The sequence below is a fragment of the Burkholderia sp. AU16482 genome, assembly GCF_002223285.1.
GTDB lineage: Bacteria > Pseudomonadota > Gammaproteobacteria > Burkholderiales > Burkholderiaceae > Burkholderia > Burkholderia semiarida.
The window spans coordinates 1,891,216-2,006,558 of sequence record NZ_NKEY01000006.1 but is presented as its reverse complement, the minus strand read 5'-3'; the positions used below and the strand labels follow the sequence as shown (position 1 = coordinate 2,006,558).

The 115,343-nt window shown below is 67.6% G+C and carries 93 protein-coding genes (2 of these 93 only partly in view); 59 read left to right on the top strand and 34 right to left on the bottom strand.

All coding sequences use genetic code 11. The features are described from left to right. Both CFB35_RS26255 and CFB35_RS26250 read right to left on the bottom strand, forming a co-directional pair. Positions 1-921 carry the 5' portion of an ABC transporter permease gene (locus CFB35_RS26255; protein ID WP_059575369.1) on the bottom strand. The gene continues 258 nt to the left of window position 1, outside the view, so only the first 921 of its 1,179 coding nucleotides appear in the window; the start codon lies at positions 919-921; its stop codon lies beyond the left edge, outside the window. Further along, a complete protein-coding gene (locus tag CFB35_RS26250) occupies positions 918-1,841 on the bottom strand; it encodes an ABC transporter substrate-binding protein (protein ID WP_059575367.1) in 924 nt (307 codons plus the stop codon). Before CFB35_RS26250 ends, CFB35_RS26255 begins: the two co-directional genes overlap by 4 nt. Before the next feature lie 166 nt (positions 1,842-2,007). Between CFB35_RS26250 and CFB35_RS26245 the strand changes: the two genes are divergently transcribed. Continuing rightward, a complete protein-coding gene (locus CFB35_RS26245) occupies positions 2,008-2,937 on the top strand; it encodes a 2-hydroxyacid dehydrogenase (RefSeq protein ID WP_059575365.1) in 930 nt (309 codons plus the stop codon). 120 nt (positions 2,938-3,057) lie between these two features. Here the strand turns inward: CFB35_RS26245 and CFB35_RS26240 are convergent, their stop codons facing one another. The 3 genes from CFB35_RS26240 to CFB35_RS26230 form a co-directional block, all read right to left on the bottom strand. Further along, complete coding sequence (locus CFB35_RS26240) at positions 3,058-4,161, bottom strand: hypothetical protein (RefSeq protein WP_059608907.1); 1,104 nt, start codon at positions 4,159-4,161, stop codon at positions 3,058-3,060. Between the two features lie 43 nt (positions 4,162-4,204). Beyond that, positions 4,205-5,167 carry a cyclopropane-fatty-acyl-phospholipid synthase family protein gene (locus tag CFB35_RS26235; protein WP_059575362.1) on the bottom strand — a complete coding sequence of 321 codons (963 nt, stop codon included), beginning with the start codon at positions 5,165-5,167 and terminating at the stop codon, positions 4,205-4,207. A 492-nt stretch (positions 5,168-5,659) separates the two neighbouring features. Beyond that, a complete protein-coding gene (locus tag CFB35_RS26230) occupies positions 5,660-7,618 on the bottom strand; it encodes a Xaa-Pro dipeptidyl-peptidase (protein WP_059575360.1) in 1,959 nt (652 codons plus the stop codon). A gap of 553 nt (positions 7,619-8,171) precedes the next feature. Here CFB35_RS26230 and CFB35_RS26225 point away from each other — a divergent pair. Next, entirely contained in the window at positions 8,172-8,984 is an 813-nt protein-coding gene (locus tag CFB35_RS26225) for a hypothetical protein (RefSeq protein WP_059575358.1), read from the top strand. A gap of 26 nt (positions 8,985-9,010) precedes the next feature. On the opposite strand, the gene CFB35_RS26220 is transcribed toward CFB35_RS26225, so the two are convergent. Further along, a complete protein-coding gene (locus CFB35_RS26220; RefSeq protein WP_081066565.1) occupies positions 9,011-10,279 on the bottom strand; it encodes a lipoprotein-releasing ABC transporter permease subunit in 1,269 nt (422 codons plus the stop codon). A gap of 251 nt (positions 10,280-10,530) precedes the next feature. On the opposite strand from CFB35_RS26220, the gene CFB35_RS26215 reads away from it, so the two are divergent. Together CFB35_RS26215 and pbpC are read left to right on the top strand one after the other, a co-directional pair. Further along, complete coding sequence (locus tag CFB35_RS26215) at positions 10,531-16,527, top strand: alpha-2-macroglobulin (RefSeq protein ID WP_059575357.1); 5,997 nt, start codon at positions 10,531-10,533, stop codon at positions 16,525-16,527. A 54-nt stretch (positions 16,528-16,581) separates the two neighbouring features. After that, positions 16,582-19,008, top strand: a complete 2,427-nt coding sequence (pbpC, locus tag CFB35_RS26210) for a penicillin-binding protein 1C (RefSeq protein ID WP_059575355.1) — start codon at positions 16,582-16,584, stop codon at positions 19,006-19,008. A 21-nt stretch (positions 19,009-19,029) separates the two neighbouring features. On the opposite strand, the gene CFB35_RS26205 is transcribed toward pbpC, so the two are convergent. From CFB35_RS26205 to CFB35_RS26175, 7 genes are all read right to left on the bottom strand, one after another. Next, positions 19,030-20,436: a methyl-accepting chemotaxis protein gene (locus CFB35_RS26205; RefSeq protein ID WP_059575353.1), complete on the bottom strand. Its 1,407-nt coding sequence runs from the start codon at positions 20,434-20,436 to the stop codon at positions 19,030-19,032. A 228-nt stretch (positions 20,437-20,664) separates the two neighbouring features. Then, positions 20,665-21,735, bottom strand: a complete 1,071-nt coding sequence (locus tag CFB35_RS26200; RefSeq protein WP_059575351.1) for a porin — start codon at positions 21,733-21,735, stop codon at positions 20,665-20,667. 212 nt (positions 21,736-21,947) lie between these two features. Then, a complete protein-coding gene (gene acs / locus CFB35_RS26195; protein ID WP_089465809.1) occupies positions 21,948-23,930 on the bottom strand; it encodes an acetate--CoA ligase in 1,983 nt (660 codons plus the stop codon). 250 nt (positions 23,931-24,180) lie between these two features. Continuing rightward, entirely contained in the window at positions 24,181-26,061 is a 1,881-nt protein-coding gene (locus CFB35_RS26190; protein ID WP_089465744.1) for a sigma-70 family RNA polymerase sigma factor, read from the bottom strand. Further along, a complete protein-coding gene (locus CFB35_RS26185; protein ID WP_059583268.1) occupies positions 26,045-26,359 on the bottom strand; it encodes a high-potential iron-sulfur protein in 315 nt (104 codons plus the stop codon). Before CFB35_RS26185 ends, CFB35_RS26190 begins: the two co-directional genes overlap by 17 nt. 98 nt (positions 26,360-26,457) lie before the next feature. After that, positions 26,458-27,660, bottom strand: a complete 1,203-nt coding sequence (locus CFB35_RS26180; RefSeq protein ID WP_060968396.1) for a c-type cytochrome — start codon at positions 27,658-27,660, stop codon at positions 26,458-26,460. A gap of 80 nt (positions 27,661-27,740) precedes the next feature. Beyond that, positions 27,741-29,462, bottom strand: a complete 1,722-nt coding sequence (locus CFB35_RS26175) for a methanol/ethanol family PQQ-dependent dehydrogenase (protein WP_059583265.1) — start codon at positions 29,460-29,462, stop codon at positions 27,741-27,743. 431 nt (positions 29,463-29,893) lie between these two features. Here CFB35_RS26175 and CFB35_RS26170 point away from each other — a divergent pair, with 431 nt between their 5' ends. Then, positions 29,894-32,215: a TonB-dependent receptor gene (locus CFB35_RS26170; protein WP_089465743.1), complete on the top strand. Its 2,322-nt coding sequence runs from the start codon at positions 29,894-29,896 to the stop codon at positions 32,213-32,215. Between the two features lie 38 nt (positions 32,216-32,253). Here CFB35_RS26170 and CFB35_RS26165 read toward each other — a convergent pair whose 3' ends face one another. Continuing rightward, positions 32,254-33,270: an alpha/beta fold hydrolase gene (locus tag CFB35_RS26165; protein WP_089465742.1), complete on the bottom strand. Its 1,017-nt coding sequence runs from the start codon at positions 33,268-33,270 to the stop codon at positions 32,254-32,256. 308 nt (positions 33,271-33,578) lie between these two features. On the opposite strand from CFB35_RS26165, the gene CFB35_RS26160 reads away from it, so the two are divergent. The 6 genes from CFB35_RS26160 to pqqE all read left to right on the top strand — a co-directional run bounded on the left by CFB35_RS26160 (position 33,579) and on the right by pqqE (position 39,177). After that, positions 33,579-35,636, top strand: coding sequence for a sigma-54-dependent Fis family transcriptional regulator (locus CFB35_RS26160; RefSeq protein ID WP_059583260.1), 2,058 nt, complete (start codon positions 33,579-33,581; stop codon positions 35,634-35,636). 340 nt (positions 35,637-35,976) lie between these two features. After that, on the top strand, positions 35,977-36,051 hold the full coding sequence (pqqA, locus tag CFB35_RS26150; RefSeq protein ID WP_006485436.1) for a pyrroloquinoline quinone precursor peptide PqqA: 75 nt from the start codon (positions 35,977-35,979) through the stop codon (positions 36,049-36,051). A gap of 61 nt (positions 36,052-36,112) precedes the next feature. Further along, on the top strand, positions 36,113-37,036 hold the full coding sequence (pqqB, locus tag CFB35_RS26145) for a pyrroloquinoline quinone biosynthesis protein PqqB (RefSeq protein ID WP_059583258.1): 924 nt from the start codon (positions 36,113-36,115) through the stop codon (positions 37,034-37,036). Between the two features lie 2 nt (positions 37,037-37,038). Continuing rightward, the gene (gene pqqC, locus CFB35_RS26140) at positions 37,039-37,758 is read left to right on the top strand and encodes a pyrroloquinoline-quinone synthase PqqC (protein ID WP_059583257.1); all 720 of its coding nucleotides are present in this window, start codon (positions 37,039-37,041) and stop codon (positions 37,756-37,758) included. Next, complete coding sequence (gene pqqD, locus CFB35_RS26135) at positions 37,755-38,036, top strand: pyrroloquinoline quinone biosynthesis peptide chaperone PqqD (RefSeq protein ID WP_006480620.1); 282 nt, start codon at positions 37,755-37,757, stop codon at positions 38,034-38,036. The genes pqqC and pqqD overlap by 4 nt, the downstream gene beginning before the upstream one ends. Position 38,037: 1 nt before the next feature. Next, positions 38,038-39,177: a pyrroloquinoline quinone biosynthesis protein PqqE gene (gene pqqE / locus CFB35_RS26130; RefSeq protein ID WP_089465741.1), complete on the top strand. Its 1,140-nt coding sequence runs from the start codon at positions 38,038-38,040 to the stop codon at positions 39,175-39,177. A gap of 150 nt (positions 39,178-39,327) precedes the next feature. Here pqqE and CFB35_RS26125 read toward each other — a convergent pair whose 3' ends face one another. Next, entirely contained in the window at positions 39,328-39,666 is a 339-nt protein-coding gene (locus CFB35_RS26125) for a helix-turn-helix transcriptional regulator (RefSeq protein ID WP_012339501.1), read from the bottom strand. A gap of 78 nt (positions 39,667-39,744) precedes the next feature. Between CFB35_RS26125 and CFB35_RS26120 the strand changes: the two genes are divergently transcribed. Further along, entirely contained in the window at positions 39,745-40,644 is a 900-nt protein-coding gene (locus tag CFB35_RS26120) for a hypothetical protein (protein ID WP_089465740.1), read from the top strand. Positions 40,645-40,851: 207 nt separating this feature from the next. Continuing rightward, positions 40,852-41,082: a hypothetical protein gene (locus tag CFB35_RS26115; RefSeq protein WP_059583251.1), complete on the top strand. Its 231-nt coding sequence runs from the start codon at positions 40,852-40,854 to the stop codon at positions 41,080-41,082. Positions 41,083-41,188: 106 nt separating this feature from the next. Here CFB35_RS26115 and CFB35_RS26110 read toward each other — a convergent pair whose 3' ends face one another. Continuing rightward, positions 41,189-42,124 carry an alpha/beta hydrolase family protein gene (locus tag CFB35_RS26110; protein ID WP_226094016.1) on the bottom strand — a complete coding sequence of 312 codons (936 nt, stop codon included), beginning with the start codon at positions 42,122-42,124 and terminating at the stop codon, positions 41,189-41,191. Between the two features lie 147 nt (positions 42,125-42,271). Then, on the bottom strand, positions 42,272-42,661 hold the full coding sequence (locus CFB35_RS26105) for a YciI family protein (RefSeq protein ID WP_059583248.1): 390 nt from the start codon (positions 42,659-42,661) through the stop codon (positions 42,272-42,274). Between the two features lie 313 nt (positions 42,662-42,974). On the opposite strand from CFB35_RS26105, the gene CFB35_RS26100 reads away from it, so the two are divergent. From CFB35_RS26100 to CFB35_RS26090, 3 genes are all read left to right on the top strand, one after another. Beyond that, a complete protein-coding gene (locus tag CFB35_RS26100; RefSeq protein WP_179231791.1) occupies positions 42,975-43,202 on the top strand; it encodes a CopG family transcriptional regulator in 228 nt (75 codons plus the stop codon). Beyond that, positions 43,199-43,630 carry a TA system VapC family ribonuclease toxin gene (locus CFB35_RS26095; protein WP_059583245.1) on the top strand — a complete coding sequence of 144 codons (432 nt, stop codon included), beginning with the start codon at positions 43,199-43,201 and terminating at the stop codon, positions 43,628-43,630. The genes CFB35_RS26100 and CFB35_RS26095 overlap by 4 nt, the downstream gene beginning before the upstream one ends. Before the next feature lie 272 nt (positions 43,631-43,902). Further along, entirely contained in the window at positions 43,903-44,133 is a 231-nt protein-coding gene (locus CFB35_RS26090) for a hypothetical protein (RefSeq protein WP_059583243.1), read from the top strand. Between the two features lie 67 nt (positions 44,134-44,200). On the opposite strand, the gene CFB35_RS26085 is transcribed toward CFB35_RS26090, so the two are convergent. From CFB35_RS26085 to CFB35_RS26075, 3 genes are all read right to left on the bottom strand, one after another. Further along, positions 44,201-45,625, bottom strand: coding sequence for an MFS transporter (locus CFB35_RS26085; RefSeq protein WP_059583242.1), 1,425 nt, complete (start codon positions 45,623-45,625; stop codon positions 44,201-44,203). A 160-nt stretch (positions 45,626-45,785) separates the two neighbouring features. Further along, entirely contained in the window at positions 45,786-46,547 is a 762-nt protein-coding gene (locus CFB35_RS26080) for an ABC transporter permease (protein WP_059583240.1), read from the bottom strand. A gap of 3 nt (positions 46,548-46,550) precedes the next feature. Continuing rightward, a complete protein-coding gene (locus CFB35_RS26075) occupies positions 46,551-47,495 on the bottom strand; it encodes an ABC transporter ATP-binding protein (protein ID WP_059583239.1) in 945 nt (314 codons plus the stop codon). A 425-nt stretch (positions 47,496-47,920) separates the two neighbouring features. On the opposite strand from CFB35_RS26075, the gene CFB35_RS26065 reads away from it, so the two are divergent. From CFB35_RS26065 to CFB35_RS26040, 6 genes are all read left to right on the top strand, one after another. Beyond that, on the top strand, positions 47,921-48,217 hold the full coding sequence (locus CFB35_RS26065) for a cupin domain-containing protein (RefSeq protein ID WP_059583237.1): 297 nt from the start codon (positions 47,921-47,923) through the stop codon (positions 48,215-48,217). Positions 48,218-48,849: 632 nt separating this feature from the next. Then, positions 48,850-50,460 (top strand): DUF2957 domain-containing protein, encoded by a 1,611-nt coding sequence (locus CFB35_RS26060; RefSeq protein ID WP_059583235.1) that lies wholly within the window; start codon positions 48,850-48,852, stop codon positions 50,458-50,460. A gap of 71 nt (positions 50,461-50,531) precedes the next feature. After that, positions 50,532-51,785: a DUF2957 domain-containing protein gene (locus CFB35_RS26055; protein WP_059583234.1), complete on the top strand. Its 1,254-nt coding sequence runs from the start codon at positions 50,532-50,534 to the stop codon at positions 51,783-51,785. 73 nt (positions 51,786-51,858) lie between these two features. Continuing rightward, positions 51,859-52,683, top strand: a complete 825-nt coding sequence (locus CFB35_RS26050) for an OmpW family protein (protein ID WP_059583231.1) — start codon at positions 51,859-51,861, stop codon at positions 52,681-52,683. A 121-nt stretch (positions 52,684-52,804) separates the two neighbouring features. Further along, a complete protein-coding gene (locus tag CFB35_RS26045) occupies positions 52,805-53,308 on the top strand; it encodes a hypothetical protein (RefSeq protein WP_059583230.1) in 504 nt (167 codons plus the stop codon). Positions 53,309-53,546: 238 nt separating this feature from the next. Next, a complete protein-coding gene (locus CFB35_RS26040; RefSeq protein ID WP_059583228.1) occupies positions 53,547-54,662 on the top strand; it encodes a hypothetical protein in 1,116 nt (371 codons plus the stop codon). Positions 54,663-54,736: 74 nt separating this feature from the next. On the opposite strand, the gene betA is transcribed toward CFB35_RS26040, so the two are convergent. Genes betA through betI form a run of 3 tightly spaced genes read right to left on the bottom strand, consistent with a single transcriptional unit; the run spans position 54,737 to position 58,540 of the window. After that, complete coding sequence (betA, locus tag CFB35_RS26035; protein ID WP_059583226.1) at positions 54,737-56,437, bottom strand: choline dehydrogenase; 1,701 nt, start codon at positions 56,435-56,437, stop codon at positions 54,737-54,739. Between the two features lie 16 nt (positions 56,438-56,453). Beyond that, the gene (gene betB, locus CFB35_RS26030) at positions 56,454-57,923 is read right to left on the bottom strand and encodes a betaine-aldehyde dehydrogenase (protein WP_059583225.1); all 1,470 of its coding nucleotides are present in this window, start codon (positions 57,921-57,923) and stop codon (positions 56,454-56,456) included. Between the two features lie 32 nt (positions 57,924-57,955). Continuing rightward, a complete protein-coding gene (gene betI, locus CFB35_RS26025; protein WP_059583223.1) occupies positions 57,956-58,540 on the bottom strand; it encodes a transcriptional regulator BetI in 585 nt (194 codons plus the stop codon). A gap of 721 nt (positions 58,541-59,261) precedes the next feature. Between betI and CFB35_RS26015 the strand changes: the two genes are divergently transcribed. The 8 genes from CFB35_RS26015 (at position 59,262) to fdhA (ending at position 69,140) form a co-directional block, all read left to right on the top strand. Further along, a complete protein-coding gene (locus CFB35_RS26015; RefSeq protein ID WP_059583275.1) occupies positions 59,262-60,164 on the top strand; it encodes an alpha/beta fold hydrolase in 903 nt (300 codons plus the stop codon). Positions 60,165-60,231: 67 nt separating this feature from the next. Continuing rightward, the gene (locus tag CFB35_RS26010) at positions 60,232-60,801 is read left to right on the top strand and encodes an isoprenylcysteine carboxylmethyltransferase family protein (protein WP_059583221.1); all 570 of its coding nucleotides are present in this window, start codon (positions 60,232-60,234) and stop codon (positions 60,799-60,801) included. Between the two features lie 16 nt (positions 60,802-60,817). Then, positions 60,818-62,101: a glycosyltransferase gene (locus tag CFB35_RS26005; protein ID WP_059583220.1), complete on the top strand. Its 1,284-nt coding sequence runs from the start codon at positions 60,818-60,820 to the stop codon at positions 62,099-62,101. Next, entirely contained in the window at positions 62,098-63,690 is a 1,593-nt protein-coding gene (locus CFB35_RS26000) for a DHA2 family efflux MFS transporter permease subunit (protein ID WP_059583218.1), read from the top strand. Before CFB35_RS26005 ends, CFB35_RS26000 begins: the two co-directional genes overlap by 4 nt. Before the next feature lie 9 nt (positions 63,691-63,699). Continuing rightward, the gene (locus CFB35_RS25995; RefSeq protein WP_059583216.1) at positions 63,700-64,638 is read left to right on the top strand and encodes a glycosyltransferase family 2 protein; all 939 of its coding nucleotides are present in this window, start codon (positions 63,700-63,702) and stop codon (positions 64,636-64,638) included. 2 nt (positions 64,639-64,640) lie between these two features. After that, positions 64,641-66,494 carry an efflux transporter outer membrane subunit gene (locus CFB35_RS25990; RefSeq protein ID WP_179231790.1) on the top strand — a complete coding sequence of 618 codons (1,854 nt, stop codon included), beginning with the start codon at positions 64,641-64,643 and terminating at the stop codon, positions 66,492-66,494. 7 nt (positions 66,495-66,501) lie between these two features. Continuing rightward, positions 66,502-67,692, top strand: coding sequence for an HlyD family efflux transporter periplasmic adaptor subunit (locus CFB35_RS25985; RefSeq protein WP_089465739.1), 1,191 nt, complete (start codon positions 66,502-66,504; stop codon positions 67,690-67,692). Between the two features lie 251 nt (positions 67,693-67,943). Then, positions 67,944-69,140 (top strand): formaldehyde dehydrogenase, glutathione-independent, encoded by a 1,197-nt coding sequence (fdhA, locus tag CFB35_RS25975; RefSeq protein ID WP_044844368.1) that lies wholly within the window; start codon positions 67,944-67,946, stop codon positions 69,138-69,140. Positions 69,141-69,305: 165 nt separating this feature from the next. Here fdhA and CFB35_RS25970 read toward each other — a convergent pair whose 3' ends face one another. After that, entirely contained in the window at positions 69,306-70,064 is a 759-nt protein-coding gene (locus tag CFB35_RS25970; RefSeq protein ID WP_089465807.1) for a hypothetical protein, read from the bottom strand. 188 nt (positions 70,065-70,252) lie between these two features. Continuing rightward, positions 70,253-71,674 (bottom strand): PLP-dependent aminotransferase family protein, encoded by a 1,422-nt coding sequence (locus tag CFB35_RS25965; RefSeq protein ID WP_089465738.1) that lies wholly within the window; start codon positions 71,672-71,674, stop codon positions 70,253-70,255. Between the two features lie 266 nt (positions 71,675-71,940). On the opposite strand from CFB35_RS25965, the gene CFB35_RS25960 reads away from it, so the two are divergent. Next, positions 71,941-73,350, top strand: coding sequence for a discoidin domain-containing protein (locus CFB35_RS25960; RefSeq protein ID WP_089465737.1), 1,410 nt, complete (start codon positions 71,941-71,943; stop codon positions 73,348-73,350). A gap of 54 nt (positions 73,351-73,404) precedes the next feature. On the opposite strand, the gene CFB35_RS25955 is transcribed toward CFB35_RS25960, so the two are convergent. Beyond that, positions 73,405-74,520 carry a GlxA family transcriptional regulator gene (locus CFB35_RS25955; RefSeq protein WP_081066474.1) on the bottom strand — a complete coding sequence of 372 codons (1,116 nt, stop codon included), beginning with the start codon at positions 74,518-74,520 and terminating at the stop codon, positions 73,405-73,407. A 355-nt stretch (positions 74,521-74,875) separates the two neighbouring features. On the opposite strand from CFB35_RS25955, the gene CFB35_RS25945 reads away from it, so the two are divergent. The 11 genes from CFB35_RS25945 (at position 74,876) to CFB35_RS25890 (ending at position 89,284) form a co-directional block, all read left to right on the top strand. Beyond that, positions 74,876-76,150 (top strand): serine hydroxymethyltransferase, encoded by a 1,275-nt coding sequence (locus CFB35_RS25945; RefSeq protein WP_089465735.1) that lies wholly within the window; start codon positions 74,876-74,878, stop codon positions 76,148-76,150. A gap of 38 nt (positions 76,151-76,188) precedes the next feature. Beyond that, positions 76,189-77,160, top strand: coding sequence for a dipeptidase (locus CFB35_RS25940; RefSeq protein ID WP_034186088.1), 972 nt, complete (start codon positions 76,189-76,191; stop codon positions 77,158-77,160). Between the two features lie 138 nt (positions 77,161-77,298). Then, a complete protein-coding gene (locus CFB35_RS25935; protein WP_089465734.1) occupies positions 77,299-77,832 on the top strand; it encodes a DUF5943 domain-containing protein in 534 nt (177 codons plus the stop codon). 68 nt (positions 77,833-77,900) lie between these two features. Then, positions 77,901-79,964, top strand: coding sequence for an NADH:flavin oxidoreductase (locus CFB35_RS25930; protein ID WP_089465733.1), 2,064 nt, complete (start codon positions 77,901-77,903; stop codon positions 79,962-79,964). A gap of 3 nt (positions 79,965-79,967) precedes the next feature. After that, on the top strand, positions 79,968-81,893 hold the full coding sequence (locus CFB35_RS25925; protein ID WP_059583201.1) for a (Fe-S)-binding protein: 1,926 nt from the start codon (positions 79,968-79,970) through the stop codon (positions 81,891-81,893). A 4-nt stretch (positions 81,894-81,897) separates the two neighbouring features. After that, on the top strand, positions 81,898-83,067 hold the full coding sequence (locus CFB35_RS25920; RefSeq protein WP_059583198.1) for an electron transfer flavoprotein subunit alpha/FixB family protein: 1,170 nt from the start codon (positions 81,898-81,900) through the stop codon (positions 83,065-83,067). Then, positions 83,064-83,849 carry an electron transfer flavoprotein subunit beta/FixA family protein gene (locus CFB35_RS25915; RefSeq protein WP_059583197.1) on the top strand — a complete coding sequence of 262 codons (786 nt, stop codon included), beginning with the start codon at positions 83,064-83,066 and terminating at the stop codon, positions 83,847-83,849. The genes CFB35_RS25920 and CFB35_RS25915 overlap by 4 nt, the downstream gene beginning before the upstream one ends. A gap of 52 nt (positions 83,850-83,901) precedes the next feature. Next, positions 83,902-85,143: an SRPBCC family protein gene (locus CFB35_RS25910; protein ID WP_059583196.1), complete on the top strand. Its 1,242-nt coding sequence runs from the start codon at positions 83,902-83,904 to the stop codon at positions 85,141-85,143. A 113-nt stretch (positions 85,144-85,256) separates the two neighbouring features. Next, complete coding sequence (locus tag CFB35_RS25905; protein WP_059583194.1) at positions 85,257-86,405, top strand: hybrid-cluster NAD(P)-dependent oxidoreductase; 1,149 nt, start codon at positions 85,257-85,259, stop codon at positions 86,403-86,405. A 133-nt stretch (positions 86,406-86,538) separates the two neighbouring features. Further along, complete coding sequence (locus CFB35_RS25895) at positions 86,539-87,402, top strand: glycine betaine ABC transporter substrate-binding protein (RefSeq protein ID WP_059583193.1); 864 nt, start codon at positions 86,539-86,541, stop codon at positions 87,400-87,402. 226 nt (positions 87,403-87,628) lie between these two features. Next, complete coding sequence (locus CFB35_RS25890; RefSeq protein WP_059608929.1) at positions 87,629-89,284, top strand: APC family permease; 1,656 nt, start codon at positions 87,629-87,631, stop codon at positions 89,282-89,284. A gap of 136 nt (positions 89,285-89,420) precedes the next feature. Here CFB35_RS25890 and CFB35_RS25885 read toward each other — a convergent pair whose 3' ends face one another. After that, positions 89,421-90,494 (bottom strand): LacI family DNA-binding transcriptional regulator, encoded by a 1,074-nt coding sequence (locus CFB35_RS25885; RefSeq protein WP_059584365.1) that lies wholly within the window; start codon positions 90,492-90,494, stop codon positions 89,421-89,423. 212 nt (positions 90,495-90,706) lie between these two features. Here CFB35_RS25885 and CFB35_RS25880 point away from each other — a divergent pair, with 212 nt between their 5' ends. The 6 genes from CFB35_RS25880 (at position 90,707) to CFB35_RS35115 (ending at position 96,444) form a co-directional block, all read left to right on the top strand. Further along, positions 90,707-91,699: a substrate-binding domain-containing protein gene (locus tag CFB35_RS25880; protein ID WP_059584368.1), complete on the top strand. Its 993-nt coding sequence runs from the start codon at positions 90,707-90,709 to the stop codon at positions 91,697-91,699. Positions 91,700-91,784: 85 nt separating this feature from the next. After that, positions 91,785-93,344 (top strand): sugar ABC transporter ATP-binding protein, encoded by a 1,560-nt coding sequence (locus tag CFB35_RS25875; protein WP_059584370.1) that lies wholly within the window; start codon positions 91,785-91,787, stop codon positions 93,342-93,344. Next, entirely contained in the window at positions 93,337-94,344 is a 1,008-nt protein-coding gene (locus CFB35_RS25870) for an ABC transporter permease (RefSeq protein WP_059584371.1), read from the top strand. Before CFB35_RS25875 ends, CFB35_RS25870 begins: the two co-directional genes overlap by 8 nt. A gap of 2 nt (positions 94,345-94,346) precedes the next feature. Continuing rightward, positions 94,347-95,405, top strand: coding sequence for an ABC transporter permease (locus CFB35_RS25865; RefSeq protein WP_179231789.1), 1,059 nt, complete (start codon positions 94,347-94,349; stop codon positions 95,403-95,405). Next, positions 95,402-96,295: a sugar phosphate isomerase/epimerase gene (locus CFB35_RS25860; RefSeq protein WP_059585084.1), complete on the top strand. Its 894-nt coding sequence runs from the start codon at positions 95,402-95,404 to the stop codon at positions 96,293-96,295. Before CFB35_RS25865 ends, CFB35_RS25860 begins: the two co-directional genes overlap by 4 nt. Next, positions 96,292-96,444, top strand: a complete 153-nt coding sequence (locus CFB35_RS35115) for a hypothetical protein (RefSeq protein WP_179231788.1) — start codon at positions 96,292-96,294, stop codon at positions 96,442-96,444. Before CFB35_RS25860 ends, CFB35_RS35115 begins: the two co-directional genes overlap by 4 nt. Positions 96,445-96,467: 23 nt before the next feature. Here the strand turns inward: CFB35_RS35115 and purU are convergent, their stop codons facing one another. Next, a complete protein-coding gene (gene purU, locus CFB35_RS25855; RefSeq protein ID WP_059584373.1) occupies positions 96,468-97,352 on the bottom strand; it encodes a formyltetrahydrofolate deformylase in 885 nt (294 codons plus the stop codon). A gap of 180 nt (positions 97,353-97,532) precedes the next feature. Then, positions 97,533-98,438, bottom strand: a complete 906-nt coding sequence (locus tag CFB35_RS25850; RefSeq protein ID WP_059584374.1) for a LysR family transcriptional regulator — start codon at positions 98,436-98,438, stop codon at positions 97,533-97,535. Positions 98,439-98,678: 240 nt separating this feature from the next. On the opposite strand from CFB35_RS25850, the gene betC reads away from it, so the two are divergent. The 4 genes from betC (at position 98,679) to CFB35_RS25830 (ending at position 104,129) form a co-directional block, all read left to right on the top strand. Next, a complete protein-coding gene (gene betC, locus CFB35_RS25845; RefSeq protein ID WP_059584376.1) occupies positions 98,679-100,214 on the top strand; it encodes a choline-sulfatase in 1,536 nt (511 codons plus the stop codon). 45 nt (positions 100,215-100,259) lie between these two features. Beyond that, positions 100,260-101,228 carry a choline ABC transporter substrate-binding protein gene (choX, locus tag CFB35_RS25840; RefSeq protein ID WP_059584378.1) on the top strand — a complete coding sequence of 323 codons (969 nt, stop codon included), beginning with the start codon at positions 100,260-100,262 and terminating at the stop codon, positions 101,226-101,228. 260 nt (positions 101,229-101,488) lie between these two features. After that, positions 101,489-102,628, top strand: a complete 1,140-nt coding sequence (locus tag CFB35_RS25835; protein WP_059584379.1) for a porin — start codon at positions 101,489-101,491, stop codon at positions 102,626-102,628. 250 nt (positions 102,629-102,878) lie between these two features. Beyond that, positions 102,879-104,129, top strand: a complete 1,251-nt coding sequence (locus CFB35_RS25830; RefSeq protein ID WP_059584380.1) for an MFS transporter — start codon at positions 102,879-102,881, stop codon at positions 104,127-104,129. A gap of 19 nt (positions 104,130-104,148) precedes the next feature. On the opposite strand, the gene CFB35_RS25825 is transcribed toward CFB35_RS25830, so the two are convergent. The 5 genes from CFB35_RS25825 to CFB35_RS25805 all read right to left on the bottom strand — a co-directional run bounded on the left by CFB35_RS25825 (position 104,149) and on the right by CFB35_RS25805 (position 110,190). Further along, the gene (locus CFB35_RS25825; RefSeq protein WP_059584382.1) at positions 104,149-104,511 is read right to left on the bottom strand and encodes a YbjQ family protein; all 363 of its coding nucleotides are present in this window, start codon (positions 104,509-104,511) and stop codon (positions 104,149-104,151) included. 132 nt (positions 104,512-104,643) lie between these two features. Further along, a complete protein-coding gene (locus CFB35_RS25820) occupies positions 104,644-105,897 on the bottom strand; it encodes a M20/M25/M40 family metallo-hydrolase (RefSeq protein ID WP_059584384.1) in 1,254 nt (417 codons plus the stop codon). A gap of 79 nt (positions 105,898-105,976) precedes the next feature. Next, positions 105,977-107,689 carry a M36 family metallopeptidase gene (locus CFB35_RS25815; protein WP_059584385.1) on the bottom strand — a complete coding sequence of 571 codons (1,713 nt, stop codon included), beginning with the start codon at positions 107,687-107,689 and terminating at the stop codon, positions 105,977-105,979. Between the two features lie 480 nt (positions 107,690-108,169). Continuing rightward, a complete protein-coding gene (locus CFB35_RS25810; RefSeq protein WP_059584387.1) occupies positions 108,170-109,114 on the bottom strand; it encodes a GlxA family transcriptional regulator in 945 nt (314 codons plus the stop codon). Between the two features lie 113 nt (positions 109,115-109,227). Beyond that, the gene (locus CFB35_RS25805) at positions 109,228-110,190 is read right to left on the bottom strand and encodes a helix-turn-helix domain-containing protein (RefSeq protein ID WP_059584388.1); all 963 of its coding nucleotides are present in this window, start codon (positions 110,188-110,190) and stop codon (positions 109,228-109,230) included. A gap of 241 nt (positions 110,191-110,431) precedes the next feature. Here CFB35_RS25805 and CFB35_RS25800 point away from each other — a divergent pair, with 241 nt between their 5' ends. The 7 genes in view from CFB35_RS25800 to CFB35_RS25770 are tightly spaced (at most 59 nt apart) and all read left to right on the top strand, a layout consistent with a single transcriptional unit that may run on beyond the window. Then, entirely contained in the window at positions 110,432-111,589 is a 1,158-nt protein-coding gene (locus CFB35_RS25800) for an amine dehydrogenase large subunit (protein ID WP_059584390.1), read from the top strand. Between the two features lie 7 nt (positions 111,590-111,596). Further along, on the top strand, positions 111,597-112,151 hold the full coding sequence (locus tag CFB35_RS25795; protein WP_059584391.1) for a MauE/DoxX family redox-associated membrane protein: 555 nt from the start codon (positions 111,597-111,599) through the stop codon (positions 112,149-112,151). Next, a complete protein-coding gene (gene mauD, locus CFB35_RS25790; RefSeq protein WP_059584393.1) occupies positions 112,148-112,783 on the top strand; it encodes a methylamine dehydrogenase accessory protein MauD in 636 nt (211 codons plus the stop codon). Before CFB35_RS25795 ends, mauD begins: the two co-directional genes overlap by 4 nt. A 39-nt stretch (positions 112,784-112,822) precedes the next feature. Beyond that, complete coding sequence (locus tag CFB35_RS25785; RefSeq protein WP_059584394.1) at positions 112,823-113,368, top strand: methylamine dehydrogenase light chain; 546 nt, start codon at positions 112,823-112,825, stop codon at positions 113,366-113,368. Next, on the top strand, positions 113,365-113,865 hold the full coding sequence (locus CFB35_RS25780) for a cytochrome c (protein ID WP_059584396.1): 501 nt from the start codon (positions 113,365-113,367) through the stop codon (positions 113,863-113,865). Before CFB35_RS25785 ends, CFB35_RS25780 begins: the two co-directional genes overlap by 4 nt. A 59-nt stretch (positions 113,866-113,924) precedes the next feature. Then, positions 113,925-114,392, top strand: coding sequence for a cytochrome c (locus CFB35_RS25775; protein ID WP_226094018.1), 468 nt, complete (start codon positions 113,925-113,927; stop codon positions 114,390-114,392). Positions 114,393-114,425: 33 nt separating this feature from the next. Then, a protein-coding gene (locus CFB35_RS25770) for an aldehyde dehydrogenase family protein (protein ID WP_089465732.1) crosses the window boundary here: on the top strand, positions 114,426-115,343 show its 5' portion. The gene runs 588 nt beyond the window's last position; the window shows 918 of its 1,506 coding nt (coding positions 1-918); the start codon lies at positions 114,426-114,428; the stop codon falls past the right edge of the window.

Below are 115,343 nucleotides of genomic sequence, written 5' to 3'. Positions count from 1 at the left end.
CCGCTGCATACGTGTCATGCCCATTGCGCGTGCCGCTTCGGTCACGTGCGGCGGCACCTGTCCGAGCCCGACCACGACGCTCGATGCGATCGGCAGCAGCGAGTAGAGGAACAGCGCGAATACGGCCGGCGCGACGCCAATGCCGCGGATGCCGAGCGCGGCCGCGAGCGGCACGTGCGCGGCGAGCAGGCCGAGCGGCGCCATCATCAGCCCGTACATCGCGATGCTGGGGATCGTCTGGACGATATTGAGCACGGGCATCGCGACGGTGCGCACCGTCGCGATGCGCGCGCAGGCGATGCCGAGCGGCACGCCCGCGACGAGCGCGGCGGCGACCGAGCCGCCGGCGAGCGACACGTGACGGATCGCTTCGCGCCAGAAATCGTCGCTGCGCACCGCGTATTCGCGCATCACCGAGAGGCCGTCCCACCAGCCGCTCGCGAGCGGCACCGAAACCGCCGCGATCGCGACGGCGAGCGCGGCGAGCCGCCGCCACGGGCCGAACGCGAGGCGCGCGAGCGCATCGGCGATGAGCACCGCCCACGCGAACAGCAGCAGCCAGACGCCGGCGTCGGGCGACACGCGGGCCAGCATGTCGTCGGGCGCGACGACGTGCGCCGCGGCCGCGCCGATCGCGTACGCGAGCGTCGCGAGCCCCGCGCAGCCGGCCGCGAGCCGCCACGCGGGACGGCTCGCCGTCATCACCCACAGCGCGCCGACGGTCCACAGCGCGGCGAGCGCGGCGCCCTGCATGGCGGGCAGCGCGGCGAACACCGACAGCCCGGTGCCGGCCGCGATCCGGTTCGGCCGCAGCACCGCGAACGACAGGCCGAACACCGCGACGAGCGTGAGTACACCGATCAGGACACCGACCTTGTCGAGCGTGATGCGCCGCGCGGACGCCGCCGCGCGGCCCGTCATTTCACGAAACCCTTCGCTTTCAGATAGCTTTTCGCGACGCCGGCGGCCGGCTCGCCGTTGAGCTGGATGCGGGCGTTCAGCGATTGCAGCGTCTTCAGGTCGAGGCTCGCGAACACGGGCTTCAGCAAGTCGGCGATCTGCGGATGCGCTTTCAGCGCGGCTTCCCGGATCACCGGCGCCGGCGCGTAGACGGGCTGCACGTGCTTGTCGTCGTCGAGCACCGCGAGGCCGCTCGACGCGATGCCGCCGTCGGTGCCGTAGACCATCGCGGCGTTCACGCCATCGGTCTGGTTCGCGGCGGCCTTGATCGTCGCGGCCGTGTCGCCGCCGGACAGCACGACGAGCTGCTCCGGCTTCAGCTTGAAGCCGTACGCCTTCTCGAACGACGGCAGCGCCGACGCGCTGTTCACGAACTCGGCCGAGGCCGCGAGCTTCACCTTGCCGCCGCCTGCCACCCACTTGCCGAAGTCGGAGAAGGTCTTCAGGTGCTGCGACTGCGCGACGGGCGCGAGCAGCGCGACGCCCCACGTGTTGTTCGCGGGCGCCGGTGCGAGCCACACGAGATGGTTCGCCGCGTAGTCGAGCTTCCTGGCGGTGTCGTAGCCTTGGCTCGCGTTCTTCCATACCGGGTCGTCGGCCTTGTTGAAGAAGAACGCGGCGTTGCCCGTGTATTCGGGGTAGATGTCGATCTCGCCGCTCGTGAGCGCCTTGCGCACGATCGGCGTCGTGCCGAGCGCGATCTTTTCGGTGACGGGAACGCCGTGGGCCTTCAGCACCTGTGAAATGAGGTTGCCGAGCAGGTTGCCTTCGGTGTCGATCTTCGACGACACCACGACGGGCGTGTCGGCATGCGCGCCGGGCGCGACGATCGCGGCGGCGAACGCGAGGCCCAGGATCCGGGCGGGCAGGGCGAGCTTCATCGGGGCCAATCTCCAGGACGGGGGCGTACGCCGAAAGTTACTTGACTGAGCCGGCTTTGGCAAACCGCGTGCGGCCGCGTGTCCACAGACGGCGTGGGGATAACCCGCATCCATCGTGCGGGCTTGTTACACTGAAATTCACTCCCGCCTGCGGACATTTGCTGACATGAAGCCCGAGCTGCTGGTCCTCATCGCGCTGCGCGGCGACGCGCATCGCGAGATCGCCGCGTCGTTCGACGTGCGTTACGCGCCGACTCCCGATGCGCGCGAACGCGCGATCGCCGAGCACGGCAGCACGATCCGAGCGGTGCTGACCAACGGCAGCACGGGGTTGAGCGCCGCCGAGATCGACCGGCTGCCGCGCGTGACGTTCGTCAGCGCGCTCGGCGCGGGCTACGAACACATCGACGTCGTGCATGCGAAGACGCGCGGCATCACGGTGGTGACGGGCGCCGGCACCAACGACGATTGCGTCGCCGATCACGCGTTCGCGCTGCTGCTGGCGGCGGTGCGCAACGTCGTGCAGCTCGATGCGAAAACCCGCGCGGGCGTGTGGCGCGACGAGCTGTCGATGCCGCCGAACGTGTCGGGCAAGAAGCTCGGCATCGTCGGGCTAGGCAAGATCGGCGAGAAGTGCGCGCGTCGCGCGGCCGGCTTCGACATCGAGATCGGTTATCACAACCGCTCGGAGAAGCCGGTGCCGTACCGCTATTTCGACCGGGTCGACGCACTCGCGCAGTGGGCCGATTTCCTGATCGTCGCGACGCCGGGCGGTGCAGGCACGCGGCATCTGATCGATCGCGCGGTGCTCGACGCGCTCGGCCCGGGCGGTTTCCTCGTGAACGTGTCGCGCGGCAGCGTTGTCGATACCGCTGCTTTGGCGGACGCGCTGCGCGAACGGCGCATCGCGGGCGCGGGGCTCGACGTGTATGAAGGCGAACCGGCGCCGCCGCGTGCGTTGACCGATCTCGACAGCGTCGTGCTCACGCCGCACATGGGCGGCTGGTCGCCCGAGGCGCTCGATCGTTCGGTGCGGCAGTTTCTCGACAACGCGGCGCGGCATTTCGCGGGGCAGCCGGTATTGACGCCGGTGTAGGCGGCGATCGGTGTTGCCGGTGCGAAACGCGGTCGCGCCGGTCGCGAGACGGCGTGGTTCGGACCGCGTGCACGCCTTGCAGGCCCTCGTGAACCGAACCCGGCACCGTCATCGATCGAATCAGCTTGCGGGGCGGCCGCCCGCGAGATCCGCGGCCGCCACTTCATCGGTGGACGGTAGCGGCCGAATGGTCACCTCGCCCGAAATGAACCGTTTTCCTTTGAAATCCCTGCCGTGGTAACGCGTGCTGATCGCGTGAAATTCGGCATTGCCGGACGCCAGATGCTCGAGTTCGGTCACGTAGGCGCGCACATCCGCGTCGTCTCCGAGCGGGCCGGCGAGGACGCGATCGCGCGCGGCGATCAGGTTGCGTTCGTTCTCGGCAACCAGCGTGGCCAGCTTGTTCAGCGCGTCCTGGAGCGTCAGGCCGTCGCGGTACATCAGCAGCCAGACGGAATTGACCGAATCGGCGATATGAATCTCTTTCCGGAATGAATACGGGTCGTTGACCAGCGTGATCGAATCGATGGCGGCCGTTCTCATTTCCGCCAGCGACCGGTCGGCGGCCAGGTGGTCGGTCATGTCCACGTCGATCGCGTATTCCGTCATGATGGCTGCCCATTCCCCGTAATTGTCGATGCGCCGCATCTCCAGATAGGCGTCGAACGTGAGCTCGTCCATCTTCAAGGCCAACGGATCCGTCTGCCTGACGATCAAGGTACGCAGCGATTCCTCCAGCCGTTGCCAGACGCGGGGCTTCGACGCCAACTGTGCCTTGACGGGCAGCAGCCCCTCGTACAGCAACTGCGCGATCGGGGCGCTGTCCGGCGGGCGCACGCCGGCGATCGCGTCGAAGTAATGCTGCCGCAACGTCGCGCGCGTGTGCGCCTGGTCCAGCATGTCGGGGTTGGTGATGGTGTCGTCGATCAGCGTGGTGATGCTCATCATCCGTTCGAGATCGTAGATCCGGTCGTCTCGCGTGTGCGGGTAGCACAGGCCGCCGAATGACGGCATGCTTTGCGCCAGATAATGTTCGACCGCCTTCTGGCTACCGTAGTACGCGAGGATGTACGGGCTGTCGGTGAGCGCGATTCGGCGCTCCGCCTCGTCGTGGCGCGGATGCCACATGGGCTTCAACTGCAGATGGAAGTCCGGGTGGAAGATTTTTTCCCCCGGTTTCGGCAGGCCGGGGAGATCGCGAACGAAGTTGGGAATCTCTTTCATGGCGGATTCTCGGCTCGAGGTCGGGGGCCGGAAACGGCGGCCTTCAGCGATCGCGCCTGAGCACGAAGCTGTAGATGGAAACTTGGCGCTTCACGATGGCGACGGCCAGGCTCTCGCACATCACGCGGAGTTCTTCCAGCGCGCCGACCGCACCGCGCGGAAAATGACGCTCGATGTTCTCCTGCACGCTCAGCAGCCAGCGCGTCGCGTCCATCCGGTCCGGCAGGATTCTCATGTCGTGGACGACAAAGCCGCTCTGCTCGAACACCTGGCGCAGGTACGCGGGCGTCTTGCGATACTTGCATGCCAGCCTGTCGACGAGATCGGGCGTATCGGACCGGTATTCCTGCAGGTCGACGTTATACAGGTTGTCCGAAACGATGACCGTTCCGTTCGCGGACAGCCGTTGCCGCAATTTGGCCATCACGATTTCGAAAAGGTCGTAGGGGAAGTGGGAAATCACCCCGCGCATGATCGCAAGGTCGTAGGGTTGCCCGAAATCCGGCAGCAAATCGATATCGAGCGCATTGCACCGGAACAGGTTGATGCGGTCCGACAAGGCTCGCGCGGCATTGACTTCGGCGCAGTATTCGAGCTGGCGTTCGCTGATGTTGATGCCGTCCAGGCGATGACAGTCGGGAAACCGCTCGGACAGATCCCGCAGCACCGTTCCCCAGCCGCACCCGATATCGAGTATCCGGTCGACGGGCTGGCGGCCGGGCCTATCCAGGCCGGCGAGCTCGAGTTGCCGCTCGAAATACCGGAGGCCGGATTCGTCGAGGCCGATCGGCTCCGGCGATCGGGCCGGGTCATAGATACCGAACTGGAACCAGAGGCGATCGCCGATCGCGCTGCTCCAGCTTTCCGGGTCGTCCTGGTAAGCCAGTGCGACCCGCGACTCGTAATCGTTTCGTTCCCGGCCCCGTATCGAAGCGAACGGCTTGACGGTCCGGCCATTCAATGGCGATCCCGATCCGACGGCGGTGTCCGTGCCGATATTGCTCATAGCCATTCTCCGAGGCGGGGGTACGACGCCATGCACGGGATAGCCGGACTTCCGTGTCCGGCGAGCGCGGTTGCTGCCGAATCACGGTTGCATGATCGAAGCGGGCGACATCCCCTTTCCTCGACCAGGACAGAAAATCAGCGGCACCCGATTCAAAAAAGACGAGCGATTACCGTGGGCCGCGACTCGGCGGCCGCCGGTCGGGCTGGAAACGGCATACAGGCAAAGGGAATCCCCGAGGGCAACCGGTTACGAATTTCCGGATTATTGATTTCCCAATCTAGTCGATCGGGTTTCGATGTCAAGCGACAGAATGCTGTTTCATTTTCCGATTCAAAGAATCGCTTGATTCACGAAATGCGGAATGATCATTCCGACGGGGCGGCCTTTTTAAAGAAACAGAAAATCGAGCCGGACGATGGGAAACGATCCGGGATGCGGAGGTACCGGCATCCCGGATCGTGTCGAGGGGGTACCGCGGGCTGCCGCGGCTCAGGAAGCCGCGAGCGGCACCGTCACCGACGTGCCGGCCGGATCGAGCGTCAGCCCCGTGCCCGGCGTCGGCCGCAGCGTCGCCTCATAGTCGCTGGAGAGGACCACGAGCCCCAGCCGGTGGCCGGCTTCCAGCTTGTAGTCGCGCGGCATGAACGTCAGCTTCAGGTCGTACGGCATGCCGGGCAGCACGGGCTGCGACACCCACTCGGACAGCCGGTTGCGCGGGTCGGTCCATGCGCGCGTGACGATCGTCGCCGTGCCGTCCGGCGCGCGGTCGACCAGCAGCGCCGTCACGTTCGCCACGCCCGTGAAGGTCAGCCTGACGCGCGCGGTCGCCGTGCCGGACAGGCGTGCCGCGGCCGTCAGCGGGGCCGTCTCGAAGCGGCTGCGGTTTTCGCCGGTCGCCGTGTTCGCCAGCGTCAGCGCGGGAATGCGCGCATCGTCGGTGAAGCGCGCGAGCGGGCCGCCGGTCGGCTGCCGCAGCAGCGTGCCGGTGGTTGCGCCGTCGCCGCCGGCGAAGTACGTGACCGGCGTGGCGCGACGCGCGGCCCAGTCGGCTTCCTTCAGCAGCGAGCCGTCGGCCTGCGCGATCACCGCGCGCGGATCGTGCTCGACGCCGTTGTCGTAGCCGATCAGGTAGCGCGTGAACCAGCGGTTCACCTCGGCGGTCCACGCGTCGGCCATCGCCGGCACGCGGGTCGGATCGGTGTGCTTCAGTCGATGCAGCCACAGCTGGGTCGGCACGCCCTGGCGCCGCATCGCCAGATACCACGACGTCGACTGGTCGACGCGCACGTTGTCGTCGGTCAGCCCTTGCGCGACGAGCGCCGGCGCGACCGCGAACGCGGTCGGAATGTCGCGCGCGGCCCAGAACGGCGAATAGTCGCCGGTCTTGCGGTCTTCCTGCTGCAGCGCTTCGTCGATCAGGTGCGTGCAGCGCTCCGGATGCGCGTTCGTCAGCAGCGCCTTGATGTACACGTCGACATCCTCGCCCTGATAGCCTTCCGGCGCGCGCACGAGGCCGCCCGAGCGGTAGTAGCCGTACATGTTCGACAGCCCGGCGATCGGCACGATCGCGTCGAGCCCGCGCGTGCGCAGGCTCGCGACCATCTTCGGCAGCGTGCCGTCGTACGACACGCCGTACATGCCGACGTGGCCGGTCGACCAGTTCGCGACGACCGTCTTGCCGTTCGCGTCCTTCGCGGTCGCGTCGCGGCCGAGCCAGCGGATCACCGACGCCATCGCGACCGATTCGTCGCGCGTGAGGATCGTCGGGCAGCCGTCCGAGCCGGCGGTGCCGAGCGAATCCGCATAGACGATCGTGAAGCCGCGCGGCACGAAGTAGCTCTCGATCCACGAGCGGCCGGCGGCCGCCGCCTCGACTTGCTGCAGCATCCGGGTTTGCGGTGCGGCGGCCAGGATGCGCGTGGACGCCGATGCCGCGGCGCCGGCGGTCGCGGCCGGATGCGGGGTGCCGTCGAGTTCGACGTCGACGTCGTGGTTGGGGCTGTCGGCGAGCCCCGCGTAATACGGGCTCGCGAGCACGATGACCGGCGTGCGCGCGCCGTTCGCGGTCTCGGCCGGCCGCACGATGCGCACGTGGATGCGGTCGCGCGTGCCGTCGCCGTCGGAATCGACCGGCGTGTCGACCCACGCGTTCTCCTCGATCGTGCCGCCCGACAGCGACGGCTGCACCTGGCCGTTGCTGATCACCGGCTTGTAGCGTCCGCCGCTCGCCGGATTCGCGTACGGGACGCCGGACGGTGAAAAGCGCGACGCGAGCGATTGCGTATTGGACTGATCGGCCGCGGCGGCGGCCCCCTCCTGTTGGCCCTGTGCGAGCGCTGACACGCCCGCCACGCTACCGCCGTCGTCACCGCCGCACGCGGCGAGCGTCGCGGCCGCCACGAGCGCGGGCAGCCACGCGCGCCGGAATCCGGTTCGATGAATGTTCATTGCAGCGACCTCGTCTCTTGTGATTGTGTGGAACCGGTCGGCTCGCGATACGCCCCCTGCGGCCTGGCCGGGTACTGCATCGGATGAAGCGGAACTGCACCATCAAAAACGGCGGGCGAGACGGAAGGGGATCTCGCCCGATGCCGACGTGCGTCAGGTGGCGCGCATCCGGCTGGCGTCGAGGCGAGCGCATCGCCCCGAGCGGAATGCGTCAGTGCGGCGGTTCGATACGAAAGCAGGAGTGCGAATCAAACAGAAGCATGCCCGAGCTCCCTTCAGGTTTTGGATGAAACGGAACGGCACGATGCGAAGAGGCGGAAATGTTGCGAACGGCGGTGCTGCAACGGCAGGAAAGCGCGACGCGAGCCGGCACGCTGTTGGCCGGGATTGCTTTCCGGAAGCTTGCGCAAAAGTTATCTCAGTGAAATGCGCGTGTCAAACTTTTTTAGCTTAAGTCAAACAAAGTTTCTGTATGCGTGTGGCCGGCGACCTCAACTTCCATGGAATCCGTCCGTAAACAGCAAAAAACAGGCTGAAAACGAGAGAGAGGGCAATGACGATTCCAGTCACGGCGGCGGGCGACCTGTCGCTCGCGCAAATGGCGCAGGCGGTGCTCGACGGGCGCCAGGCATCGGACACGACCGCGTCCGGCGCGTCGCCAGACGAGCCGATCGGCGTTCGGGCAGTCGATCCGCAGGCGATGCAGGCGGCGCTGGCGAAACAGTTGTCGATGGTGGGCGACCTGACGATGAAGCTGCGCGGCGTCACCGACGCGCTCGCGACGAGCCTGCAGGACATCGTCGCGAAGCGCCCCGATCTGGCCGACGCGCCATTCGACTTCGTGACCGACGACGGCCGGATCAAGGTCGTATCGAAGACGCTGACCGACAGCGATCGCGCGTGGGTCGAATCGACGCTGAACGCGAACGCCGGCCTCGTGCTCGCGACGCGCGATTTTCACGAGCAGGCGGTCGATATCGCCGCGCAAGGCGTGGCCGTGCGCGGCGACACGTTCGCGGACAGCGAGCGCGCGGCGGCCAGTCAGGGCGCCGATGCGCGCTTTCATTTCATGAGCCTGCTCAACCGGTCGGTCGCGGACAATCCGCCACCCGTGCCGCCGGGCGGGCACTTCACCACGCAGGACGGCACGACGCTGCAGATCGAGCCGTCGGCCGGCACCGCGCGCGGCACGCTCGCGCTGCTGAATACCGCGCGCCAGTTGTCGTCGGGCGCGGCGATCTTCGTCGACTCATCCGGCAAGAAGTCCTACGGGATGCGCGCGGAACTCGTCAACGTCGGCTTCGACGTGCTCGCCGCCTACGCGCCGGACGGCGGCAACAGCGTCGGTTTCCACGAGATCGCGTAACGCCGCGCCAATCGAGCCGCTCGCGGCTACTCGTCGCGCAGCGCGTCGGCCGGCCGCACCCGCGCGGCGCGCCAGCTCGGGTACAGCGTCGCGACGCACGACATCAGGAACGCGGCCGACGCGATCTCGATCACGTCGAGCGCCGACAGCTTCGACGGCAGCGCGCTGAGGAAATAGACGGACGGTGTCAGGAAGCGGATGCCGAGCAACTGCTCGATCGCCGGCAGCACCACCGGGATGCTTACCGCGATCGCGCAGCCGAGCGCGACGCCCGCCAGCGTGCCGGCGAGGCCGATCGTCATCCCCTGGGTCGCGAAGATCTTCATGATCGAGCGGGGCGGCGCGCCGAGCGTGCGCAGGATCGCGATGTCGCCCTGCTTCTGCGTGACCGTCATCACGAGCGACGACACGAGGTTGAACGCGGCGACCGCGACGATCAGCATCAGGATCAGCGACAGCATCCGCTTCTGCAGCCGCTCGGCTTCGAACCACGTGCGGTTCTGCCGCGTCCAGTCGCGGATGTACAGGTTGCCCGACAGCGTGCGCGACAGCGCGAGCGCGATCTCCGGCGCGCGCTGCAGATCGTCGATGCGCAACCGGATGCCGGTCGGCGCGCTCACGTTGGACAGTTGCTGCGCGTCGCGGATGTGGATGTACGCGAGCGCGCTGTCGTACTGGTAGTGGCCCGACTCGAACGTGCCGACCACGTTGAACTGGCGGAACCGCGGCAGCGCGTCGCCGAGGCGCGCGGTGTTGCCGGGCGCGAAGAACGTGATGCGGTCGCCGATCTTCACCTGCAGCGCGTCGGCGAGCGCGGCGCCGAGCACGATGCCCATCTCGCCCGGCACGAGCGCGTCGAGGCGCCCGGTCTTCAGCTTGCGCGCGATTTCGGACACGCGCGGCTCGAGCACCGGATCGATCCCGCGCAGCGCGACGCCCGTCACGTTGCCTGCGTTCGTCAGCAGCGCCTGTGCGTCGACATAGGGTGCGACGGCGCGCACCGAAGCATTCTGTAACGATTCGTGCGCGGTCAGCCGCCAGTCGGGCATCGCGCCGGCCGGCGAAAAGATTTCCACGTGCGCGAGCACCGACAGCATCCGGTCGCGCACCTCGGTGCGAAAGCCGTTCATCACCGACAGCACGACGATCAGCGCGGCCACGCCGAGCGCGATGCCGGCCATCGCGGCGCCGGCGATGAACGACACGAAGCCGTCGCCGGCCGAGCGCCGGCCGCCGCGCGCGTAGCGCAGCCCGATCTGCCATTCGAACGGGAGTTTCAAGCGGTTTCCTTTCATTTCGGTTCGATCCTGCCGAGCCGCGCATTCTAGCGAACGCGGCGCGACCGCGCGCAGAGGTCGGGTATCGGCCGGCGTTGCGCGCCGGCACACCGCTGTTTCCATCGTTTCGGGTCTGATCGATAATGGCGCCCAGCATCCGGTCGATACCAAGTACTCACGGCGCAACCGGGCCGCGCCGTCACAAGACCCATAACGATTCGGGGAAGGTTGCCGCTTGGGCAGCATGTCCTTGACAAGGAAATAACAAAATGGATTTGCTGCGTTTCCTGCTGCTCCTGCCGATTCGCGTGGCGGGCTTCGTCTGTTGGCTGCTCGGCTGCGCGCTGCGGCCGCTGGTCGGCGACGTGTCGTGGACGGCGCCTGCGTGGATGGGCGTCACCGCCGCGGCCGTGCGCCGCCGCCCGTGGCATGCCGGCGGCATCGTGCTGCTCGCGGCCGCGCTCGGTTATGGCGGCTACTGGTTCAAGCATCGCCCGAAGCCGCCCGAGCCCGAAACCGTCGGCTTCACCGTGAAGGCGCCGGCGATCACGACCTACGAGGTCGACGACTCCGACAAGCCGAAGATCACCGTGCATCCGCTCGAGGTGGCGTTCTCGCGATCGGCCGCGCCGATCGAACAGGTCGGCAAGCCGGCCGGCGACGGCATCGAGATGACGCCCGCGCTGAAGGGCGCGTGGGAGTGGGTCGACGACAAGACGTTGCGCTTCACGCCGGCGGCCGACTGGCCGGTCGGCGCGCACGTCGAGGTGCGCTTCGCCGTGCATCGCGTGTTCGCGCCGCAGGTAACGATGCACGACGACCGTTTCGCGTTCGACGTGCCGGCGTTCGCAGCGACGCTCGGCGACAACCAGTTCTACCAGAACCCCGACAATCCGGCGGAGAAGCAGGCGCTGTTGCAGTTGCGTTTCAACTACCCGGTCGATCCGGCCGAGTTCGAGAAGCGCATCGGCCTGGTGCTGGTCGGCCGCGACGGCAAGACCGTGTCGCCGCTGCGTTACACCGTCAACTACGACAAGATGAAGACGAGCGCGTGGGTCTACTCGCAGCCGCTCGAGATTCCGCGCGATCCGCTGACGGCACGGCTCGACGTCGACAAGGGCGTGAAGAGCGCGCGCGGCGGCAACGGCACGCCCGACGTGCTGCACGCATCGGTCGGCGTGCCGGGGCTGTACAGCCTGACGATCGACAACATCGCGCCGACGCTCGTCGACAACGAGCGCTACGAGCCCGAGCAGGTGCTCGTCGCCGAAACCTCCGACGGCGTGCGCGGCGCCGAGCTGGCCGCGCGCGCGAAGGCATGGGTGCTGCCCAAGCGCAAGCCGGGCGTCGAGCAGGCGGACGACGATCCGCCGTACGAATGGAACGTGGCCGACATCAGCGACGCGGTGTTGAAGCAGTCGAAGCCGCTGCCGCTCGAAGCGGTGCCGACCGAGAACGACTACGCGACGCTGCAGAGCTTCAAGTACCGCGCGACGCCGGGCGAGCGCGTCGTCGTGCGGTTCGAGGGCGACCTGAAATCGGCGGGCGGCTACCGGCTCGGCGCGCCGGTGACGAACGCGTTCACGGTGCCCGATTATCCGAAGCTGCTGCGCTTCATGGCCGACGGCTCGCTGCTGTCGATGAGCGGCAGCAAGCGGCTGTCGGTCGTGTCGCGCAACCTGCCGGGCATGAAGGTCGAGATCGGCCGCGTGCTGCCCGACCAGATCCAGCATCTCGTGAGCTTCAACAACGGCACGTACGCGCGGCCCGAGCTGTCGTATTCGTTCAGCGAGGATCACATCGTCGAGCGCTTCGTGCAGACCCGTGCGTTTCCGGCCGGCGACCCCGGCCGTGCCCATTACGAAGGCATCGACCTCGGCCAGTACCTGAAGGGCGACAAGCGCGGCGTGTTCCTGCTGCATCTGTCGAAGTACGATCCGGCGGCCGAGAAGAAGAAAGCCGACGATGCGAAGGACGGCGATTCGGCGTCCGGCGACGGCGGCCAGGATTCATCCGACAACGTCGATTCGGGCGACAGCGGCGGCAACGGCGACGACAGCGACAACGCACTCGGCGACACGCGCCTGATCGTCGTGACCGATCTCGGGATGCTGGTCAAGAAGGCGCTGGACGGCAGCCAGGACGTGTTCATCCAGTCGATTCGCTCCGGCAAACCGGTTGCTGGCGCAACCGTGTCGGTGCTCGCGGTGAACGGCCAGGCGCTGTTTTCGCAGACGACCGGCGCCGACGGCGTCGTGCATTTCCCCGCGTTCAAGGGGCTCGACCGCGAGAAGCGTCCGCAACTGTATGTCGTGAAGAAGGACACCGATCTGTCGTTCCTGCCGGTGGCCGGCCGTGACCGTCAGCTCGACTTCTCGCGCTTCGACGTCGACGGCGAGCGCAACGCGACGGGCCAGGGGCAACTGTCCGCGTACCTGTTCTCGGATCGCGGGCTGTACCGGCCCGGCGATCCGTTCCATATCGGCCTGATCGTGCGCGCGGCGAGCTGGGCGCGCAGCCCGGCCGGCGTGCCGCTGCAGGCGGAGATCGTCGACCCGCGCGGGATGACCGTCGAGCGCAAGCCCGTGACGGTCGACGCGACGGGCTTCACCGAGCTCGGCTACACGACCGCCGAAACGGCGCCGACCGGTACGTGGACCGTCAACCTGTATATCGTCAAGGACGGCCAGCCGGGCGCCGAGCCGATCGGCAGCACAACGGTGCAGGTGAAGGAATTTCTGCCCGACCGGATGAAGGTCGACGCGAAGCTGTCGCAGCAGGTCGTCGAAGGATGGGTGAAGCCGAAGGGGCTGAAGGGCCTCGTCGATGCGCAGAACCTGTTCGGCACGCCGGCCGAAAAACGCCGCGTCGCGGCGACGCTGACGCTGCGCCCCGTGTGGCCGTCGTTCCGCAGTTGGCAGGGTTATCACTTCTTCGACGCACGCCGCGCGAAGGAGGGCTACACGACCGCGCTGCAGGACGGCACGACCGACGACAAGGGCCATGCCGAGTTCGACCTCGATCTCGACAAGTACGCGGACGCGACCTACCAGCTCTACTTCCAGGCGAAGGCGTACGAAGCGGAAGGCGGGCGCAACGTCGCCGCGAACGCGCAGACGCTCGTGTCGAACAACGACTGGCTCGTCGGCTACAAATCGGTCGACGATCTCGGCTACGTGAAGCGCGGCAGCCCGCGCACGGTGCGGCTCGTCGCGATCGATCCGGGCGCGAAGGCGATCGACGTGAAGGACCTGCGCGCGCAGCTCGTCGAGCAGCGCTACGTGTCGGTGCTGACCAAGCAGGATTCCGGCGCGTACAAATACGATTCGCGCTTGAAGGAAGTACCGGTCGACGAGAAGCCGCTGTCGATTCCGGCAGCCGGGCTCGACTACGCGCTGCGCACCGACAAGCCGGGCAGCTACGCGCTCGTGATTCGCCGCGCCGATGGCGCCGCAGTGAACCGGATCGAGTATTCGGTCACGGGCGCCGCGAACGTCACGCGTTCGCTCGATCGTAACGCGGAGCTTCAGGTGAGCCTCGCGAAGCACGATTTCAAGCCGGGCGAGCAGGTGGAAATCGCGATCCGTGCGCCTTACGCGGGCAGCGGCCTGATCACGATCGAGCGCGACAAGGTGTATGCGCACGCGTGGTTCCACGCGGACACGACGAGCTCGATCCAGCACATCACGGTGCCGGCCGGCTTCGAGGGCAATGGCTACATCAACGTGCAAACCATCCGCGATCCGTCGTCGGACGAGATCTTCATGAGCCCGCTGAGCTACGGCGTCGTGCCGTTCTCGGTGAACCTCGACGCGCGCCGCAACGCGGTGAGCGTCGATGCGCCGGCGCTCGTGAAGCCGGGCGATACCGTCAATTTCGTCGTGCATTCGGCGAAGCCGGCGAAGGTCGTCGTGTTCGCGGTCGACGAGGGCATCCTGCAGGTCGCGCGCTACAAGCTCGGCGATCCGCTGAAGTTCTTCTTCCGCAAGCGGATGCTCGAAGTCGGCACGTCGCAGATCCTCGACCTGATCCTGCCGGACTTCGAGAAGCTGATGGCGATGGCCGCGCCCGGCGGCGACGCCGACGATGCGATCGGCCGCCAGCTGAACCCGTTCAAGCGCAAGCGCGACAAGCCGGTCGTCTACTGGTCGGGGATCGTCGACGTGAACGGCGACACGCGCCTGAGCTACACGGTGCCCGACTATTTCAACGGGAAGCTGCGCGTGATGGCCGTGTCGGTGTCGCCGGACCTGGTCGGCACGTTCGAAGGCGCGACGACGGTACGCGGCGATTTCGTGCTGTCGCCGAACGTGCCGACGACGCTCGCGCCCGGCGACGAGGCCGACGTCAGCGTCGGCGTCGCGAACAACCTGACGGGCGTCGGCAACCAGCCGGTGCCGGTCGCGGTCACGCTGAAGACGGGCCCGCAGTTGCAGGTGATCGGGCCGGCGACGCAGAACGTCGCGCTCGCGCCGCAGCACGAAGGCGTCGCGCTGTTCCGCGTGAAGGCGACCGATACGCTCGGCTCCGGCGCGCTGTCGTTCGGCGCGCGCTACGGCGCGAAGGGCGCGCAGCAGCGGGTCGACGTGTCGGTGCGGCCGGCCGCCGCGTTCCGCACGCAGCTCGACATCGCGCGGCTCGAGCCGGGCAGGAAGGCGAGCGTGCCGAACCTGCGGTCGATGTACGACGCGTATGCGTCGCGCGACGCGAGCATCTCGACCGCGCCGCTGGTGCTGTCCGAAGGGCTGTCGTCGTATCTCGTCAACTTCGAGCACGCGTGCAGCGAGCAGATGGTGAGCGCGGCCGTACCGCGCATGTTCGCGGCGAAGTGGCTGTCGGTGCGCGCGCTGACGAGCGCGATGCATGCGCCCGAAGCCGGCGTCGATGCGACGAATGCGAGCGCGATCGCGCAGTTCCTCGGCGTGCTGCGCAGCCGGCAGAACGCACAGGGCGGCTTCGGCCTGTGGAGTGCGACGCCCGATGCCGATCCGTTCGTGTCCGCGTATGCGATGCACGTGCTGCTCGATGCGCGCGACCGCGGCGTCGCGGTGCCGAAGGACATGCTCGACGCGGGCAACGCGTACTTGCAGCGGCTCGCCGCGAACGATTCGCTCGGCTCGCTCGACCTGCTGCGGCAGCGCGCGTACGCGGTGTATCTGCTCACGCGCCAGGGCAACGTGACGACCAACAACCTCGCGGCCGTGCAGAAGCGGCTGCAGGCGGCCTATCCGAACGACTGGAAGAACGATCTCGCGGCGGCGTGGCTCGCCGCGTCGTATCAGTTGCTGAAGCAGGACAAGGAGGCCGCGGCGCTGATCGCGGGCCCGCAGGCGTTGCTCGAACGCAAGCGCGCGTCCGGCGGGGACGATTCGACCGGCTACTACATCGACCCGCTGACGCGCGATGCGAGCGTGCTGTACCTGCTCGCGAAGCACTTCCCGGAGCGCGTGCGCAAGCTGTCGCCGCGCGCGATGGACAACCTCGCCGCGCCGCTCGTCGACAACCGCTACAACACGCTGTCGTCGGCGATGACGATTCTCGCGCTCGACGCGTACGCGGCATCGAACGCAGGGCAGCTCGACCAGCTCGCGATCAATGAGGTACGCGCGGGCGCTGCGCCGAAGGACGTATCGTCGATCCAGGCGAACCTCGTGCGCTCGGGCACATGGTCGGCCGGCGCATCGCGGGTCGACTTCGTGAACGGCAGCGCGTTGCCGGCCTGGTGGGTCGCGAGCCAGTCGGGCTACGACCGCGGCACGTCGACGAAGGCGATCAAGAACGGGCTGGAAATCGTGCGCGACTACACGGATACGGACGGCAAGCCGCTCGCCAGGATCACGCTCGGCCAGGAGATCGACGTGCACCTGAAGATTCGCGCGACCGGTTCGGCGAACGTCGGCAACGTCGCGATCGTCGACTTGCTGCCGGGCGGCTTCGATCCGGTGATCGCGCCGCCGCCCGTGACCGATACGGAGGACGGCAACGGCGACGGCAGTGCGTCGGCGCCGGTGGCCGATGCGCCGTGGCATTCGCCGATCGGCGTGAAGGGCTCGACGTGGCAGCCGCAGTTCGCCGATATCCGCGAGGATCGCGTGGTGGTCTACGGCACCGCGACGACCGACGTGCGGGAGTTCGTCTACCGGATCAAGGCCAGCAATGCGGGTCGCTTCATTGCGCCGCCGGCCTACGGCGAATCGATGTACGACCGCCGCGTGCAGGCGCAGGCGCCGGGCGGCGCGGCGCTGACGGTGGAGCGCGTGCGATGACGAAGCGGCCGCACCGGCGTGGCAGGCCGCGCAGGTCGCCAGGAGCGGCCGGCCGTGGCTGACGCATCCGTGCTCCGGCGCGCGCTGCGCGGCGCCGGCCGCTGGCTGTATCGCTGGCAGAACTGGCTCGTCGGCGCGTTGCTCGTGTTCGGCGCGCTGGCCGCGTGCCGGCTGTGGCCGCATCCGCCGCTGCGCGACTGGAAACCGTCATCGGTCGCGGTGACGGACGCGCGGGGCCGGTTGCTGCGCCTGACGCTCGCGAAGGACGACCGCTACCGACTGTGGGTGCCGCTCGAGCGGATGTCGCCGCAGCTCGTCGAAGCCGTGATGCTGCACGAGGACCGATGGTTCCGGTGGCATCCGGGTTTCAACCCGTACGGTCTGGCGCGCGGCGCATGGATCACGTACGTGCGCGGCGGCAATCCGCAGGGCGGCTCGACGCTGACGATGCAGCTCGCGCGCTCGCTGTGGAAGCTGAACACGCGCACGCCGGCCGGCAAGCTCGAGCAGGTCGCACGCGCGGTGCAGCTCGAACTGTTCTACTCGAAGCGGCAGATTCTCGAAGCGTATCTGAACGACGCGCCATACGGCCGCAACGTCGAAGGCGCCGGCACCGCGAGCGTCGTCTATTTCGACCGGATGCCCGACGCGCTGACGCTGCCCGAAGCGCTCGCGCTCGCGGTGATTCCGCAGGACCCGGCGCGGCGCGTGCGCGGCGGGCAGGACGCGATCAACCGGGCGCTGGCCGCGTCGCGCAACCGGCTGTATGCGCGCTGGCTGACGACGCATCCGGGCGATGCATCGCTCGAGCCGCTGTTCGCGTTGCCGTTGGCGATGCGGCCGTTGTCCGCGCTGCCGTTCGATGCGCCGCACGCGGTCGACCAGGCGCTCGCCGCGCGCGGCGCATGGCGCACGACGTCTGGCGCGGCGGCCGATGGCAACCGCGATGGCGACAGCGATGGCGGCGCACGGCTCGCGACGACGCTCGATCTCGACCTGCAACACACGCTCGAACGGCAGATTTCACGCTATGTCGCGCGCAACGATACGCGCGGCGTGCGCAACGCAGCCGCCATTCTCGTCGATACGCGCGACATGGGCGTGAAGGCGCTGGTCGGCTCCGCGAACTTCTTCGACCGGACGATCGACGGGCAGGTGAACGGCACGCTTGCGCGGCGCTCGCCGGGCTCGACGCTCAAGCCGTTCATCTATGCGCTCGGCTTCGACCAGGGCGTGCTGCATCCGCAGACCGTGCTGCGCGACGTGCCGACCGCGTTCGGACCGTATGCGCCGGAGAATTTCGACGGTCATTTCCTCGGGCCGATCACGGCGACCGATGCGCTGAACCGCAGCCGCAACGTGCCGGCCGTGTGGGTCGCGTCGCAGCTCAAGTCGCCCGACCTGTACCGGTTCCTGCAGGACGCCGGCGTGCGCCGGCTCGCGAGCGCGCGGCACTACGGGCTCGCGCTCGTGCTCGGCGGCGGCGAAGTGACGATGCAGGATCTCGCGGCGCTGTATGCGATGCTCGCGAACCGCGGCGAGTTCCGTCCGCTGCGGCTGCGCGCGGACGAGCCGGCGCCGCCCGGCCGGCGCCTGCTGAGCGCCGAGGCGAGCTACATGACGATGGACATGCTGCGCCAGCACCTGCGTCCCGACGAGACGAGCGGCGCGCAGCCGTCGAGCGTGCCCGTGTACTGGAAGACCGGTACGTCGTGGTCGTTCCGCGATGCGTGGACGGCCGGCGTGTTCGGCCCGTACGTGCTGGTCGTGTGGGTCGGCAATTTCGACAATTCGACCAATACCGCGTTCGTCGGTGTCGATGCGGCCGCGCCGCTGTTCTTCCAGGTCGTCGATGCGATGAACGCGGAACGCACGCTCGTCGAGCCGCCGCGCTCGGTGCCGCCGCGGCTGAAGCGCGTGCGCGTTTGCCTCGCGAGCGGCGATCTCCCGAACGAGTGGTGTCCGCAGCAGGGCTGGACGTGGTTCATTCCGGGCACGTCGCCGATTCGGGTGAGCACCGTGCACCGGCCCGTCGTGATCGACGACGCGACGGGGAAGGCCGCGTGCCCGCCGTACGACGGCAAGCGCACGCATACGGAGATCTTCGAGTTCTGGCCGTCGGATTTGCAGCAGGTGTTCGCGCAAGCCGGCATTCCGCGCCGGCTGCCGCCGCAGAATGCGGATTGTCGCGATGCCGGGCAGGTCGAAGGCGATCCGCCGCGCATCACGTCGCCGCTGCGCGGCAGTACGTATGCGATGCGCGTGAAGACCGCCGACGACACGCGCATCGCGTTCAACGCGACCGCCGATGCGAGCGCGCATGCGCTGTACTGGTTCGTCAACGACGCGTACGTCGGCCGCAGTGTGCCCGGCGATGCGCTGTTCTGGCAGCCGCGCACGGCCGGCAGCTATACGGTGCGGGTGGTCGACGATCACGGGCGCAGCGACCAGCGGCCGTTGGGCGTGGGGCTGGAGCAGTAGGCGCGGCCCGCTCGCGCCGGTTCAGACGCTGTAGCCGATCCGCAGGACGCCCCATGGCCGTCCGCCGACGACGATCGGCGCGGACACGTCCTTCATCAGCGCGAACTGGCCGTTGCCCATGTCGCGCCGATAGGTTTGCAACAGGAACGGCTTGTCGTGCGACACGGACATGCGCGCCGTCCGGTCCGTGTAGATCCGGCGATTCCGTGAGTTCGCCGCGTTCCAGGCGGCGTCCGCGCGCTGCGGCAGCGAAAACTTCCGGTTGTGGGTCGGCAGGTAGCACTGCCGGTCGAAACTCGCGCAGTAGACGATCCGTTCGTCGAGATCGAGCACCGGTTCCTGGATGGCCGGCAGCACGCGATCGGTGAACGCCGTGAAGCGCGTCATGAACTGCTGCGGGTCGGTGCCCGGAATCGGTTCGTAGTGCGTGTCGAAGAGCGCGTCGAGCGCGATATCGCCGCGGCCGACCGCGTCCTCGAATAGCTTGCTGATCGCGGCGGCCGTGCTCCGCGCGGTGTCGATCAGGCGCGTGTCGGGCGATTCGATGCCGGTCGCGGCCGTGAGCTCGATCAGCGTTTCGGAAACGGAGAGCAGGTTGCCGAGCCGGTCCTTGGCCTGCGAGAAATTGTCGGCCGAGTTCTCGACGCCGGACGCCATCTCGCCCACCTGCTCGTCGAGACGGTGGCACTGTGCCTCGATCTCGTCCGTCAGCGATGCGATCTGTTCGGCCTCGCCCGCGAGCTCGGTGATCGCGTGCCCGGTTGCGTGCACGACCTCGCCGATCGTGCGGGTGCCCTCGCGCACGCGGTGCGCGCGGGCGGCGTTGTCGGTGCCTTCCGCGAGCAGGTGCTCGGTCTGCTCGGCGAGCCGCGCGAGCGTCGTCTCGATCTGGGCCGTGGCCTGCCCGGTCTTCGCGGACAGGTTCTTGACCTCGGCCGCGACGACCGCGAAGCTGCGGCCGGATTCGCCGGCGCGCGCGGCCTCGATCGCGGCGTTCAGCGCGAGCAGGTGAGTCTGTCGGGCGATCACCGAGATCTCCTCGGAGACGGCCCGCACGTGATCGAGCGCGTCGCGCAGCGCGCCCATCTGGTCGCTGATCGTGGTGACGCCCTCGACGAGGCCGTGAATGTCGGCGAGCGACGCCTCGATCGTCTGCTGCGACTGCCGGACCGCGTTCGATGCGTTGGCGCTGACGTCGCGCACCTGCTGCGCGGCCTCGGCGATCCGGTGGTTGCCGCGCAGCGTGAGGGCGGCCGATTCGCGCAGCGTGTGGCAGACCTCCGCCTGCCGGGCGACGCGGGCCGCGACTTCCTCGACGTGGCCCGATACGTCGCAGATCTCGATGCCGAGCCGGCCAGCCTGCTCGGCGATGTCGCCGACGAGCGCGCGCGACGAACGGCGGCCGCGGCCGATTCCGAAGAAGTTCACGTTGGTGGGTCTCCTTGAGGACACGCGCGCGGGGTTCCCGGCGGATGTTGGGTATGCGTTCCTGACTTGACGGCCGTACGGCCGCGGACTTGAGGTCGGGTAAACATCGAGATCGGCGTGCCGGATGGCGGGACCGGCGCCGGGAGGGGCGCGTTTGCGCCACGTTCGCGCGACGTTACCGTGGCCGGACGGACGGCGCGTGGCGGCCGCCCGTCCTCGGGGGCTGTATCAGAACACGTGGTGGATGCCGGCGTTGACGCCGACCGTCGTGCCCGGCAACCCGTACAACGCGCCGCCCGTGATGCCGAGGCCCGTATTCATCGCGCCGTGGTTGTTGACCACGCCGACCTGCGCATACAGGCCCGTTCGTTTCGACAGGCTGTAGTCGGCGCCGACCGCGGCAAGCAGCGAATGGTTGTGCGAATCGTTGCGGTCGGTCGTGTACCACGCGCCGGTGTTCAGGTCGAGGGCCGGCGTGACGCGATAGTCGAGGCCGGCGCTGTACACGTTGTTGCTGAACGAACCGGCGACCTTGTAGCTCGTGAACGACGCCTTGCCGGTCACCGGCCCGAACGTGTAGGCGGCGCCGATCGTGCGGCCGACGAACGCGACCGTGCTCGGCACCGGCGTCGGGGACGTGCCGCCGTTGCCGTCGTAGAGCGCCGCGTTGAGCATGAAGCCGCCGTTCGTATAGGTGAGGCTGCCGGAATACTGGCGTCCCGCCTGGAAGTCGCCGGCCTTGCCGCCGAAGCCGAACATCGCGCTGGCCGTCAGCCCGGCGATCGTCGGGCTCGTGTACGAAATCGCGTTCGGGTTGAAGAGGCCCGTGACGAGTACGTTGTCGACGTACGGCACCAGCGCGGCGCCGAAGTGCGAGACGTTGCGCGGATCCGATCCGAGTATCGCGAGCACGAATGGCGAGAACTGCAGGCCGACCTTCGTTTCGCCGAAGCCGCCGTCGATCCCGACCCACGCCTGGCGGCCGAAGAAGTTGCCGTTCGAATGGCCGAACGCGCCGTCCGTGATGTTGAAGCCGCTCTCCAGCTTGAATCTCGCGTGCAGCCCGCCGCCGAGATCCTCGGTACCCGTGATGCCGAAGTTGGTCGGGGTCATGCCCGTGTCGGTCAGCGCGAATTGACGTCCGGCGTTGCCGCCGGTTGCCGAATCGAGCGATCGACTCGTATAGAGCAACGCGGCGTCGAGGTCGCCGTACAGCGTGACGCTGCTCTGCGCGAAACTGCTCGTGCTGGCGGCCGCGCCGAACAGCGCCGCGCAAATCGTCCATGTCCTGCTCTTCATCGTCTGTCTCCGTTTTGTGAGTGTTGTAATACGTACGACTAATTGAAAAGGCGGCGAAAGCGATGCGAGCCGCCTGCATGCCGTGCCGTCGGGGAACGCACGGCGATGCCTGTCGCCGGCGCGAAGGCGGCCGCGAGCCCGGCGTGGGAAACGGGATCGCGGCCGTGCCGCGGCGCCGCGTTGAAGCGATACGCCCGCCGTGGCGGGCGATGTCACATCGAGCGGTTCAACTGCTCGAGGATGGCCGGATTCTCGAGCGTGGACGTATCCTGCGTGATCGCCTCGCCCTTCGCGAGCGAGCGCAAGAGGCGCCGCATGATCTTGCCCGAGCGCGTCTTCGGCAGGTTGTCGCCGAAGCGGATGTCCTTCGGCTTCGCGATCGGCCCGATCTGCTTGCCGACCCAGTCGCGCAGCGCCTTCGCGAGCGCCGCCGCTTCGTCGCCTTCCGGGCGCGAACGCTTCAACACCACGAACGCCACGACCGCCTCGCCCGTCGTGTCGTCCGGGCGGCCGACCACCGCCGCCTCCGCCACGAGTTCATGCGACACCAGCGCCGATTCGATCTCCATCGTGCCCAGCCGGTGGCCCGACACGTTCAGCACGTCGTCGATCCGGCCCATGATCGTGAAGTAGCCGGTCTCCTTGTCGCGCACGGTGCCGTCGCCAGCCAGATAGAGCGTGCCGCCGAGTTCTTCCGGGTAATAACTCTTCTTGAAGCGCTCCGGATCGCCCCAGATCGTGCGGATCATCGCGGGCCACGGGCGCTTGACGACCAGAATCCCGCCTTGCCCGTTCGGCACGTCCTGGCCCGTCTCGTCGACCACCGCGGCCATGATGCCCGGCAACGGCAGCGTGCACGAACCCGGCACGGTCGGCGTCGCGCCCGGCAGCGGCGTGATCATGTGGCCGCCGGTTTCGGTCTGCCACCACGTATCGACGATCGGGCAGCGCTCGTGGCCGACGTGCTTGTGGTACCACATCCACGCTTCCGGATTGATCGGCTCGCCGACCGTGCCGATGATGCGCAGGCTCGATAGGTCATAGCTCTTCGGATGAACCTTGTCGTCGGCTTCGGCCGCCTTGATCAGCGAACGGATCGCGGTCGGCGCGGTGTAGAACACGGTCACCTTGTGGTCGCCGATCATCTTCCAGAAGCGCCCGGCGTCCGGATACGTCGGCACGCCCTCGAACACGACCTGCGTGCCGCCGCACGCGAGCGGCCCGTACGTGATGTACGTATGGCCCGTGACCCAGCCGATGTCGGCCGTGCACCAGAACACGTCGTCGGGTTTCCAGTCGAAGGTCCACTTCATCGTCTGCGCGGCCCACAGCAGGTAGCCGCCCGTGCTGTGCTGCACGCCCTTCGGCTTGCCGGTCGAGCCCGACGTATACAGGATGAACAGCGGATGCTCGGCGCCGACCCAGGTCGGCTCGCAGCGGTCGGATTCGCCGTCGGTCAGCTCGTGCATCCACAGGTCGCGGCCCGCGTGCCAGTCGATCTTGCCGCCGGTGCGCCGATAGACGATCACGCTCTTGACGGCTTCGCAGCCGCCCAGCGCGATCGCCTCGTCGGCGATGCTCTTGAGCGGCAGCGTCTTGCCGCCGCGCGCCTGTTCGTCGGCGGTGATGAGCGCCACGGCGCCGACGTCGACGAGCCGCTCGTTGAGCGATTTCGCGGAGAAGCCGCCGAACACGACCGAGTGCGTCGCGCCGATGCGCGCGCAGGCCTGCATCGCGACGATGCCTTCGATCGACATCGGGATATAGATGACGACGCGATCGCCCTTGCCGATCCCGCGTTTCTTCAGCGCATTGGCGAAGCGCGACACGCGTGCGAGGAGGTCCGCATAGGTGACGCGGGTGACGGTGCCGTCGTCGGCCTCGAAGATCACCGCGACGCGCTCGCCGTGGCCGGCTTCGACGTGACGGTCGAGGCAGTTGTACGACGCGTTGAGCTCGCCGTCGTCGAACCATGTGTAGAACGGTGCGTTACGCTCGTCGAGCACCTTGGTGAACGGCTGGTGCCACGCGAGGCCTTCGCGCGCGAGCCGCGCCCAGAAGCCTTCGTAATCCTGCTCGGCCTCGGCGACGAGCGCGCGATAGGCCGGCATGCCGGAAATGGTCGCCGTCTTCTCGAGCGCCGCGGGCGGCGCGAACTGACGGGTTTCGTGAAGAACCGATTCGATCTTGGACAAGCGTGTCTCCATGCGTTCGTGTGATTCCTGCTGCGCTCGTGAAAACGCAACATGCATGCCAGTTGCGCGACCGGGGCGCGACTGCGGCGAAAACCGCGGCAGTCGGGCGGGTGGCGCCCGATCCGATCGGCCCTGCGGTGTTGCGAATGACGGCGCGAGGCGGCGCGGCGTTCAGAAATGCAGCAAGTCGTGTTGCAGTCCTGAGCAGTGGATGGGCGAGCCGGCAGGCGGTCGCCCCGGCATGGCCGTGTCAGGCGAGCAGTGAACGCAGCGCCGGCGCGTGCCGGAATTGCCGGATGCGTTCGAGCGCCGCTACCTCGAGCTGGCGGACGCGCTCGGCCGACAGGTTCAGTTGCCGGCCGATCTCGCGTAGCGAATACTCGTTGTCGACATCGATGCCGTACCTCAGGCGGAGAATCCACGCTTCGCGTGCGGGGAGGCGGTCGATCAGCGCGGCGACCGCTGTGCGCAACTGACCGGCGCTCGCCGCTTCTTCGGGCGTCGGCGCGTCGGGGTCGATCGTGACGTCGCACAGCGTCAGGTCGTGATCGGGCGAAACCGGCAAATCGGCGGAGATCGGCTCGCGCACGATGCTCATCAGCTCGCGCACCTTGTCGACCGGCAGCCGCATCTGCGTGGAGAGCGCCCGCGCGTCGGCGACGTCGCCGGTCCGTTGCCGGTGGATTCGCGCGAGCCGCGACAGCTTGTTGAGCGTATCGACCGTATGCGCGGGTACGCGTATCGTGCGCCCCAGATCGGCGAGCGCATGCGTGATCGCCTGCCGGATCCACCATGTCGCATACGTCGAGAATTTGAAGCCGCGCCGGTGGTCGTAGCGATCGACGGCCTTCATCAGGCCGATATTGCCTTCCTGGATCAGATCGGGGAACGGCAGGCCGCGATCGGCATAGCGCTTGGCGACCGACACGACGAGCCGGAGATTGCTCTGGAACAGCTTCGTTCTCGCGGGTTGCATCGCGCGCTCGATACGCGAGAGCCGCGCATCGAGCGCAATCGCGATGTCGAGCGGCAGCGGAGACTCGGCGGCCAGGCGAGCGAGCGCGGTGCGCGCGTCGATCAACGCCGGCGCGTGGCGGGCGAGGGCGGTCGCGCAATCGGGGTGCGCGGCGCTGTATGCGTGTAGCCACGCGCGTACGTCGTCGCACCGCGTGAATAGATCGTGGCGCGCGGATTCGACGCGTATGCCCGCGGCGGCCAGCGTGTCGACGAGCCGTTTTTCGAATGTGCGCGCTTGCGTCGCGCGCTCGCGGTTCGTCTGTCCGATGCGTTCGATCGCGCGCGAGGTGAAGCGGATGCTGCCGGTCAACGCGCCAGTGTCGCGCAGCAGCGCGCGGTAAGTCGCCGACTCGAAACCGTCCGCTCGCAATGCGTGCTGCATCGCCGATGCCAACGCACCGGCACGCTCGAGCGCCCCGACGACCGTATCGCGCCACGCCGGGCTGTCGAGGGAAAGACCGGCGTCGTCGTCGGGCGCGGGCGGTGCCATGATCGGCTCGTCGGACGACATCGTCGCCGCATTCGCGGGCGGCTCGGCTTCACCGGCGAACCCCGTCACGTAAGCCGATGCCGCCACCTTGCCGGCGCGGACGTCGTCCGCGATCGCCGCGACGACGGCGAGTGCCGCCGGATCGCGGCTCAATGCGTCGACGCATGCGGCGCGGCCGCTTTCCAGACGAAGCGCGAGCGCGATTTCCTCGTCGCGTTCGAGCAACGGCGTCGCGCTCATTTCCCGCAGATAGAGCCGGACCGGGTCGTTGGTCCGGCCCGCGAGCAGGTCGTCGGCCGCGAGCGGCGTCGACGCGTCGGCCAGCGTCGACGCGACTTCCGTCACCTGCGCAAAATGGCCGTCGAGCGTCCACGCGGTGCGCGCGCCGGCATGCTCGCGTACGTCGATGCCGAACTCGCGCAGCATCGACGCTGCTGCGTCGAAATCCGCGCCGTCGGCCGCATCGTCGGGTAGCGCGTCGGCGATTTCACCGTGCGTCACGTAGCCGCGATCGATGCCCAGCGCGATCAGCGCATGCAGATGCGCGGCACGATCGGGGGCCGCGCCGCGCCGCGACACGCCGTCGCGCTCGCGAGCGGGCCCGGCGTCAGGCGAGCTTTGCATAGACGTTGCACCAGCCTTCGGCGGCAACCGTCTTGCCCGCGAACATCGGGCACGTACCGAAGGATTCGCCCGCGGCAGCCTTGTAGAAGCGGCAGTTCGAACACGTCTGGCCAGCCTGATACTTCGGGAACTTGCCTGCGTCGACGGCGGCCGCCTTGGCGCGGTAGCCGAGCGTCTTCGCCGTCGCATCGTTTTCGTCGACGGGCGGGGCGGCCGCGAATGCACGGGGGCCGGCCGCGAGCGCAGCGCACAGGCCGGCGGCCTGAACGAAGAAGGTTCTGCGATGACGGGAGATCATGATGGGATCCTGAATGAAATGAAAGGAAAAAGTCGGGCTCGCGCGCCGGGCAAACTGCCCGGCGCGACGGTCGATCGAAACGAAGGTGGGCGGGCGGATTACTTGCGCGGTCCGGCGATGAGCGGCGCCTTCGATGCGTTGGCGATCTCGGCGGTCAGCTTGCTCTTCGACGCGTCGTAGCCGTTCGAGTAAAGCAGGAACGCCATCAGGTCCTCGTACTCCTGTGCGGTCATCTTGCCGGGGCGATCGGCGGGCATGTTGCTCGACATGTACAGGAAGATGCCGCCGACCGTGATATGCGACTTGCCTTCGGGCGCGAACGATTCTCCGCTCAGCGCGGGCGCGGTATTGCCCTCGAGCTGATCGCCGTGGCATTTCGCGCACGCGTCGCCGTAGAGCTTCTTGCCGTGCTGCACCTGCGCCTGATCGAACGACGGGACGCCGCCGCCTTCGCTCGTCGACACCTTGATGAAGCCGCTCCTTGCCGGCCGCTGTGCGGACGCGAGCGCGCCGTCGAGAAACCGGCCGGGCACGCGCGTGGCGGCTTGCGCGATGTCGTCGGGCAGCGTCCAGCCGCGCGTGAGCGACGCGAGACGACCGTTGCCGCTCATCTGCGACAGCGTGGCGTCGATGCGCTTTTGCAGCGCATCCTTGCCCGGCCCGAACGCGAACGACAGTTGCCAGTCGGAGTACGGCGACGACGTCGCCGCGACCTGGAACCGTTGTTTCGGATGGGCTCGCTCGTACGCGACGACGCTCGGATACCAGACGATCGCGCGCTGTGCACGGCCCGCGGCGAGCGCGCCGATCGTTTTCTCGCTCGTGTTCTCGAGGTCGAAGCGGGCGTTCGTCTGCTGCGCGGCGATCAGTTGCGACGGGCTGCCGTACGTGGCCGCGATCGTTTCCTTGGCGCCGGTCGGCGCTGGCGCGTCGCGCAGCGACACGCTGACGTAGCCGGAGCGCAGATAGCCCTGCGAGAACGTCATCCTGGATCCCGACGCATCGGCGATCGCCGAACGCGGGAAGCCGGCGATCACGTCGCAGTCGCGTTCGAGCGATTTCGTCAGCTCGCTGGCGGAGATGCCGTCGTCGTCGCCGTTGTCGTCCACGCCGTGTTTGTTGAAGGTCGCGGCGATGCCCGCGGCGCGGAACACTTCGCGCGCAACGGAGCGGTCGAGCGCGGTGGTCGGGCTGCCGGGCAGCGTGCAGACGCGCACGCCGGCCGACGCGGCTGCCGGTGTCAGCGCCACGCCCACGGCGAGCAGACTGGCGACGGTAACGGAAGTGAGGCGAGTATTCATGGTCGTATGTCCGGTTGAAGCAGGTGGGACGTCGCGCCCGCATCGGGCGCATGCGGGCGCGACTCGGGCGTGGCGCGTGTTCAGTTCAGCGCGAACACGTACAGCGTGCCGCCGCGCGGAACGTCCTTCGCGATGTCGGCCATCGGGCCGCCCCAGATCGGGTTCGCGCCGCCATAGCCGGCGAGCACGGCGACATATTCCTTGCCGTCGACTTCATACACCGACGGTTGGGAAATGATGCCGCTCGCCAGTTGCGGGCTTTCCCACAGCACCTTGCCGGTCGCCGTGTCGAACGCGTACAGGTGGCCGTCGAGCGAGCCGCTGAACGCGAGGCCGCTCGCCGTGGTCGCGACGCCGCCGTTCCACGGCTTCTTCGACCAGTGGCTCCACAGCTTCTTGCCGGTGTTCACGTCGATGGCCGTCAGTTCGCCGTAGCCTTCGCTGCCCGGTTCGGGCTTGATCTCGAAGCCTTCGCCGAGATACGGCAGGCCTTCCATGTAGCTGACCGACTTGCCGGTCAGGCTCATGCACGCATGCAGCGCGGGCACGACCGCGATGTTGCGTTCCTGGTCGTACGAGATCGACCACCAGTTCTTGCCGCCGAGGAAGCTGGGGCACGTCTCGATCGTCGTGCCGGCCTTCGGGAACTTCGATGCGTCCTGGATCGGCTTGCCGTCGGCCGTGTAGCCGGTGACCGACAGCGCCTTCACGAACGGCGTCGCGTAGATCAGCTTGCCGGTCGTGCGGTCGATCGCATGGAAGAAGCCGTTGCGGTCCGCGTGGATGATCGCGTCGTAGTCCTTGCCCTTGTACTTGATGTCCGCGAGGACGGCCGCGTTCACGCCGTCGTAGTCCCACGTGTCGTTGTTCGTGTACTGGTAGTGCCACTTCAGGTTGCCGCTCTTCGCATCGAGCGCCAGCAGCGAGTCGGAATACAGGTTGTCGCCGGGGCGCAGCGCGGCGAGCCACGGGCCGGGGTTGCCGACGCCCCAGTACAGCGTGCGGGACGCGGCGTCGTACGTGCCGGTGAGCCACGCGGCGCCGCCGCCGTGGCTCTGCATGCCGTCGGGCCAGGTTTCCGCGCCCTTTTCGCCGGCGGCGGGGATCGTGTAGCGTTTCCAGACCTGCGAGCCGTCCTCCGGATTCAGCGCGGCGATGTAGCCGCGAATGCCGTATTCGCCGCCGGACGTGCCGACGACGATCGCGCCGTCGATCGCGAGCGGCGCGAGCGAGAACGCGTAGCCGAGGCCCGGCTCGAACATCTGCTTCTTCCACACGAGATTGCCGGTCTGCGCGTCGAGCGCCGCGACTTCGCCGTTCAGCATCGCGATATAGACGTTCTTGCCGTACAGCGCGACGCCGCGGTTCACTACGTCGCAGCACGCGGTCTTGAACGAGGCCGCGCCGAGCTTCGGCTCGTATTTCCACAGCTGCTTGCCGGTTTTCGCATCGAACGCGTAGACGTTGTCCTTCGGCGTCGTCACGAACAGATAGTTGCCGTTGACGATCGGCGTGGCCTCGAAGCCCTGCTTCAGGTCGGCGGGGAACTTGTACGCCCACACCTGCTTGAGATCCTTCGCGTTCGACGTGTCGATCTGCTTGAGCGGCGAGTGCGAGCGACCGTCGTAGGTGCGGTAGTAGGTCAGCCAGCCCGGATCGCCGTGCGCATCGGTCAGGCGCTGGTAGGTCACGGCCGGGTAGTCCGCGGCCGCTTCGACGAGGCCGGGGTTCAGCGCGACGGCCGCCGCCGCCGCGATGCCGATCGTCGCCAGCCGGCTCGCTGAAGCCGAGAGTTTCTTCATGGTTGTCTCCTGAGTCATTGTGGTCGCACCGCCGCGAACGATTCGTCGCGCCGGCACGGTTGGGTTTCCGGGCCGAGTGCGCTGTCCGTTACGCAAGTCGCATGCCATCGGTGTCGCATGCCGGTATGACGCGGCATACCGGCGTATCGCAGGGGAAGCACGCACGGGCGGTTCGCGCCATCGCGTCGACGCAGGTGTTGCATTCAGGTACACCGTCGCGCGCGAAGTGTTGCCAAACATGACAGGTGGCGCGGCCCGCGCAACAGCGGCGAGTCGGTCGCCCACATTGGGTACCGACGCGATGTGCGGCGCAGCGCGCGCCACGCGTGCTCGCGGCGCTGGCACGGTTCTCGCACGCCGGCTTCGCGACAACCCGTCGCCGCGCGATGCCTCGCACGCGCCGGCGGAACATGAATGCGGAGACAACGTAGATGATCAGGAGACCAAAGGCCGCCGCGCGCGACGCCGCGACGCGGCGCGGCCGGCGTGCGCGATGCGTCGGCACGGCCCTCGGCGCGCTCGCGCTGGTCGGCTTGCCGGCCGGCAGCGTGTGCGCGCAGCCGCAGGCGGACGGGGCCGCGCTCGAGCCGGACGTCGTGCTGCCCGCGGTGGTCGTCGTCGGCACCACGCCGCTGCTCGGGATCGGCACGCCGCTGTCGAAGGTGCCGGCGAACGTGCAGACGGTGCGTGCGGCGGAACTCGACGCGCAGCACCGCGCGACGCTCGCCGATTTCTTCGCGGCGAACCTGCCGAGCGTGACGATCTCGGATGCGCAGGGCAACCCGTATCAGACGGACGTCAACTATCGCGGCTTCACCGCGTCGCCGCTGCTCGGCACGCCGCAGGGGCTGTCGGTGTTCGTCGACGGCGTGCGCGTGAACGAGCCGTTCGGCGACGTCGTGAACTGGGACATCCTGCCCATGCAGGCGATCGACCGCGTGCAATTGATTCCGGGCTCCAACCCGGTGTACGGGCTCAACACGCTCGGCGGTGCGCTCGCGATCACGACGAAGGACGGCAGGTCGAACCCGGGCGGCGAAGCGGAGGTGTCGGGCGGTGCGTGGGGCCGCAAGAGCGCCAGCGTCGAGCAGGGCGGCACGATCGGCCCGAACCTCGACTACTACGCGACCGCGAACGTCGCGAACGACGGCGGCTGGGCCGACCATAACGCGAGCCGCGTGCGGCAGGCGTTCGGCAAGCTGCGCTACACCGATGCGGACACGACGCTGTCGATCGCGGCGGGCGGCGCCGACAACACGCTGTCCGGCTCCCAGACGATCCCGCGCTCGTTCCTCGACAACCGCAAGCAGGCGTATACGTATCCGGACCGGAACCGCAACAGCGCCGGCTACCTGACGCTGTCGGGCGACCGCTTCTTCGGCGAAAACGTCGAATTGAGCGGCAACGCGTACTACCGACACCTGCGCAACACGAACACGAGCAGCAACAACAATACGGATTACGGATCGGTGGACGAGGACGGTACGGTCGACACGGTGCAGGGCAGTAACGCGCAATCGACGATCGTCACCGACAGCTACGGCGGCAGCGTGCAGCTCACGCTGCTCGGCAAGCTCGGCGGGATGGCGAACCGGCTGGTCGCGGGCGTCTCGGCCGATATCGCGAACTCGAGCTACGTCGCGTCGTCGCAGGACGCGTCTTTCACCGATGCGCGCGCGGCGCTCGGCATCGGCGATTTCGTGCAGCAGACCCGCGCCAAGACGCGCAACACGAATTTCGGCGTGTACCTGAGCGACGCGCTGTCGCTGACGCCGCACTGGACGCTCACGCTGTCGGGCCGCTACGACTGGTCGAAAGCGCAGATCGGCGACGAGAGCGGCGTGCAGCCGCTGCTCGACGGCAACCACGTGTTCTCGCGCTTCAACCCGGCGGTCGGGCTCAACTGGAACCCGGTTCCGGGTTTTACCGCGTATGCGACGTACAACGAAGGCATGCGTTCGCCGACCGCGATCGAGCTCGCGTGCGCGGACCCGGCGGCGCCGTGTTCGCTGCCGAACGACTTCATCGCCGACCCGGCGCTCAAACCCGTGATCTCGAGGACGTTCGAGGCCGGCGTGCGCGGGCGCATCGGCGCCGCGACGACCTGGAGCGCCGCGGCCTATCGCACGACATTGACCGACGACATCCAGTTCATCAGCAGCCCGGCCAGCGCGCAGGGCTATTTCCGCAACGTCGGCGATACGCGGCGGCAGGGTATCGAGCTCGCCGGCCGCACGCGGCTCGGCCCGCTCGGTGTCGGGCTGTCGTACAGCCATGTCGATGCGACCTACCGTTCGTCGTGGACCGAACACAGCCCGGCGAATTCGGCGGCCGACGCGAACGGCAACGTGACGGTCAAGCCGGGCGACCGCATCCCCGGCATTCCCGCGCATACGGTGAAGCTGCGGCTCGACTATGCGGCAACGCCTGCATGGGACATCGGCACGAACGTCACGTGGCGCAGCGGCGTGTACGCGCGCGGCGACGAGAACAACGGCGACGTGAACGGCAGGATCGCGGGCTACGTGCTCGTCGATCTCGACATGCGTTACCGGGTCACGAAACGGTTCGAGGTGTTCGCGAGCGTGACGAACCTGCTCGACAAGCGCTACGCGAGCTTCGGCGTACTCGGCCAGAATTTCTTCAACGGACCGAACCACACGTTTGACGGCGCCAACCCGGTGAACGAACCGTTCGTCGGGCCGGGCGCACCGCGCGGCGCGTGGGTCGGCGCGCGTTATGCGTGGGATTGAGCGTGTCGCCGCGTCATGACACCAACGCGCGCGGGCCGTCACGTGAACGGCGCTGTCGCGAACATTGCGTTCACCGCGCGTGCGATGCTGCGCGCCAGCGCCGGGTCGCTTGCCAGATGCCCGGCCTTCACGCATTCGATTCGCGCTTCGGGCACGGCTCGCGCGAGGCGCTCGACGTTGCCGACCGGGCAAACGGGATCGTGTATCCCGTGCGCGGCGAACAGCGGCACGTGGGCCCGTGCGGCCCGTCGCGCGAGCGCGAGCACGCGGCGCTCGCCGAGCCAGCAATCGTGTTGCAGGTAGTGCGCCTGGATCCGGTATTTGTCGATCAGCCGGCGGACGGTCTCGTTCGAACGGACCGCGAGCATGGGCGAGCGGCGCGTGCGTGCCGACGCGAGGATCGCGCTTTCGTATGCGTGCCACGCGAGCGCCACCGCGCGCTGCCGGGCCGCGCTCGCGCCGTGGCGCAATCGTTGCGCGCAGCGCGACAGCAGGCGATCCGGCCGGCCACCCCCGGCCGCTGCATTGAGGCGCCGCCATTCGCGCGGGGCACGCGTGCGGGACGTCATGAAGAGCCCGCGGACTTCGCGGCGCGACGTCAGGAACAGGCCGCGCAGCACGACGCCCGTCACCCGTTCCGGATGCGTACCCGCATACGCGAGTGCGAGCGCGGCGCCCCACGATCCGCCGACGACGCCCCAACGTGTCACGCCGAGCTGCTCGCGCACCGCCTCGAGATCCGCGATCAGCCGCGCGGTGTCGTTGTGACGCGTGCCGCCGCGCGGTGTCGACGTGCCCGCGCCGCGCTGGTCGACGAGCACGACGCGCACGCGGGTAAGGTCGAACAGCCGCAGGATGCCGGCCTGGCTGCCGCTGCCGGGGCCGCCGTGCAGCACGACGACCGGATGGCCGCGCGCGGCGCCGGCCACGGTGAAGGCGATCGATTGCGCATCGCGGCGCAGGCGTCGGCGAACGGGCGTGGGCGGCGGCGCCGGCGTGTCGGGCAAGACCCGCATGGCGGGCGGCGGCGTGGATCGAATCGGGCGACGCGTCATGTCGATAGGGTTCGGGCGGAATCGGGAGGCGTAATCGTCGGCGGCCGGACGGTCGCCCGGCCTGCCCTGCGACAAAGCGAGAAGCGCGCCAGCCGCGAAGATCCGGATTCGCACGGGTAGTCACGCGCCGGGAAATCGCGGTATCACGCAGACAGGCCGTCGCGCGACGCGACGCGCGCCACCGCGCCCGGGCGATTCATTACATCCTCCTTTCGATCGGGTTGCGCGGCGCCAGCGTGGCCCGATGCTTGCTTGCAATGACGGCAAAGAGTCCGGCAGTTGACCGGAAGGATCCCCCGGAGGAGACAATGCGCGATGACGTAGAGCAGGCGGCCGGGACACGGGCCGCGCATCCCGCTGGCTGGCCCGCACCGTCGATCCAGAAGGCCCACGAGCGCTCGGAGACGTTCGGCCTGCAGGTATCGGCACGCCCCGATTACGACGTGCTGTCGAACGCGGCGCTGGTGCTCAAGCGCGAGCAGAGCCGGGTGCTGTGCGTGCACGCGATGCCGGTGATGGAAACGCTGCACGAGCAGATCGTCAATACGCAGAGCATGATCGTGCTGACCGACGCGGAAGGGCTGATCCTGCATTCGATCGGCGACGACGATTTCCTGCGCCGCGCGGAGAAGGTCGCGCTGCGGCCGGGCGCGAACTGGGCGGAGAACCGGCAAGGCACCAACGCGATCGGCACGGCGCTGGCCGAGCTGTGCCCGATGGTCGTCCACGGCGACCAGCACTTCCTGGCCGCGAACCGCTTCCTGACCTGTTCGAGCGTGCCGATCCTCGATCCGTACGGCGACGCGATTGGCGTGCTCGACGTGACGGGCGACCACCGCAGCTATCACCAGCACACGATGGCGCTCGCGAAGATGTCGGTGCAGATGATCGAGAATCACCTGTTTACGACGACCTTTCAGGAAACGCTGCAGGTGTCGTTCCATGGCCGCCCCGAATTTCTCGGCACGCTGATGGAGGGGATCGTCGCGTTCACCGCCGACGGCCGCTTCCTGTCGGCCAATCGCAGCGCGCAGTTCCAGCTCGGCATGCCGCTCGCCGCGCTGCGCGCGCACACGCTGTCGTCGCTGTTCGACATCACCAGTGCGCAACTGATCGACCGCATGCGCGCGAGCACCGACCGGCACCTGATGCTCAATCTCGGCAACGGCGCGGTGGTGTGCGCGCGCGTGCACTTTCGCCGCGCGACGCTCGCCGAAGGCAGCCGGCCGACGGACGTCCACGATGCGGGGGTGCCGGCGGCGCGCCCGAACGCGGCGCCCGCGCCGGCGGCGGGCACGTCGGCCGGCCTGTCGCGGCTCAACTATCTCGACACCGGCGATGCGCAGGTCGCCAGCGTGATCGCGAAGGTGCGCAAGGTGATCGGCAAGGACATCCCGATCCTGATCACGGGCGAGACCGGCACCGGCAAGGAACTGCTCGCGCAGGCGATCCACAACGACTCGCCGCGCCGCGACGCGCCGTTCGTCGCGGTCAACTGCGCGTCGATTCCGGAGACGCTGATCGAGTCCGAACTGTTCGGCTACGAGGAGGGCGCGTTCACCGGCGCGCGCCGCAAGGGGGCGATCGGCAAGCTGCTGCAGGCGAACGGCGGCACGCTGTTCCTCGACGAGATCGGCGACATGCCGTATCCGCTGCAGGTGCGGCTGCTGCGCGTGCTGCAGGAGCGTCTCGTCAACCCGCTCGGCTCGACGAAGACGATCCCCGTGGACATCGCGATCATCTGCGCGACGCACCGCGATTTGCGCGACATGATCGCGCAGAACCGTTTCCGCGAGGATCTCTACTACCGGCTGAACGGCCTCGTGGTGCGCCTGCCGCCGTTGCGCGACCGCACGGATCTCGCGGTCGTCGTGCAGAAGATGCTGCAGCGCGAAGCGTTCGCGGGCCCGGGGCGGCCGCCGCTGTCGGTCGCGCCGGACGTGATGGAACTGTTCGTGCGCTGCACGTGGCCGGGCAACTTCCGGCAGCTCGGCAACCTGCTGCGCACGGCGGCCGCGATGGTCGACGACGACGGCGAAATCCGGCGCGAGCACCTGCCGGACGACTTCTTCGACGACCTGCGGCGCGGCGATGCGCAGGTCGTGCAGGCCGTCTCCGAGGCGTGTGCGTCGTCAGCCGCGCCCGCCCGGTCTGTCGCGGCGGGCGCCGGACCCTGCGGCGTGGACGCCTTCCCGCCCGCCGACACGCGCCTGCAGGATGTCGCGGCATCCGCGATCGCGGCCGCGCTGGCCCGTCACGGCGGCAATGTGTCCGCCGCCGCGCGCGCGCTCGGCGTGTCGCGCAACACGATCTACCGGAAGATGCCCGCGGCCGACGCGGCGCGCCACCCGTCTGACGAAAGCTGATACGCGAGCCACGGCGCACCGGCCGGTGCGCCGGGTGCGCAACGTGTCACAGCCGGTGTGTCAAGTTGCAACACCGGTGTTCAACGATTCAACACCTGTCACCGCCCGGGCGCCTCGCGCCGTCCGGCCGGCCGGGCGCATTCGCGCGAATCGTGTCGGCCATTCGTAAGGATTGCGTCCCGATGCCCGGATGACGGCCGTATGCCGGTGCGTGGCGGTGAAGGCAACGCATCGGCACGCTCCTTGCTGAAGAGGAAGCGACCGCTCGATCACCGCGGTTGTTCGACTCACGCAGCAACACATCGACTCATCGATTCATCAACTCAACAGGAGACACACCATGCAGTGGACGACACCGTCATACACCGACCTGCGCTTCGGCTTCGAAATCACGATGTACATCGCCAACCGCTGATCGCCGCGCGTGCCGCCCGTTTCGCCGTGGTCGGCGCGGGCGGCCTCGGGAGCTGACGCCCATGAAGATCAAGATACTCGGCTCGGGAGCCGGCGGCGGCCTGCCGCAATGGAACTGCAATTGCGCGAACTGCCGCCGCGCGCGCAGCGGAAGCGGCCATGTGGTGCCGCGCACGCAATCGTCGATCGCGGTCAGCGAAGACGGCATCGACTGGGTTCTCGTCAATGCGTCGCCCGACATTCTTTCGCAGTTGCGCGCGGATCCGGACCTGCAACCGGCGCGTGCGATCCGCGACAGCGGCATCGCCGCCGTCGTGCTGTGCGACGCGCAGATCGATCACGTGACGGGCCTGCTGATGCTGCGCGAGCGCTCGACGCCGCTGCCGCTGTACGCGAGCGCGCCGGTGCTCGACGACCTGTCGACCGGCTTGCCGCTCGTGCCCCTGCTCGGCCATTACTGCGGCGTCGCCGCGCACACGATCGTGCCCGGCGAGCCATTCGAAGTGCCCGCGGCGCGCGGGATCCGTTTCACCGCGATCGCCGTCGACAGCAAGCCGCCGCCTTATTCGCCGCGGCGTGCTTCGGCCGCGCCCGGCGACAACATCGCGCTGTCGATCGAGGACGTCGCGAGCGGGCGGCGCGCGTTCTATGCGCCGGGGCTCGCGTCGGTCACCGACGACGTGCGCGCGGCCATGGACGGCGCCGATCTCGTGCTGGTGGACGGCACGTTCTGGACCGGGACCGAGATGATCGATCTCGGCCTGTCGGGCAAGCACGCGGCCGACATGGGGCATCTCGCGCAGTGCGCGGAACACGGGCGGCCGGGCATGATCGACTGGCTCGACCGGCTGCCCGCGCGCACGCGCAAGGTGCTCACGCACATCAACAACACGAACCCGATTCTCGATCCGCATTCCGTCGAGCATGCGCACCTGCGCGCGCACGGCATCGACGTCGCGCACGACGGCATGCAATTCCAGGTCTGACGATGAACGCACCGATCCCCGCTACGGCGTTGCACGCGACGCCCTGGACCGCGACCGAATTCGAGGCGCGCCTGCGTGCGCTCGAATCGCGCTATCACATCCATCACCCGTTCAACCGGCGGCTCAACAGCGGCGCCTGTTCGCCCACGCAGATCCGCGGCTGGGTCGCGAACCGCTTCTATTACCAGATCTGCATTCCGCTCAAGGATGCGGCGATCCTGTCGAACTGTCCCGACCGCGAGACGCGGCGCCGCTGGATCCAGCGGCTGATCGACCACGACGGGCAGGGCGATAACGAAGGCGGCATCGAGGCGTGGGTGCGGCTCGGCGAGGCATGCGGTCTGACGCGCGACGAGCTATGGTCGCTCGAACACGTGCTGCCCGGCGTGCGTTTCGCGGTGGATGCGTACGTGAACTTCGCGCGGCGCGCGCCGTGGCAGGAAGCCGTGTGCTCGTCGCTGACCGAGATGTTCGCGCCGCAGATCCATCTCGACCGGCTCGCGGGCTGGCCGTCGCATTACCCGTGGATCGAGCCGGCCGGGCTGCATTATTTCCGCAGCCGCGTGCCGCTCGCGCAGCGCGACGTCGAGCACGGGCTCGCGGTCACGTTGGAGCATTTCACGACACCGGACGCGCAGCAGCGCGCGCTCGGCATCCTGCAATTCAAGCTCGACATCCTGTGGTCGATGCTCGACGCCGTCGAAAAGGCCTATCCGCTATGAACGCGATCGAAGCCGCCAGCGGCGTGCCGCTGCGCCCCTGCCTCAGGGGCATGTACCGCCTCCAATGGGAGGCGGCCCAGGATGCGTACGTGCTCCTCTATCCGGAGGGCATGGTCAAGCTCAATCCGAGCGCGGGGGAGATACTCGCGCGCTGCGACGGCACGCGCGAACTGGACGACATCATCGGCGAGCTCGAGCGCCTGTTCATGCAATCCGATCTCGCGACCGACGTCTACCGCTTCCTCGATCATGCGCGACTGCGCGGCTGGCTCGACTGACATGGCGCCCGACACTTCCCGTCCGTCCGCGCCGCTGTGGCTGCTCGCGGAACTCACGTACCGCTGCCCGCTGCATTGCGCGTTCTGCTACAACCCGGTCGATTTCGCGACGCACGGCGCGGAACTGGACACCGACGCGTGGCGCACGGTCATCAGCGACGCGCGCGCGCTCGGCGCCGCGCAAATCGGCTTCTCGGGCGGCGAGCCGCTGCAGCGTGGCGACCTCGAGACGCTCGTCGCGCATGCGCGCGGGCTCGGTTTCTATACGAACCTGATCACGTCGGGCATCGGGCTGAACGTCGCGCGCATCGAGCGGCTCAAGGCCGCCGGGCTCGATCATATTCAGTTGTCGCTGCAGGATTCGACGCGCGAGCTGAACGATTTCCTGACCAGCACGCGTACGTTCGAACTGAAACGCGACGTGGCGCGGCTGATCAAGGCGCACGGCTACCCGATGGTGCTCAACTGCGTGCTGCATCGCTACAACCTGCCGCACGTGGGGCAGATCATCGAGATGGCGCTCGATCTCGGCGCCGATTACCTGGAGCTCGCGAACACGCAGTATTACGGCTGGGCGATGCTCAATCGCGATCAACTGATGCCGACCGTCGAGCAGGTGCGCGAGGCCGAGGACACGGTCAACCGCTATCGCAAGCTGATCGGCGAGCGCTGCAAGATCCTGTTCGTCGTGCCCGACTATTTCGAGCGCCGCCCGAAAGCGTGCATGAACGGCTGGGGCTCGGTGTTTCTCGGTGTCGCGCCGGACGGCACCGCGCTGCCGTGCCATGCCGCGCGGTCGCTGCCGGGGCTCGCGTTGCCGAACGTGCGCGACCGGTCGCTGCGGGAAATCTGGTACGACAGCGACGCGTTCAACGCGTTTCGCGGCGACGACTGGATGCGCGAGCCGTGCCGCACGTGCGACGAGCGGCATACGGATCACGGCGGCTGCCGGTGTCAGGCCTACCTGCTGGCCGGCGATCCGAAGGAGGCCGACCCGGTGTGCGCGAAGTCCGCCCATCACGGCCAGGTCGAACAGGCCGTGCAGTTCGCGCGACGTCGCGCGCCGATCGCCGAACAGCCGTTGGTATTTCGTAGCAAGGAGAATTCGCTCGCGCAATGCGACGCGGCGTGCGAGCGCTGAGGCGCGCGGTCAGGACGAAGGCGGCGGCGCGCGACGCGGTGCTCGCGCGCCGCCGCGCCGCGCAGGGGAGAAAACGGCGCGCCGCCGCCGATGCGGGCGCGCGTACCCACCGCATTCAATCTCGATGAATGACCGCGCACGCGCGCGCCATCACCCGTCATCCGCCTTCGCCTGCAAATCCTTCAGCCCCTGAATCACGACCAGCAGCGCGCGCCCGTGCTCGTCCGACCCGTCCCACGCGTCGACGATCGCGTCGCGCAGCAGGTCGTTGTACCGGCGGCGCGACGGCTCCGTATCGACACCATAGAAACTGCATAGTTTATTGAATGGCGCGCTGCGGCGCAGCCGACGCCCGTTCGACAACCGAAGGCGCGACACGGTAGGCTGGCTGACCCCGGAAAGCCGCGCGATTTCGCTGGACGAGCGTGTATCCGCCATCAGGCGGCGCAACAGGTCTTGAACGGGAAAATCTTGGTCCGGGGCTTCCATGCGATGCATTATACCTATACAGTTACGGCTGTTGAATGGGCTTGCTGTCAGCAGCGAGGCTGTATCCCGAGAAAGTTGATGACACTGAAACACCTCCCTCCCACGTTCTGCTGGACCAAGATCGGCACCGAGTCCGGCGAGGAGCTGCCGACCGTCGTACTTCGCAAGGAATGGGAGCGCCGGCTCGGAGGCGGGCGTTTTCTGTGGGGCATCAACCAGCCGCTCGGCAACAGCGCGCAAGTCGCCGCGCATCGCACCGGTTCGCTGCTCGCACTGTTCTCGCCGGTCGCGTCGCGTCCGCGCGCGGGCGAGCGCAAGGACGCATTGCTGTGGAATGCGTGGGTCGACGCAGGCGGGCAGGTGCGGCCGTTGCCGCCGCATACGTTCATCGCCAGCCGCTCGACGCTGCCGTCCGGCCGGCGTCGCGAGCAGCACTACGCGCTCGTGTGCGCGTCGTCCACCGCGCTGACGGTCGGCACGCAGTTGCGCGTGTTTCCCGATCACCTGCGCAGCGTGAGCACCGGCAAGCCGCTGGGCGCCGCCCAGGGGGCGGCCGTGGTCGACTGCGTCGGGCGTGCGAAGGAACAGACGGGCAAGAGCTATCCGCTCGCGCTGTCGGTCGAGCTCGAAGCGCCGTATTTCGTGCGGCTGGCGCAGCCGTGCGTGCTGAAGGCGCGCGATCTCGCGGAAGTGAACAAGGCCACGCGCGCGGGCGATTTCGATCGCTTCGTCGAACTGGTCGCGCGCTTGCGCGGCCGTTCGCCGACGGACGCCGTGCGCGGCGTCACGCGCGATCTGTTCGACGTGCCGCCGCTCGAAACGGCGGCCGCGTATGTGGCGCCCGCGCATGTCGCGCGCATGCGCCACCGGCCGGCGGTCGAGCATCCGCGCGATCTCACCGGCGATCTGTTCGACCTGTCGCCGGGCGAGGCGGCCGCGTTCGCGGGGCTGGCGCATCCGCGCATCGGGCGCGCGTGACGACCCACGCGAAGCCGTTCGCGCAAGAATTTGTTGCAATCTCGCCGTAGCGGATCGGCGAGCGCGGCGCGACAATCGGCACGAAGCGCGCGGCGCGGCGGCCGATGCGTCGACATGCGACGGGTCGTGGTTCACGCCGCCGACATGCGTACCACGCACACTGGGCGTCGGCGTGCTTCACACTGCAATCCTGAGGGAGGAGTGTCGATGTCGACCCATATCCGTTCGCGGGAAGCGCGGGCCGCACAACGCTTCGTCGAAGCGACGCGCAACGTCGATCAGGCGTTTCGCGCCGTGCGCGGCGAAAGCGACGACGACGGCTCGTCGGCCCACTACGCACGCGCGATGTCGCGTCTCGATCGCGCGCTCGACGAGCTGGCGCGTGCACAGGAATTCTTCGATCGCGTCGTCGGCGCGGATACCGCGCACGGCAACTGACGGCTTCGTCGTTTCTCTTTTTCGCGCGTCGTGCGACGCGCGTTCATCTTCCTGCCGGGCGCGTTGCGCGGCATGCCGGTTCGTCACCCCGTTTCGATTCTCGATGTCAGGCCTTGCGGCCTTCGGCCGGATAGCCGCCTTGAGCGGTTGCCGTGCGTCGGCCCGCACGGGTCATGTCCGGTGCGGACGGCGCGGACGGCGCGGCGCGCGACGCGTAGCCGCGATGCTGGAACGAGGTCGCGAAGAACCGCATCTGGTAGCGGATCGCATTCGCCCAGTAATCCCACGTATGACCGCCCGGGCGCTCCGCATAGTCGTGCGGCACGCCGAGCGCGACGAGCCGTTCGTGCAGCGTGCGGTTCGAGTCGACGAAGGCATCGTCGCGGCCGCAATCGATCGTCAGGTCGAGATGCGCGCGCACGAATGCCCGCGCGTTTTCGACGATCACGTTGCGGTTCCAGAACGACGGATGGCGGCCGGGATCGCCGAACACGTGGTCGATGCCCGGCTCGTTCGCGCAGCAGCGCGGGTCGACCGCGCCGCTGATGCTGCCGACCGCGCCGAACGTGTCGGGCCGGTCGAGCGCGATGCGCAGCGCGCCGAAGCCGCCCATGCTGAGCCCGGTGATCGCGCGTGCGTGCTGGGCCGCGATCGTGCGGAAATGCAGGTCGACATAGGACACGACTTCATCGCCGACGAAGGTTTCGTAGCGGCTGCCCGAATCGAACGGGCTGTCGATGTACCAGCTTTCGTGTCCGCCGTCGGGCATCACGAGGATCACGCGGTAGCGGTCGGCGAGCGCGGCGATGTGCGTGTTCGACGTCCAGTCGGTATGGTCGCCGCCCGAGCCGTGCAGCAGATAGACGACGGGATAGCGTTCGCCGTGGTGGTCGCGCGCGTAATCGTCGGGCAGCACGATGGTGGCCTTCAGCGTTTCGCTCATCGCGGCGCTCGGAATCGCGACGACCCGCGCATGAAATGCGAAGGCAGGGCTCGTGACGGCGAGCAGCAGGAGCAGCCAGAAGGTACGTGCCAGGTTCATCGATCCTCGCATGTGTCGATCCAGTCCGGCCGGATGCCGGGAAAACCCTGTTCCGGCGACTCTAGCAACCGTGCCTTTCAACCATATTTCGGCGAATCCTACGGGTTGTCAGGCGGACGGCTCGCATACGTCCGCGACGATGGCCGCTTACGGCTTCCGCAGCCCGGGAGTGAATGCGGGGCTGAAATCCTCGGCCTCGAACAGCGGGCGGATCTCGATGTCGGAGTCGCCGGGCATCGGGTTCGGGCAGCGCTTCACCCACTCGACGGCCTCTTCCATCGATTTCACGCGCCAGAGCCAGTAGCCGGCGACGAGCTCCTTCGTTTCGGCGAACGGGCCGTCGATGACCGTGCGGTTCTTGCCGGAAAAGTGCACGCGCTTGCCGTGGCTGCTCGGGCGCAAGCCGTCGGCGGCGAGCAGGATGCCGGCTTTTACCAGCTCCTCGTTGAACTGGCCCATCGCGGCCAGCATGTCGGTATCGGGCATTTGGCCGGATTCGGAATCGGCGGTGGCTTTGACGATGACCATGACGCGCATTGTCGTATCTCCTTGAAAGGGAACGAGGGTGTCTGCCGGCCGGAGGCGGCAAACGCAGGGTTACGACAACACGACGCGCGGCGGCGACGCGAATCGACATCGCGGGAAAAAGTTTTCATCCGCGATGGAAACGGCGATGCCGGCCGCCGCTCTTGCCGCGGGCGGCACGCGCACCAGGCACGCTGTGGATCCGATCGGCAAGCTCGCTGCGCGCCGTCACGTTTACAACAACACTGATGCGGGATGCTTGATGTCTGATGCGTCTGCCATATGATAGTGATGCTTGATGTTGGATGCCTATCAGGAGAGAGACATGCGCACCACTCTGGACATTGATGACGACGTCCTCGCCTTCGCACGGGAGCGCGCGAAGCCGGGCGTGAGTATCGGCAAGGTTATTTCCGATCTCGCCCGCGCGGCACTGCAGCGGACGACGAACCAGTCGAACCGCAACGGCTTGCCGTTGATACCGGTCTCCGGGACGGCACGTCCCGTCACGCCCGACATCGTTAATCAACTTCGCGACGATTCACTTGGATGACCTACCTGCTCGACGTCAACGTCCTCATCGCCTTGCTGAATCCTGCGCATGTTCAGCATGAGCCTGCACATGCATGGTTTGGACGGGTAGGTCATTCGGCATGGTCTACCTGCCCGCTCACCGAGAACGGCGTTATTCGGATCATCTGCAATCCGAAATACACGAATACGATGGGCTCGTATATGTCCGTAGCTCCGCTCGTCGCGCAACTGCGGTCGCATGCCGGCCACACTTTCTGGCCGGACGACGTGAGCTTGCTGGACGAACAGCACGTCGACGCCACCCGTTTGCTGTCGTCCGCGCAATTGACCGATACGTACCTGCTGGCGCTGGCTCGCGCGCACAAAGGCAAACTGGCGAATTTTGATCGGCGTCTGGTCGTCGACGCCGTGCCGAATGGCGCCAAGCACCTTGAACTGATTGCTTGACGCTCGATCGGAAAGGGCGCCGTGGCAGCGACGCTTGAACGGGTTGCTGTCGGTTTCTCGCGGTGCCTTCCAGCGGGACGGTCTTGTCCTCGGCGTCCGGAACAGCGCGCCTTTCGCCCGTGCCCTTGTTTGGAAAGTTCGGTAGTGAGGCCGGTGCAGGCCCGTTGCGAGCATGCACGGGCACGAGCGCGCGCGGCGGCGCATACCACTGTCACGGAGCGCCTCGGCAAAGCTGGTATGCTGGTCCGCACCACGTTCATGCGGAGGGCGCCATGGCTGTCAAGGAAGTCTCGAAGAAGAAGTACCTGAAAATCCTGAACAAACGCCTGCGCGCGGAGCCGGCGGCCCCGGCCGGCGCATCGTTCGTGTTTTTCCCGCTCGGTGCGAAGGCGAAGCATGCGACGGGCGTCGTGTCCGGCGACGCACGCAGCAAGCGCGAGCTGGCCGTGATGGCCGCGGTCCAGCGCAAGGCGGCCGAAGAGTTCGTCGTCTCGGGCGCCTGACCGGCCCGGCCGGGCACGGCGCCGAACACCCGCCCGGCCCGAAACGGGCCGAGAGCCCGCGCGACGATCAGGACGCCTCGTCCGCCGCCGCCGCCGGATACCGGCTGCCGCCGCCGGCTTCGTCGCCTGCCGCCAGTTGTTCCAATGCGAGGCCCTTCGTCTCGATCCCGAGCGTCCACACGGCGATTGCCGCCGCGACGAACGACAGCGCGCCGAGCGTGAACACGCCGCCCTGGCCGAACACCGGCAGCACGACACCGACCACGTAAGGTCCGATCAGCGAGCCGATGCGGCCGATCGCCGACGCGAAGCCCGACCCCGTCGCGCGTGCGCCGGTGCCGTACAGCTCGGGCGTGTAGGTGTACAGCGCCGCCCACATCCCGAACAGGAAGAACTGCATCGCGAGGCCCGTGCCGATCAGCAGCGTCGTGCTGCCGCCGTACAGCGCGCTCTGGCCGTACGCATACGCCATCGCGCCGCCGCCGATCAACGACGCGATGCAGGTCGGCTTGCGTCCCCAGCGTTCGACGAGCCACGCGGCGCACAGGAAGCCCGGCACGCCGCCGAGCGAGATCAGCACCGTGTAGAACACCGATTTCGTGACTTCGAAGCCGGCCTGCTGCAGCAGCGCGCCGAGCCATGACGTGAGGCCGTAGAAGCCGAGCAGCGCGAAGAACCACAGCAGCCACACCATCACCGTGCGGCGACGGTACACGCCGCTCCAGATCTCGCGCAGCGCGCCGCGCCCGCGTGCGGCGGCGGGCTCGGCGAGCCGCGACGGCGGCGGCAGCGTCGTGACGCCGGCCGAGCGCATCACCTTCGCCTCGATCGCATGCATCACCGCGTCGGCTTCGGCGTGCCGGCCCGCATGCTCGAGCCAGCGCGGCGATTCGGGCACGATGCGGCGCACGACCAGCACGAATACGGCCGGAATCGCGAGCAGCGCGAACACGGTGCGCCAGCCGAACTGCGGCAGCACGAAATACGCGACGATGCCGGCCGTGATGAAGCCGAGCGGCCAGAAGCCGTCCATCAGCGCGATCAGGCGGCCGCGCTTCTCGGTCGGTACGAATTCGGACAGCAGCGTCTGCGCGACCGGAAACTCCATTCCCATCCCGATGCCGAGCAGCACGCGATAGACGATCAGCGCGTCGACGCTCTGCGCGGTCGAGCACAGGTACGACGCGGCGCCCCACAGCACCATGCTCCACTGGAACACGGGCCGGCGGCCGAACCGGTCGGCGAGCAGGCCGGCCACGGCCGCGCCGAGCACCATCCCGAAGAAGCTCGCGCTCGCGACGAGGCCGGCGGCGGCCGTCGACAGCCCGAACTCCTTGCGGATCGAGCCGAGCACGAACGTCATCGTGCCGAGGTCGACCGAGTCGAAGAAGAACGCGATCGCGATGATGAAGAAGATGCGCTTGTGATAGCCGGAGAACGGCAGGCGTTCGAGCCGGGCGGCGGCGGAGGCGGGAGCGGTGGCGGCGGGCATGGCGTCCTCTGAAATGAAAAAGGGGCCGCGCAGCGCATGCTCGAGGCCCCGATGCTTCACGTTCAGTAGACGCGACCACAAACTGCCGCATCAGAGGAAAAGCGCCGCCCGCTTGCCGAAATGCGTCATCGGCGGGCGGCGCGCGCGACGCACGCGTGCGTCAGTTCTTCAGCTTGTACCCGGTGCGGAACATCCACGCGACGACCGCGAGGAGGATCACGAGGAACAGCGCGGTCGCGGCGAGGCTGATCCACACGTGCACGTCGGCGATCCCGTAGAACGACCAGCGGAAACCGCTGATCAGGTAGACGATCGGGTTGAACAGCGTGACGACGCGCCACGCGGGCGGCAGCATGTCGACCGAGTAGAAGCTGCCGCCGAGGAACGTGAGCGGCGTGATGATCAGGAGCGGCACGAGCTGCAGCTTCTCGAAGCTGTCGGCCCAGATGCCGATCACGAAGCCGAACAGGCTGAAGGTGACGGCCGTCAGCACGAGGAACAGCACCATCCAGACCGGATGCAGGATGTGCAGCGGCACGAACAGGCCGGCCGTGGCGAGGATGATCACGCCGAGCAGGATCGACTTCGACGCGGCCGCGCCGACGTACGCGATCACGATCTCCCAGTACGAAACGGGCGCGGACAGGATCTCGTAGATCGTGCCGGTGAAGCGCGGGAAGTAGATGCCGAACGACGCGTTCGAGATGCTCTGCGACAGCAGCGACAGCATCACGAGGCCCGGCACGATGAACGACCCGTAGCCGATGCCGTTCACGTCGCTGATGCGCGAGCCGATCGCGGAGCCGAACACGACGAAATACAGCGACGTCGAGATCACCGGCGCGATGATGCTCTGCATCAGCGTGCGGCGCGTGCGGGCCATTTCTGCGCGGTAGATCGCGCGGATTCCATGCCAGTTCATGCGTCAGGCTCCTTGCACGCCGTTGCGGCGGTTGTCGATCAGGCTGACAAAAATGTCCTCGAGCGAGCTCTGCGTCGTATGCAGGTCGCGAAAGCCGATGCCGGCCGAGCCGAGCGCGTTGATGAGCTTAGCGATGCTCGCGTCGTCACGCTGCGAATCGTACGTATAGACGAGCGCGGCGCCGTCTTCCGCGCGCTCGAGCCCGAACGGCGCGAGCGCCGGCGGCACCTCCGCGAGCGGGTGCTCGAGCTGCACGGTGAGCTGCTTCTTGCCGAGCTTGCGCATCAGCTCGCGCTTTTCCTCGACGAGCACGAGCTCGCCGCCGAGGATGATGCCGATCCGGTCGGCCATCTCCTCGGCTTCCTCGATGTAGTGCGTGGTCAGCAGGATCGTCACGCCGCTTTCGCGCAGCGAATCGACGAGCTTCCACATGTCGCGGCGCAGCTCGACGTCGACGCCGGCCGTCGGCTCGTCGAGGAACAGGATGCGCGGCTCGTGCGACAGCGCCTTCGCGATCATCACGCGGCGCTTCATGCCGCCCGACAGCGTCATCAGCTTGTTGTCGCGCTTGTCCCACAGCGACAGCGCCTTCAGCGTCTTCTCGATGTACGCGGGATCGGGCGCCTTGCCGAACAGGCCGCGGCTGAACGACACGGTGGCCCAGACGCTTTCGAACGCGTCGGTGGTCAGCTCCTGCGGCACGAGGCCGATCATTTCGCGGGCCGCGCGGTATTGATCGCGGATGTCGTGGCCGCCAACCGTCACGCGGCCTTCGGTCGGCGTGACGATGCCGCAGATCGAGCCGATCAGCGTCGTCTTGCCAGCGCCGTTCGGCCCGAGCAGCGCGAAGATCTCGCCGGGGCGGATGTCGAGGGTCACGTGCTTCAGCGCCTGGAAGCCGGACGCGTAAGTCTTGGAGAGGTCGGAGACGGAAAGGATCGGTTGCATGCTCACGGATGGCACGGCCGCCCGGTGCGACGGCGGGCGCCGCGCGTGCCCGGCGCCGCCGCCGCTGCGCAGCGGCCGGGACCGGGAACGGCATGGCGAACGGGCGTCATGTCGAACGGCAGGGTGGTGCGGGATCGCGGGACCGCCATATTAGCAATCGGCACATCGAAATGCATTCTGATGGAAAAGTCGGGCAGCGTCGGTGCCGGATTTGCGTGGATTACGTGCGGATTTCCCAATGATTCGATGTTTTAGTTGAAAGATGCGAACAATCGGGGTTCTTTTCCGTGTATCGGGCCGCGCCCGGCGTGGCTGCCCGACATGCCGACCGACTGTGCTGCCTGCCGGCCGTCGCGCCGTACCGGGACGGCACATGCGGCGCTCGCGATAATGCGTTCCTTTCATCGTGATAGGGAGCGGCGCGCATGTCCTTGGTCGATTTCAAATCCGTGGCGGACGCACAGGCCGCCGCATGGAAATCCACGATCGTCGGCGAAGTGGGGCCGGCCCGGATCAAGGTATTGCGCATGGATGCGCAGCCTTACCAAGCGGAAGTGCACGACTACAACGAGGGGCTGCTGGTGCTCGACGGCACGCTGATGCTCGAGGTCGACGGAGAAACGGTCGTGGTCGGGGCCGGACAGATGTACCTCGCGCACGCCGGCACGCGCCACGCGGTGCTGCCCGGCAGCCACGGCACGCTCGCGATCATCGACGTGTGAGGTTGCGCCGCAGCATGCGTGCGTGCCGCCCAGGGCCGGCCGGCTTGGCTCGGCGAGGATTGGCGGCTGCCGTTCAAACGCGCGTTCCACGGGCCGGGTATTTGTCTGAGCAAATAAAATGAAGGCCGTTTGAAAATCTGTTAAATACCGTACAAACGCTAGGATTGCGCGGGTTCATTCGTTTGGAACTCTGCATCCATTTACTTGTGGGAATGGTCCGATCATAGTCTCGACGAACGACGCATCACGATAACGAATCAAGCGTACGTATGGAGACCACATCATGAGACGCCTATCCGCCGGGCCAGCCGGACTGCCGTTTCCCGATTTTTCGCCGAATGCAGGCGCGCCGCGGATCGCGTGCCTGCATCGTCGCCTCGCCGTGTAGCGGCAAAGCCGCAGCGGCCAAGCCACTTTCCGTTTCGATCGTTCCGACGGCGCCGTGCCGCATGACGGCGCCGCGGGAGCGCGCTTGCCCGCCGCCGCGGCGTGTGCCGCATGTGCGTGAACGGCATCGCGGCGGCGATGCGCGCACCATCATGCGCCGCGCGTCCGTGCGGCGGCGCGATACCAACCGGCGGGCCATGCAGCCCGGCCGGACGAGATTTGTCGTACCTGAAAAGGAGGGGTTGATGATTTGCATTCCTGAATGGCGGAAGGCGATCCTGTCGTGTGCGGTGCTGGCGCTGCCGTTCGTCGCCGGTTGCGGCGGCGGCGACGATCCGGGGCCGATCACCGTGCCGCAGTGCTCGGGCAGCGCATGCGGGCCGAGCGGCGCCGACACGACGCCGCCCGTCGTGACGAAGTTGTGTCCGGACGCGCTCGACTACACGACGACGTACACGGGCGGCGCCGGCAGCGGCGAGTACGTGAAGGTGAAGTTCGACACGACGAAGCTCACCTATCAGATGCAGTTCATCGAATCGTCGGTGCCGACCTCGGCAGGGCAAGTCAACGACACGCGCGCGGGCCTGACGATCAGCGGCGCGTTCCACCATCCGACCAATCTTCCGACGGCCGAGCAGAACCGCTGCGCGTTCGTGCTCGACAGCGGCGCGACGAGCGACGGCGCGTATGCGGTGACGATCAACCGTGCGGATCCGCCGATGCTGTTCGTGGGCAACGGCGTGGTGGGCGGCGGGATTCCGGGGGCGACGATCGCGTTCCCGGGCATCGAGATCGTACCGGGTCTGTTCCTCGGCACCGTGCCGTCGCGCACGTTCGACTTCTATCCGTTCATCGGCTTCGTCGAAACGGAAACCGACTTCTCGAAGGTCGCGGGGAACTACAACGAGGTCGGCATTCATCTGTCGCCGCTCGGCGGCAATGGCCAGAGCTCGAGCGGGCCGGTCGGCTGGGAGCCGGACGTCGTCAACTGGAACCAGACGCTCAATGCGGACGGCTCATGCACGATTACCCAGGGCAGCGACTACTCGTGCCAGACGACCGGGTCGCCGTGGGTGCTGCGCAAGAACGCGGACGGGTCGGCCGACAACGTGTTCGTGAGCAGCGCGGTCCCGGACCAGTTCGGCACGCTCGTGTATCCGGTCGCGGGGCAGGGCGCATCGCTCGTGATTGCGCCGAGTCAGGCGAAGGGCATCATGATCGTCGGCAAGCTGAACGGCGTACGCGTGCCGATCGTGATTCGTGTCGGCTACACGCACGTCGATCCGACCAACCTGCTCGCGTCGGTCGCGGATGCCGAAGTCGGGATCTCGATGCTGTCGTCGGCCAGCGCGATCGCGGCGAATTCGCTGAAGGGCGGCTACATCGGCGCGACCAGCGCATCGGCATGCGGCATCGTGACCTCCAACGGGCAGCCGAACGCGATCGCGCTGGCGCGGCCGAGCTTCGATCCGTCCGTCCCGCACCCGGACCTTCCTGGTGCGTTCGTCAACGGCGTGTTCATGTCGGAAGCCGGAAGCTGCAACGACGGTACCGCCGTGTCGACGCTGGCCGCGAACTATACGTCCACGCTGTTCCAGGGCAATACCGCGGCGTTCATCGATCCGCAGACGTCGTCGGTCACCTCGCAGTTCGCGCTGGACTATGCGCAGGCCACGCCCGGCAAGATCAAGGTGACCGCCACGCAGGACTTCAACGCGAAGGGCGCGAACGGCAACGTGGCGATCTTCAGCAAGGGCGACACGGGCTGGCTCGTGACGGCCGGCAACGTCTACGCGATGGTCGTCAACAACAACAAGGTCAATCCGTTCTTCACGGTCGGCGCGTTCGTCCAGTAACCCCGCATTGAACACGTAGCACCGGCGGCGCACGCGTCGCCGCCGGCGAACCGAATTTCAAGAGGATTCCTATGAATTTGAAGCATTGGATGGCCGCGGCGTCGCTCGCGCCCGTGCTGGCCGCATGCGGCGGCGACGGCGACCCGCCGCCCGCGCCGGTGGTCCGGCTGTGCCCGCAGACGATCGACTACAACACGGTGTTCGTCGGCGGCTCCGGGTCAGGCGAGCTCGTGAAAGTACAGCTCGACACGACGAAGATGACGTACCGGATGACCTACCTCGCATCGCCGGTGCCGACCACCACGGGTACCGTGCAGCCGACGCGGGACACCGCACCGGCGAACGTGGTCGACGGCACGCTGGCCGACGAGACGGGGCTGCCGACGGTGAAGCTGAACCAGTGCACGTTCCGGATGCAGAACGCGAGCCTCGACCCGAGCCGGCCCGCGCGGCTGTTCCTCGGCGAAGGCGTGCTGGGCGGCGCGATCCCCGGCGCGACGATCCAGTTCGACGGCGTGATCGGCGTCGGCAAGATTCCGAAGACGACGTTCCCGTACTACCCGTTCATCAGCTTCTCGTCGCTGGAAACCGACCTGACGAAGATCGCCGGCACGTACAACCAGCTCGGCTATCACCAGGTGCCGTCGCAGAACTTCCAGCCGGTGGCGCTCGACCAGACGGTGACGATCGACGCGGACGGCAGCTATACGGAAACCGATAACTTCGGCAAGAAGAACGGCGGGCAGCCGCTTGCGTCGAGCGCGACCGTGAACCAGCCGTTCACGCTGCGCCCCGATGCGCCGGCATTCCAGTCGTTGAACTACCAGCCGCAGATTCCGCCGACGCTCGCCGCGCTCGATCCGGCGAAGGCCGGCAAGGGAATCCTGATCGTCGGCAAGCTGCGCAACCAGCTCGTGCCGATCTTCATCCGCACCGGCGCCGCGAACGCGGACCTCACGCAGGGCCCGCCGAGCGCGGACGACGAATCGGGCATCTCGTTCCTGAGCCCGCGGACGGCGATCGCGCAGGGTTCGCAGGACGGCGAGTACACGGGCGTGGACAGCGCGTTCAACTACCGCGCGACCGCGCTCGTCGGTGCGCAGGCGACGCTGCTCGATCCGTTCAACGCGTCGCAGGCCGCACTCACGCGCGCGCTGAACCTCGACTACACGCAGAAGGTGCCGGGCGTCGTGACGACCGTGCATGCGGACGCGGCGTCGGGGCCGGCGACCGGCAAGTTCGTGTTCACCGGCGGCGTGTTCGGGTTCCTCGACATGGCCGATACGCGCAACCCGTACTTCACGGTCGGCGCGTTCGTGCAGTGACCGCGTGTGGATGGAGACATGGCGGCGCCGCGCGCGACTACGCGGCGCCCCGACGGAACGAGGGGGAGACTTCATGAAGAAGCTGATTGTCGCGGGTGTCGTCGCAGGCGCGTCGACGCTCGCATCGGCCCAGCAGGCGGGCGACAACGTCGCGACGCTGGGCTGGCTGCACATCATGCCGCAGGATTCGACCAACGGGCTCACGACGAATCTCGCGAACATGCCGATCAACGGGCCGCTGCGTCTGCCCGGTTCGTTCACGTCGCCGGGCACGAGCCTGACGGTCAACAACGCCGATACGGTCGGCCTCACGCTCACGCACTTCTTCACCGACCACATCGCGGTGACGTCGGTGCTCGGCGTGCCGCCCGAGTTCACGCTGACGGGCCACGGCGTGATCAAGCCGCCGGGCCCGGCCGGCGCGCTCGGCAACGTCGACATGGACAAGTCGGCGAACCAGCCGGCCGTGAAGAATGCGCGGCAGTGGAGCCCGACGATCATCCTGCAGTACTACTTCAATTCGCCGACGGCGAGGTTCCGCCCGTTCGTCGGGATCGGCGTGGCCTACAGTTGGTTCAGCAACATCGAACTGAACGGCAACTTCGCGAAGGACATCAACGAGAACCTCGGCAGCGTGCTCGCGGCCGGCGCCGGCAAGCCGGGCGCGACGTCGGTGGAGGGCAAGGCGTCGTCGTCGTTCACGCCGGTCTACAACGTCGGCGCGAGCTACGCGATCGACAAGCACTGGGGACTCACGGCGACGCTGACGTACATGCCGCTGAAGACCTACTCGTCGCTCGTGATCAAGGCGGCCGACGGCTCGACGCTCGCGACCACGCGCACGCGGTTGAAGGCCGACCCGTTGATCACGTTCGTCGGGATTTCCTACAAGTTCTGAGCCGACCGGCGCGCATGACGCGTGCCGGCGGCTTCCTGTGACCAACTGTCCGGATCGTTCCGGCCGGAAGGTCGCGTTCCTGGCGGCGTGCCGCCATTTGTGAAGAGAGGGGGCAGTTCAAATGAGCATTCGCAAAATCGTATCGCTTGTTGCTGCAGTGGCTTTCACCGCGGTTTCGGCCGCGCCTGCTTTCGCCGTCACCGTGTCGCGCGCCGACGGCCAACCGACGAATCCGAACGGCGAGCCGTTCTCGGCGACGGGGCTCACGAACCTCAGCAAGGGATCGATTACCGCATCCTGCAATGCGACGTTCAACGGCACCATCACGTCGACCGGTATCGTCAACATCACCTCGACGACGTTCACGGGCGGCGCGACGTGCGGCCTGATCAGCGGCAGCGCGAGCAGCACGTCGCCGTGGACGGGGCAGGCCGACAGCACGACGCAACTGTCGATCAACAACGTGAAGGTGAACGTCACGCTGCTCGGCACGTGCGGGCCGAGCAAGGTCGTGATGGCGTGGAGCGACGCGAACTCGTCGCTGACGTTCAACAACGCCACGCTGACGCCGGACTGCACGGTGGGCGGCACGATCCTGACGTCGCCGAAGTTCCACGTGCAGTAAGCGGCGCGCGATCGAAGCGGGGACCCGCCGCGCGGGAGGGCCGTGCGTGAGGATCGGGCGGTTCGCACGCGGGTTGTCGTTTTCGCTTCCTCGATGTATTCGCGTTGTCGCGCTTATCCGCGTGACGGCCGGTTGGCCGCCCGTGTCGAGATCCGGCACGGGCGGACCTGCAGGGCAGGCGTGACGCACCGCGCCTCCCGATTCGATTGAAACGAGACTATTCCAATTGGCCGGAACCATGCTTACCGATCCAGCAAAGTATGGCGATGCCCACGGCGCGACGCCCGACCGGCTGCGCACGGCCGCGTGGCTGCAGTACCTGATCGACCATCTCGACACGGCGGCCTGCGCGATGACCGCGAGCGACGCCGGCGACCCGCCCGTCGTCGCGTCGCACGCGCGACGTGCGGGAACTGGCGCGAGCCTGTCCCGCGAAGCGACCGCGGTCCTGCACCGGCTCGTCCCGTGGATCGCGACCGATGGCGGCGGCTGCGCATGCGACCCGGCCGATCCGCTCGGCGCGTGCTCGCACGTGCCTTCCGTCCGGCAACTCGCCGAAGCCGAACGTCGCTGCCCGGGCTCGCGTGCCGTATTCGACACCGCGCACGGCCTGATCGATGCCTGCGCATTCGACGATCCTGACGTCGGCTGGGCCGCGCTCGAACGGATTGCCGATGGCGTCGAATGCAGCGGCGAAGACGCGGGCGCACGCCTCGCGAGCGAACCCGACGGGCAGCGCGAGACACCCAATGCGAAGAACCTGAGAGACAGGCTCGCCGCGGTCGTGGCAACGAGCACGGAAGCACCGACTCGTCCCGGCGCCGTCATCGACGCGATCGTGCTGCGCGCATGCGGCCCGCGCGACGACGCGGCGCGCATCGACGAGATGGCCGCATTCGCGATGTTTTCGGCAGAACTTGCCGCGGGCAACGGCGTTTCGGTTCAGGCGTACGGCGGCCGGCACAACCTCGTCGCGCGGGCGATCCGCACGCACCGCGCCGATCTTGCGTCGGTGGACGGGCTGTTCGCCGCGCTATCCGTGTGCCGGCTCGATCGACTGACAGGCGCCGGCAGTTTCTGGGCCTACTACCTGCTGGCGGGCGTCATGATCGCCGCGCCGGATACGGTGCGGGAAATCGGCCGCGGCTTCCATGGCGACACCTGGCAGGAATGGCTTGATCACGTGCTCGCGTGGCCGGCGGTCAGCCGCTTCGGGCCGAAGGACGATACGGCATTCGAGCACCTGCGCGACGCGATGAGCCTGACGTCGCGCAGGAACCCGATCGTGCGTGCGAAACGGATGCGGGGCGTTTCCGTAACCCGGGCAGGCGGCGCAAGCGGGAAGACGCAATGAAACGCGGCTCGGGGCGAGAACGCCGCGAGCCGCGGGGGAGGGTATCGCGGCGCCCGGCGCGGGCGCTGGATCGATCAGACGGTCTCGGGTTGCCGCACGGCCTTCGCGACATTGCGCGCCGGTGCGCCGTTCGCGACGAAGTACGGCACGTCGACCCGCGCGAGCGGCGTGCGGCCGCGGATCTTGTCGGCGATCTTCTCGGCGATCATGATCGTCGGGGCGTTCAGGTTGCCGGTCGTGATGATCGGCATGATCGACGCATCGACGACGCGCAGCCCGTCGAGCCCGTGCACGCGGCCTTCTTCATCGACCACCGCCATGTCGTCGTAACCCATCTTGCACGAGCACGACGGATGGAACGCGGTTTCCGCGCGGGCGCGCACGAATGCGTCGAGTTCCTTGTCGCTCTTGCAGTCGGCGCCCGGGTTCAGCTCGCGGCCGCGATAGCGGTCGAGCGCGGGCTGCCGCATGATCTCGCGCGTCGCGCGGATCGCATCGCGGAACTCGCGCCAGTCGAGCGCTTCGGCCATGTAGTTGAACAGGATGCTCGGGTGATCGTTCGGGTCGCGCGAGCGCAGCTTCACGCGGCCGCGGCTCGGCGAGCGCATCGAGCCGACGTGCGCCTGGAAGCCGTGCATCTCGATCGCGTTCGAGCCGTTGTAGTTGATCGCCACCGGCAGGAAGTGATACTGGATGTTCGGCCACGGGTCGTCGTCGCGCGTGCGGATGAAGCCGCCCGCCTCGAAGTGGTTGCTCGCGCCGAGGCCCGTGCCGTTCAGCATCCATTCGAGGCCGATCTTCGGCTGGTTCCACCATTTGAGCGCCGGGTACAGCGAGACCGGCTCCTTGCACTCGTACTGGATGTACATCTCCAGGTGGTCCTGCAGATTCTGGCCGACGCCGGGCAGATCGAGCACGACGGGAATGTCGAGTTCCTTCAGCCATGCGCCGGGGCCGACGCCCGAGCGCTGCAGCAGTTGCGGCGACGCGATCGCGCCGCTGCACACGAGCACTTCGCGGCGCGCATGCACGGTCGCGCGCTCGGTGCCGCGCAGGTACGTGACGCCCGATGCGCGCTTGCCGTCGAACAGGATGCGGTCGGCGAGCGCATGCGTGACGATCTCGAGGTTCGGCCGCATCTTCGCCTGGTCGAGGTAGCCGCGTGCGGTGCTCGCGCGGCGGCCCTTCGGCGTGACGGTGCGGTCCATCGGCCCGAAGCCTTCCTGCTGATAGCCGTTCAGGTCGTCGGTGCGCGGATAGCCGGCCTGAACGCCCGCGTCGACCATCGCTTCGAACAGCGGGTTCACGCCCGGCTTGCTGGTCGTGACCGACACGGGGCCGCTGCCGCCGTGATAGTCGTTCGGGCCGACGTCGCGCGTCTCGGCTTTCTTGAAGTACGGCAGGCAGTCGAGATACGTCCAGTTCTCGAGGCCCTTGTGTGTCGACCAGTTGTCGTAGTCGAGCGCGTTGCCGCGGATGTAGCACATCCCGTTGATCAGCGACGAGCCGCCGAGCCCCTTGCCGCGGCCGCATTCCATCCGGCGGTTGTCCATGTGCGGCTCGGGATCGGTCTCGTATGCCCAGTTGTAGCGGCGGCCCTGCAGCGGGTAGGCGAGGGCGGCCGGCATCTGCGTGCGGAAGTCGAAGCGGTAGTCGGGGCCGCCCGCTTCGAGCAGCAGCACCGTGACGTTCGGATCTTCCGTCAGGCGCGTCGCGAGCACGTTGCCCGCGGAACCTGCGCCGCAGATGATGTAGTCGTATTCGCGTGTCGTCATGACGGCTCTCCTTGTATTAGAACACCGGGTTGTAGCGGCCGAGCTCGACCTGCACCGACTTGATTCGAGTGTAGTGCTCGAGCGTCGTGATGCCGTTCTCGCGTCCGACACCCGATTGCTTGTATCCGCCAACCGGCATCTCGGCCGGCGATTCGCCCCACGTGTTGATCCAGCAGATGCCCGCTTCGAGGCGATGGATCGTGCGGTGCGCGCGCGACAGGTTCTCGGTCACGACACCGGCCGCGAGGCCATAGTGCGTGTCGTTGGCACGGGCGATCACTTCGTCCTCCGATTCGAAATCGAGGATGCTCATCACCGGCCCGAAAATCTCTTCGCGCACGATCTTCATGTCGTCGCGGCAGTCGCCGAACACGGTCGGCGCGACGTACTGGCCGTTCGCGAAGTGGCCATCGGTCAGACGCGTGCCGCCCGCGAGCAGCTTCGCGCCCTCGGCCTTGCCGCTTTCGATGAAGCCGAGCACCTTGTCGAGCTGCGCGGCCGACACGAGCGGGCCGAAGTTGGTGTCGGCATCAGTCGGCTTGCCGACGCGGATGCGCTTCACGCGTTCGAGCACCTTCTGCGTGAACGCGTCCTTGATCGAGCGGTGCACGAACACGCGCGTGCCGTTCGTGCAGACCTGGCCCGAGCTGAAGAAGTTGGCGGTTACCGCGATGTCGGCCGCGCGGTCGAGGTCCGCATCGTCGAACACGATCAGCGGCGACTTGCCGCCGAGCTCCATCGTCACTTCCTTCAGCGACGATGCGCCGGCGAGCGACATCACCTTCTTGCCGGTTTCGACGCCGCCGGTGAACGACACCTTCGCGATGTCCGGGTGGCCGGTGAGCAGCGCGCCGACCGAGCCGTCGCCCTGCACGACGTTGAACACGCCGGCCGGCACGCCGGCTTCCGTATAGATTTCCGCGAGCTTCAGCGCGGTCAGCGGCGTGACTTCGCTGGGCTTGAACACCATCGCGTTGCCGGCCGCGAGCGCGGGCGCCGTCTTCCAGCACGCGATCTGGATCGGGTAGTTCCATGCGCCGATGCCCGCGCACACGCCGAGCGGTTCGCGGCGCGTGTACACGAACGACTCGGCGCGCAGCGGCACCTGCAGCCCTTCGATCGCGGTCGCGAGGCCCGCGTAGTACTCGATCACGTCGGCGCCGGTGACGATGTCGACCGCGAGCGTCTCGCCGATCGGCTTGCCGGTGTCGCGCGTTTCGATCGCCGCGAGCTCGTCGTTGCGCTCGCGCAGCAGGTCGACCGCGCGGCGCAGGATGCGCGAGCGCTGCATCGCGGTCATCGCCGCCCATTCGCGCTGGCCTTCCCGCGCGGACGCAACGGCGCGGTCGACGTCGGCCGCGCTCGCCTGCTGCACCTGCGCGAGCAGCTCGCCGGTGGCCGGGTCGAAGGTGTCGAAAGTCTTGCCGCTGGTGGCGTCGACGTAACCGCCGCCGATGTAGAGGCGCTGCAAACCGTATACGGACATGAGGATCTCCTGGTAGGCGACTGCGTGGCGCGTCAGTCGGACGCGAGCAGCAGGTCGATGTAATCGTGGGCGAGCTTCAACGTGGCTCGGGTGTCGATCGGGCCGCCGGCAAGCGCGCCGCGCAGCCACAGGCCGTCGATCAGCGCGGCGAGGCCGCTGGCGGCTTCGCGCGCTTTCGTGCGCGGCAATGCCTTGGCGAATTCGGCGCACAGGTTCGAATGGAGGCGCCGCGTGTTGACGTGCTGCAGCCGCTTGAGCATCGGGTCGTGCATGCTCTGCGACCAGAACGCGAGCCATGTCTTCATCACCGGCGCGCTGACCTGCGTGTCGTCGAAGTTCGCGGCGACGACGGCACGCAACCGGGAACGCGGGTCCTTGCGTGCGGCGGCGCGGCGGCGCGTGGTGGCCGACCACAGGTCGCGCAGCACGTGCCGCATCGTCGCTTCGAGCAGGCCGTCCTTGTCGCCGAAGTAATGGCTGACGATGCCCGTCGAGATGTTCGCGCGTTGCGCGACCGATGCGAGCGTCGTGCCGGGCAGGCCCGCTTCGTCGATCGAGCGCAGCGTGGCATCGATCAACTGGGCGCGGCGTATCTCCCGCATTCCGACTTTCGGCATCGCGACTCCCCTTCGCCCGGACGGGCCGTTGATGGAAGTCGAGAGCTTAGCGGTTTTTTATTGATTGTTCAATCAACAAAAAATCGGGGCTGAACGGCGGGCCCTGTTCCAAACGGAACGACTCGTCACGCCCGGAGCCATGTGCGGATGCGGAAAAACGCATTGAAAGAAGGTTAATTAAATTTGAATCTGTTTAAAACGCGCTGTGAAAAAATGATGCAATGCGGAGGACCGTTTCTGCGCTCGATTTCATTACAAGGCGAAAGAATGTCGAGGTCTGTAATATTATTCACGATGTGAAATTGCCAAATCGGATTGTGAATGCGTGCGGTTTTGTGAAAGCCGTTTGAATTCGGCGATTTAAACTCAATAAGTAGTTGAAAAATAAGTACAAATGTCAATTTTTCGACGCCAGGAAGCGTTGCGCGCAAACGATTGCGATCGTCCTCGGATGGATTCCGCATACCATAGAAATCGATAAATCAATTTGAATTCGGCGTATTTCATGGCCGAGTAGAGGGATTTTTGGAATGACTTGAGTGGGCAATGTCGACCGTATTAGTATGGCGCCGCACCACGAGGAATGAATGGCGCCGCGCGCGATTGCCGCGGTGCGTCGGCAATCGCGCGCGTCGATCGATCGCGCACGGACCCGGCGCCGGCCATTGTGCACCTGCAGCATGCCGCGACGTCGAGACGCCGCACTCACCGGAGAACGACGATGCCGACCGAAAAACACGTGGTCCCGCTGCCGAACGGTCTGAAGGTCTACGTCGAACGGAACGTGTTCGACCCGGCCTTCGACACGGCGATGCTCGTCAACGGCGCGCTCGCGACGACCGCGTCGTTCGGCCAGACCGTCCAGTATCTCGGCGAGCGGATGAACACAATCTGCTTCGATTTGCCGTATGCGGGGCAGTCGCGGCAGCACAACCCCGGCTGCTCCATCCTGACCAAGGACGACGAAGCCGCGATCCTCCAGTACCTGGTCGAGCGCTTCGCGCCGGCGTTCCTCGTGTCGGTGTCGTGGGGCGGCGTCGCGTCGCTGTTCGCGCTCGCGCGCGGCTGCCCGAGCGTGCGGCGCGCGGCGATCTGTTCGTTCTCGCCATTCCTGAACGACGCGATGGTGGACTACGTGACGCGCGCCCGCGACCACATCGCGGCCGGCGAGAACCTGAAGGCCGCGCAGTTGCTGAACGACACCGTCGGCCGCTATCTGCCGCGCATCATGAAGCTGTACAACTACCGGTATCTCACGCGCTTGCCGCGCGACGAGCAGGACCAGGTCGCGTTCCACGTCGACCAGATCCTGTCGCTGCAGCCCGAGCGCTATTTCAGCGAGTTCGCGAACATCGGCTGCGAGCTGCTGTTCCTGAACGGCGAGCGCGACGAATACACGACGCCGGCCGACGTGCGGCAACTCGGCGCGCACGTGGCGCGCGCGCGGTTCGCGACGGTGCCGGACGCGGGCCACTTCCTCGACATCGAAGGCCGGGCGCAGCGCGAATCCACCCGTACCGCGCTGCTCGAGTTCTTCTGCGGCGAGCCATCTGCCGCGGCCGGGGTCGCACGTGCCGCCGCGCACGCGTGCGTGCCCGCGCCGATGCATGCGCTTTCGTCGTGACGCCATCCGTCGTGCAGCGGGCGCGTCCCGCGCATCCGAATTCCCATCCCAACGAGGCAGGCCAGCCGTGAATATCGTTCAGACCATCGCCATCGTCGTTCCGTGGGCCGCGTGGCTCGCGTACTGGATCGCCACGTCGCAGGGCGTCAAGACGACCGTGCGCAAGGAGGCGTCGCGCTCGCGCACGCTGCAGTCGATTCCGCTGATCGTCGGCGGCGCGTTGATCATCCTGCCCGATCCGTCGTGGCAGGCGCTCGCGCCCGACTGGCAGCGCTTCGGGCTGCAGGCGCAGTGCGGGCTCGCGGTGCTGGTGGCCGGCCTGCTGTTTTCGGTATGGGCGCGGCTGCACCTCGGCACGAACTGGAGCGTGTCGGTCACGCTGAAGGAAAACCACGAACTCGTCCGTACGGGGCCGTATGCGCTCGTGCGTCACCCGATCTATACCGGCTGCCTGATCGCGCTGGTCGGCGCCGCGTTGATCGGCGGCGAATGGCGCGGCGCGATCGGCGTGCTGCTGGTGTTCGCGTCGCTCGCGTACAAGGTGCGCGTCGAGGAGAGCTGGCTGACCGGGCATTTCGGGCCGGCCTATACGCAGTACCGCCGCGAGGTCGCGGCGCTGATCCCCGGCTTCTACTGACCCCGCGAGGCGCGCGATGGCGAAGATGATCGTGACCGCGATCGGTTCGGCGGGCGACGTGCATCCGCTGCTCGGCATCGCGCGCACGCTCGCCGCGCGCGGCCACGAGGTCGTGTTCTGCACGCATGCGCCGTTCGAGGCGGCCGTGCGCCGCTGCGGCTTCGCGTTCGTGCCGGTCGGCACCGCGGCCGACTATGACGCGGCGATGGCGAACCCGGCGCTGTGGGATCCGCGGACGTCGTTCCGCACGCTGTGGCAGGTGATCGCGCCGACGCTGCGCCCGCATTACGACACGCTGCGCGCGCTGACCGATGCCGACACGGTGCTGGTCGGCACGCTGTGGGCGTTCTCCGCGCGCTTCATGCAGGAGCTGCACGGCACGCCGTACGTGTCGGTGCAGGTGTCGCCGTCGACGCTGCTGTCCGCGCATGCACCGCCGACCCACCCGCGCCTGACGATACCCGCGCGCTGGCCGTTGCCGGTGAAGTCGGCGCTGATGACGCTGATCGAGCGCCAGGTGCTGGACCGCGTGTGCGGCCCGGCGCTCGACGCGGTGCGCCGCGGGCTCGGGCTGGCGCCCGCGCGCCGCGTGCTCGGCCGCTGGCTGCATTCGACCGACGGCGTGCTGTGTCTGTTTCCCGGCTGGTTCGCGCCGCCGCAGCCCGACTGGCCGTCGAATCATCTGCAAAGCGGTTTTCCGCTGTTCAACGATATCGCGACACCCGACGACGATGTGGCACTCGATGCGTTTCTCGCGGCCGGCGAAGCCCCGGTCGTGTTCACGGCCGGTTCGACGCTCGTCGATCATGCGGCCTATGCGCGCGCGGTGGCGCACGCGCTGCGCGCGACCGGCGCGCGCGGCATCCTGCTGACGCCGCACGATGCGGCGCAGGACGGCGACCGGCTGCTCGTGCGCCGCTTCGTGCCGATGCGCACGCTGCTGCCGCGTTGCCGCGCGCTCGTGCATCACGGCGGGATCGGCACGGCGGCGCTCGCGTGCGAAGCCGGCATCGTGCAGGTCGTCACGCCGTTCGCGCACGATCAGTTCGACAACGCGCAACGCGTCGTCGCGAACGGCTGCGGCGTGCGTGTCGACGGCCCGCTCGACGGCGCGCGGCTCGGCGCGGCGCTCGCGCGCGTGCTCGACGAACCCGCGTTCGCGGTGCATGCGGAGCGCACGCGTGCGCTGCTCGCGGCCGCGCCGGACGGCTGCGGCGCGGCCGCCGATTTCATCGAACGGTTCGTGCCGAAGCGCGGACGAGCGGCCGCGCGGGCCGATGTCGCGGTGGCCGGCGCATGAGCGCCGCGTCGCCGCTTCACGACGGGGCCGCCGCGCCGCCGGCGTTCGACGTGCCGCCCGCGCCGGCCGCGCAGCCGGTGCGCGGCATCCGGCTCGCGCTGCTGACGTTCGCGCTGTCGCTCGCGACGTTCATCGAAGTGCTCGACTCGACCGTGACGAACGTCGCGGTGCCGGCGATCTCCGGCAGTCTCGGCGTATCGAACAGCCAGGGCACGTGGGTGATCAGCTCGTATTCGGTCGCGGCCGCGATCGCCGTGCCGCTCACCGGCTGGCTCGCACGCCGCGTTGGCGAACTGCGGCTGTTCGTCGGCGCGGTGCTGCTGTTCACGCTGACGTCGCTGATGTGCGGGCTCGCGCGCGACCTGCACGTGCTCGTGATCTGCCGCGCGCTGCAGGGGCTGTGTTCGGGGCCGATGGTGCCGCTGTCGCAGACGATCCTGCTGCGCACCTTTCCTCCGGCCAAACGTACGATCGCGCTCGCACTATGGGCGATGACGGTGCTGCTCGCGCCGATCTTCGGGCCGGTGGTCGGCGGCTGGATCGTCGACAACTTTTCGTGGCCGTGGATCTTCCTGATCAACTTGCCGATCGGGCTGTTCTCGTTCGCGGTGTGCACCGCGATGCTGCGCCCCGACGCGCAGCGCGGCGCGGCCGGCCCGATCGACGTGCCGGGCATCGTGCTGCTCGTGATCGGCGTCGGCTCGCTGCAGGCGATGCTCGATCTCGGCCACGACCGCGGCTGGTTCGATTCGCCGCTGATCGTCACGCTCGCGGTGGTCGCGGCGCTTGCGATCGTGTCGCTGCTGATCTGGGAAGCGGGCGAAGCGCATCCGGTGGTCGACCTGAGCCTGTTTCGCGACCGCACGTTCTCGTTTTGCGTGCTGATCATCTCGCTCGGCATGATGAGCTTCTCCGTGGTCGGCGTGGTGTTTCCGCTGTGGATGCAGGCCGTGATGGGCTACAACGCGTTTCATGCGGGGCTCGCGACCGCGTCGCTCGGCGTGCTCGCGCTCGTATTCTCGATCCTCGTCGGGCTGCGTGCGCACCGTTTCGACGCACGCGTGCTCGCGACGTTCGGCTTTCTCGTGTTCGCGGCCGTGCTCGCGTGGGACGCGCATTTCACGCTGAAGATGACGTTCGCGCAGATCGCAGCACCCGGGCTGATCCAGGGGATCGGGCTGCCGTGCTTCTTCATTCCGCTGACCGCCGCGACGCTGTCGCGCATTCCGGACGACCGGCTCGCCGCCGCGTCGAGCCTGTCGAATTTCCTGCGCACGCTGTCGGCCGCGTTCGGCACCGCGATGAGCGTGACGCTGTGGGACAACCGCGCGACCTATCACTACGACGTCGTGTCCCAATCGGTCACGCATGCGTCGGCGAACACGCAACGCTTCGTGCATGCGCTGAACGCGATGGGCGTGGACGGCGTGCGCGAGCTGACGACGCTGCATCACGTCGTGATGCAGCAGGCCTACATGATGGCGACCAACGACATGTTCTGGATGGCGAGCATGACGTGTCTCGCGCTCGCCGCGATGATGTGGCTGACGCGGCCGAAACGCGGCGCGGCCGCATCGTTCGGACATTGAGAAGAGACCATGACGACACTCGGTGCACTCGTGATCCTGTATCACCCCAGCGACGCACAGCTCGACGCGCTGCGCGCGTGGCGGCACGCGTGCGATGCGCTGCTCGTCGTCGACAACACGCCGCAGGCCGATGCACGGGTGCGCGACCTGTGCGCGCGTGAAGGCATCGCGCTGCTGCATCACGGCAATCGCGGCGGCATCGCGGGCGCGTACAACGCGGGGCTCGCGGCGCTGTTTCGCGACCGCGTCGATGCGGTCGCGCTGTTCGACCAGGATTCGTCGGTGCCGGCCGCGTATTTCCCGACGATGCGCGAGGTCTGCGCGGGGCTTGGCGGGCGCGCGTTCCTCGCCGGCCCGCGCATCTTCGACGAGAACGCGCGCAGCTTCCTGCCGGAACTCGCGACGAACGGCATCGGCCTGCGCCGCCTGCGCATCGAACCGGGCGCGCCGATGCAGCGCTGCGCGTTCCTGATTTCGTCGGGCTGCGTCGTGTCGCGCGATGCGTTCGACGTGCTTGGCCGCTTCGACGAGACGCTGTTCATCGATCACGTCGATACCGAATACAGCTTCCGCGCGCTGTCGCGCAACGTGCCGCTCTATGTCGTGCCGTCGCTGGTGCTGTCGCACCGGATCGGCGCGAAACGGCGGCATGCGATCGGCCCTTTCGAAATGACGTCGATGAACCATTCGTGGCAACGGCGCTACTACAGCGCGCGCAATGCGGTGCAGCTCGGGATGCAGTACGGGCTGCGTTTTCCGGTGGCGCTCGTGCCGAACCTGCTGACCGTGTGGCAGGTGGTGCAGATCGCGCTCGTCGAGCGCGACAAGCGCGCGAAGCTGGCCGGCATCCTGTTCGGCGTCGCGGACGGCCTGTTCGGCCGGCTCGGCCCGCTCGAGCGCACGCGGCCGCGTCTGGCCGCGCGGGCGCAGCGCGTTCGGCAGGGGTGACGATGCGTCGGATGAAGCAAGCGGCGCGTTCGCCGCGTGGCGTGAAGGGCGGCGCGATGATCGCGGCCGCCGCGGCATTGCTCGCGTTGAGCGGATGCGTGCCGTCGGGCTTTCTGCCGTCGCTGTCGCTGCGCGCGCCGGCCGACGATGCGCTCGTGCATACCGCCGGCCCCGGCCCAAACGGCGCGTGGCCGGCGCCCGACTGGGTGAAGCAGCTACAGGATCCGCAGCTCGACGACCTGGTGGCCGAGGCGTCGCGGAACAGTCCCGATGTGCAGGTTGCACAGGCGCGGTTGCGCATCGCGCAGGCACAGCTTCAGCAGTTCGATTCGCTGACCGGGCTGACGGGCACGGCCGGCGCGACGATCAGCCGCGCGCGGATGCCGAAGCCCGGCGACATCGCGGACGTGACGGCCGGCGGCTATCGCGTGCCGGTGCAGATTTTCGGCGATCCGAACGTGTCGCCGTCGTCGATCTTCGTCGGACTGAACTACCAGCTCGACCTGTGGGGCAAGAACCGCGCGGCGACGAAGAGCCTGATGTCGTTGCGCGACGCCGCCGGCGTCGAGGCCGAACAGGTGCGGCTCACGCTGGCCGTCGCGATCGTCACCGTGTATTGCCAGCTCGATCAGGCGTACGCGGTGCGCGACCTGTTGCAGCAGAAGCTGAAGATCAGCCAGCGCGTGACGGCCGTGCTGCGCGAGCGCACCGCGCGTGGCCTCGACAATGCGTACGACGCGAGCGACGCGGCGATCAAGCGCAGCCGCGTGCTCGAACAGATCGCGCTGAACGACGAGCAGATCAAGCTCGCGCAACTGCAACTCGGCGTGCTGTCGGGCCGCGGCCCGGAGCGCGGGCTCGCGCTGCAGCGGCCGCGCGTGGGCGCGTTCGCGGGCGGCGCGCTGCCCGCCCGGCTGCCGGCCGATCTGCTCGGCCGCCGGCCCGACATCGTCGCCGCGCGGCTGCGGGTCGAGGCCGCGTTCGCGAACGCCGATTCGACGCGCGCGCAGTTCTATCCGGATGTGAACCTCGTCGCGCTCGGCGGCGTGTTCGCGCTGACGCCCGCGTCGCTGTTCTCGCGCGATTCGCTCGCCGGCTCCGTCGGCCCCGCGATCTCGCTGCCGATCTTCGATCGCGGCCGGCTGAAGGCGAAGCTCGGCGCGGACGTCGCGCAGGCGGACGTCGCGATCGGGCTGTACAACAAGACCGTCGACGACGCGCTCGGGCAGGTCGCGCAACTCGTCACGTCGCTGCAGACGTCGCAGACGCTCGTCGCGCAGCAGCAGGATGCGGTCGCGGCCGCGCAGAAGATCGTGCAGATCGCGGCGGACCGGCATCGGCGCGGCGTGCTGATGCAGAAGGACGTCGATGTCGCGGATCTCACGCTGATCGACGAGCGCGCGCAAATGATCGCGTTGCTCGGCAAGCAGCGGACGCTGCGCGTCGGGCTGATCGGCGCGCTGGGCGGCGGGTTCGATGCGGACGCGAGGGTCGTGCAGGCGCGAGCGCCGGCCGTGCAGCGGGCGCGTGGCGGGGCGGCGGCCAGACGCGGCGCGCCGGCCGCCGTGGCCGCGAACCCGGTAGCGGTAGCCGGCCCGTCGAACGACTCGCCCGCGCGGAGCGTCACGGTTTCACCGGCCATCGCCACGACGAGGGCCGTGTCCACGCCTGAATCCGCACGACGCGACGACACGGCGCGCCCGTCCACGGTCGGCGCGACCCACTCCGACCCGACGCCGCGTGGCACCCCCGTTCTCGCAGGTACGGCCTCGGCGAGCCCCATGCCGGGCCCGGCGCCGATGCCCGCGATTCCCGTGTTCCAGCACGATCGTCTGATCGTCACGCAGAGCGACTGATGAACTGATGCACCACGACAACCTTCATTCCGCCGCGCCGCCGGCCGCGCTGAACGACCCGGCCCTCGACGCACGCCGCGCGACACGCCGCAAGCGCTTCACCGTGTTCCTCGCGATCGTGCTGCTGGCCGCGATCGCGTGGATCGCGTACTGGCTGTCGAGCGCCCGCTATGACGAAGACACCGACGACGCGTACGTCGCGGGCAGCATCGTCCAGGTCGCCGCGCAGATTCCGGGCACCGTGACCGACGTGCAGGTCGCCGATACGCAGGCCGTGCGCGCGGGGCAGACGCTCGTGAAGCTCGATGACACCGAGGCGTCCGTCGCGTTCGCGCAGGCGAAGGCGCAGCTCGCGCAGGCGGTGCGGCAGGTCGCGAACGCGAAGATCTCGAACACGATGTACGTCGAGGCCGTGAATGCGCGCCGCGCCGACCTGTCGCTGGCGCAGCGCGCGCTGGCCGCGCGCTCGGGCGCATCGGTCGAAATCGTCGCGCCCGAAGAACTGGCGCGGGCCCGCGCGGCGGTGGCCGGCGCGCAGGCGAACCTCGCGGCCGCGCAGGCGCAGCTCGACGCGGCGCGCGCGCTCGGCAGCAAGCTTCCCGTCGACGAAAGCCCGGCCGTCGTGCAGGCGGCCGCGCAATTCAAGCTCGCGTACCGGAACCTGAAGCGCACGACGATCGTCGCGCCGGTCGACGGCACGATCGGGCAGCGCTCGGTGCAGGTCGGCCAGCAGGTCGGGCCCGGTGTGCCGCTGATGTCGATCGTGCAGCTCGACCGGCTGTGGGTCGAGGCGAATTTCAAGGAAGGGCAGATTCGCCACATGCGCGTCGGGCAGCCGGTCGAGGTCGTGTCGGATCTCTACGGCTCGCGCGTCGCCTATCGCGGCCGCGTACAGGGCTTCTCGGCGGGCACGGGCAGCGCGTTCTCGATGCTGCCGTCGCAGAACGCGGCCGGCAACTGGATCAAGGTCGTGCAGCGCGTGCCGGTCGTGATCGCGCTCGATCCGCGCGACCTCGCCGCGCATCCGCTGCGCGTCGGGCTGTCGATGCGCGCGACGGTCGACACGCACGACCGCAACGGCCACGCGCTCGACAGCGAGCCGCCGACGCCGGCCGTCAGCACGCGCGTGCACGACGGCGTCGCGAGCGATGCGGAGGCCGCCGCCGCCGCGATCATCCGCGAGAATCAGCGCGGGTAGCGCCCGCCGTCGCGGCGGCGGCCGGCCGCGAGGGTTGGTCCGACCCCGGTGCGTTTCGCACCCGGAGCGTCCCCGTCGTTTCCCGCCCGACTTTCGTATTTCCGCCATCGATGTCGGCGCCGATCAAACGCGTGTCGCGTTTGAGACATCGGCGCCCCTGCCTCCCGGACTACTCTCGAACAGCACGTTGCGTGTGCGCCGCATGAGCCGGCGCGCCGCCGCGCCATCCAACGAGACATGGAGACAATACGATGAGCAGCAATCGAGGTGTCGTCTATCTTGGGCCGGGCAAGGTCGAAGTCCAGAAAATCGATTATCCGAAGATGGTCGACCCGACCGGCCGCGCGATCGGCCACGGCGTGATCCTGAAGGTGGTCAGCACGAACATCTGCGGCTCCGACCAGCACATGGTGCGTGGCCGCACGACCGCGCCGATCGGCCTCGTGCTCGGTCACGAGATCACCGGCGAAGTGGTCGAAGTGGGCCGCGACGTCGAGACGCTGAAGATCGGCGATCTCGTGTCGGTGCCGTTCAACGTCGCGTGCGGCCGCTGCGCGATGTGCAAGGACACGCATACGGGCGTGTGCCTGAACGTGAACCCGTCGCGTGCGGGCGGCGCGTACGGCTACGTCGACATGGGCGGCTGGATCGGCGGCCAGGCCGAATACGTGCTCGTGCCGTATGCCGATTTCAACCTGCTGAAATTCCCGGATCGCGATCAGGCGATGGCGAAGATCCGCGATCTGACCTGCCTGTCCGACATTCTGCCGACCGGTTATCACGGTGCGGTGAGCGCGGGCGTGAAGCCCGGTTCGACGGTCTATATCGCGGGCGCGGGCCCGGTCGGCATGGCGGCGGCCGCATCGGCGCGCCTGCTCGGCGCGGCCGTGACGATCGTCGGCGACATGAATGCGGAACGGCTCGCGCACGCACGGGCGATGGGGTTCGAGACGGTCGACCTGTCGAAGGACGCGTCGCTCGGCGAGCAGATCGAGCAGATCCTCGGCGTGCCCGAGATCGACTGCGCGGTCGATTGCGTCGGCTTCGAGGCGCACGGCCACGGTTCGTCGGGCCATTCGGAGGAAGCGCCCGCGACGGTGCTGAACTCGCTGATGGAGATCACGCGCCCGGCCGGCGCGATCGGCATCCCGGGCCTGTACGTGACGGACGATCCGGGCGCGAAGGACAAGGCTGCGCAGCACGGCAGCCTGAGCATCCGCTTCGGCCTCGGCTGGGCGAAGTCGCATTCGTTCTTCACGGGCCAGACGCCGGTGCTCAAGTACAACCGCAACCTGATGCAGGCGATCCTGTTCGACCGGCTGCCGATCGCGAAGATCGTCAACGTCGAAGTGATTTCGCTCGACCAGGCGCCGGAAGGCTACAAGAAGTTCGACGGCGGCGCGCCGCGCAAATTCGTGATCGATCCGCACGGGTTGCTGGCGGCGTGATGCGCTGGCGTTCGACACGCGACGCGTGACGCGAGAACGGGCGGCTCCGGAAACGGGCCGCCCGTTTTTCGTTGCGGGAGCGAAGGGCAGCGCAACGCGGCGACCGGCGACCCCCGATCGTGCGGCGTCGCGGCGATCGTCGTCGCGCGCGGGCCCGGGCCACGCTCAGTGGCCGCGATAGAGCTTCGCGATTTCGGCGTGGCTGGCCGCGACGCGACGTGCACGCCCGGTGTGCGCGCTGACGCGGCGGATCGCGCGCGTGCGATGGGCGGTGTCGCGGTTGCCTTTCCAGTCGGCTCCGCGGATTGCGCCGGCGCGCGTCCGGTCAGGCACGCGCAACGACGGCGCGGCTTGCGCAACCGCCATCGGGCGAGTGGGTTTGACGGCGACCGGGGCGCCCTGCTGCGGATCGGCCGCCACTTGCGTTGCATCGGGCGAATGGAACGGGTAGACGGGTGCGGGCAAGACGGGCAGGAACGGATCGCTCGACGCGGGCAACCCGGTTTCGGTCGCGACGGCGGCCGGCGCACCGGACCCGCGACAAACGGGATCGGCCTTGCAGGTCTGGTCGACCGTCACGTAGCCGCCGACGAGCAGCACGAGCGTGAGGATGCTCAGGATCGGCGCGCTCGACGCGCGCGGCCGCTGGAAAGCCGCGTTGCGCAGTGCGCGGGCGACGCGCGACGACCACGTGTGGAACGACCGCGGCGCGTACGCGGCGTGTGCGTCGGCCGGTCGGCGATCGATCGGCTCGAACGGCCCGTTCCATTGACCGCAGACGGGGCAGTGCTCGAGTGCGCGGAACGCGACGAAGCCGCATTCGCGGCAGCGGCAGCACGTCGCGTGCCGCGATTCGGCGCGCGCATTCAGCACGGCACGCCACGCATCGCGCGCGCGGACGCTTCGAGTGGGCAGGACGCGCATCGTCAGCAACCGATGAACGCTATCGTCGGGCTGCACATCGACGGTCGTTCGCATGCGGCGTTCATGAGATTCTCCATAACATCGGACGCTTGGAACCGTTCGTCCGCGGCTGCCTTCCGCTTCATTGTTTGTCGCCCGCGCGCGAAACGCAAGGCGATTGTCGCGGGTCGCGTGCCGCTCGTTTCGTGCTAACTGCCGTGCCGCTGTCGCGCCGCGAGCGTGCCGAGCGTCTCCAGTGCGCGCTCGACGGCCGGCGTCCACGGTCGTCCGTAGTTGAGTCGCACATAGCGGCGAAAGCCGCCGGTCGCGGAGAAAAGCGGCCCGGGCGCGATGCTGACGCCGCTTTCCATCGCATCGCCGAACAGGTGCATCGCATCCACGTGCGGCGGCAATTCGATCCACAGGAAATACCCGCCGCGCGGCGCGAACACTTCGGTGTCCGCCGGAAAATACGCGCGCACGGCCGACAACATTTGCGCCTGGTGCGCGGCGAGATTGCGCCGCAGCTTGCGCAGGAACCGGTCGTATGCGCCGTCGCGCAGGTAGCTCGAAATCGCCATCTGCGCGGGGACGTCGGCGGCCGGCGCGCTCGCGCCTTTGGCCTGCCGGATCTGCCCCACGAAGCGACCGGCCGCGACCCAGCCGATCCGGAAGCCGGGCGCGAGGCACTTCGAGAACGACCCGCAATGCAGGACGAGCCCGTTATCGTCGTACAGTTTCGCGGGGCGTGTGGGCGCCGTGCCGAACTGCAGTTCGCCATACACGTCGTCCTCGATCAGCGGCACGCCGCGCGACGCGAGCAGGTCGATCAGCGCGCGCTTGCGCTCGTCGGTCAGCGTCGCGCCGGTGGGATTGTGGAGCGACGTCATGAACCAGCACGCGCGCACCGGATGCGTATCGAGCGCCTCGGCGAGCGCGTCGAGGTCGAGGCCCGTGCGCGGGTCGACCGGAATCTCGACGGCCTTCAGGTGCAGGCACTGGACGGCCTGCAACACCGCGTGGAATGCCGGCCGCTCGATCGCGACGATGTCGCCCGGACGTGTCAGCGCCTGCAGACTGAGCGTCAGCGCTTCGATCGCCCCCGTCGTGATGACGATTTCCTCCAGCGGCAGCGACGCACCCGCGTTCAGGTAGCGCAACGCGATCTGGCGGCGCAGCGGGTCGTAGCCGGGCGGCAGGCCCTCCAGCAGTTTCGTGCGATCCATGTGGCGGGCGGCCGACGCCACGTGACGCCACAGGCTGCTCATCGGAAACAGCGAATAGCTCGCGAATGCCGAGCCGAGCGGCACGATGTCGTCGCACTTGAGCGAATCGAGCAGGCGGGGCAGCGCGTCATCGTCGTCGGCTTGCACGGCGGCCGGCTTGCGCGGCGGATCGCGGCCGAACCGTACGTGCTTGTCCGCGAGATTCGCGACGAAATAGCCGGAGCGCGCCCGCGCGACGATCAGGCCCTCGCTTTCGAGCGCGTAGTACGCACGAAACACCGTGGACGGGCTCACCCGATATGCGCGGCATGCCGCGCGCACGGTAGGGATGCGCGCGCCGGCCGCCAGGTCGCCGCGCCGGATGGCGTCGGCGATCGTCTTTGCCAGCACCGCATAGCGCTTCATGCGTGCCCTCCGGCCGTTGGACCTCGATGACAAAGAGTAGTACGGCAGCCGTCACGTGCAAGCGCGCCCCATATCGCTGATCCGCATGTTTTGTGAGCGCTCTGATCCTGTTCTTTCGTCTGACAAGCGGGCATCCTCTCGCAAGCTTTGTTCCCGCTGTCCGACCGATACGGAATTCACGCTGCCCGACCGCGAATCCGTGACGCCCGCGCGTGTCGCGCGAGTCCTTTTCTGCGGCGTCCTTACCTTACCCGAAAGCATCCAGCGTGAAACTGAAGACCCTCGTCGCCGGCCTCGTGGCCGGCATCGCCCTCAACCTGTCCGGCGGCGTCGCAGCCGCAGCCTGCGTCAACAATCCCGCCGCCCAGCCGAACGCGACGTTTCCCGCCGCGCTGACCGGCAAGCTCGTCTATCACAGCTACGTCAAGTACGGCGACGGCACGAGCCAGCTTTTCCTCTACGACTTCTCGGCCCATACGCTGACGCAGCTCAGCAAGAGCGCGTGGGGCATCACCGATCCGATGAACGGCGTGTTCAGCCCTGACGGCAAGTGGCTCGCGTTCATGGGCATCAGCAACGGCGCATGGAACGTGTTCATGCTGCAGCTCGGCGCGGGCACGCCGCCCGTCAACATGACGCACAGCACGGGCGCCACGCGCAACGAGGATCCGAAGTTCAGCACGGACGGCAAGACGCTCGTGTTCAAGCAGAACGGCGACGTCAAGCAGGCGACGCTGTCGTACACGAGCGCGGGCCCGGTGTTCACGTCGGTGGTGAGCCTGACGAACGCACCGGCCGGCGCCGAGTACTCGATGCCGTTCCTCGCGCCGGACGCGAGCGCCGTGTACTACGCGACCGGCACCGGCGCGAACATGGGGCTGATGAAGCGCACGCTCGCGACCGGCGCGACCGCCGTGTTCGATCGTCCGGCCGGGCTGCAGACGTACTACCCGACCGTGCGTGCGGACGGCATGGTGTACTACGCACGCTGGAAGGACAGCGGCGGGGCCGACCAGATCTATGCGAAGACGGCCGACCCGGCCTCGACGCCGAGCGCGCTCGCGCTCAACGACTGCATGAGCAACAACTCGGATCCGGCGCCGGTCAGCGGTACGAACTACCTGTTCTTCTCGTCGACGACGGCGGGCGGCTATCAGCTGTACGTCGGCGACGTGACGACCGGGCAGCGCTGGAGCCTGTCGCAGTTCGGCGTGAATGCCGACGCGACGAAGGCGAAGCTCGGCGCGAACTACTACGGCGGCCCGGCCGTTACACGCACGCTGCTGTCGCAGGGGCGGCCGGCCGCGGCGTCGGCGAGCTACAACGCGTCGCTGACGCCGGACAAGGCGTTCGACGGCAACACGACGAGCACGCGCTGGGATTCGCCGGAAGGCGCGGGTGTCGATCCACAATGGATCTCGGTCGATCTCGGCGCGACGAAGGCGATCAGCAGCATCGATCTGTACTGGGATGCGGGCGCGCTCGTCTACCAGATCCAGACGTCGAACGACAACGCGAACTGGACGACGATCTACTCGACGAGCAACGGCGTGTCGTACGGGCATGTGACGCTGCCGAACCTGAAGGCGCAGGGCCGCTACGTGCGGATGCTCGGCACGAAGCGGGCGACGCAGTGGGGGTATTCGCTCGATGAAATGCAGGTGTGGGGATCGTAAGCGCAAACGGAAAGCGGCCTTCGAGGCCGCTTTTTTCTTCAGGTACTGCCTGCTTCACGCATGCAGCACATGCGCCGGAAACGCAGGCCCCGCACTCGCCGCACCCTGCGCGAGCGGCGCCACCTGCTTGCGGCGCTCACGCGTCGGCGCGACGCCGAACGCGTCACGGTAGCTCTTGCTGAAGTGGCATGCCGACTGGAAGCCGCACGCCATCGTGATGTGCATGATCGACATGTCGGTCTGCAGCAGCAACTCGCGCGCCCGGCGCAGCCGCAGCGTCAGGTAGTAGTGCGTCGGCGTCATCCCGAGGTGCTCGCGGAAGAGGCGCTGCAACTGCCGCTGCGACATGTTCGCGAGCCGCGCGAGCTCCTCGCGCGACAGCGGCTCCTCGATGTTGTTCTCCATCAGCGAGATCACTTCGAACAGCGACTTGTTCGCCGAGCCCAGGCGCGCGACGAGCGGCATGCGCTGTTGTGCGCTCGTATCGCGCACGTGTTCGACGATGAACTGCTCGGCGATCTGCGTGACGCGTGCGGTGCCCACGCGCGCGGCGATCAGGTTCAGCATCATGTCGAGCGGCGCGACACCGCCCGTGCACGTGATGCGGTCGCGGTCGATCACGAACAGTTCCTTCAGGAAGCGCGTGTCCGGAAACTCTTCCTTCAGCGCCGACATGTTCTCCCAGTGGATCGCGCACGCGTAGCCAGCGAGCAGCCCCGATTTCGCGAGCGCATAGGTGCCCGTGCACAGGCTGCCGAGCGGGATGCCGGAGCGCGCGAAGCGGCGCAGTGTCGACAGATGGGCGGGCGTGGTCGCGCGCTGCACGTCGACGCCGCCGCACACGAACACGATGTCGGGTTGTCCCGCGCACTCGGCCGGGCCCGTGTCGACCGTCAGGCCGTTGCTCGCCGTGACCGGTCCGCCGTCCGGGCTGATCACCGACCAGCGATAGAGCGGCTGGCCGCTCAGGTAGTTCGCCATCCGAAGCACCTCGATCGCATTGGTGAACGCGATCATCGTGAAGTTCGGTAAAGGCATGAACGCGAAGTGGGACAGCGACGCTGTGCGGTCGGGCGACATGGGGAGCGTTCCTTGAATCTCTAATAGCTTTTGGCCCGGGGCACGAATCGGGCTGCGGTATTGTGTGAGCGAGTGCAACAAGCGTGCCATACGGCTAAACCCTAGCTCCATACGTTGTCTGGGCATCGGCGCGTTGCTGCACTGCACCGTATCCGGGAGACGGCGCACTCGAACGTGCGGCAAACGCACTGCCGGTGTGCGTGTCCATAGGTGAACGTCCAATGCCGTTTCGAGCGGCCGTACCGAAAAGCACGACCGGTCACTTGTATAAAACGGACGCGCATGGCGGAAAAGGCAAAGAACGCGTCTAAATTCATCAATCCGCCGAAAATCCGAACGACAAGAATAGAGCCGTCGGCAGCCTTGCACTGGACGAGCGGCAAACCCAGGCACGGCGGGCCCTGAGCTTCGGTTGCAGCCCTTTATTCTTCGTCACGGACGCACTATGTCGAACACCCAGCCTTTCTTCTCGCAGCCCCTTGCCGAGCGCGACGCGCCGGTGCGCAGCGCCATCCTGAAGGAACTCGAGCGTCAGCAGTCGCAGGTCGAGCTGATCGCGTCGGAAAACATCGTGTCGCGCGCCGTGCTCGAGGCGCAGGGCTCGGTACTGACCAACAAGTACGCGGAAGGCTATCCCGGCAAGCGCTACTACGGCGGCTGCGAATTCGCCGATGAGGTCGAGGCGCTCGCGATCGAACGCGTGAAGCAGATCTTCAACGCCGGCTACGCGAACGTGCAGCCGCACTCGGGCGCGCAGGCGAACGGCTCGGTGATGCTCGCGCTGGCCAAGCCGGGCGACACGGTGCTCGGCATGTCGCTGGATGCCGGCGGCCACCTGACGCACGGCGCGAAGCCGGCACTGTCGGGCAAGTGGTTCAACGCGGTCCAGTACGGCGTGAACCGCGACACGCTGCGCATCGACTACGATCAGGTCGAGGCGCTTGCCCACGAGCACAAGCCGAACCTCATCATCGCCGGCTTCTCGGCGTACCCGCGCGCGCTCGACTTCGCACGCTTTCGCGCGATCGCCGACAGCGTCGGCGCGAAGCTGATGGTCGACATGGCGCACATCGCGGGCGTGATCGCCGCGGGTCGCCACGCGAACCCGGTCGAGCACGCGCACGTCGTCACGTCGACCACCCACAAGACGCTGCGCGGCCCGCGCGGCGGCTTCGTGCTGACCAACGACGAGGAGATCGCGAAGAAGATCAACTCGGCCGTGTTCCCCGGTCTGCAGGGCGGCCCGCTGATGCACGTGATCGCCGGCAAGGCCGTCGCGTTCGGCGAAGTGCTGCATGCGGATTTCAAGACCTACATCGACAACGTGCTCGCGAACGCGCAGGCGCTCGGCGAAGTGCTGAAGGCCGGCGGCGTCGATCTCGTCACGGGCGGCACCGACAACCATCTGCTGCTGGTGGACCTGCGCCCGAAGGGCCTGAAGGGTGCGCCGGTCGAGCAGGCGCTGGAACGCGCGGGTATCACCTGCAACAAGAACGGCATCCCGTTCGACACCGAGAAGCCGACCGTCACGTCGGGCATTCGCCTCGGCACGCCGGCCGGCACGACGCGCGGTTTCGGCCTCGCGGAGTTCCGCGAGATCGGCCGCCTGATCCTCGAAGTGTTCGACGCGCTGCGGGCGAACCCCGAGGGCGACCCGGCAACCGAGCAGCGCGTGCGCCGCGAGATCTTCGCGCTCTGCGAGCGCTTCCCGATCTACTGATCGACCCCACAAGAACAGTCACACGAGCGAGAGCAGATATGAGCACGCTGCATCAGGACAGCATCATCATCGACGGACTGAACATCTCGAAGTTCGAGAAGCCGGTGTTCGAGGACATGCGCAAGGGTGGTATCACGGCCGCGAACTGCACGGTGTCGGTGTGGGAGAACTTCACCAAGACCGTCGACAACATCGGCGTGATGAAGAAGAAGATCCGCGACAACGGCGAGCTGCTGACGCTCGTGCGCACGACGGACGACATCTTCCGCGCGAAGAAGGAAGGCAAGACGGGGATCATCCTCGGCTTCCAGAACGCGCATGCGTTCGAGGACAACCTCGGCTACATCGAGGCGTTCGCCGACATGGGCGTGCGCGTCGTGCAGCTTTGCTACAACACGCAGAACCTCGTCGGCACCGGCTGCTACGAGCGCGACGGCGGGCTGTCGGATTTCGGCCGCGAAGTGATCACCGAGATGAACCGCGTCGGCATCATGGTCGACCTGTCGCATGTGGGCGGCAACACGTCGTCGGAAGCGATCGCGTTCTCGAAGAAGCCGGTGTGCTACTCGCACTGCCTGCCGTCGGGCCTGAAGGAGCATCCGCGCAACAAGAGCGACGCGCAACTGAAGGAGATCGCCGATGCGGGCGGCTTCGTCGGCGTGACGATGTTCGCGCCGTTCCTGAAGCGCGGCATCGAAGCGAACATCGACGACTACATCGAGGCGATCGACTACGTCGTGAACCTGATCGGCGAGGACGCGGTTGGCATCGGCACGGACTTCACGCAGGATTTCGCGAAGGAATTCTTCGACATGCTCACGCATGACAAGGGCCGCTATCGCCAGCTGACGAACTTCGGCAAGGTGATCAACCCGGACGGCATCCGCACGATCGGCGAATTCCCGAACCTGACCGCCGCGATGGAACGTCACGGCTGGAAGGAATCGCGCATCCGCAAGATCATGGGCGAGAACTGGGTACGCGTGTTCAAGGACGTGTGGGGCGCGTAAGCGCCCGCCGAGCCGAACCGCTCCCTTCGTTTCAACATAAAAAAATCGGGACGTGCCAGCGCTTGCCGCGCGGGCACGCGGACGATGTCGCGCCTGCGCGCCGAGCCGCGCGGCCACTTTCCTCACGGAGTCACCACGATGCAACCGCAACTGCCGATCAACGTCGATCCCGATACCGGCGTCTGGACCACCGACGCGCTGCCGATGCTGTACGTGCCGCGCCACTTCTTCACGAACAACCACGTCGCCGTCGAGGAAGCGCTCGGCGTCGAAGCGTATGCCGAGATCCTCTACAAGGCCGGCTACAAGTCGGCTTACCACTGGTGCGACAAGGAAGCCAAGCAGCACGGCATCACCGGCATGGCCGTGTTCGAGCATTACCTGAAGCGCCTGTCGCAACGCGGCTGGGGGCTGTTCTCGATCATCGAGGCAGATCCGGTGAGCGCACGCGCGAAGATCGAGCTGCGCCACTCGTCGTTCGTGCTCCAGCAGCCGGGCAAGGAAGGCAAGCTCTGCTACATGTTCGCGGGCTGGTTCGCGGGCGCGATGGACTGGGTCAACGACACGACGCCGGAAGGCAAGCATGCGCCGCGCGCGCAATCGAAGGAAGTGCAGTGCGCGGCCGAGCATCACGACCACTGCGTCTTCGAAGTGTCGCCGATCGCGCACTGATGCATTGATTCACTGAAGCAGAACAACACCCGCAACACGAGACATTCGAACGCCAGAGGTCGCCAGCGATGCGTTATCCCCACCTGTTCAAACCCATGCAGCTGAACCAGCTGACGCTGCGCAACCGGATCGTCAGCACCGCGCACGCGGAGGTGTATGCCGAGCCGGGCGGCCTGCCGGGCGACCGCTATATCCGCTATTACGAAGAAAAGGCGAAGGGTGGCGTCGGCCTGGCCATCTGCGGCGGCTCGAGCCCGGTGTCGATCGACAGCCCGCAAGGCTGGTGGAAATCGGTGAACCTGTCGACCGACAAGATCATCGATCCGCTCACGCGCCTGGCCGACACGATGCACAAGCACGGCGCGAAGATCATGATCCAGGCGACGCACATGGGCCGCCGCTCGTCGTTTCACGGCGAGCACTGGCCGCACCTGATGTCGCCGTCGGGCGTGCGCGAACCCGTGCACCGCGGCAACGCGAAGATCATCGAGATCGAGGAAATCCGCCGCATCATCGGCGATTTCGCGGCGGCCGCGAAGCGCGTGAAGGCGGCCGGCATGGACGGCATCGAAATCTCCGCCGCGCACCAGCACCTGATCGACCAGTTCTGGAGCAAGCGTTCGAACCATCGCACCGACGAATGGGGCGGCAGCCTCGAAAACCGCCTGCGCTTCGGTATCGAAGTGCTGACGGCCGTGCGCGAGGCGGTCGGCAAGGATTTCTGCGTCGGCCTGCGCATGTGCGGCGACGAATTCCACGAGGACGGCCTCGATCACGAAGCGCTGAAGGAAATCGCGCAGGCAATGTCCGAGACGGGCCTGATCGACTACCTGAGCGTGGTGGGCTCGGGCGGCGACACGCACAACACGATTGCCAACTGCATGCCGCCGATGGCGCTGCCGCCGGAGCCGTTCGTGCACCTCGCGGCCGGCATCAAGTCGGTCGTGAAGATTCCGGTGATGCACGCGCAGAGCATTCGCGACGCGGGGCAGGCCGAGCGCCTGCTCGCGAACGGGATGATCGACCTGGTCGGCATGACGCGCGCGCAGATCGCCGATCCGCACATGGTGATCAAGATCCGCGACGGCCGCGAGGACGAAATCAAGCAGTGCGTCGGCGCGAACTATTGCATCGACCGCCAGTACAACGGGCTCGACGTGCTGTGCATCCAGAACGCGGCGACGTCGCGCGAAGCGACGATGCCGCACATCATCGAGAAGTCGCGCGGCCCGAAGCGCAAGGTCGTGGTGGTCGGCGCCGGCCCGGCGGGCCTCGAGGCCGCGCGCGTCGCGAAGCTGCGCGGCCACGACGTCGTGCTGTTCGAGAAGAACGCGGAAGTGGGCGGCCAGGTGATGATCGCCGCGAAGGCGCCGCAGCGCGAGCAGATGTCGGGGATCATCCGCTGGTTCGACATGGAAACGAAGCGCCTGGGCGTCGACCGGCGTCTCGGCGTGGCCGCCGACGAGAAGATGATCATGGCCGAGAAGCCGGACATCGTCGTGCTTGCCACCGGCGGTTCGAGCTTCACGTGGCAGGTGCCGGCGTGGGGCGTGGCCGAAGGCCTCGCCGTGAGCTCGTGGGACATCCTGACCGGCAAGGTCGAGCCGAAGCAGAACGTGCTGCTGTTCGACGGCGTGAGCACGCATGCGGGCGCCGGCGTGGCCGACTTCATGGCGAGCCGCGGCTCGAAGGTCGAGGTGGTGACGCCGGACGTGAAGGTCGCCGACGATTGCGGCGGCACGACGTTCCCGATCTTCTATCGCCGCCTGTACGCGTTCGGCGTGATCCCGACGCCGAACACGATGCTCGATCGCGTCTATGAAGAGAACGGCAAGATGATCGCCGTGCTGCGCAACGAGTACACGGAAGAACTGGAAGAGCGCGCGGTCGACCAGGTGGTGATCGAGAACGGCTCGTCGCCGAACGACGAGCTGTACTGGAAGCTCAAGCTGGAATCGGTGAACCGCGGCCAGATCGATCCGCACACGCTGTTCGCGGCCGAGCCGCAGCCGTGCCTGTCGGAAGAACTCGGCAACGGCCGTTTCCTGCTGTTCCGTGTCGGCGACTGCATCTCGATGCACAACGTCCACGGTGCGATCTACGACTCGCTGCGTCTCGTGAAGGATTTCTAAAAGATGAATCCGTCCTTCCTCATTACCGCCTTGTTGTGGCTGTCGGTGGCGGGGCTCGCGTTCGCGGTCGCGAAGCGCTCGTCCTACTGGCGTCTGGGCCGCGCCACCGCGCCCGGCGCGTTTGGCGTCGCGAACCTGTTCGCGATTCCGAAGCGTTATTTCGTCGACCTGCACCACGTGGTCGCCCGCGATCCGTACATCGCGAAGACCCACGTCGCGACCGCCGGCGGCGCGATCGGCGCGCTCGCGCTGGTGTTCGTCAACTACGGCCTCGCGATCTACTCGCCGTGGCTCGACAAGCTGATCTTCCTCGCGGCGCTCGCGATGCTGGTCGGCGCGGTGTTCGTGTGGCGTCGCCGCGCGGCGAAGAACGTGCCGGCGCGCCTGTCGCGCGGCCCGTGGAATACGCTGCCCTGGCTGCTCGGTTCGTTCGCGCTCGGCCTCGTGCTGTTCATGCTGGTGCCCACCGGCGCGATGTCGGGTGCGTTCGCGGTGCTCTGCGCGCTGCTGATCGGCATCGGCGCGTTCACGATGACGGTCGGCGCGGCGAAAGGCGGCCCGATGAAGCATGCGATCGCCGGCCTGCTGCACCTCGCGTTTCACCCGCGCCAGGAGCGTTTCGCGGCCACCCGCGAATCGTTCACCGGCAACGGCACGGCCACGCCGCCGACCGCGCTGAAGCTGCCGGACATCGAGCATCAGGAGTACGGCGTCGCGAAGCCGGTCGAATTCCGCTGGAACCAGTTGCTGAGCTTCGACGCATGCGTGCAGTGCGGCAAGTGCGAAGCCGCGTGCCCCGCGTTCGCGTCGGGTCAGCCGCTGAACCCGAAGAAGCTGATCCAGGATCTCGTCGTCGGGATGGCCGGCGGCACCGATGCGGCGTACGCGGGCAGCCCGACGCCGGGCCTGCCTGTCGGCCAGCATCGCGGCGAGCCGAACGGCCCGATCGTGTCGGGCCTGATCGAGGAACAGACGCTGTGGTCGTGCACCACCTGCCGCGCGTGCGTGCAGGAATGCCCGATGCTGATCGAACACGTCGACGCGATCGTCGACATGCGCCGCAACCGCACGCTCGTGCACGGCACGGTGCCGGGCAAGGGCCAGGAAGTACTCGCGAACCTGCGCGAGACGGGCACGATGGGCGGCTACGACACGGCCGCGCGCTACGACTGGTCGGTCGACCTGAGCGCACCCGTCGCGCAGCCCGGCAAGCCGGTCGACGTGCTGTTCGTCGCGGGCGAAGGCGCGTTCGACATGCGCTACCAGCGCACGCTGCGTGCGTTCGTGAAGGTGCTGAACAAGGCGGGCGTCGACTACGCGGTGCTCGGCCCGACCGAGACCGACACGGGCGACGTCGCGCGCCGGCTCGGCGACGAAGCGACGTTCCAGCAGATGGCGAAGCGCCTGATCGGCACGCTCGGCACGCTGTCGTACAAGCAGATCGTGACGGCCGACCCGCACGTGATGCACAGCCTGCGCAACGAATACCGTGCGCTCGGGCTGCGCGTGACGGTCAAGCATCACACGACGTATCTGGCCGAACTGGCCGACAGCGGCAAGATCGCGCCGAAGGCGGTCGAGGCGCTGCAGGAGAAGCGCACCACGTATCACGACCCGTGCTACCTCGGCCGCTACAACGGCGAGACGGAAGCACCGCGCAAGCTGCTGAAGACGATCGGCATCCAGGTCGTCGAGATGGAGCGCAACGGCATGCGCGGCCGCTGCTGCGGCGGTGGCGGCGGCGCGCCGCTCACCGACATCCCCGGCAAGCAGCGCATCCCGGACATCCGCATCGCCGACGCACGCACGATCGGCGCGGACGTGGTCGCGGTTGCGTGCCCGAACTGCACGGCCATGCTCGAAGGCGTCGTGGGCCCGCGCCCCGACGTGCTCGACGTCGCCGAACTCGTCGCCGCCTCGCTGGAGTGAATCGATGAATACGATCAAACGAATCGATCCGCGCCGGCCGTTCATCATCACGGCCGCCGGCCTGAAGCGCATCACGCTCGGCGAGGAAGGCAGCGCCGATGCGAACGCCGCGCAGTGGTCCGCGCACGGTCATGGCGCCGCGGCGGCGAAGCCGCGCCGCGCGCTGCAGGATCCGAAGCACGTGATGCTGGTGGTCGCCCATGGCGAACGCGGCGCGCTCGACGACCATTCGCGGCAGGCGATCGCCGCCGCGGCCGTGCTCGCCGATGCGCAGACCGAAGTCGCGCTGCTCGCGTTCGGCGAACTCAAGGACGACGTGGCCGAACTGGGTGTCGACAAGCTGCTCGAGCTGACCGGCTTCGATCGCCGCGCGTTCGATCCCGAAAGCGAACTGCAAGCATTGCAGGCCTGTGTGGCCGCGCTCGCCCCGAAGCATGTGTTCGTGCCCGACAACGCGACCGGCGACGGCGATCTCGGCCGCCGTTACGCGGCGGCGGCCGGCGCGAGCGTCGCGACCCACGTCGTCGAGATCGACGCGAAGCACGTGGGCGCGTACGCGCAGGCCGGGCGCGCGTTCGCGACCCGTGCGCTGCCCGACGTGATCCTGCTCGCGCAGAACGCGGTGGAGGCGAAGCTGCCGTTCGTCGGCGCCGGCGAACGCGTGGCTGCCGATTTCATCCGCCCGGCGCATGACGCCGCGCAGCCGTACCGCGATCTCGGCCTCGACGAAATCGATGCGGCCCAGGTCGCGCTCGAGGAAGCCGATTTCATCGTGTCGGCCGGCAACGGCGTGTCCGACATCGCTGCGTTCGAGCGGCTGGCCGGCGTGTTCGGCGCGGCGATCGGCGCGAGCCGCGTCGCGGTCGACAACGGCCACTTCACGCGCGACAAGCAGGTCGGTGCGACCGGCAAGACGGTCGAGGCGAGCGTGTACATCGCGTTCGGCATCTCGGGCGCGGTGCAGCATTTGCAGGGGATCAAGGATTGCCGCCACGTGATCGCGGTGAACCTCGACGGCAGCGCGCCGATCGCCAAGCGCGCGAACCTGACGGTGGTCGGCGACGCGCAGGCGACGATCGCCGCGCTGATCGAACAGGTCCAGGCCGCGCGGGCCGCGCGCGGCGAATCGCCGGCCGCGGTCGGTACCCGTGAACCCGAAGGAGTCGCGGCATGAATGCCCCTCGCCCCTTGCAACGCATCGCGGTGCTCGTGTCCGTCGGCCGGCATCCGGTCAGCGGCGTCGCGCGCTACAGCCGCAACGATGCGGCCGCACTCGAAACCGGCCGCCAGCTCGCGGAAAAACATCGCGCGACGCTCGACGTGATCCACGCGGGCGACCCCGCCAACGCGGCGCTCGCCGAGTATCTGGCGCTCGGCGCGCGGGAGGTTGAAGTGCTGGCCTGCCGAGACGGCGACGATGCCGTGCACGCGCTCGCCGCGCGCATCGAAGGCTACGACCTCGTGCTGACCGGCACGCGCGCCGAGGGCGCGTACGACACCGGGATGCTGCCGTACCGCGTCGCCGCGGCGCTCGGCTATCCGCTCGTCGGCTCGGCCGTCGACGTGACGGTCGATGGCGGTCGCGTGGCAGTCCGGCAATTTTTGCCGAAAGGGCTGCGGCGGCGTGTCGACGCGGCGCTGCCGGCCGTCGTGGCCGTCCATCCGCTCGCCGGTGTCGAGCCGCGCTATGCCTATGCGCGGCTGCGCGCCGGCGCGATCCGGCCGGCGCTCGCGGCGAGCGGCGCGGACGCCGACGCGACCGCGTGGACGGTCGGCCCGGTCGAGCGTAAACCCGTAAAACTGGTCGCCGCCGAGAAGCGCTCCGGGCATGCCCGGATGCTGTCCGCGACGACGACCGAAAGCCGTGGCGGCAACGTCGTAAATGAAGGGAGTTCGGTCGAAAAAGCACAAGTGATCCTTGCGTATTTGCGCGAGCATCAGCTCATCGACTACTGATTTTGATGCCTGTCGGCAAGAACCCAGGGATGCAAGGAATCCGGAGCAAACGATGAAAGTATCGGCAGACATTCGTGCATTGATCGAACGCCGCAAGGCAGGCTACAGCCTCGAAGCGCCGTTCTACACGAGCGAGGACATTTTCGCGCTCGACATGGAGGCGATTTTCCGCCAGCACTGGATCCAGGTGGCGATCGAACCGGACATTCCCGAGCCGGGCGATTACGTGACCGTGCAGTTGGGCAACGATTCGATCCTGATCGTGCGCGACGACGACATGGCGATCCGCGCGTTCCACAACGTGTGCCGTCACCGCGGCGCACGCCTGTGCAACGAAGATAAAGGCTCGGTCGGCAACATCGTGTGCCCGTACCACAGCTGGACCTACAACCTGACGGGCCAACTGATGTTCGCCGAGCACATGGGCGAGAAGTTCGACCGTTGCAAGCACAGCCTGAAGTCGGTGCACGTCGAGAACCTCGCGGGCCTGATCTTCATCTGCCTCGCCGACGAGCCGCCCGTCGATTTCGCGCAGATGCGCGCCGAGATGGAACCGTACCTGCTGCCGCACGATCTGCCGAACACGAAGATCGCCGCGCAGATCGACATCATCGAGGAAGGCAACTGGAAGCTCACGATGGAGAACAACCGCGAGTGCTATCACTGCGTCGCGAACCATCCGGAGCTCACGATCTCGCTGTACGAATACGGCTTCGGCTACCAGCGTTCCGACGCGAACGCCGAAGGCATGGACGCTTTCGCCGAGACCTGCGTGCGCCGCGGCAAGGAGTGGGCGGAGATGGGCCTGCCGTCCGCCGAAATCGAAAAGCTGCTCGACGTGACGGGTTTCCGCACGCAGCGCCTGCCGCTCGACCGCCACGGCGAATCGCAGACGCTCGACGCGAAGGTCGCGTCGAAGAAGCTGCTCGGCGGCTTCGACAAGGCCGACCTCGGCGGGCTGTCGTTCTGGACGCAGCCGAACTCGTGGCACCACTTCATGAGCGATCACATCGTGACGTTCTCGGTGATCCCGCTGTCGGCCGGCAAGACGCTCGTGCGCACGAAGTGGCTCGTGCACAAGGACGCGAAGGAAGGCATCGACTACGACGTGAAGAACCTCACGGCCGTGTGGAACGCGACCAACGACCAGGATCGCGCGCTCGTCGAATTCTCGCAGCGCGGCGCGACCAGCAGCGCGTACGAGCCGGGCCCGTATTCGCCGTACACGGAAGGTCTCGTCGAAAAATTCTCGGCCTGGTACATCGGCCGGCTCGCCGAACAAACCGGCGCGTAGTCGTCAGCGGAACAGCAAGCGGAGCAACTGATGAAACGACCCTCACGTTCACTTCGTTCACTGCCCCCCGCGGGGGCGGTCAGCCTCCTTGGGGCGGCCCTGCGGAGGCTGACATGATGCGAGATGCGGCCAATTTCGAGCCGGCGGACAGCCGGGTGACGCGCCCGGCGTTCTGGAACGCGCTGCCCGAGCGCTGGACGAGCGACGTCGAGGAAACGCTGGTGTGCTGCCACGTGCGGCAGGAAACGCACGACGTGAAGAGTTTCTTCTTCCGTTCGCCGCAGGGCCGCACGTTTTCGTTCGAGCCCGGGCAGTTCCTCACGCTCGAGCTCGACATCGACGGCGAAACGATCAACCGCTGCTACACGATCTCGTCGTCGCCGGCGCGGCCGCACACGGTGTCGATCACGGTGAAGCGCGTGCCGGGCGGCAAGGTGTCGAACTGGCTGCACGACAACCTGCAGCCGGGCGCGTCGGTGCGCGTGCTCGGCCCGGCCGGCGAATTCACGTGTGCAAGGCATCCGGCACGCAAGTACCTGTTCCTGTCGGCCGGCTCGGGCATCACGCCGCTGATGTCGATGAGCCGTGCACACCATGATCTCGCGGAAGATCGCGACATCCTGTTCGTGCACAGCGCACGCACGCCGGACGACATCATCTTCGCGCGCGAGCTCGACCTGATCGCGTCGAACCACACGAATTTCCGCACGTCGTTCGTCGTCGAGCGCGTCGGCGCACGCACCAACTGGCCGGGCGTCACCGGCTTCCTGACGCTGCCGCTGCTGAAGCTGATCGCGCCGGATTTCATGGAACGCGAAATCTTCACGTGCGGCCCCGCACCGTACATGAAGGCGGTGCGCGACCTGCTCGACGAAGCCGGCTTCGATCGCAAGCAGTATCACGAGGAAAGCTTCTCGTTCGAGACGCTCGCGCAGACCGCGAGCGACGAGCTGCTGGCCGATCTCGCGCCGCCGGCCGAAGGCGACGCCGCCGGCACGAAGCAGTACACGGTCAGCTTCGCGAAGAGCAATCGCGAGATTTCGTGCGGCTCGGAGCAGCACGTGCTCGACGCGGCGCGCCAGTCGGGCGTGCGGCTGCCGGCATCGTGCACGCAGGGCATGTGCGGTACGTGCAAGGTGAAGCTCGTGTCGGGGCAGGTCGAGATGAAACACAACGGCGGCATCCGCCAGCGCGAGATCGATCAGGGGATGGTGCTGCTGTGCTGCAGCAAGCCGCTGTCGGATCTCGTGATCGACAAGTAGTCGCAGGCGCCATCGGCTGTCCGGGCGCGTCGCGTCCGGACAAGCATCTGTCGGAAAACAACGATACCGCGGATTTGTGGTTGAAGAACCTAGAGAGACAACGCGCACGGTGCGCAGACCAAGGAGATCGACCATGAAATTGTTCGGAAAACTGTTTTGGGCCGGCGCACTGTCGGCGATGGCGGCACTGAGCGCATCGGCGCTCGCCGATACGAAGCCGACGCTGAAAATCGGTTACGTCGAAGGCTGGGATGACAGCGTCGCGACGTCGAACGTCGCCGCGCGCGTGATCGAGAAGAAGCTCGGCTACGAGGTGAAGCTCGTGCCGGTCGCCGCCGGGATCATGTGGCAGGGCGTCGCGCGCGGCGATCTCGATGCGACGTTGTCCGCATGGCTGCCGGTCACACACGGATCCTACTGGAGCGAATACAAGAGCAAGGTCGTCGACCTCGGCGCGAACTTTCCCGACGCGAAGATCGGCCTGATCGTCCCCGATTACGTGAAGGCGAAGAGCATCGAGGATCTGAACGCCGAGAAGAGCAGCTTCGGCGGCCGCATCGTCGGCATCGATGCCGGTGCGGGCGTGATGCGCAAGACCGACGAAGCGATCAAGAACTACGGGCTGAGCTACACGCTGATGCCGAGCTCGGGCAGCGCGATGACGGCCGAATTGTCGCGCTCGGTCGGCGCGAACAAGCCGGTGATCGTGACCGGCTGGGCGCCGCACTGGATGTTCGCGAAGTGGAAGCTGCGCTTCCTCGAGGATCCGAAGAAGGTGTTCGGCGGCGCCGAGCACGTCGACAGCGTCGTGAATCCGGGCCTTGAAACCAAGGCGAAGCCGGTCGTCGCGTTCCTGAAGAAATTCCAGTGGAAGCCGGGTGAAATCGACAGCGTGATGCTGGCGATCCAGAACGGCTCGAAGCCGGAAGCGGCCGCGGATGCGTGGATCGCGGCGCATGCCGACCGCGTGAATGCGTGGACGGAAGGCGCGCAGTAAGTCTCCCGACATACGTCGTACGAATCATCATAAAAACACGCCGGGAATGGCATGCAGGAATCCGAAACAATGAGGATGAAATGCAGCCATATCCCGGAATTCTTTTTCGGATTCTGCAAAAAAGCGCGTAAGTTGTTACACTAGCGCCCTTGTGCGGAGTCATCCCGCTTTGTATCGGAGCAGCGTAAACGTTGAAGCGCTTACGCTGATCGAGAGGAGGAATTGGATGAGTCAAGCAGGACTGCGTGCTAATCGCACCAGTGATGTCGAGGCAACCATCTCACATGATTCGACGGGCCACACGCTGCATCGTGGCCTGACCTGGAAAGACGCTTTTTGGGTAACGAGCGGCGTGCCGGCAGGCGTGCTGTTCACGATCGGCGGCGTATGCGCGACGATCGGCCAGCCCGCGTGGGCGATCTGGATCGCCGCGATCACGATGGGGCTGGTTCAAAGCGCGACTTATGCGGAAATATCCGGGCTATTTCCGCATAAATCGGGCGGCGCGTCGGTGTATGGCGCGATCGGCTGGGTCCGTTACAGCAAGCTGATTGCCCCGGTGTCCGTGTGGTGCAACTGGCTCGCGTGGTCGCCGATGCTCGCGCTCGGCTGCGGCCTCGCGGCAAGCTATGCGCTCACGAGTCTCTTTCCCGCCAATGCGGCGGTGCTGCACTGGCAGCTCAAGGTTGCGGATCTCGGATTCATCAAGCCCGGTCTGTCTTTGCGGATCAACGCGACGTTCATCATCGCGACGATTCTGCTTCTCATCACGTTCAAGCTTCAGCACAGCGGTGCGTCGAAGGCCGCGCGTACGCAGCGCATTCTCGGCATCGCGTCGCTCACGCCGCTCTTGATCGTCGGCATCGTGCCGTTCGTCACCGGCGACGTGCCGATGTCGAACCTGCTCCCGTTGCTGCCGCTCGGTCACGACGCGCAGGGCAACCTTACGGCCGCGACCTTCGGCTCATGGAACGGGCAGGGCGTGACGATGGCGCTCGGCGCGATGTTCATGGCCGGCTGGGCGTCGTACGGTTTCGAGACGGCCGTCTGCTACACGCGTGAGTTCCGCGATCCGCGGCGCGATACCGCGAAGGCGATCTTCTGGTCGGGCGCGCTGTGTCTCGTCGTGATGACGCTCGTGCCGATGGCGTTCCAGGGCGCGCTCGGCACCCAGGCGATGCTCGATCCGGCGATCGGCGACGGCACCGGCGTCGCAGCCGCGATGGCAAAGATCGTCGGCGGCGGCGCGTGGGTCGCGAATGCGGTCGTCGTGATGCTGATGCTGTCGATCCTGCTGATCGTGATGACGTCGATGATGGGTTCGTCGCGCACGCTGTACCAGGCGTCGGTCGACGGCTGGTTGCCGAAGTACCTGTCGCACGTAAACGAGCACGGTTCGCCCACGCGCGCGATGTGGACCGACCTCGGCTTCAACCTCGTGTTGCTGATGATGTCGGACTACATGACGGTGCTGTCGATCTCGAACGTCTGCTACATGCTGTTCGTATTCCTGAATCTTCAGTCGGGCTGGATCCACCGGATGGATCGCGGCAACTGGGATCGGCCGTTCCGCTGCCCGACGTGGCTGCTCGTCGCGGGCTCGATCTGCGGCTATGCGAACCTCGTCTATGTTGGCGCGGGCGCGAACCTGCAGGGCGAGGGCACGCTGCGCAACGGGCTGATCGCGATGCTGCTGATCGTGCCGGTGTTCCTGTATCGCCACTACTGGCAGGATCGCGGCCGATTCCCGGCGCAGATGCAGCGCGACATGGAGCTCGAAGTGCCGAAGCGCGCGCCGTGGCTGAGCCTGATGCCGTATGCGGCGCTGATCGGCGCGGCGCTCACGATCTGGTTGTCGTACTACTTTGCTTGGGTGAAGTGAGCGCCTGAGACTCGCTCGCCCGGAGCGCACGCACACGGTTTCGGCGCGGCGTCGCGATGTCGCGCGACCTGAATGAAGAACGCCCGGCTGGCCGCAAGGCCGGTCGGGCGTTTTTTTTCATGCCGCGTGCGCGTGGTCAGCCGGCCGGCTCTTCGTCGCTCGCGCGCATGTCGTCGTCGAGCGTGCGCATGAAACGCGTCGGCACCATCACGACCGGATGTGGCGCGCTGCTCTCGGCGTCATTGGTATCGAGCAGTGCGAATGCTTCGGCAATCAGCCGCTGCACGTCCTGCCGCAGCATCGTGACGTCGAACGGCAGGCGCGCGGCGAACGGATCCCAGTCGAAGCAGCCGACGGCCGTGCGCTGCCAGATATCCCACGGCAACTCCGACGCGAAACGGACGAGCCCTTCGAACGACGTGATCGAGTTCGTCAGCATGCCGGCAGGCAGCCGGCCGAGCGTCTCGTAGCGTCGCGCGAGCGCCTCGCGCGCGGCGGCGGGCGCGTAGCCGCAACGCTCGATCGCGTCGTGCGGCGGCGGCGGCAGGCCGCGCGCGGCGAACGCGTCGTGAAAGCCCGCGATGCGCATCTCCGTCGCGTATTCGCCGGCGATGCCGCCGAGCAGCATCAGTTCGTTTGCCGAATTGCCGCGCGCAATCATCTTGTCGATCAGCACGTCGGTCAGCGCCCGCGCGCCCGCGCGGTTGTCCGACACGACCGACGGCGCGCCTTCTCCCGGCAGGTCGACGTTGATCGACGGTATGCCGGCCGCGTCGCACAGCGCGTTGAGCGGAGCCGGATTGCGTACGCCAGCGATGAACAGCAACTCGACGCGCTGCGCGAGCAGCGTCTGTGTAACGTTCAGTTCGACGTCCCGGTCGCGCTGCGTGCCGACGACGATCGGGCACAGGCCGCGCCGGCGCGCCTCGTCCTCGAAGGTTTCCGCGAGCCCCGCGAAGAATCGGTTGCGGTAGTGCGGGATGACCATACCCGCCAGCCCCGAACGCGACAGGCGCAGGCCGCGCGCGCTCAGGTTGACGTTGTAGCCGAGCGTCTTGGCGCTGTCGAGAACGCGGGCGGCCGTCTCCTCGCTGATCCGGTAGCGCGCCCAGTTACCGTTCAGCACCATGCTGACCGTGGACGTGGATGCGCCGGTCGCCTTCGCGATGTCGTAGATCGTGGACTTGCGTCCGGTAGTCGTGCGGGCCATCTGCGTCGTTGCTCCCCTCGAGTGCGTTCTGGTCCTGATGATGCCGACGGTATGCGTTTCGGGACGCGATTCCCTATCAGGGTTTTCCCATGCTTCCCGTCGGAGCTAAATGGATTCAGCATACATGAAACAGTTTGCTGAATGGATTTAGCAACTGACCGCCATGTCGCGGCTCGAGAGCCCGGCGACGGTCGCCTTCGGATGGAGGAGACATGTCTGTGAACTTCTTGCGCACGGTATGCGCGGGCGTGGCTGCGTTCGCGCTCGCAACCGGTATCGCGTCGGCGTCGCCCGACAAGCCGGTGATCGGCGTCGTCGTGAAGATCGGCGGCATTCCATGGTTCAACGCGATGGATGCGGGCATCCGGAAGCGCGCCGAGCAACTCGGCGTGAAGGCGTTCATGGTCGGGCCGACCAGCGCGGATCCGGCGCTGCAGGTGCGCGCGATCGAGGACCTGATCGCGCAGAAGGTCGACGTGATCGGCGTGGTGCCGAACGATGCCGAGGTGCTCGATCCGGTGCTGCAACGCGCGCGGGCCGCTGGCATCAAGGTCATCACGCACGAATCGCCGAAGCAAAAGAATACGGACTGGAATTTCGAGCTGGCGTCCGCGAAGGGGTTCGGCGAAGCGTATGCGAAGAATCTCGCCGCCGCGGTAGGCGGCAAGGGCGAATACGCGGTATTCGTCGGCTCGTTGACGGTACCGCTGCACAACGCATGGGCCGATGCCGCGATCGCTTACCTGAAGGCCAACTATCCGGGCATGAAGCTCGTGGGCGACCGCTACGGCGTGGCCGAGGATGTGGACGCTTCGCGCAAGACCGCGCTCGACCTGATGCGCGCGCATCCGGACCTGAAGGCGATCCTCGCGTTCGGCAGTCAGGGGCCGATCGGCGCCGCGCGCGCGGTTGCCGAGCGGCAGGCGAAGGGCAAGGTGATCGTGCTCGGGCCGTTTTCCCCGGGGCAAGGCAGGCGCCTCGTGCACGACGGCGTGCTGAGCGGCGGCTACATGTGGAATCCGGCGCAGGCCGGCGAGGTGTTCGTCACGCTCGGCACGATGCTCGCGAAGGGGCAGCCGGTCAAGGACGGCACGACGATTCCGGGGCTCGGCGTCGTGCATCCGGACGGCCACAACCTGATCGTGAACCAGCTCGTCGAGCTGAACGCGAAGACCGTCGACGATCTCGCGAAGCAGGGGCTGTGAGCGACGCACCCCGGCGCGACGCGTCATGTGACGCGGTCGTTCCACTCGCCCGATGTTCGATTGCAGGCCGTAACGGAGCATAGCGATGATGTCTGCCCATTCCCGCGAAGCCGCGGCGTCCGGCCGGTCGGTCAGGCCATCGGCCGCGTGCGCGGCCGGCGCGCCGCTGCTCGAGCTCGACAACGTGTCGAAGACGTTCGGCGGCGTGCAGGCGCTGCAGCAGGTGCGTTTCGACGTGATGCCGGGCGAAGTGCTGTGCCTGGCCGGCGAGAACGGCTGTGGCAAGAGCACGCTGATCAAGATCGTGAGTGGTGTCCATCGTCCGGAACCCGGCGCGGTGATCCGCTTCGACGGCAAACCGGCGGTCGATCTCGATCCCATGCGGGCGCGCGCGCTCGGCATCCAGGTGATCTGGCAGGACCTCGCGCTGTTTCCCGAGATGACGGTCGCCGAGAACATCGCGTTCGAGCAGAACCTCGGCGCGCGTCCGCGGCTGGTTCACTACGGGCGGATGAAGACGGCCGCGCGGCAGATTCTCGCGCGGCTCGGCGTCGAGCTCAATCTCGACAGGCCGGTGCGCACGCTCACGATCGCGCAGCGGCAGGTCGTCGCGATCGCACGCGCGCTCGTGGCGCAGGCGCGCCTCGTGTTCATGGACGAACCTACCGCGTCGCTCAGTCACGCCGAGACGCAGGCGCTGCTTGCGATCGTGCGCCGCCTGTCGGCCGACGGCATCGCGGTGGTGTTCGTCAGTCATCGGCTCGCGGAAGTGCTCGACGTCTGCGCGCGCGTGACGGTGATACGCGACGGTCGTCATGTCGGCACGTTTCCGACGGCCGGGATGACGCAGACGCGGCTCACCGAACTGATGACGGGACGCACCTTCGACTACGCGGTGCGCACGACCGACCTGTCGACCGCACCGGCCATGCTGCGTGTCGACGGACTGTCGCGGCGCGGCGAATACGATGCGGTGTCGTTCGAGGTGAGGCGCGGCGAAATCCTCGGCCTGACGGGGCGGCTCGGCGCCGGGCGCACCGAGTTGGCGCTGTCGCTGTTCGGAATGACGCGACCGGATGCCGGCACGATCACGCTCGACGGTCGGCCGCTGTCGCTGCGCTCCAACCGCGACGCGATTCGCGCCGGCATCGCCTATGTGTCGGAGGACCGCCTGCAACTGGGGCTGGTGCAGCCGCAATCGATCGGCGACAACACCGCGATCGCGGTACTCGACAGCTTGCTTGGCGCGGCGGGTCTGATTTCGCCGCGGCGGCGCGACGCGCTGATTCGCGACTGGGTCGCGCGGCTCGCGGTGAAGATCGGCGGTCCCGACGACGCGGTATCGACGCTGTCGGGCGGCAACCAGCAGCGCATCGTGCTCGCGAAATGGCTCGCGACGAAGCCGAAGCTGCTGATCCTCGATTCGCCGACGGTCGGCGTCGACGTCGGCGCGCGCGCCGGCATCTTCGCGATCGTTCACCGGCTCGCGTCGGAAGGGATGGCGATCGTGCTGATTTCCGACGAGATTCCCGAGGTTTACTTCAACGCGGACCGTATCCTGCACATGCGCGACGGCCGGATCGTCGCCGAGTACGTGCCGGGCCGCGAGCCGATCGACCACATCGAGCGAGACGTTCATGCGTAACCTGCAACCCTTCGGCATCGGCGCGACCGAAGCGTGGCTGCTCGCCGTGATCGTCGCGATGGCGGTCGGCCTCGGCTTCGCGACGCCGACCTTCCTGACGCTGTCCAACCTGTTCGACCTGCTCAACCAGAGCGCGGTCAACATCATCTTCGCGGTCGGGCTGCTGATCGTGCTGATCGCGGGCGGCATCGACATCTCGTTCGCGGTCGGCGCGTCGGTGGTGCAATACCTCGCCGCGCTGTCGCTGATGCGGCTCGGCGGCGGCAACTGGGCGCTCGGCTTCGCGTTCGCTGCCGGCTTCGGCATCCTGCTCGGCGCGGTGAATGCGACGATCATTTACCGGTTCCGCGTCGTGTCGATCGTCGCGACGATCGCGACCTTCAATATCTTCTTCGGCGGGCTGATGTTCGTGACGGGCGGCGTGTCGATCTACGACCTGCCGGACTGGTGGATGAATCGCATCGCGATCGTGCAGGTCGAAACGACGGGAGGCGTCGCGTCGCTCGGGCTGCCGGTCGCGGTGATGGCCATCGCCGTCGTCGCGACGTGGTTCCTGTTGCGCCGCACGACGCTCGGTCGCCAGCTCTACGCAACGGGCGACAACCCGGAAGCCGCACGGCGCGTCGGCATCGATGTCGCGACGATGCATTACGTCGCATACGGCTGGCTCGGGATGATGGCGGGCGTCGCCGGGCTGATGCAGGCGCACTACGTGCAGGAGGTCGTGCCGAATGCGCTGCACGGCCGCGAACTGGACGTGCTCGCGGCCGTCGTGCTGGGCGGCGCGCGGCTCGGCGGCGGGCGTGGCTCCGTGCTCGGCGCAATCCTCGGCATCCTGCTCGTATCGATTACCGCGAACGGGCTCAACCTGCTCGGCGTGTCGCCGTATGCGTTCAAGATGATCGTCGGCGCCGTCATCCTGATTGCGATCACCGTGTCGAGCGACGGCGTCGCCCGGCTGGCCGGCTCGCGCTTCCTGTCGCCGCGTGCGAGGGCATGATCATGAAACATGGACAATCCCGGCGCCTGGCAGTGCTGTCCGTGCCGGCCGACGTGGCCGGCCTGCTCGGCTTCCTTGCCTGCGTCGTCGTGGCGATGAGCCTGGCATCGGATCGCTTCCTCACGGACGGAACCTTCGTGTCGATCGCGTTCCAGCTTCCCGAGCTCGGGCTGTTCACGCTCGCGATGCTGATGCCGCTGGTGTCCGGCGGCTTCAATCTCGCCGTTACGTTCACCGCGAACATCGCGGGGCTCGCGATGGCGTGGGTGATCCAGTCGCACGGCGGCCCGGAGGCCGGCATCGCAGCGGTCGCGCTCGGCATCGCGGCGGCGCTCGCGACGGGCGCCGCGGCTGGCTGGCTGATCGGCGCGGTGATCGCCTGGACGGGCGCGAGCCCGATCCTCGTGTCGCTGTCGGCGATGATCTTCCTGCGCGGCCTTGGCGAATTCCTGACGCGCGGCGGCGACATTTCCGGGTTCCCGCCGGTCGTGCGTGCGATGGGCAACGGGCTGTGGCTCGGCGTGCCGGTGCCGCTGTGGATCTTCGCGGGCTGCGCGCTGCTGTGGCACGTCGTGATGACGTATTCGCGGCTCGGCTTCGTCACGCGGATGATCGGCTCGAACGCGGAGGCGACGCGCTACTCGGGCATCTCGACCACGCGCGCGATCACGCGCATCTACATGCTGTCGGGGCTGATGTGCGGCGTGGCCGGCGTCGTGATGCTGTCGCGCTTCAACTCGGTGCGTGTCGGCCACGGCGAGGCGTTCCTGTTGATCTCGGTGCTTGCCTGCTTTCTCGGGCGTGTCGATCCGTTCGGCGGCTTCGGTCGCGTCGCGCCGGTCGTGATCGCGCTCGTGATCCTGCAGGTGATCGCATCGGGCCTCAACCTGCTCGGTGCGAGCCAGCATCTCGCGACCGCGCTGTGGGGCGCGTTCCTGCTCGCAGTGATGCTGGTGCGCTGGGCATGGGCCCGGCATGCGTCGCGGCCGCGCAGGCCCAGTTCAAGTGCGGCGCCTGCGCTCGGCGCCCTCGAACCCCCTCAACGGAAGGAGACGAAATGAACAAGCTTGGCGTACATGCGCTGGTGTGGGAAGCCGGCTGGAGCCGCGACGCGTGCGTGCGCGCGATCGCGAACACGGCCGAGACGGGCTTCGATTTCATTGAGGTGCCCGCGCTCGATCCCGATTCGATCGATGCCGAGTTCACGCGGCGCGAACTCGAACGATCCGGCCTCGGCATCACGTTCTCGCTCGGGCTAGACGCGGAATCCGACATTTCGAGCGGCGACGTGCAGAAGGCCGCGCGCGGCAAGCAAAAACTCGAGGCCGCGCTGCGTGTCGCGCGCGATTGCGGCGCGACGCACGTATGCGGGATCCTGTATTCGGCGTTCCAGAAGAATGTCACGCCGACGACGGCTGCCGGCGTCGCGATGTCCGCGGACATCCTCGCGCAGGTGGCCGACATGGCCGCGCAAAGCGGCATCACGCTCGGGCTCGAGGTCGTCAATCGCTACGAGTCGAACGTGCTCAACACCGCGTCGCAGGGTGTCGAGCTGTGCCGACGCATCGCGCGGCCGAACGTGAAGGTGCATCTCGATACGTATCACATGCATATCGAGGAGTCGGACGTGACGTCGGCGATCCGCGATACGGGCGAGCATCTCGGCTACGTGCATGTCGGCGATTCGCATCGCGGGTATCTCGGATCGGGCAACGTCGATTTCACCGCGGTGTTCCGCGCGCTGGTGTTCAGCGGCTACACGGGGCCGATCACGTTCGAGAGTTTTTCGTCGCGCGTCGTCGGCCAGCCGCTCGAAGGCATCCTCGCGATCTGGCGCAACCTGTGGGAAGACAGCCACGATCTCGCCGCGCACGCGCTGGCCTTCACGCGCGTGCAGCTCAAGTCCGCGCGCGAGGCACTGAAGCAGGCCGAGCGGAGCCGTCTGCCATGAGCGGCGCGTCGACGGGCGCGCGACACATCGACCGCGAGGCGTTGGCCGCACACCTGCTGCGCGCGAAGCTGGACGGCAACGATCTGATCAATGTCGACAGGGTGCTGGCGCACAGCCTTCCCGCCGATTTCCTGGCGGGCAACGCCTGATAGAGGCCGGCGCGGCGCCCGGTTTACGAAAACACCACCGTCCGGTCGCCGTTCAGAAACACCCGCCGCTCGATGAACGCCTTCACCGCACGCGCGAGCGTCAGCGATTCGACATCGCGTCCCACCGCAAGCAGTTGCTCCGGCCGCAGCGCATGATCGACACGCTCGACGACCTGCTCGATGATCGGGCCTTCGTCGAGATCGTCGGTCACGAAGTGCGCGGTCGCGCCGATCAGCTTCACGCCGCGCGCATGCGCCTGGTGATACGGCTTCGCGCCCTTGAAGCCGGGCAGGAACGAGTGATGGATGTTGATCGCGCGGTTCGCGAGTTTCGCGCTCGTTTCCTGCGACAGCACCTGCATGTAGCGCGCGAGGATCACGAGTTCGGCGCCGCTCGATTCGAAGAAGTCGAGCCATTGCGCTTCCTGCTGCGCCTTGGTCTCCGCCGTGATCGGGAAGTGCCGGAACGGCAACCCATGCTGCGCGGCAAGCGGCTCGAAGTCGGGGTGGTTCGACACGATGCCGACGATGTCCATTTTCAGCTCGCCCATGCGCCAGCGGAACAGCAGATCCGCGAGGCAGTGCTCGAGCTTCGACACCATGATCAGCACCTTCGGCCGCGCGTTGACATCGTGGATCGCCCACTGGATGCCGCCATCGTGGCCGGCGAGTCCGGCCGCGATCGGCGCGAATTCCTGGCGCAGCGCGTCGATCTGCAACGTCTCATCCGTCGGATGAAAGACGCAGCGCACGAAGAAGCGGTTGCTGAGATCGTCGTCGAACACGTTCAGCGCATCGACATAGCAGCGATGGCGATCGAGAAAGCCGACGACGGCGGCGACCTGACCGGCCGCGCTCGGGCACGACAGTGTCAGGACGAATTGATCGGGGCGGTGCTCGGCGGTCATGAGACTCCTCGGATGGCAGGGGGCGTACGGCCGCGCGGCGGCGCACGACAGCGCCGCGCCGCGCGGGTAGCGGGAGGCTCAAGTAAATCAGGACGATTTCGCGGCGGATAGAACCAACGCGCCGTGTGGCTGGTATCGGTGCGCCAGCGGGCGGGCGAGGGCCGCAGGGTGCGAGCCGTGTCAGGCCCCCGCGCACGCGTCGAGCAGCCAGCGCCGGAACACGTGGGTCGCGTCCGGCTCCGGCCGCTGCGGCGGCCGCACCAGGAAGTAGCCGCGCGACGTGACGACGGGCGCATCGACGAGCTTCACGAGCTGGCCGCTCGCGACGAGTTCGTCGACGAGCGGCGACCAGCCGAGCGCGACGCCTTCGCCGAGCAGCGCCGCGTGGATCACGAGCGCATAGCTGTTGAAGGTCACGCCGCGGGCGGCGGCCGGCGATTCGAGCCCGTGCGCGTCGAACCAGCCCGCCCACGACAGCCAGCGCTCGGGGTGCGTCGGCTGCACGTGCAGCAGCGGCAGCGCGAGCAGGTGGTCGGCCCGCGCGACGCCCCGGTGCGCGTCGCGAAACGCGGGCGAGCACACGGGCGTGACGGATTCCGGAAACAGCCGCGCGGCCGTGCATGACGGCCAGTGGCCGTCGCCGAACAGGATCGCGATGTCGCCGTGGTCGCGTTGCGCGTCGTAATCCTGTGACGTGACGACGCGCACGTCGACGTCCGGCATCACGCGCTTGAGCCCGGCCAGGCGCGGCATCAGCCAGTAGGTCGCGAAGCCGAAGTCGGTGACGATCGTGAGCGCGCCGTGCTCGCGGCGTGCGCGCAGCGTCGCGGTCGCGCCGCGCAGCGTGTCGAGGCTCAGCCGCACGGCTTCGTACAGGCACTCGCCGTCGGCCGTCAGCGTGACGCCGCGCGGGCTGCGTTCGAACAGCGGCACGCCGAGTTCGGCTTCGAGCTGGAACACCTGCTGGCTCACGGCCGGCTGCGTCGAGCCGAGCTCGCGCGCGGCGGCCGTGAAGCTCGCGAGCCGGGCGGCCGATTCGAACGCGCGCAGCGCCTGCATCGACGGTAACGGTTCGGGTTTCGACATAAGTCCCTCTAATGGCCCCATAAGGGCCGGACGCCTACCCGCACGAATTCGGGCGGGCGATAGTGCCGGCAGACGGTACGGCACGTGCGCTTCACGCGCCGGCGGCAACGGATTCCGCGATTCTAGCCAGCGCGGCCCCGGCGCGCGGCAGTTTCCGCGGGCCGCCTCCGTCATGCCGGACGTCCCGCTGCCCGAGCGGCGAGCCGTTCCATTCGAACACCGCTTTTCCCACGATCGCCGATGACGAACCCGACACCCAACATCCTGATCCTGATGGCCGACCAGCTCACGCCGTTCGCGCTGCCCGCGTACGGCAACCGCGTCGCCCGCACGCCGACGCTCGACCGGCTTGCGGCCGAAGGCGTGGTGTTCGACGCCGCGTACTGCGCGAGCCCGCTGTGCGCGCCGTCGCGCTTCTCGCTGCTGACCGGCAAGCTGCCGTCGGGCATCGGCGCCTACGATAACGCCGCCGAATTGCCCGCGCAAACGCTGACGTTCGCGCACTACCTGCGCGCGGGCGGCTACCGGACGATGCTGTCCGGCAAGATGCACTTCTGCGGGCCCGACCAGTTGCACGGCTTCGAGGAGCGCCTCACGACCGACATCTATCCTGCCGATTTCGGCTGGGTGCCCGACTGGGACAGCCCGACCGAGCGGCCGAGCTGGTATCACAACATGAGCTCGGTGCTCGACGCCGGCCCGTGCGTGCGCACGAACCAGCTCGACTTCGACGACGAAGTGACGTTCGCCGCGAAGCAGAAGCTATACGACGTCGCGCGCGAGCGTGCGGCCGGACACGATGCGCGGCCGTTCTGCATGGTCGTGTCGCTCACCCATCCGCACGACCCGTATGCGATCACGCGCGAATACTGGGATCGCTACGACGATGACGAGATCGACATGCCGGCCGTGCGGCTCGATGCGGCCGAAAGCGATCCGCATTCGCAGCGGCTGCGCTTCGTCTGCGAGAACGACCGCACGCCGCCGACGGACGCGCAGATCCGCGCCGCACGCCGCGCGTATTACGGCGCGACGTCCTATGTCGACACGCAGTTCGGCAGCGTGCTGGCCGCGCTCGAGCAATGCGGGTTCGCCGACGACACGATCGTGATCGTCACGTCCGACCACGGCGACATGCTCGGCGAGCGCGGGCTCTGGTACAAGATGACGTTCTTCGAGGGCGGCTGCCGCGTGCCGCTGATCGTGCATGCGCCGGGCCGCTTCGGCGCCGCGCGCGTGCGCGGGCCCGTGTCGCACGTCGATTTGCTGCCGACGCTCGTCGATCTGGCCGGCGCGGCGCCCGCCGGCGGCTGGCCGGACCCGGTCGACGGCGCGAGCCTCGTGCCGCATCTGCACGGCACGCCCGCGCACGACGTCGCGTTCGGCGAATACCTCGCGGAAGGGGCGCTCGCGCCGATCGTGATGATCCGCCGCGGCGACTGGAAATACGTGCATTGCCCGGCCGATCCGGACCAGCTCTACAACCTGTCGGACGACCCGCGCGAGCTCACGAATCTGGCCGGTCGGCCGGAAGCCGCCGACGTGCTCGCCGCGTTCCGTGCGGAGGCCGGGCAGCGCTGGAACCTGCCCGAGCTGGACCGGCAGGTGCGCGCGAGCCAGCGGCGCCGGCGCTTCCATTACGCGGCGACGACGCAGGGCCGCATCCACGCGTGGGACTGGCAGCCGTTTACCGACGCGAGCCAGCGCTACATGCGCAATCACATCGAACTCGACACGCTCGAGGCGATGGCGCGTTTTCCGCGCGTCGGGCGCTGAACGTCCGGCAGTGCGAACATTGACGAACGACGGAGGAAGCGGACGATGAAACGGCAATGCAATGCAGCAATCCGAAGGATCGGCGCGGCGCTCGCCGCCGCCGCGTGCGTGGCGGCGACGCAGCCTGCGACTGCCGCCGATCCGGGCACGTGCGGCGACGTGAAGATGGCGGCGCCCGGCTGGACCGACATCGATGCGACGAACGCGATGGCGGGCGTCGTGCTGAAGGCGCTCGGCTACCGGCAGGCGGTGGCGAACCTGTCGGTGCCGATTACGTACCAGGGTTTGAAGAAAGGCCAGGTCGACGTGTTCCTCGGCAACTGGATGCCCGCGCAGGCGCCGCTCGTGAAGCCGTTCGTCGACGAGAAATCGATCGACGTGCTGCATGCGAACCTGAGCGGCGCGAAATTCACGCTCGCGGTGCCCGACTATGTGGCCGCCGCCGGCGTGCGTACGTTCGCCGATCTCGCGCGCTACGCGGACCGCTTCGACGGCAAGATCTACGGGATCGAGCCCGGTGCGCCCGCGAACCAGAACATCAAGCGGATGCTGTCCGACCACGCGCTCGGGTCCGCGAACTGGTCGCTCGTCGAATCGAGCGAGACGGGCATGCTCACGCAGGTCGAGCGCGCGGTGCGCGACAAGCGCTGGATCGTGTTTCTCGCGTGGGAGCCGCATCTGATGAACACGAAGTTTCATCTGACGTATCTGTCGGGCGGCGACGCGTATTTCGGCCCGAACTACGGCGGTGCGACGGTCAACACGGTCGCGCGTGCCGGGTTCGCCGGCCAGTGCGCGAACCTCGCGCGGCTGTTCCGGCAGATGACGTTCTCCGTCGACGTCGAGAACCGGATGATCGCCGACATGCTCGACAACAAGACGCCGCCCGCGCTCGCGGCGCAGCATGCGCTGAAAGCCGAGCCCGCGCTGGTCGCCGGCTGGCTCGACGGCGTGACGACCGCGGCCGGCGCGCCGGGCCTGCCGGCGGTGCGCGCGGCCCTTGACGGCCGCTGATCGCCTCCCTCCGGGCGGCCGGTTTTCGCCGTGCCGCCTGTCTACGTGTTTTCCCGACCCGTCGCATCGTGACCATTTAGTGTCGCCTTCAGACGGGTGACCCGAAATATGGGTTTGTATTTTTCGCCAATGGCTGCGTTATTGCGGAAAACGAAATACCGAAGCCAGCGGGGCGGTCTGAATTCGAATCCACCGGCGCATCGCGGCACGCGCCGGGACGAGATTCTATCCATCGAATGGTTCAGGGAGGGTGGTCGACAATGAAGCACACGAAAGTTGCCGTAGCCGCCGCGCTTGCATGCGCGGCCTGTATTCCCGCCATCGGACACGCGCAAAGCAGCGTGACGCTGTACGGGATTCTCGACGCCGGTATCACGTACGTGAACAACACGGGCGGCTCGCACGTGGTCAAGTTCGACGACGGCGTCGCGTACGGAAACCGCTTCGGCCTCAAGGGCACCGAAGACCTGGGCGGCGGCCTGAAGGCGGTGTTCGTGCTCGAGAGCGGCTTCCGTCTCGGCAACGGGCAACTCGGCTTCGGCGGCGCGGAATTCGGCCGGCAGGCGTATGTGGGCCTGCAGAACGACTGGGGCACGTTGTCGTTCGGCAACCAGCTCGACATCACGAACGAACTCGTGTCGATCTACAACATCTCGGCCTGGGGCAGCGGTTATGCGATCCACCAGGGGGACTTCGACCGCTTCAACGGCGACCGCCTGCCGAATTCGGTGAAGTTCCTGTCGAACGACATGAGCGGCTTCAAGTTCGGCGCGATGTACTCGTTCGGCAACGTCGCGGGCAACTTCCACCGCAACAGCGCATGGAGCGCGGGCGCGAGCTTCACGAAGGGCGACTTCTCGATCGGCGCCGCGTACACGCGCCTGAACAACCCGAACGGCATCTACGCGTTCGACCCGTACGCGATGATCGGCACGCACACGTTCCTCGGCCAGCAGACCGTCACCGTCGATCCGGCGACCGGCGCACGTACCGACCTGTTCGCTAACACGCCGATGGGGGTCGACAGCCAGGGCACGTTCGGCATCGGCACGAGCTACACGATCGGCAAGCTGACGCTCGATGCCAACTACTCGTACACGACGATCAAGGGCTTCGGCCAGTCGTCGCACATGCAGGTGTACGAAGGCGGCGGCCTGTACCAGTTCACGCCGGCGCTGAGCTTCATCGCGGGCTACCAGCACACGCGCTTCGAAGGCCATCACTGGAACCAGGGCACGGCGGGCCTGCATTACCTGCTGTCGAAGCGCACGGACGTGTACATCTCCGGCGACTACCTGCGCGCGTCGCAGGGCGTCGATGCGGTGATCGGCTACAGCTTCACGCCGTCGACGACGCAGACGCAGGCCGACGTGCGGATCGGGATGCGGCATTCGTTCTGAGCGAGTGGGTGCCGTGTAGTGATGTGACGTCTTCAGCGAGGTCTCTCTTTGGCGCGAACCGTGGTTCGCGCTTTTTTTTGTGCGCGATGCCGCGGCTCGACGGGGCGCGTGGCCGGCGGCCGGCCGGTTTTCGGCGGTTGGCATATCATCGCGGTTTGGCCGCGCCTGCACCGTTGCCGCGCGCACGCATTCGCGTGTGTCGTCGTTTCCCGAACGGCTGCGGTGTGCACCGCCAACCGCCGAGATCCCGATGACCACTCCCGTGCCCGATTCCAGTCCTTTATCCCCGTTACCCGCCAACCTGTTCCGCCACGCACCGTTCCAGCGCTTCTGGGGCACGCGCGTGATGTCGTCGCTGGCTTTCCAGATCCTGTCGGTCGCGATCGGCTGGTACGTGTATGCGCTCACGCACAGTGCGTTCGCGCTCGGCCTCGTCGGCCTCGCGCAGTTCGTGCCGATGTTCGCGCTGACGCTCGTCGTCGGACAGGTGGCCGACCGCTACGACCGCCGGCGCATCGCGACGATCTGCCAGAGCGTCGAAGCACTGGCCGCCGGCGTGTTCCTGCTCGGCGCGCTGCAAGGGTGGCTGGCCGCGCCGGCCGTGTACGCGCTCGCGGCGGTCGTCGGCACGGCCCGCGCGTTCGAGTCGCCGTCGGTGTCGTCGCTGCTGCCGGCCGTCGTGCCGCGCACCGACCTGCCGCGCGCGACCGCGCTGTCGACGTCCGCGAACCAGGCCGCGCAGATCCTCGGGCCCGCGTGCGGCGGGTTGCTCTACGGTGTCGGCGCACCCGTCGCGTTCGGCACGAGCGTCGCGGCCTTCGCGATCGCGGCGGTGCTGAGCGGCACGATTCCGCTGCGCGGCGCGCCGCCCGCCCGCGACCCGGTCACGCTGCGCTCGGTGTTTTCGGGCATCGCGTTCATCCGGCGCGAACCGGCGATTCTCGGCGCGCTGTCGCTCGACCTGTTCGCCGTGCTGTTCGGCGGCGCAACCGCGCTGCTGCCGATCTATGCGCGCGACATCCTGCAGGTCGGCCCGTGGGGGCTCGGCGCATTGCGCGCGGCGCCGGCGGTCGGCGCGCTCGCGGGCACGCTGTGGCTCACGCGCTTCCCGTTGAAGGGGCGGCCGGGCCGGGCGATGTTCGGCGGCGTGATCGCGTTCGGCATCGCGACGATCGTGTTCGGGCTGTCGAGGCATTTCGCGCTGTCGCTCGTCGCGCTGGCGGCACTTGGTGCATCGGATGTCGTGAGCGTCGTCGTGCGGCTGTCGCTCGTGCAACTGCGCACGCCCGACGACATGCTCGGTCGCGTGAGCGCGGTCAATTCGCTGTTCATCGGCACGTCGAACCAGCTCGGCGAATTCGAATCAGGCGTGACGGCGGCATGGTGGGGCGCGCCGGCCGCGATCGTCGTCGGCGGCGTGGCGACGATCGCCGTCGCGTTGGCGTGGATGCGGCTGTTTCCGCAGCTCACGAACATGAAGTCGCTCGAACGCGATGCGTGACGCATGATGCGCGATCCCGTCACGCGTCCTGCGTCACGCGCACGGCCGTGCCGTAGCAGATGACTTCCGTGACGCCCGACCCGATCTCGGTCGAGTCGTAGCGCATCGCGACGATCGCATTCGCACCGAGCTTGCGCGCATCGGCGAGCATCTTGTCGAACGCCTGCTCGCGCGCCTTCTCGCACAGCGACGTATAGAGCGTGATGTTGCCGCCGAAGATCGTCTGCAGCGACGCGCCGAACGAGCCGACGATCGAGCGCGAGCGCACGACGATACCCTGCGCGACGCCGAGCGAGCGGACGGTCGTATGGCCGGGCAGGTCGAACGCGGTCGTGACGCGATCGGGCGACAGGTCGTCGATGGAGCGGGTGGATTCGGTCATGGTGGGCGAGCGTGTAGCGAGTGGTCGAACGACGATTCTAGCCGGACGGAGCAAAGGCCTTCGAACGGGCGCACCCGCGCGGGTGAACGCCCGTTTCGTTGCCGAACGCGAAAGCCGCTCGACGACGAATGCTCAGCGCTTGATCGTCGCGCCCGCCATGCCGCCGAGATCGACCGCATAGGCCAGCGCCAGCTTGCCGAATTTCAGCGCATGGTTCGCCTGTCGATCCGAGTTTTCCAGCGTGTCGTTCACCGTGTGAATGTACGGGCTGTCGTTCTGGTCGGCCTCGAACGGGAACGATGCCGGATACCCCTGCGCGTTCCACGACGCGTGATCCGAGCACGCATAGCCGCATTGCGACGTGCCGATCGCGAGCTCGGGCAGGTAGGTCGCCGCCAGGTTCTTCACGTAGGTGTTCTGCGCCGCGTTCGTGTAGTCGGTGATCAGGTAGATATCCTTCGGATCGCCCTTGTAGTTCGTCATGTCGAGCTGCAGCACGCCGACCACGTTCGTATTCTGCGTGCGGAACTGCTTCGCGATCGCCTTCGAGCCGAGCAGGCCGGCTTCCTCGGCCGCGTACCCGACGAACTTGATCGTCCGTTTCGGCCGGTAGTTGTTCGCGAGCAGCACGCGCAGCGCCTCGGTCAGGCTGGCGATGCCCGACGCATCGTCGTCGGCGCCGGGCGAGCGCGTGTTCTCCGTCGTGCGGCCGACGGTCGAATCGAGGTGGCCGCCGAGCACGACGGTGCCCGCGGCCGGATCGCTGCCGCGGATCGTCAGGATCACGGATTTCTGCGGAAAACCGGTATGCGCGAACTGTTCGACGGTGATGTCGGCGCGCGAGCCGGCCAGCTGCTTCCACTGCAGCGCGAGCCAGTCGGACGCCGCGACGCCGTGCGACGTCGTGTAGTAGCGGTTCGTGAAGCCGGACAGCGACGTGATCGTGCCGACGATGTTGCTCGCCTGCAGTTGCTGGATCCACGTGCCGATCTGCGGCACGTTCGACACAGTGTACGCGGGGGCGGCGGCCTGTTTCGCGAGCGTCGCCGGCAACGGCTGCAGCGCCTGCCGCGCGTCGTCGAACGAATCGTGGACGACGTAGCCGGGCCCGTGGCCGCGCGTGTGGTGGACGGCGTGGGCCAGTTCGCCGAGCCGAGAATCGTCGATCTCGACGACGTGAACGGTTTCGCGGCGCGCGGCGCCGTCGGCCGCCTTGCCGGCATCGACGGTCGTGCTGAACTGCGCGGTTGCGGTCGCATCGATGCGTTGAAGCTGGCGGAACGCGGTGTCGCCGAGCGTGATCCAGACGGGCGTCGCGTGCGCGACGGCGGTCAGCAGCATGCCGCCCAGCGCGGCGCTCAGGCGGGTCGGTGTCAGAGTAGGCATGTTCGATCTCGTGAGGATGGCGATGTCGATGAAGGGAGCGCGCCGCAGGTCGTGCGATGCGCTCCCGCCTGCTGCGGTATTACGACTTCTGCGGAACGGTCACGCCGTACGTGCAGCTCTTGTTGTACGCGTTGCCGATCGCGGTGAGCTGCGCGCTGCTGTAGCCGAGCGCGGATGCGGCGGTCAGCACGGCCTGCGCGGCGGCCTTCTGGTTGGTCGAGCTGTTGGTCATCGACAGCCCCTTCAGGAACGCCTTGTCCATCGCCTGCGCGCCGATCGCGTCGCGCGCGACGAGGTTGCAAGACGCCCAGTACTGGCCGGCCGTGTGGATCTCCGCGCCGCGCGCCTGCGCATAGGTGCGCCCGACGTTCCAGTTGGTCACGCGGCCGGCCCAGAACTCGTTGTGGCCGTCCCAGTTGTAGACCCAGTGATACTGCGCGTCCGACGGGCTCCACTGGTTGAAGTCGCGGCTGTACGCGGCGGCGAGATAGTCGCCGGTGCCTTCGGACAAGCCTTCCTGTTGCGACAGGCCGCCGTTGGTGACCCAGTCGTGGATGCCGTGGCCGAGCTCGTGGATCACGACGTCCGCGTCTTCCGCGTCGTCGACGCCGCCCTGCCCGAAGGTCAGTCGGCCGCTGCTCGACGAGTACGACGAGTTGTCGTCGCCCGATTCGCCGTGCGGGTCGTACTGCACGCCGCCCGTGTACTGGTACGGCAGCGCCTTGACGCCGAGCGTCTGGTTCACGTAACGCAGGAACGTGTCGATGTGGTAGTACACGTTCACCGCCTCGAAATACAGGTTGCCGCGCGTGAATTCGAACGCGGGCGTGGACTGCGACGGGCAGGCCTTGTCGAGCGGCGCGTCGAAATCGACGCATGCCGCGTAGGGGCCCGTCAGCGTGTAGCGCGTGCCCGACTGCGCGACATCCTTCAGCGTCACGCGCACGCGCGCGGCCGTGAGCTGCGTCGAATCGGTGTCGTTGCCGTCCTTGTAGCCCGTGCTGCCGTAGCTGCTCTTCGTCGGTGACAGCGGATCGGGGCGGAACACGAAGCCGGTGCCGTCGGTCGCGTAGAACGCCTTGTCCTCGGCGCGCAGCACTTCGCCGCTGCCCGCGTCGATCAGCAGCTCCCAGTCGCCTTTCGGGCCGTCCTGCGGGCGGCCGCGCACCTTCCATGCCGTATGCGTGCCGGCCTTGTCGACGAACGCGACGAGTTGCGCGTCGAGATGCGTGAAGCCACTCACGCCGAGATACGCGCGGGCGCGCTCGAGCGCCTGCTGCTGGTCGACGGCCTGCGACTTGCGCGTCGTCGCGACCACGCCGTTGATCGTGTTGCTCGCGACGTACAGGATGCGGCCGTCCTTCGCGACGGTCACCGCGATGTCGCTGCCGTACACGGGCAATCCGGCGGCCTGCTGCTGCAGGCGCACGACGGTGAAGTCGGCGTCGTCGCGTTCCGACGTGACGACGAGGCTCGCGAGCGCGGTGGCGTCGAGCCCGAGTTGCGCCGCCTGCGACGCGATGAAGTCGCGCGCGGTGGCGGCGGGCGTCGCGGCGGCCTTCCTGGCGCGATAGGCCGGGTTGTACAGCGTGACGGCGACGCCGTCCGCGCGGAATTGCCCGGTGGCCGTATCGGCCTTCGCGGGCGGCGGCGCGACGCCGCGCGTCAGGCTTTCGCGCAGGCTCGCGGCCTGCGGATTCGACACTTTCGTATCGGCCAGGGTGCCGCCGACGATGCCGAAACCGAGCGCGAGACCCAGGGCGAGCGGCAATGCTTTGCGTGATGTCTGCATACGTGATCCTCATCTCAACGGTTGGACACGCCCGCGCGCTCGTGGCGAGCAGGCACGACACGGCCCGCGCGCCGGTTCGATGGAACCGGTGCGGCGAAGCGGTGCTGGGAGTCTCGACTGACTAAGGAAGCCTAACTGTCAGGTCGAAAATAAGCGGGCAGGCGAAGCGGAGGAGAAGCGAACGGCAGGCAGGTGCGGCGACGGCGAATCGAGCATCGTCATGTCATACCCCTCGGATCGATATCGGATATCGGTTGGCAGCCTGCACGACCCGACGCGCGTGGAGATGACGCACGCGTGTCGTTAGGCTCCCTATCTAACTTTGTTTGGTATGTTACAGAATATTTTCAACGACATTCCAGATTATTTTCGACGACCGCTTCGGTTGGCCGTTCAATCGCCGGCATTGTTGAGCGAACGGCGGGAAACGCTGTCGGAACCCGCAATACCGCGCCGGATTGTAGTCAAAAGCCGCGACGATCAGCGCGTTGCCCGCCGGTCGCTGCGCGGGCTCATCCCGAATCGCGCGCGATAGGTGCGCGAGAAATGCGACGGCGATTCGAAGCCGCACGCGACGCAGACCGAGGTGATGCTCATGTCGGTCTGTTGCAGCAGCTCGCGCGCGCGATCGAGGCGCAGGTTCAGGTAGAAGCGCGTCGGCGTGTCGTTCAGCGTCGCGCTGAACAGCCGTTCGAGCTGACGCCGCGTGATCGACACCTCCCGCGCGAGCGCGTCGGAGCCGAGCGGATTCTCCATGTGCCGCTGCATCGTGCCGATCACCTGGATCAGCTTGCGGTTGTGCACGCCGTAGCGCGCGGCGATCTCGAGCCGCTGGCTGTCCGAGCGCTGCCGGATGCGGCTGACGACGAACTGCTCGGAGATCGCCGCCGCGAGGTCGGCGCCGTGCCGGCGTCCGATCAGGTCGAGCATCATGTCGATCGATGCGGTGCCGCCCGCGCAGGTGATGCGCCGGTCGTCGATCTCGAACAGCTCCTGCGTCGCGTTCAGGCCCGGGTAGCGCTCGCGGAACGCGGCGAGCGCTTCCCAGTGCAGCGTGAGCGATTGCGACGCGTCGAACAGCCCGGCTTCCGCGAGCACGAAGCTGCCCGTATCGATGCCGCCGAGCGTGGCGCCATGCCGGTGCTGGCGGCGCAGCCAGTCGCCGAGCGTACGCGTGTAGCAGACGAGCGGATCGAAGCCGGCGACGACGAACACCGTATCGACCTGCGGGACGTCCGCGCACGCGGCTTCCGCGGCGACCGGAATGCCGTTGCTCGCGGCGACGGGCGCGCCGTCCGCGCTGATCACGTGCCAGCGATAGAGCTCGGTGCGAAAGCGGTTCGCGACGCGCAGCGGCTCGACCGCGGACATGAAGCCGAGCGCGGAGAAGCCGGGCAGCAGCAGGAAGTGGAAGTCCTCGGGCATCGGAGCGTGGGTGGAAGCGGGTGGTCGTCGCGCACCGCGCGACGCGGCGAGCGGGCCGCGCCCGGCGCGCTCGCCGGACGTTCAAGCCCGATTATCGCGGGTTTTGCCGGCGCTCAGCGCGTTTTCGCACGATGCACCGTCCGGCGCACGGTCGTCGACGGCAATTCGCCGAACTGGGCTTTGTACGCGTTCGCGAAATGCCCGAGATGCATGAAGCCCCAGCGCGCGGCCGCCTCGCTGATCGGCAGGTCGGATTGCCGCGGGTCGAGCAGCAGGCGCCGGACCTGCGCGAGGCGCAGCGAGCGCGTGTAGTTGAGCGGGCTCGTCTGGACGACCGACTGAAAGCTGTTCTGCATCGTGCGCCGGCTCACGCGCAATTGCGTGCAGAGGCTCAGGATGTCGACCGGCGCTTCCGGGTGCTCGATCACGTAGTCGTGCACGCGGCGCACGATGTCGGCGTGGCAGGCGTGCGTGAGCCGGTTCGACGGCTCGGGCATCCGGTACGTGAGGAGATCGACGAGCACGTTGCCGACGTCGGCGCGCATCGAGCACTGCGCGCGGGCCGAATCGAACGTGTCGGGCGCCGACAGCACGCGTTCGAGCAGCGTCGCGAGCTGCACGCTCGCGCGTTCGCGTGCGGCGACCGGCACCTCGACGACGCCGCGCCGCAGCGCGCGTGCATCCAGCCGGACGTCGGCGGCATCTTCGATCTGCTGCATCAATTCGGGTTCGATGACCACGCCGATCAGCGACATGTCGTCGGGTGAATGGAGTTCGAACGGTATGCCGCCGCGCGCCATCACGATCGTGCCGCGTTCGAGGCGCGCGTCGCCGAACGCGAAGGTGCCCGAGCCGGTCAGAGGCATGCCGAACACCGTATGGCCGTGCGGCAAACATCCGCGCTGGATGATGCGCACGTTCGCCGCTTCCTGGAACAGCTGGACGCCATCGAGCACCGCGTATTTGACCGCGCTGCGATACGCGCCGGAGCCGATCTGGTCGTAACGCTGATTCCAGCCGCGCAGCGCCTCCGCATGCCGATCTGCGTCGTCGAACCTCTGATGAAACGCGAGCACGGCACCTCCGGCGATCGTTCGGACCGCGCAAGATTAAACCGACCGGGCGGTCGACGCAATACGGGCCAGCGCTATTCCGTGCGCGTGCTTCAGAGGGGCGCAACGCATGCCGCCGCGAGGCTTTCACGCACATTTCCGATATCCCGAATCGGCACGTACGCGTTGCCGGTCCGGGTGCTGGACGCATTTATTGTCGAACTACAGTCGCCTCACACAACGTGAATTCCCCACTGGAGGCGGCATGAGGACAAGGCGACGAACCGCGGCGCTCGCGGCGACGCTGGCATTGGCGGCGGCATGGGCCGGCAGCGCGAACGCGACGGAAAAACCCGAAGAGCTGGCCGTGCGGAAGATGCCGCCGTGGCATCCGCACGAGGTCTATGTCGTCGACATCTCGATGCCGTCGATGACCGACGGGCGCATCCACGTGTACGACGCCGATGCGAAGAAGCTGCTCGGCCAGATCGACGGCGGCTTCGCCCCCGGTTTCGCGATCTCGCCGGACCGCAAGACGAGCTTCGTCGCGACGACTTACTTCTCGCGCGGCTCGCACGGCACGCGCACCGACGTCGTCGAGATGATCGACAACACGACGCTCGATCACGCGGGCGAGATCGTGATTCCGGCGAAGCACGCGCAACACGTGCCGTCGCCGTACAACACCGCGTTCAGCGCGGACGGCAAGCGGCTGTACGTCGCGAACATCACGCCGGCCGCGTCCGTGACGGTGATCGACGCCGTCTCGAAGCAGGTGCTGTCGGAGATCGACATGGCCGCGTGCGTGCTCGCCTATCCGTCGGGTAACGACCGCTTCACCGCGCTGTGCGAAAGCGGCAAGGCGCTGACCGTCACGCTCGACGCGAACGGCAAGGAGGCGAAGCGCACGATGTCGGACGCGTTCATCGACGTCGACAGGGATCCGGCGTTCGTGAACGCGTCGCGGTACGACGGCGGCTATCTGTTCACCACCTACGGCGGCAACGTGCGTAGCGCCGATTTCAGCGGCGACAAGCCGGCGTTCGGCAAGCCGTGGCCGCTGCTGACGGACGCCGAGCGCGCCGCGGGCTGGCGCCCGGGCGGCCTGCAGCAGACGGCCGTGCACGCGAAGCAGCACCGTTACTACGTGCTGATGCACAAGGGCGCCGACGGTTCGCACAAGGATCCCGGCACGCAGGTGTGGGTATACGACCTGAAGACCAAACAGCGCGTCGCGCGCTGGGATCTCGCGCAGATGAAGGTCGAGCCGCTCGTGTCGATTCAGGTCAGCGAAGACGACAAGCCGCTCTTCTACGGGCTGACGGCGACCTCCGACCTCGTCGTGATGGACGCGCGCACCGGCGCGCTGCGGCACGTCGAGAAGCAGGTCGGCAATACGTCGTCGCTGCTCGTCAACCCGTGAGGCCGCGATGACACTCGATCCCGTACTCGCCACCGGCGCGCAGGCCGGCGCGGCCGCCGTCGTGCTGCTCGGCGCCTTCGCGAAGATGCGCCGGCCCGCCGCGTTCCGCCAGGCGCTTGCCGGCTACCGGCTGCTGCCCGATGCGCTGACCGCGCCCGTCGCATTCGCGATTCCGCTCGCGGAAGTGGTCGCCGCCGTGGCGCTGCTGTTTCCCGACACACGCGCGGCCGGCGCGAGCGGCCTGATCGCGCTGCTCGCGGCGTTTGCCGCCGGGCTCGCGATCAATCTGCTGCGCGGCCGCACCGACATCGACTGCGGCTGTTCCGGCTTCACGGCCGCGCGTGCGGACGCACCGCGCGGCATCGGCTGGCTGCATGTCGGCCGCGTGCTGCTGCTCGTCGCGCTGGCCGCGACCGCCTTCGTCGAGCCGGGCGTGCGCGCCATCGTGTGGCTCGACTACCTGACGCTGTTCTTCTCCGTGCTGCTGATCGTCTGCGCGCTGCTCACCGTCGACGTGCTGCTCGCCAACGTCCCGCGCCTTTCTCATCTGAGGAATTCATGATGCAAACCGCTCTCACCGTTTCCACCGCCCTGTTGTGGGTGGCCGTCCTCGCGCTCGGCGCGATCTGCCTCGCGCTGGTGCGCCAGATCGGCATCCTGTACGAACGCATCATGCCGGCCGGCGCGCTGATGATCGACAAGGGGCCGGCGGTCGGCGCGATCGCGCCGACGTTCGAACTGGCCGACATCCGCGGGTCGCACGTGAAGGTCGGCGGCATCGATGCAGCGGGCAAGGCCACGCTGCTGTTCTTCCTGTCGCCGACGTGCCCGGTCTGCAAGAAGCTGCTGCCGCTGCTGCCGTCGCTGCAGGCCAGCGAGGCGACGCCGGTGAACATCGTGCTCGCGAGCGACGGCGATGCCGACGAACACACGCGCTTCGCGCGAAAGCACGACCTCGGGCGCTTCCCGTACGTGCTGTCGCGGGAGCTCGGCCTCGCTTATCAGATCGGCAAGCTGCCGTATGCGGTCCTGCTCGACGAAACGGGCACCGTGCGCGCGAAGGGGCTCGTCAACACGCGCGAGCATCTCGAGAGCCTGTTCGAGGCGAAGGAGCGCGGCGTCGCGTCGTTGCAGCAGTTCGTGCACGGCGATCACGGCCACGATGCCCACGACGCGCACGCGCAGCACGCATGACCGGCCGAACCTTTTTCAACGTCATTGGAGAACGACGACATGGGCGTGTTTGATTCATGGTTCGAGCGGTCGGCGCGCGGCGTCGCGCAGCACAGCTCGCGGCGCGGCGCGATGGCGAAGCTCGGCAAGGTGCTGGTGGGGTCGGCGCTGTTGCCGCTGCTGCCCGTCGACCGTACCGCGTATGCGGCCGAGGCGGCGTCGGGGGCGTCAGGCGCATCCGGTGCCGCCGCGGCGGGCGCGAGCGACGACCCGACGAGCTGCGACTACTGGAAATACTGCGCGATCGACGGCTGGCTCTGCAGCTGCTGCGGCGGCACGTCGAGCAGTTGTCCGCCGGGCACGACGCCTTCTCCGATCACGTGGATCGGCACCTGCCGCAATCCGCACGATGGTTCGGACTACATCGTGTCGTACAACGACTGCTGCGGCAAGACCTCGTGCGGCAAATGCTTCTGCAACCGCAACGAGCGCGAGAAGCCGCTGTACAAGCTGTCGCTGAACAACGACATCAACTGGTGCATGGCGAACGGTAATTCGAATTACCACTGTTCGGTTTCGGTTCTGCTGGGAGCGGCAAAGCAATGAAAGTGAAGCAGGCAGGAAAGATCGTCGTGGCGTGGATGACGGCCGTGGCGGCCTTCGCGTGGCCCGCCGCGGCGGGCGCACAGGCAACCGTCCATTACCCGGCCGGGAAAAGCCTGTTCGACGCGCAGTGCGTGGTGTGTCACCAGGCGGGCGGGAAAGGGCAGGACGGCCTCGCGCCGCCGCTGACCGAGTATCCGGGCAAATACGCGGCGGTGGAAGCGGGGCGGGCGCAACTGATCGCGACGCTGCTGCACGGGATGTTCGGCGAGATCGACGTGCATGGCAAGCGCTACAACTTCAAGATGCCGTCGTTCGCGAGCGCGAGCGACGACGACATCGCGCACGTGCTCAACTACGTCGTGTTCGACCTCAACGCGCAGCACGGCGACGCGAAGCCGTTCACGGCCGCCGATATCCGCGCGGCGCGCGCGAAGCCGATGGACGGCGCGGCCGTGCATGCGCAGCGCGCGGCGGTGATCAAGGGGCTCGGCCTGTGAACGGCGTTCGCGCGCCGGCACGCGGCAGGCGGTGCGCGTTGGCGTCGCGGCTCGGCGGCATGTCGCATCGCCTGTCGTCCTGGCTGCTGCTGGCGGGCGCGGCGGCTTGCGCGTTCGCGACGCCCGCACGGGCCGACGGCGCGGCCGATGCCGCGCTCGCGCGGCAGCACTGGGTGCTCAACTGCATGGGTTGCCACACGGCCACGGGTGGCGGCATTCCCGGCAAGGTGCCGCCGCTCGCGAATTCGCTCGGCTATTTCACGCACCTGCCGGCCGGGCGCGAGTACGTGATGCGCGTGCCCGGCGCGTCGAACTCGGCGCTGTCGGATCGGGAACTGGCCGACGTGCTCAACTGGGTGCTGACGACGATGAACCGCGATGCGCTGCCGCGCGACTTCAAGCCGTATACGGCTGCCGAAGTCGCCGCGCACCGCCGTCCCGCATTGTCCGACGTCGCGACCGTGCGCGCCGGCCTCGTTCGCGCGTTGCAGGCGCGCGGGATCGACGGCGTCACGGATCGCTATTGACCGACTCATTCAACGATTCAAGGAAACGTGAACATGGAGACGAACCAAACCTTTGCGCTGCTCGACGCAACGCGCGCGTTTCTCGCGAAGCCGAAGAAGATGCTGATCGGCGCCGAATGGTGCGATGCCATGTCGGGCCGCGAACTCGATGTGGTGAATCCGGCCGACGGCACCGTGATCGCACGGGTGCCCGAAGCCGACGAGCGCGACGTGCAGCAGGCGGTCGCTGCCGCGCGCCGCGCCTTCGATGCGGGCCCGTGGCGCAGCGCGAAGACCACCGACCGCGAGCGCCTGATGCTCGTGCTCGCCGACCTGATCGAAACCCACGCGCGCGAGCTTGCCGTGATCGAATCGCTCGACAACGGCAAGCCGGTGATGGTCGCGCAGGGGCTCGACGTCGCGATGGCCGCGCAATGCTTCCGCTACATGGCCGGCTGGGCGACGAAGATCGAAGGCAGCGTGATCGATGCCGGCATGCCGTACCTGCCGGACAGCGAGATCTTCGCCTATACGCGCAAGGAGCCCGTCGGCGTGGTCGGCGCGATCATTCCGTGGAATTTCCCGCTGCTGATGGCCGCATGGAAAATCGCGCCGGCGCTGGCGACCGGCTGCACCGTCGTGCTGAAGCCCGCCGAGGACACGCCGCTGAGCGCATTGCGGCTGGGCGAGCTGATCCAGGCGGCCGGGTTCCCGGACGGCGTCGTCAATATCGTCACCGGCTACGGTCACACGGCCGGCGCGGCGCTGTCGCGCGATCCGCGCATCGACAAGATCGCGTTCACCGGATCGACGCAGACGGGCAAGACGATCGGCCACGCGGCGCTCGACAACATGACGCGGATGTCGCTGGAACTCGGCGGCAAGTCGCCGGTGATCGTGCTGCCCGACGTCGATCTCGACAAGGCCGCGCGGGGCGTCGCGAACGCGATCTTCTTCAATCAGGGGCAGGTG

Coding starts and splice junctions, on each gene's coding strand:
- CFB35_RS26250 (WP_059575367.1), bottom strand. CDS start 1,841: ATGAAGCTCGCCCTGCCCGCCCGGATCCTGGGCCTCGCGTTCGCCGCC.
- CFB35_RS26245 (WP_059575365.1), top strand. CDS start 2,008: ATGAAGCCCGAGCTGCTGGTCCTCATCGCGCTGCGCGGCGACGCGCAT.
- CFB35_RS26240 (WP_059608907.1), bottom strand. CDS start 4,161: ATGAAAGAGATTCCCAACTTCGTTCGCGATCTCCCCGGCCTGCCGAAA.
- CFB35_RS26235 (WP_059575362.1), bottom strand. CDS start 5,167: ATGAGCAATATCGGCACGGACACCGCCGTCGGATCGGGATCGCCATTG.
- CFB35_RS26230 (WP_059575360.1), bottom strand. CDS start 7,618: ATGAACATTCATCGAACCGGATTCCGGCGCGCGTGGCTGCCCGCGCTC.
- CFB35_RS26225 (WP_059575358.1), top strand. CDS start 8,172: ATGACGATTCCAGTCACGGCGGCGGGCGACCTGTCGCTCGCGCAAATG.
- CFB35_RS26220 (WP_081066565.1), bottom strand. CDS start 10,279: ATGAAAGGAAACCGCTTGAAACTCCCGTTCGAATGGCAGATCGGGCTG.
- CFB35_RS26215 (WP_059575357.1), top strand. CDS start 10,531: ATGGATTTGCTGCGTTTCCTGCTGCTCCTGCCGATTCGCGTGGCGGGC.
- CFB35_RS26200 (WP_059575351.1), bottom strand. CDS start 21,735: ATGAAGAGCAGGACATGGACGATTTGCGCGGCGCTGTTCGGCGCGGCC.
- CFB35_RS26190 (WP_089465744.1), bottom strand. CDS start 26,061: ATGCAAAGCTCGCCTGACGCCGGGCCCGCTCGCGAGCGCGACGGCGTG.
- CFB35_RS26185 (WP_059583268.1), bottom strand. CDS start 26,359: ATGATCTCCCGTCATCGCAGAACCTTCTTCGTTCAGGCCGCCGGCCTG.
- CFB35_RS26180 (WP_060968396.1), bottom strand. CDS start 27,660: ATGAATACTCGCCTCACTTCCGTTACCGTCGCCAGTCTGCTCGCCGTG.
- CFB35_RS26175 (WP_059583265.1), bottom strand. CDS start 29,462: ATGAAGAAACTCTCGGCTTCAGCGAGCCGGCTGGCGACGATCGGCATC.
- CFB35_RS26170 (WP_089465743.1), top strand. CDS start 29,894: ATGATCAGGAGACCAAAGGCCGCCGCGCGCGACGCCGCGACGCGGCGC.
- CFB35_RS26165 (WP_089465742.1), bottom strand. CDS start 33,270: ATGACGCGTCGCCCGATTCGATCCACGCCGCCGCCCGCCATGCGGGTC.
- CFB35_RS26160 (WP_059583260.1), top strand. CDS start 33,579: ATGCGCGATGACGTAGAGCAGGCGGCCGGGACACGGGCCGCGCATCCC.
- pqqB (WP_059583258.1), top strand. CDS start 36,113: ATGAAGATCAAGATACTCGGCTCGGGAGCCGGCGGCGGCCTGCCGCAA.
- pqqC (WP_059583257.1), top strand. CDS start 37,039: ATGAACGCACCGATCCCCGCTACGGCGTTGCACGCGACGCCCTGGACC.
- pqqD (WP_006480620.1), top strand. CDS start 37,755: ATGAACGCGATCGAAGCCGCCAGCGGCGTGCCGCTGCGCCCCTGCCTC.
- pqqE (WP_089465741.1), top strand. CDS start 38,038: ATGGCGCCCGACACTTCCCGTCCGTCCGCGCCGCTGTGGCTGCTCGCG.
- CFB35_RS26125 (WP_012339501.1), bottom strand. CDS start 39,666: ATGGAAGCCCCGGACCAAGATTTTCCCGTTCAAGACCTGTTGCGCCGC.
- CFB35_RS26120 (WP_089465740.1), top strand. CDS start 39,745: ATGACACTGAAACACCTCCCTCCCACGTTCTGCTGGACCAAGATCGGC.
- CFB35_RS26115 (WP_059583251.1), top strand. CDS start 40,852: ATGTCGACCCATATCCGTTCGCGGGAAGCGCGGGCCGCACAACGCTTC.
- CFB35_RS26110 (WP_226094016.1), bottom strand. CDS start 42,124: ATGAACCTGGCACGTACCTTCTGGCTGCTCCTGCTGCTCGCCGTCACG.
- CFB35_RS26105 (WP_059583248.1), bottom strand. CDS start 42,661: ATGCGCGTCATGGTCATCGTCAAAGCCACCGCCGATTCCGAATCCGGC.
- CFB35_RS26100 (WP_179231791.1), top strand. CDS start 42,975: ATGCGCACCACTCTGGACATTGATGACGACGTCCTCGCCTTCGCACGG.
- CFB35_RS26095 (WP_059583245.1), top strand. CDS start 43,199: ATGACCTACCTGCTCGACGTCAACGTCCTCATCGCCTTGCTGAATCCT.
- CFB35_RS26090 (WP_059583243.1), top strand. CDS start 43,903: ATGGCTGTCAAGGAAGTCTCGAAGAAGAAGTACCTGAAAATCCTGAAC.
- CFB35_RS26085 (WP_059583242.1), bottom strand. CDS start 45,625: ATGCCCGCCGCCACCGCTCCCGCCTCCGCCGCCGCCCGGCTCGAACGC.
- CFB35_RS26080 (WP_059583240.1), bottom strand. CDS start 46,547: ATGAACTGGCATGGAATCCGCGCGATCTACCGCGCAGAAATGGCCCGC.
- CFB35_RS26075 (WP_059583239.1), bottom strand. CDS start 47,495: ATGCAACCGATCCTTTCCGTCTCCGACCTCTCCAAGACTTACGCGTCC.
- CFB35_RS26065 (WP_059583237.1), top strand. CDS start 47,921: ATGTCCTTGGTCGATTTCAAATCCGTGGCGGACGCACAGGCCGCCGCA.
- CFB35_RS26060 (WP_059583235.1), top strand. CDS start 48,850: ATGATTTGCATTCCTGAATGGCGGAAGGCGATCCTGTCGTGTGCGGTG.
- CFB35_RS26055 (WP_059583234.1), top strand. CDS start 50,532: ATGAATTTGAAGCATTGGATGGCCGCGGCGTCGCTCGCGCCCGTGCTG.
- CFB35_RS26050 (WP_059583231.1), top strand. CDS start 51,859: ATGAAGAAGCTGATTGTCGCGGGTGTCGTCGCAGGCGCGTCGACGCTC.
- CFB35_RS26045 (WP_059583230.1), top strand. CDS start 52,805: ATGAGCATTCGCAAAATCGTATCGCTTGTTGCTGCAGTGGCTTTCACC.
- CFB35_RS26040 (WP_059583228.1), top strand. CDS start 53,547: ATGCTTACCGATCCAGCAAAGTATGGCGATGCCCACGGCGCGACGCCC.
- betA (WP_059583226.1), bottom strand. CDS start 56,437: ATGACGACACGCGAATACGACTACATCATCTGCGGCGCAGGTTCCGCG.
- betB (WP_059583225.1), bottom strand. CDS start 57,923: ATGTCCGTATACGGTTTGCAGCGCCTCTACATCGGCGGCGGTTACGTC.
- betI (WP_059583223.1), bottom strand. CDS start 58,540: ATGCCGAAAGTCGGAATGCGGGAGATACGCCGCGCCCAGTTGATCGAT.
- CFB35_RS26015 (WP_059583275.1), top strand. CDS start 59,262: ATGCCGACCGAAAAACACGTGGTCCCGCTGCCGAACGGTCTGAAGGTC.
- CFB35_RS26005 (WP_059583220.1), top strand. CDS start 60,818: ATGGCGAAGATGATCGTGACCGCGATCGGTTCGGCGGGCGACGTGCAT.
- CFB35_RS26000 (WP_059583218.1), top strand. CDS start 62,098: ATGAGCGCCGCGTCGCCGCTTCACGACGGGGCCGCCGCGCCGCCGGCG.
- CFB35_RS25995 (WP_059583216.1), top strand. CDS start 63,700: ATGACGACACTCGGTGCACTCGTGATCCTGTATCACCCCAGCGACGCA.
- CFB35_RS25990 (WP_179231790.1), top strand. CDS start 64,641: ATGCGTCGGATGAAGCAAGCGGCGCGTTCGCCGCGTGGCGTGAAGGGC.
- CFB35_RS25985 (WP_089465739.1), top strand. CDS start 66,502: ATGCACCACGACAACCTTCATTCCGCCGCGCCGCCGGCCGCGCTGAAC.
- fdhA (WP_044844368.1), top strand. CDS start 67,944: ATGAGCAGCAATCGAGGTGTCGTCTATCTTGGGCCGGGCAAGGTCGAA.
- CFB35_RS25970 (WP_089465807.1), bottom strand. CDS start 70,064: ATGCGCGTCCTGCCCACTCGAAGCGTCCGCGCGCGCGATGCGTGGCGT.
- CFB35_RS25965 (WP_089465738.1), bottom strand. CDS start 71,674: ATGAAGCGCTATGCGGTGCTGGCAAAGACGATCGCCGACGCCATCCGG.
- CFB35_RS25955 (WP_081066474.1), bottom strand. CDS start 74,520: ATGGCACGCTTGTTGCACTCGCTCACACAATACCGCAGCCCGATTCGT.
- CFB35_RS25945 (WP_089465735.1), top strand. CDS start 74,876: ATGTCGAACACCCAGCCTTTCTTCTCGCAGCCCCTTGCCGAGCGCGAC.
- CFB35_RS25940 (WP_034186088.1), top strand. CDS start 76,189: ATGAGCACGCTGCATCAGGACAGCATCATCATCGACGGACTGAACATC.
- CFB35_RS25935 (WP_089465734.1), top strand. CDS start 77,299: ATGCAACCGCAACTGCCGATCAACGTCGATCCCGATACCGGCGTCTGG.
- CFB35_RS25930 (WP_089465733.1), top strand. CDS start 77,901: ATGCGTTATCCCCACCTGTTCAAACCCATGCAGCTGAACCAGCTGACG.
- CFB35_RS25925 (WP_059583201.1), top strand. CDS start 79,968: ATGAATCCGTCCTTCCTCATTACCGCCTTGTTGTGGCTGTCGGTGGCG.
- CFB35_RS25920 (WP_059583198.1), top strand. CDS start 81,898: ATGAATACGATCAAACGAATCGATCCGCGCCGGCCGTTCATCATCACG.
- CFB35_RS25915 (WP_059583197.1), top strand. CDS start 83,064: ATGAATGCCCCTCGCCCCTTGCAACGCATCGCGGTGCTCGTGTCCGTC.
- CFB35_RS25910 (WP_059583196.1), top strand. CDS start 83,902: ATGAAAGTATCGGCAGACATTCGTGCATTGATCGAACGCCGCAAGGCA.
- CFB35_RS25905 (WP_059583194.1), top strand. CDS start 85,257: ATGATGCGAGATGCGGCCAATTTCGAGCCGGCGGACAGCCGGGTGACG.
- CFB35_RS25895 (WP_059583193.1), top strand. CDS start 86,539: ATGAAATTGTTCGGAAAACTGTTTTGGGCCGGCGCACTGTCGGCGATG.
- CFB35_RS25890 (WP_059608929.1), top strand. CDS start 87,629: ATGAGTCAAGCAGGACTGCGTGCTAATCGCACCAGTGATGTCGAGGCA.
- CFB35_RS25885 (WP_059584365.1), bottom strand. CDS start 90,494: ATGGCCCGCACGACTACCGGACGCAAGTCCACGATCTACGACATCGCG.
- CFB35_RS25880 (WP_059584368.1), top strand. CDS start 90,707: ATGTCTGTGAACTTCTTGCGCACGGTATGCGCGGGCGTGGCTGCGTTC.
- CFB35_RS25875 (WP_059584370.1), top strand. CDS start 91,785: ATGATGTCTGCCCATTCCCGCGAAGCCGCGGCGTCCGGCCGGTCGGTC.
- CFB35_RS25870 (WP_059584371.1), top strand. CDS start 93,337: ATGCGTAACCTGCAACCCTTCGGCATCGGCGCGACCGAAGCGTGGCTG.
- CFB35_RS25865 (WP_179231789.1), top strand. CDS start 94,347: ATGAAACATGGACAATCCCGGCGCCTGGCAGTGCTGTCCGTGCCGGCC.
- CFB35_RS25860 (WP_059585084.1), top strand. CDS start 95,402: ATGAACAAGCTTGGCGTACATGCGCTGGTGTGGGAAGCCGGCTGGAGC.
- CFB35_RS35115 (WP_179231788.1), top strand. CDS start 96,292: ATGAGCGGCGCGTCGACGGGCGCGCGACACATCGACCGCGAGGCGTTG.
- purU (WP_059584373.1), bottom strand. CDS start 97,352: ATGACCGCCGAGCACCGCCCCGATCAATTCGTCCTGACACTGTCGTGC.
- CFB35_RS25850 (WP_059584374.1), bottom strand. CDS start 98,438: ATGTCGAAACCCGAACCGTTACCGTCGATGCAGGCGCTGCGCGCGTTC.
- betC (WP_059584376.1), top strand. CDS start 98,679: ATGACGAACCCGACACCCAACATCCTGATCCTGATGGCCGACCAGCTC.
- choX (WP_059584378.1), top strand. CDS start 100,260: ATGAAACGGCAATGCAATGCAGCAATCCGAAGGATCGGCGCGGCGCTC.
- CFB35_RS25835 (WP_059584379.1), top strand. CDS start 101,489: ATGAAGCACACGAAAGTTGCCGTAGCCGCCGCGCTTGCATGCGCGGCC.
- CFB35_RS25830 (WP_059584380.1), top strand. CDS start 102,879: ATGACCACTCCCGTGCCCGATTCCAGTCCTTTATCCCCGTTACCCGCC.
- CFB35_RS25825 (WP_059584382.1), bottom strand. CDS start 104,511: ATGACCGAATCCACCCGCTCCATCGACGACCTGTCGCCCGATCGCGTC.
- CFB35_RS25820 (WP_059584384.1), bottom strand. CDS start 105,897: ATGCCTACTCTGACACCGACCCGCCTGAGCGCCGCGCTGGGCGGCATG.
- CFB35_RS25815 (WP_059584385.1), bottom strand. CDS start 107,689: ATGCAGACATCACGCAAAGCATTGCCGCTCGCCCTGGGTCTCGCGCTC.
- CFB35_RS25810 (WP_059584387.1), bottom strand. CDS start 109,114: ATGCCCGAGGACTTCCACTTCCTGCTGCTGCCCGGCTTCTCCGCGCTC.
- CFB35_RS25800 (WP_059584390.1), top strand. CDS start 110,432: ATGAGGACAAGGCGACGAACCGCGGCGCTCGCGGCGACGCTGGCATTG.
- CFB35_RS25795 (WP_059584391.1), top strand. CDS start 111,597: ATGACACTCGATCCCGTACTCGCCACCGGCGCGCAGGCCGGCGCGGCC.
- mauD (WP_059584393.1), top strand. CDS start 112,148: ATGATGCAAACCGCTCTCACCGTTTCCACCGCCCTGTTGTGGGTGGCC.
- CFB35_RS25785 (WP_059584394.1), top strand. CDS start 112,823: ATGGGCGTGTTTGATTCATGGTTCGAGCGGTCGGCGCGCGGCGTCGCG.
- CFB35_RS25780 (WP_059584396.1), top strand. CDS start 113,365: ATGAAAGTGAAGCAGGCAGGAAAGATCGTCGTGGCGTGGATGACGGCC.
- CFB35_RS25775 (WP_226094018.1), top strand. CDS start 113,925: ATGTCGCATCGCCTGTCGTCCTGGCTGCTGCTGGCGGGCGCGGCGGCT.